Raw genomic sequence first — 115,343 nt, forward strand, 5'->3', positions numbered from 1 at the left:
GGAGGACCCGACCAGAAGGTTTCAGGCATCGATGCGACACAAAACAACGTCGCGAATATTTTTCAAACCAATGATGGGGGTAACAAGTGAAGTCGAAATCGCTTTTCAATTCCGCGATTGCGGGCGTCGTTTGCCTGTTTCAGGTCGGCCATGCCGTTGCCGGGACGACGTGCCTGCTCGATAGCCAAACCAACCAGGCAAATCTGGTGGGAAACAGCTCGTCCTGGTCGATTCCTATTCAGCAAGCAACCAATACGTGGCAAGACTGGATATGGAGAGGTGATACCTTCCTGTGCAATGGCGTCCGCAATGTAGCTGCCCCGTGTACGTATACATGGACGAAAACCCGTTCCAATGGATACACCGTCAGCGGCAGTGCCAGTTTGAATCCGGAAAGTATTCCGATCGTGGGAGGCATCTTGAATCTGCTTCACGTTGACGCCTCGTATGGGCGCACCGTGACTAATACGGAATCGACTGGCTGGAGTCAACAGGTTCCGGCGGGGAAATATGCCACGTTCGTCGAGGTTGTCGTGCGTCGCTGGAAGCAAGGCGTGTTTCAAGGAGCGTATCAAATCACAAGCAAGCGATGCACGATCGACGAAATTGGGGATGGGCATTTCGCGTGGGGGCATGTGTATTCCTGGAATGGATCGGCCAGATACGGAAACTGGACGGCGAACCAGGCGGTCAATGGTTCCAATTCCGCGTACGGCATGGTCTGGATTCACTGACTTTGTTGCAAGGGTCGTCCGTGATACGCCAAGCCTCAACCGAGGAACGGCTTCAATTCCCGGAAGGAGAGCCGGTTTTTCGTTAACACCCAAGACAGGTCATCACGGCGGCCCGAAATTCGCTCTTTTCGTCAAATAGAAGTTGATGTCCAGGTCCACCGCGCTCACCAAGGCGATCGACCAGGTTCGTTCAATCTCCGGGTCGTACGTACCGCGTCGGATCGGCCATGCGCATGCGGCCACGACCGATCCCGTGCATCCTGCCCGCCTTTGCAACGGCATCGCAAACTACGCCGTGAGCAGGCGACCGAATCCCGTGCGCAGCGCAACGCGGTCCTGCAAAGCGAAGACGGCGGCGTTTTCCCGGCAACCGAAGGGCGACGGCTCGCGGCCATGATTCCGGGCGCCCGCTTCGAAACACTCCCTCGGGGCGGACCTCTTGCAATCTCGACCACGCCGGTGCGCTTACCCGGGCACTTTTGCGCCTCCTGACCGGGCTCGATATTGTCTAGTCATCCTGATTATTCCGCGCTGAAGCTGCGCGGCGCGCGGATGATCGTCACCGGCACGGCCGACGCCGAGCCCGGCTTCGCGCTCGAAGGCCTCGGCTACCGGCCAATCGAACGCGTGTACGGCACGCAGCCGTGAGCGCGGCGCAAGATATTCAGCCCGGCGAGAACGTCGTCGTCAGCAAGAACGTGCGCCCGGGCAGCACGGGGATGAAGTTCGGGTAAAGCGCGGCGCCGTAAAGCTTCCGGTCGAACACGTTTTTCACGCCAAGCTGCACGGCCCACTTCTCCGCTCGGTAGAACACCGTCGCATCGACGCGCGCATCGCCGGGCACGACGTAGCCGGGTGCGCCTGTCGCCCGCTGCGAGCGGAAGAACACGCCGCTGCCGACGCCCCAGCCGCGCCACGCCGGCGCCTGCAGCGCGTAGGTCATCCACAGACTGCCGGCGCGCGCCGGCGTGCCCGGCGCCCGGACCTGCGTACCACGCGGGTCGACCGCCACGCCCGAATCGGACACCGTCAGCGAGCCAATCACGTCCAGCCCCGTCAGAACCTTCCCGGCCAAGTCGAACTCGACGCCGCGGTTGTGCTCGCCCGGCACGCGTGCGTAAAAGCCCGGATGCGTCGGATCGCCGATGATCTTGCCATCGTCGCGCAGCTGGTACGCGGCGGCGGTCGCGGTCAGCGCATCGCCGAAGAGCGTGAACTTGATGCCGGTCTCGATCTGCTCGGTGCGGGTGGCCTGCAGGGTCTTGCCGTCCCACGACACGGTGTCGAGCGACGGCCGAAAACCGCGCATCCAGTTTGCATAGATGCTGACCGACGGCGTGATCGCGTAGCTGGCGGCGACGCTCGGCGACCAGACGGAATTGCGCACCAACGGCGAGCTTAGCGATTTGTCCAGCAGCGCGTTCGTGTGCCGCAGCGATGCGAGCAGCGTCACCCGATCGGCGATCAGCGCCTGGAGCTGCACGTAACCGCTCAATTGCCGCATCGCCGAATCGGATTCGCGCGCGAGCGGACCGGACGGAATCGACGGCAGCGGATGCGGCGCATACAGGTTCTGGACGGCGGACGCGTACGGTGCGATGTCGGCCGTCGACGACAGCCGCCAGTGCTCGACGCCCGCGAGCATGGTGCCGGACACACCGCCCGCGCGGAACGTGCGCAGCAGTTCCGCCGCCACATCCGATTCATGCCGCCGCTCGACGGAATGCAGGCCGTAGAGTGCGATGTCGCCGGAGCCGTCCAGCAGCGCGTAGGGCACGTGCCAATGCGACACGGTTTCGTATTTCAGCCAGATCGCGCGCACGCGCGCCTGCCAGCCGTCGCCGAACGCGCGCTCGGCGTTCAGCGACGCGCGCAGCGAATCGGTGCCCATGTGGTCGTCGCGCGCGCCGGCGGGCTCGAGCGACGTTTGCGGTAACGGATTGCCGTCATCGCCGCCGACCGAATACGGCAGGACCGGCACGCGCTGCCGGTAATGCTCGAGACGCAGCGTCACATCGGTGTCGGCGTCCCGGTAGCGCACCGACGGCGCGACGAAAAAGCCGCGCTGCCCATCGTAGCCGCCATAGCTGCGTCCGTTCAGGTTGCCGCTCGCTACGAACCGGTAGCCGACCTGCCCGTCGCTCGACACGTCACTCATGTCGAGCATGCTCTCGCGCCGCCCGCGCGACGACAGCGTCGTCTGCAGCGTCGCATGGCGCGCGAACTGCGGCCGCTTCGTGACCAGGTTGACGATGCCGCCGTTTGGCGCGCCTCCGACGAGCGCCGTCGCAGGGCCCTTGACGACCTCGATGCGTTCGATGCCCGCGAGCGGCGGGTAATCGGCGGATTCGACGACGCTCCCGTCGACGAGCAGCGCCTGCGCGGTATAGCCGCGTATCCCGATGCCGTAGTTCGCGTTGTTTTCGTCGAACACCGACGTCGCGCCGCTGACGTTCGCGATCGCGTCCGCGACCGATTCCGCCTGCTGGCTCGTCAGCACGGCATGGCTCACGACGCCGACCGACTGCGGCGTGTCGACGAGCGGCAGGTCGAGCCGCGCCGCGGCCGACGAGCGCGTCTCGGCGAAGCCGCCGTCCGCGCCAACCCGAGCGCGCATGCGAATGGGCGGCAACATGATGGTCGCCGCGCCGGCATCCGGTGTACGGGTGCGCTGCAGCGTCCACGTGCCGCCCGCGACGCTGGTCGGTTCGAGCGGCGTGCCCGCCAGCGCGCAGGCGAGCGCGTCGCGCGCGGTCATCGTGCCATCGACCGGCCCGGCCCAGCGGCCGGCCGTCAGTGCGCTGTCGAACGACAGCACGACGTGCGCCTGCCGCGCAACCTCGAGCAACACGGCATCGAGCGCGCCGCCCGGTACGTGAAAGGTGACGACGCCCTCGTCGGCGCAGGCGGCGGCCGTCGCCGCGCCCCACCAGACGCCCGCCAGCATCGCTCGTCCGACGACGTCGTTTATTTCGAATCGACTAAACACACTAAACATGCTTACTTCTCTGTCAGGTCGGAGCGCGAGCATACAGGGTCCGCGTGAACGTCAAAAAAAGCGGTGGCCGGCATGCATTCACGGCAATAGGATGTGTAGCATCACGAAGAACAGCGGCGGTGCACCGCAGAGCGATTGCGAAACCGTGTCGGATTCGCAGCCTGCGACACGCAGGCTCCGGCCCTCGGGCACGCACGCCTGGGGGGCGCTCCCGCTCGACGCGATACGCCCGTGGACGGGCTGTACGGGCCGGCCGATAACCCGACACGCGCAGCCATGCGGCGGCCGCGCGACCGTCACGGCAACGTCGCCACACCGCAGCGAATTCGTCTTGCGCGAATCGCGGGTAAAAATGCGCACCGGCATCGAGGTTGAGTGCTCGTATATTCTTTGCTAGCCTGCGTGCAAGGCGCTCCTGGCCGCTCCAACCGTTCGATGCAACATGGAATTCAGCATGACGACGCTTGCCGCTGTCCCACCCGTCGAAGCAATCTTCCGCAACGACTACCCCTGGCTGCTCGGCCGTCTGCGCTACAAGCTCGGCTGTGCGTTTACGGCTGAAGACATCGCTTCCGAAACGTTCGTGCAACTGATCGCGCAAGCCGGCGCATCGTCCGTGCGGGAGCCGCGCGCGTTGCTGACGACAATCGCCCACCGCCTCGTCTACGACTTCTGGCGCCGCCGCGACCTCGAGCGCGCGTACCTCGCCGTGCTCGCCGCACGCCCGGAAAGCGTCGCGCCGTCCGAGGAGGAGCGCGCGCTTGTCGTCGAAACGCTGCATGCGATCGACCGGATGCTGGCCGGGCTGTCCGCGAAGGCGCGCAACGCGTTCATCTACAGCCAGTTCCACGGGCTCACGCATGCCGAAATCGCCGACCGGCTCGGCGTATCGAAGCGCACCGTGCGCGACTATCTCGCGCAGGCGCTGCGCGCGTGCTATCTCGCGTCTTTGCAGTGAATCTGGCCGATCAACCGAAAGTGGTCGACGCGATCGACCCGCGCGTACTCGACGATGCGATCCGCTGGATGGTGCTGCTGCGCTCGGGCGATGCGACCGGGCGCGACCGCGCGCGCTTCGACGCGTGGCTGCGCGCCGATCCCGCACACGCGCGCGCGGTCGCGCGGCTCGACGCATCGCTCGGCGCGCTGACGCCGCCGGCAACGCACGGCCTCGCGCCGAGCGCGCTCGGCGATGCGCTACTGGCCGTACCCGCACGCCGGCGCGTCGTGCGCGGCGTGCTGTCGTTCGGCGCGCTCGTCGCCGGCGCGGGCGCGCTCGCCGATCGCTTCTCCCCCATCGCCGAGTGGTCGGCCGACCTGCAGACGAACACCGGCGAGCAGCGCACCGCGACGCTTGCCGACGGCTCGTCGCTGATGCTCGCCGCGCGCAGCGCGGTCGACCTCGACTACCGGGCGGACGAGCGCGGCGTGCGATTGCGCGCGGGCGCGCTGCTCGTGCGCGCGGCGGCGAACACGCGCCCGTTCGTGGTCCGGCATGCCGAGCGCATGGTGCGCGCGCGCGCCGGCAGGTTCGCGGTTCGCGTGGACGGCCCGTGGCTGCACGTCGCCGCGCTCGATGCGCCGGTCGGAATCGCGGTGCCGGGTGGCGCGACGCTGTCGCTGCGGCCCGGACTCACCGCGCGCGCCGGCGCCGACCTCATCGAGCCACTCGCCGCCAACGCGACGGACGAAGCCGCATGGACCGGCGGCCAGCTGGTCATACACACCGAGCCGCTCGGCGCGGTGATTGCGCGGCTGCGTCCGTACTACCCCGGCGTGATCCGCGTGACCGACGCCGCCGCCGCGCTGCCCGTCACCGGCGTGTTCCGACTCGACGATCCGCCGCGCACCCTCGCCGCGCTCGCCGCGACGCTACCGCTGGAGGTCCGGCGCTATGCGGGATGCGTTGTGCTCGTTTCGCTCGCGTCGCAAGCCTGACGCGCACCGGGAGCGCGGCGCGATTGCCCGGGTGATCGCCCGATTGCCCGTGGTAACCCATCCAACGCCAGACAGCAAAAATTTTTTGCGGAAGGCACGTCACTTTTCGTCACTCGTCGCACAAGCAATCTGAAACACCGCGAAGTCGCGACACCGCAGGCGAACGGCAAAACCGTCCCGTGCGTGCAGGCACGGCCCGTCCCGGCGAACTGCCGGGCGCCGCCGCGCGACGACGGGCGCGGACGCCGATATTCCGTTTCGATTTGAAGAGGTCACTTTGGACTATGCCCTCCTGACCCGCGACCTGCGTCTGGCCGACCGCATCGCGGACAGCCTCGGGCGCGGCGCGCACTGCGGCGAGCGCCGCGGCGACCGGTTCGCCGACGAGCTGACGATGCTGCGCGCATTGCGCCACCGGCCGTACGACCTGATCGTGTTCGACGCGCGCTGCGTCAGTGCTACCCACAATCCGGTGCTGTCGTGGCGCGCGTGCCACGCGGACAGCCGCGCGCCGGTCGTGGTGGTCGGCTCGTTCGACGGGCCCGCCGAGATGTTCCTCTGGTACGACCTCGGCGCGGCCGACGTGTTGACGCTGCCGTTCGATCCCAACGAGCTGTACGTACGCGCGACGCTCGCCCGGCGCGGGCAGGCCCGCGCCGCCTCGGCCCCGGCCCGCTTGTCGGTCGGTCCGTATGCGCTCGATCGCGATACGGGCACGGTCAAGCTGCACGGCGGCGCGATCGCGCTGACGTCGCGCGAGTTCGCGATGGCCTGGCTGTTCTTCTCGAACCCCGGCACCTGCTTCAATCGCGGCCAGGTCGCAAAATCGATCTGGGGCAACTACCGCGACTGCGCGGACCGGACGATCGAGCAACACATCTACAAGCTGCGCAAGAAGCTCTCGCTCGGCATTGCGAACGACGTCGCGCTGCGCACCGTGTATGGCTTTGGCTACAAGCTCGAAGTCGGGTCGTGCAGCGACGCGCATGAGCCGGAATTCGCGGCGCCGACAGCAGCCGGCCCGCACCCGGCCGCGTGAGGTAGGCTGTCGAACGCGTGCGCGGCGGCAGGTTCGTCGCGCATCGTGTCCGGCCGCCCGCCGTCACCGCGAACCGGTGGCGGCGGCCGCTGCCCGCAGGCGCGACCGGTCCGCGACGCGCCGCGCAGCGCAGCGCAGCGCAGCGAAGAACGCGATGCCTTGGTCTATCGCGCACACATAGCCGACGCGGGGCGCGAGCCGGTTGTCCGTAGGCGGCGAAAACGGACCGGCCGAAAACGCGACGGTCTGGCCGGGCTTCACCCGACAGCGGATGAACCTCCAGACCGGCCGCCCCGACTCATCGACCATCGCGGGTTCGTCGGCGAAGCTCAGCGTGCCGTCCGGCGTGATCCGCTACGCGTTGATTCGCAGCCCGCCGCATGTCGAGCCCGGCGCGGTTGCCGTGCCGGCCGGCGCGCATTTCGGCAGATCGCCCTCGAAGGACACGCCCGCGCGCTGGTTCAGCGTGTTTTCCACTTCGCTCGGACCGGACAACCGTATCGTCGGCCCTTGTGGGCGGAAAGGCATGGCGCGTCCGCGGCCCCTCGCCGCGCAGTCGCCCGGCGACTCGCTTGACAGCTCACCACGAAAGTCAACATTCTCGATGAGTGTTTTTGAAATCGTCTCTTAGCAAAATCCAACTATCCATATCAATTCAGTTAGCCGTATATCTAAAAATTTTTCGATTTTTTGTGCTTATTTGGTGCTTTTTAAGCGATTTTCATCCATATAATCCGGACATCGGTGGTCCATCGATATTCGGATGACCAGGAATTCCGCCGCGATTACGACAGCACTTGATGCCTTCCATGAGATTTTTTGAGGATTCCGGCGTGATTCACCTTATATATTTTCGTCCTGTGTTCGTTAACCCGACGAACTCGCCGTTCTCCGCATACGCTCGCAAGCGCAAACGTTTGCCGTCGTTGCGCGAGTCGCTTATCGCTGCATGAATCAAGTTATGGACGACAGAACGATACGAACATGACCGACACGAAACATCTACTCGAAACGAATGCCGACCTCTTCCGACGCACGTTTCTTCACAGTCTCGGTGCGATCGACAGGTTCCGCCTCCATCACGACGCGCCGCCCGCCGATCAGGCCGTGGTGCTTGCCTGCGGGATCTGATGCGTCCTCGCGACGGCTCACTCGCCATCCGGACGTCACGCTCACGTCGGAATGGGGCGATTCCGCCTCCTCTCGAAATGCGCGTCCCGTGCCCTCTACACACGCTGTCCGCCTGCGCTGCGCCGTGATTTCCACTCCGAATCCGCATGCTCATCAATCACACACCCTGGTTCGTCCTGCATCGCCCGCGTCCCCGGGCAACGCACCGGCTGTTCTGCTTCCCGTATGCCGGCGGCGGATCGCTGCTGTACCGGAGCTGGGCGTTTGAACTGCCAGACTGGCTCGAAGTCGTCGCCATCGAACCACCGGGGCGCCAAACCCGCTTTGCGGAAGCGGCGCTCACGTCGCTCGACACAATGTGCACCGCGCTTGCGACGGCGGCGGCCGGCCTGCTCGACAAGCCGTTTGGCACGTTCGGCTACAGCTTGGGCAGCGTCGTCAGCATCGAATGGACAAGGGAACTCGTTCGGCGCGGCCTTCCCACCCCTTCGCACGCATTCAGCGCCGCACACCGCGCGCCGCACGTGGCGCCAAGCGGGCCGCCGGCCCATCGGCTATCCGATCCGGAACTGATCGAGTGGCTGAAAGCGATGGGCGGAACGCCGGCTGCCTTGCTGTCGGAGCCCGAATGGCTAGGGCACTTCCTGACGTCGCTGCGTGCCGATCTCGCACTCGCCGACGGGTACCGGGTGGATACGCCATTCGTGTTGCCGTGCGGGCTGACGGTGTTCGGTGGTCTGCGCGATCCCCATGTCGCGAGCGATGCATTGGCCGAGTGGGCCCGCTACAGCGGGGGGCCATTCGCGCTGCACCGGTTCGACGGCGGGCACTTCTTTCTCCAGGCGTGGGAACAGGAGATTCGGAACCGCGTCGTCGCCGCGCTGACCGACCCTACGTAGCAGTCCCGTCAAATCGGCACCAGCATGCCGCGGGGAAATCTGCCGGCCAGTGTACGCCCGGTGCCGCGCACCGGTCGCACCTGCCGGCATTTGCGGCATTGCATGCCGACATCGGGATTGAAAAGGAGAACGACCTCGATCGACACGATCAGTATGAGTTGAAAGTCCATAACGATGAATAAGCAAGCGCTATCGGTCAGCGGGAGACACCTTCAGTAACACGGGCCGAATTTATTCAAATTTCATCGGGTATCGAACCATGACGACTCAATGGCATGAAATTTACTTGGGCATAGAGAATGCGAAGACCATGTCCGATCTTGCCGATACAGCCTCGCGCGCTGTATCGAGGATCGGCTTTTCCAACTGGCTTTTCGAAGTCAAATCCACATGCTCCGGCAACGACTCGGAATTCTTTTCCGACCGCGGGCAATACGAAAGCTGGATCAAGTATTACAAGGATGCGGATTTCCTTCCGGGTGGCAGTCCCGTCTATGCCGCACTCCGAACCAAAGGCCTGGCAGAATGGAGCGACGGCGCACGCTTCGTTCTTACCCAGTGCAGCTGGATCGGTGCCGATTTACCCGCCCTGTTTTCGGTCGGACGAGAAATCACACCTGTAAGAGTCGAGGAAAAGGCGACGAATGCCCCGTACATCGCGTGGCTCGCCGGCGCGATCCATGCGAAGTTCATCGCGCTGTCGGCGCCGACGCCGAAAACGGGCGACGTGTGCAGTCTTACGGACCGCGAACGGGAACTGCTGCGGTGGACCGCGCTCGGCAAGACAGCCGGCGAAGTCGCGTCTATCGTCGGGCTCACGACACGCACCGTCTATTTCCACCTGAAAAACGCGATGCTCAAGATGAATGCGACCAATACGCTGCAAGCGGTCGTGAAGGCGATGGTACTCGGCCTGATCTGAGGCCGTACCATGCCGCGCGACATGCGCCGCGCGGCATGGCCCGCTCAGCGAGCAGCGGCGCGCCCCGCCGGCGCACGCGCCACGATGGCAAGCGCGCACGCGTACGACGCCACGCCCAGCGCGAACGGCCATCCCGCCGCGGCCGCGCCACCGCCCGTGCGCGCGGCCGCGGCGAGCGCGGCCGACCCAAGGAGCGGCGCGATCGCCCCGACCAGACTGACGAGCGACGCGAGACCGCCCTGCAGTTCGCCTTGATGCCGGCCGGACGCATGGCGCGACAACTCGGCGCGCAGCGCGGGGTCGGCCACGAGTCCCAGTGCCTGGGCCATCATCCCCGCGTACGTGAGCCATGGAGACGAAGCAGCGAAATAGCACAGATACGCGACCGCACAACAGCCGTAACCCAGTGCGAGGATCGCTCGGTTGTCGACGCGCGCGGTCAACCGCCGCACGAGATAGCGTTGCGACAGGGCCATCCCGACAGCGAGCGCGGCGAGCGCCCGCGACGCATCGATCACGCTCCATCCGTAACGCGCCTGGTTCGCGAGCACGAAGCAGCTCTGGAACACGCCGTATGCGGCCCAGGTCAGCAGTAACGCCAGCAGGTACGGACGCAGCGTTTGGTTGCCGAACAGCGCGCGCAGGCTGCCCAAAGGCTGCGCACGGCGCCAGTCGAACGTTCGCCGGTGCGCGGCAGGCAGGCTTTCCGGCAGCCACGATGCGACGTACGCCGCATTCAGCGCGGCCAGCGCGCCGGCGATCGCGAACGGCAGGTACGGGTCGAACGACGCGAGCCAGCCGCCAGCGACCGGGCCAGCCACGAGTCCGACCGCGATGACCCCGCCCGCGCTGCCGTACAGATGCGTGCGGCGCTCGCCGTCGCTGACATCGGCCAGATACGCCATCACGGTCGACACGTTCGCGGCGGCGGCACCGCCGAGCGCGCGGCCGATCAGCAGCGACGCCAGACCGCCACCGAACGCGACGGTCCAGTGGCTCGCCGCGATGCCGACGAGCGCGGCCAGCAGCACCGGGCGGCGTCCGTACCGGTCGCTGAGCGCGCCCAGCATCGGTGCGCACAGGAACTGCATTGCCGAGTAGGACGCGATCGCCGCGCCCAGCACGAGCGAAACGCGCGCGGGCGACAGGCCCGCGAGCCCCGCGACGAGCGTCGGCAGCACCGGCATCGCCAGCCCCGTGCCGAGAACGTCGAGCGCGAGGATCGCGAGCACCACGCGCACCGCGCGCGTGCCGCCGTGCCCGGCAGGCGGCGCGCCGTTGACGTGCAGTTGCGCGCTCATCGCTCGAACGCCTGCAGGCGATCGGCCAGCGGCAGCGCGATCGCATGAGCGTGCACGTCGGACAGGCACGTGAAGTGATCGCCCGGCACGTCAATGCATTCGACCGGTGCGCGACTGAATGCCTCCCAACCCCACGCGGGCGTCTGCCGGATCTCCGGCAGATTGATGCCCGACGGCATCGAATCGACCGCCCGGAACAGCACGAACGACCAGTCCGACGGTTGCTTCGGCGGGTCGTAAGCCATTCCGAACGCCGCGGCCGCGCGATAGACGTTGAAGATGCCGCCGATGCTGCCGTCGTCGGCGCGCGCGTCGATCAACCCGTGAGCCTGGAGCTGCGTCTTCAGGAAGCGCAGGCGTTCTTCGTGCGATGCGGCTTCGAGACGCGCCAGCATATCGCGCGTCACGTCGACTGGCTTGCCCGAGTAGCGTCCGAAAATGCCCAGCAGCGAACCGACTACCTGGGCATCGGTCGGCGTCGTCATGCGCAGATACGGCGGCGCAGCGGAGTCGAACAACGCGATCAGGCCGGGGGGCTCCCCTTCGGCGTCGAGCCGTCGCGCCATCTCGAGCGCGACCTTGCCGCCGAGCGAATGGCCGCCCAGCAGATACGGCCCGTGAGGCTGAACGGTGCGGATGCAGCGCACGTAGTGCTCGGCCATCGCCTCGACGCTATCGTGCGGTTCGGCCTTGCCGTCGAGCCCGAGGCACTGCAGACCGTAGAACGGCCGCGCCGCTCCCATCGCGCGTGCGAGCGGCAGCACCTGGGTAACGTTGCCGCCCATGCCCGGTACGCAGAAGAACGGCGTCCCGGCACCCGTACGCTGCACGGGCACGAGGCAGTAGCGCACGTGCGCGTCATCCTCGCCGCGGGTCGTATCGGCCGCGTCCGGCGCGCCGAGCGACCGCGCCATCCGTTCGATCGTAGGCTCGTCCAGAAACTCGGCAAGCGTCAGGCAATTCGCAAAGCGCTCCCGCACGCGCGATATCAGCTGCGCGCCGAGCAACGAGTGCCCGCCCAGCGTGAAGAAATTGTCGGTCACGCCGGGCAGTTCGCCGCCCAGCAGCTCGCGCCAGAGTTGCGCCAGCTCGCGCTCGACGTCGTTGCGCGGTGCGATCCGCTCGTCGACGGGCGGCGCCGCATGCGCGCCGCCGCGCTCGCCGCGCGCATCGGTGCCGCCCGCGAGGCGGCGCAGCCACACCTCGACGTCCTCGGCCTTGCTCACCGCGATTTGCGCGCCATCGTGCGCGAGCGCGATGTCGAACACGCGGCAGCCCTCGTCGTTCAGCAGACCGTGGGCCGCGTCGATCGGCGTCTGGTTCGGATGAGCACGATCGTATGCGACCCGCATGCCGACCTCGGCCCAGGCATCCCAGTTGATCGAGACGACCGGCAGCCCGTCGTGGCGCGCCGCATGCGCGACCGCGTCGAGATACGCGTTCGCCGCCGCGTAGTCGGCCTGGCCGAGACCGCCGACGAGCGCCGCCAGCGACGAACACAGCAGCACGAAATCCGGCCGGTGCGCACGCAGCGCATCGAGCAACGCGTCCGTGCCGAGCGTCTTCGGCGCCAGCACGCGCGCCCATGCTGCCGGCTCGCCGAGCTGGACAGGCCCGCTGGCCTCGATCCCCGCCGCGTGAATCGCTCCGTCGATGCGGCCGCAGCGTGCGGCGATATCCGCCAGCGCCGCGGCCCACGCGCGAGGTTCGCCGCAGTCGGCCTGCACGAGCGTCACGTCGGCGCCGAGCGCACGCAGCGCGGCAGTCGCCGCCGCGACGTCCGGCCGCGACGCATCGACCGTGCGCGATACCAGGAACAGGCGCGGCGCGGCGACTCGGCGCGCGATATGCTCGGCAAACGTCAACCCCATGCCGCCCAGGCCGCCCGTGATCACGTACGCGCCACCGTCGACCAGCACAGGCGTCGCGTCCACGTCGGGCAGCGCCCGGAAGCCCGGCTCGTGGAACGTGCCGTCGCGCAGCGCGAGCGTCGGCACGAGCGGCGCCGGCGAGCCGGCGTCGGCGCGCGCAAGCAGCCCGCGCAGCGCCGCATGATCGGCATCGCCCGGCTCGGCCGGAAGATCGACGTGGCGACAGCGCAGATGCGCGAACTCCCGGCTCGCTGCACGCAGTGCGCCGACCAGCGCGGCTTGCACGCCGCTCGGCCGTTCGCCGGCACGCACGGCGCAGGCGCCCGTGGTGACGAGCGTCAGAACCGTGCCGGATGCGGCTTGCGGGCCGAACGTCTGCAACAGGCGCATCAGATCGTCGAAGCGCTCCACCGCCGAACCGCGATCGTCGGCGCCGACGCAATAGAGGATCTGCGCCGGCCGGGAATTCCGTTCGAACGCGCGCGCATGGCCGTAGCCGTCGCCGGCCTCGGGCGCGTGCGTGCCGCACGCATCCTCGTCGACCAGGATGCTGCCGTGCGGTGCATGCGTCGCGATCGCGTCGCGCATCGACTTGCCGCGTGCGACGATCGTCCAGGCCGCATCGGGCAACGCATCGCCGCGCGGCGGCAGTGCGGGCCGCCATGCGGGGCGCGAGCACCATGCGGCCGGCGACGAGCGGTCGGCCGCCGCCGCGGGCGCACGCTCGTCGCGCAGCGTGAAGCCCTCCACCTCGACAAGCGCGGGCCCGACGCCTCCCGCCTCGTCGAGCGCGAACAGCGTCACATCGAAGACGTTCTCGCGCACGCGGCGCGCATGGCTGAACAGCCGCGCGGTCAACGGTGCATGGAGCGACAGCCTGCGATAGTGGAACGGCAGCCGCGCGCCGCGGTTTTCCAGCGTCGACAGGAAACCGGTGGCCATGTCGAGCAACGCCGGATGCAGCGGGGCATTCTCCAGGTCGGCCGCGAACGCGGGATCGAGCTCGAGCTGCGCGACCCCTTCGTCGTCGGCGAGCCACAACGCGCGGAAACAATGCCAGCGCGGGCCGAACAGCGCGAGCCGGTCGTCGAGCGCGGCGCGCGCGGCGGGACTCGCGAGCGTGTCCGCACGCTGCGCGCGCACGTGCCCGAACCGGGCCGGCGGAGCCGGCATCTGGTCGGCATCGGCGATCGTGCCTTGCGCGTGCACGGTCCACGCCTCCGCATCGTCCGCGGCGGCGGAGGTGACTGCGAAGTCCTGAACACCGCCGTCCGCGCCGCCGAAGCTCACGCGCACGATACGTGCGCCGTGCGCGTCGTCGAGCACGAGCGGCGCCGGGAAATAGACGTCGCTCAATGCAATCCGCGGCCCGTGTCCCATCCGCTCGAATGCGCCTCGCACGAGCTCGAGACAGCCGGTGCCGGGCAGCACCGGCTTGCCGTCGAACACGCGATGCTCGTCGACGACCCACCACGACGGCGGCAATGCAAGCTCGTACGTGCGCCGCCCGCCGGCAACACGCCGCCAGTGACGGTAAAGCGCCGGCGGCCCGCTTCGCTCGACCGGCGCGTCGATCCAGTGTCGTGTGCGCGCGAACGGATAAGCCGGCAGCGGCACGCGCCGCGCGGCGTTGCTGCCGCACGCGCGGCGCCAGTCGACGCGTGCACCCAGCCGCCACAATGTGGCGATCGCATGCGCGAAGGTCGACACGTCGTCCGAACGATCGCGCGGATGACGGCCGCAGCCGAGCACATCGTATGCCCGGCCGTCCGCCTCCAGCGCGGTGCGCAGCGTCCGCCCCGGGCCTACTTCGACGAGCAGCGGCGCATCGAACGCGTCGTGCAACGTCGCGATCCCGTCGGCGAAACGCACCGTGTCGCGCAGGTGCGATGCCCAATAGCCGGCGTGGTTGGAGGCGTCGAGCGACAACCAGGCGCCGGTGCGGTTCGATATGACGGGCACCGTGCTCGCCTGCACCGGAATCCGGGCGACGAAGGCCTCGAGCGCCTGCGCGGCCGCCGCCATCCGGTGCGAATGAAATGCGTGCGACGTCGCAAGCGGCTGGCTCTGCACGCCTGCCTCGGCAAGCGCTTGCCGCAGCCGCTCGATCGCCTCGGTCCCGCCGGCCAGCACGCACTGGTTGCGACCGTTGACGGCCGCCAGCTCCACGTCCGCGTCGAGCCAGCGCGCGCATGCGTGCTCGTCCAGCGCGACGGCAAGCATCGCGCCGCGATCGGCGGCCTGCATGAGGCGTCCGCGCGTCGCGACGATTGCGAGCGCATCCGCCAGCGTGTAGTAGCCGCCGACGCACGCGGCGACCAGCTCGCCGAGACTGTGGCCGATCAGCGCGTCCGGCTCGACACCGCGAGCGCGCAGCAGCATCGCGCACGAATAGTCGACGGCAAACAGCGCCGGTTGCGCGATACCCGTCTCGCGCAGCCCGGCGGACGCATCGGTCTCCCTGCCGGGGTCCGGGTACATGGCCGCGAGGATGTCGAGCCCGTGCTGCGTGCGCAGCAGCGCCGCGCATTCGTCCAGCGCGTCGCGGAACGCCGGTTCGCGTTCATAGAGCCCCTTCAGCATCCCGATATGCTGCGCCCCCTGACCGGGGAACATGAACACGACCGGGCGATTCTCTCGCGGCTCACTCGCCGGCGCATCCCACGGCGCGTCCAGCGCCGTGCATGCGGCCTCGCGCGTCGCGCACACGATCGTGTCGCGCACCGGCAATCGCGCACGGCCCGCGCCGAGCGAGAACGCGACGTCTGACAGCCGCGCGGACGACGCGCGCAGGTGCGCGGCCAGGCGGCGACGCATGCGTCGAAGCGCGGCCGGCGTGCGGGCCGACAGCGGCAGAACCTGCACGCCAGCATCGGGTGCGTCGGACGACGGCGACGGCCGCGGCGGCGGCGCCTCGACGATCACGTGCGCATTGGTGCCGCCGATCCCGAACGAGCTGACGCCCGCGCGACGTGGCCAGGGTGCATCGGGCCACGTGTACCGCTCGGTGTTGATATGAAACGGGCTGCCCTCGAGATCGATCTCGGGATTCGGTTTCGTAAAATACGGCATCGGCGGCACCTCGCCGTGCTCGACGGCGAGAACGGCCTTCACGAAGCCGACGATCCCTGCCGCCGCATCGAGATGCCCGAGGTTCGCCTTAAGCGAGCCGAGCGCGCACCGGCGGCCGGCCGGCCATGCGCCGTTCGGGGCATAGGCCTGCGTGAGCGCGCGGAATTCGACCGGATCGCCAAGCCGCGTGCCGGTACCGTGCGCTTCCACGTACCCGACCGTGTCGGCCGGCACGTCGGCATCCCGCAGCGCGGCCGCGATGACGCCGGCCTGCCCGGCGACGCTCGGCGCGGTGTAGCTCACCTTGCCGGCGCCGTCGTTGTTGATCGCCGAGCCCCGGATCACCGCATGCACGTGATCGCCGTCCTCCAGCGCCTTCGCGAGCGGCTTGAGCATGACGACCGCGCAGCCGCTGCCGCCCGTCGTGCCGGACGCATCGGCGTCGAACGGCCGGCAGCGGCCGTCCGTCGAGATGATGCTGTCCGGCATGGGTCGATAACCGTAATACTCTGCCTCGAGCGACACGCCGCCGACGAGCGCCATCTCGCAGTCGCCCGCGCGCAGGCTCGCGCAAGCGGCATGCACTGCCACGAGCGAGGACGAGCAGGCGGTCTCGACGGTCACGGCCGGGCCGGCCAGGCCCAGCTTGTACGCGACGCGGGTGGCGAGGAAGTCGCGGCCGTTGCCGAGCAGCCACTGGATGTTCTCGAGCTTCAGTTCGCGTCTGCGCGGATAGACGTTGTCGAGCAGATAGTGGCTCGTGCCGGCGCTCGCGAACACGCCCACCCGGGCGCCGCGCGCGGCACCATAGCCGGCCGCCTCGGCAGCCTCCCACGCACACTCGAGAAACAGTCGCTGCTGCGGGTCCATCAGCGCCGCTTCGCGAGCGGAGTAGCCGAAGAACTCGGCGTCGAAGCCGTCCACGTCCTCGAGCCGGTTGCCGAGCCCGACGAAGTCCGGCTGCGCGCGCGTCTGCGCATCGACGCCGTGTTCGGCGAGCAGTTCGTCGCTGAAGTGCAGCGTCGACTCGACGCCGTCGAGCAGGTTGTCCCAGAAGGTCTGCAGATCGGGAGCGCCGCAGAAGCGGCCCGCCATCCCGATCACCGCGATCGCGCGATCGCTTGCCGGCGGCACGGCGGCCGGCGCATCGGCCGCGGCCGCAGCCTGCGCCGGCGCATCGTCGGCCTCGGCTTCGGCCACGCTCACGCGGTTACGCTCCAGGTGCGCGACCAGTGCGCGCAACGTCGGATGCTCGAACAGGTCGGCAATCGCGATCCGAGTCGCAAACGCGTCCTCGAGGCGCTTGCGCATCTCGACGATCCGCAGCGAATGCCCGCCGAGATCGAAGAAATTGCTGTCGGGCTCGACGTCGTCGCGTTCGAGCACGGCTTGCCAGATCGCTTTCACGTGCGCGAGGAGCCGGCGGCCGTCGGTCGGCACACGTTGGCCCTGCACCTTGGCAGCAGCTGCCGGTGGCGCCGAAGCATCGCCGGCCGGTGCGTCCGCGACGGGCGCGACGGGCGCGACGGGCGCGACAGGCGCGACCGGCCCGGCCGCCTGGGCGGCGAGCGCGTTGCGGTCCACCTTGCCGGTACGCGCGCGCGGCAGATCGGGCAGCCTCACGAGGCGCTCCGGAACAAGATGGGCCGGCAATTGCTGCGCAAGCCGCGTGCGCACCTCGCCTTCCGCGGGTTCGCCCACGTAGTAGCCGACCAGGATCCGATGCCCGTTCGCATCGAACGGCGCGAGCACGACGCCCTGCGTGATCCCCGGCAGCGCGTTCAGGCGCGCCTCCACCTCGCCCGGTTCGACCCGGAAGCCGCGGATCTTGACCTGCGCGTCCGCGCGTCCGACGTACGTCAGGCTGCCGTCCGGCTGGCGGATCACGTAGTCGCCGGTCCGGTAGCGGCGCGCGCCGGGCTCGCTTGAACGCGGATCCGGCACGAAGCGGCGCGCGGTCTCCTCGTCGAGGTTCAGGTAGCCGGCCGCCACGCCCTCGCCGCCGATGTACAGCTCACCGGGCACGCCGCACGGCAACGGATGGCCGTAGCGATCGAGCACCTCGAACGTCACGTTCGCCAGCGGTCGCAACACCAGCGCGCCGCGGGCATCCCAATAGTCGGTCGCCGATGCGTAGATCGTCGTCTCGGTCGGCCCATAACCATTGATGAAGCGCCGGCCTTGCGCCCACTCCCGCGCGATGTTCGCCGGACAGGCCTCGCCCGCGGCCACGATCGTCGCAAGCTCCGGCAACTCGGCGTACGGCAGCAGGCGTAGCGCGGTCGGCGTGATCTGCAGATGCGTGATCCGCTCGGCGCGCAGCAGCCCGAGCAGCTCGGGCCCCGGCAGCAGCCGGGCGGCGGGCGCGAACACGAGCGTCGCGCCCGACACGAGCACCGGAAACACTTCGCCGCACACGCCGTCGAAGACGGGCGAAAAATACTGCAGCTGGCGCGCGCCCGGATGCAGCCCGACGGACGCTGCGAATGCGTGCGCGGTATTGAGCAGGTTGCGCCGCGTCACCATCACGCCTTTCGGACGTCCGGTCGAGCCCGACGTGTAAAGCACGTACGCGAGATCGGTCGGCGCGTGCACGAGACCCGGCGCGCGCACGGCCGGCGCGCGGTCGTCGTCGATATCGTCGGCGATCAGTGTCGTCACGCCGAGCGCGGCGCAGCGCGCCGCGAGGTCGCGCTGGGCGACGACCAGCCGCACGCCGGCGTCGGCCACCGTGTAGCCGAGACCTCCGTCCACCGTGTCGTCGGGATTCAGCGGCACGAACGCGCAGCGCGCCTTCAGCGCGCCGAGCATGCCTGCAACGAGATAGGGATGGCGTCCGGTGAACAGCCCGACATGCGTGCCGGGCGTCGCGCCGTGCGCGCGCAGCGCGCCGGCGATCCGGTTCGCGAGCTGGTCGAGCTGCGCGTAGGTCCAGCGCCGTGCGTCGAACTCCAGCGCAATCGCGTCCGGCGTCGCCGCCGCGTGCGCTTCCAGTTGCGCGATCACGTCACCCGTCGCGCCGAAATCGCGCCGCGGCCCACGGCACGCGTCCGTCAATGCCGCGTATTCGTCGGCCGGCAGCATCATCACGTCCGACACGGTCTGGCCGGCATCGGCCAGCAGATTGCGCAGCAATTCGCCGAAATGGCGCGCGAGCCCGCCCACAAATGCGCGCGCGTAGCGTGACGTACGGTACTTGAAGCTGCCGCCGAGCGATGCGCCGTCGAATGCGCGCACTTCGACCATCAGGTCGAGCTTGACGTCGGCGGGCGCGACCGCGAGCTCGTCCACCGCCAGCCCCGCCAGGTCGAGCGCCTCGGGCGCCGCACTCTGCACCACCAGCCCGATCTGGAAGAACGGGTGCCGACCCGGCGCGCGAGCCGGATTCAGCGTTTCGACGAGATGATCGAGCGGCACCGACTGTCCGGCGCCGGCCTCGAGCAGCATGCGCCGACTTGCTGCGATAACGTCCGCGAGTCGCATCGGCGCGTCCAACTGCAACCGTACCGGCAACAGATTGACGAAGAACCCCATCAACGCTTCGGCATCCGGATGATCTCGTCCCGCGAACGGGATGCCGATCACGATATCGTCCTGCCCGGTGTAGCGATGCAGCAGGACCGCGAGCGCCGCGTGCATCACCATCGTCGGCGTGCAGTTCAGCCGCTCGCACAGCCGCTTCAGCTGCGGTGCGCACGATGCGGGCAACGCGAAATCGACGTAATCGGCGCCCGGTGCGCCGGCGCCCGGCGCGTCGGTCCGCTCCGGCAGCGGCAGCGCGGACGGCAGATCGCTCAGGCGCTCCCGCCATGCGGCGACGGATTCCGCAAAACCGCTCGTCGCCGTCCGTGCGCGCTGCCACGCCGCGTAGTCCTGATACTGCAACGCGGGCTCGCACGACGCGAGCGCCTCGCCTGCGGCGCACGCCCGATAGGCTTGCGCCAGCTCGCGGCGCAACAGCCCGCTCGACCAGCCGTCGTACGCGATGTGATGCAGCACGATGCACAGCACGTGTTCGTCCGGCGAGACGCGCAGCAGCAATGCGCGGATCGGCCACTCGCGGTCCAGCTCGAACGGACGCGCCGCTTCGCGCGCGAGTCGCTCGTTCACGCGCCCCGGCTCGATCGGCTCGACGACGAACGGCACCGGCGCCGGGGCGTCGATCTGCGCCAGCGGCTCGCGGCGCGGATGGCCGGCATCGTCCACCCACGCCTGCACGTCCGCGGTGAAGCGCGTTCGCAGCACCTCGTGGCGCCCGACCACGCGGTTCAGCGCCGCTTCGAGCGCGTCTCGATCCAGGCGGCCGCGCACACGGAACACTTCCGGCATGTTGTACGCCGCGCCCGGCTCCGCCTGCCGGGCGAACCACATACGCCGCTGCGCGAACGACAGGCGCCGGCGCTCGTGGCCGTCCGCGCGCGGAATCGGCGCATCCGCGCGAGCGGCCACGCCTTTCCGGGCAGCCGACATCATGTGCTCCATCACGCGCTCGGCAAGCTGCTCGATCGTGGGCCGCTCGAACACGTCGGCCACCTTCAATTTCACGCCGAACGCATCGTGGACGCGCGTCAGCGCCTGCGTGACGAGCAGCGAATGGCCGCCTCGCTCGAAGAAATTGTCGTGCACGCCGATGCGCGTCGTGCGCAGCAGCGCCTCCCAGTCCTGCGCAAGCCGCGCCTCGAGCGGGTTTCGCGGCGCGACGTACGCATGCGCGAGCGCATCCCAGTCCGGATCGGGCAAGCGCTTGCGGTCGATCTTGCCGTTCGGCGACAGCGGCAGCGCCGGCAACAGGACCAGCGCACGCGGCACCATGTGCTCGGGCAGCCGCGCGCGCAGATGCTCGAACAACGCTTCCCGGGTCGCCCCCGCATCGGCATAACCGACCAGTTCGAGCTCGCCGCCCGGCGCCCCGCGCGCCACGACCGCGCATTCGCGCACGTTCGGATGCTCCGCGAGCACGCTTTCGATCTCGCCGAGCTCGATCCGGAAGCCGCGAACCTTGACCTGGTTGTCGAGCCGGCCGATGAACTCGATCGTGCCGTCCGCCAGATGCCGGCAAAGATCGCCGGTGCGGTAGAAGCGGCGGCCGCCCGGATCGGACACGAAGCGCCCGTCGGCATCGAACCCGCCGACCGGGAAACGTTCGCGGGTCAGCTCCGGCCGATTCAGGTAACCCGACGCGACGGCGCCGCCGCCGATCAGCAGTTCACCGGGCACGCCGAGCGGAACGAGATTCAGTGCGTCGTCGACCACGTACATCGACGTGTTCGGCAACGGCGTGCCGATCGGCATGCTGCGCTCGGACTCGTACCACGCGTCGCGCGGTTCGAAGGTCGCGCTTTCGCACGTGGCTTCCGTCACGCCATACACGCTGAGCACGCGAGTATCCGGCGCGCACAGCGCGCGCAGCTTGCGGTACTCGTGGACGAACCAGACGTCCGCACCGCACGTGACCGCCTGCACCCCGTCCAGGCGCTTGCCGCTGCGTTCGAGATATTCGATCATCTGGCGCACGACGGCCGGTACGAATTCCATCACGGTCGCACGCTCGCGCTCGATCAGCGCATGTAGCGCCTGCGCATCGGTCAGGCTCTCCCTTGGGCACATGATCAGCCGCCCTCCCCCGCCGAGGCCGCGAATCACGTCGCTCATGAACACGTCGAACGTATGGTTCGCCATCTGCAACACGGCCGTCACACCCGGCTGCGTGCGGCCGTAAGCTGCCTCGAATGCATGAAACAGCGACATCCAGCTCCCGTGCGAAACCTCGACGCCTTTCGGGCGACCGGTGGAGCCCGACGTGAAAATCACATAGGCGATGTCGTCGGCGGTCGTCATCGCTCCATCGGGATCGAAGCCCGCGAGCGGTGCGCCCGGCTCGCACACAAGCGCTTCCATCGCGATCGCGGTGCAATCGAACCCTGCGCCATCGCACGGATGTTCGACGACGATCGCCGCCGGCGCCACGTCGGCGATCAGTGCATCGCGTCTCGCGTCGTCGGGCGACACCGGCACGAACACGGCGCCGGCCTTGTGGATCGCGAGCAGCGCGACGACCACGTCCGGACCATAGCGCCGCAACACGACGACGCGATCGCCGCGCCGCACGCCCGACGCCCGCAATTGCGCGGCCAGCGCCGTCGCTCGCGCGTCGACGTCCGCGTAGGTGGCGCGCCGCTCGCCGTATACCAGCGCCAGCGCACCGCCGTCGCGCTGCGCCGCCTGCTCGAACGCGCGGTGAAACGGCACGAATGGGCGGCCCGGGTCTCGCGCGCCGTCGTTCGCGAGCGCCAGCATCGCGGCCGCGGCCTCGCGCGACAGCAGCGGCGCCGCGTCGATCCGCGCGTCGGGGTCGGTCACCAGGCAACGCAGGATGCGCACGAGGCTGTCGGTCATCTGCTCGACGAGCGCGCCGCCGAGCAGGTCGCAGTCGTACTCGAACGCTGCGCGCATGCCGTCGCCGGCGAGTGCCAGCGTGAGGCTGAGATCGTACTTCGCGGTGCAGGAGTCCAGCGTATGCATCCGCGCTTCGATTCCGGCGCCGAAGTCCACCTCGAACCCTTCGGCCGCGAAATCGAACAGCACCTGGAATATCGGCGCATGAGCCAACGAACGCGGCGGCTGGACGGCTTCGACGATCTTCTCGAACGGTACGTATGCGTGCTCGAGCGTGTCCAGCACCGTCGCACGCACGCGTTCGAGCACGTCGGAAAAAGTCGGCGTGCCCGATACGTCGACCCGGTTGGGCAGTGTGTTCACGAAATAGCCGATCACGTCGTCGCGCTCGAGCGCATAGCGATTCGAAATCGGCGATCCGACCACGATGTCGCCCTCGTGCGTATAGCGGCGAAGCAGCACCGCGAACGCCGCGAGCCCGACCATGTACATCGACAGGCCGCGCGCCCGCGCGACCTCCTTGAGCCCGTTGGCCACATCGAGCGGCACATCGAATTCGATCCGGCGCCCGTTGAAGCGCCGCGCGGCCGGCCGCGGATGATCGAGCGGCAGCGGCAGCACGGCAGGCGCGCCCGACAGCCGGGCCTCCCAATACGCGAGGCCGGCGGCGAGATCCGCGGATGCGGCGTTCGCATCGGCATGCAGGCCGTCGTCGAGCGGCGCGGCGTCCGGTTCGCGGCCGTGTGCGAGTTCGGCATACGCCCGCGCGAGTTCATCGAGGAACAGCTGCAGCGAACGGCCATCGAACACGATGTGATGCACGGTCGCGACGAGACGGTAGTCGTCGTCGGCCACCCGCGCGAGCGTCGCGCGCAACGGAGCATCGCGCTCGAGGTCGAACGGTGCTCGTGCCTGCTCGCTCTCGAGTTCCGCCACGCTCGCCGCCGGATCAGGCAGGCTCGAGAAGTCGACGCGCGTCAGTGCGGCCGGCGCGTCGACGATCTGCACGACCGGCTGGCCGCCGCGGCTCGGAAACCGGCAGCGCAGCGCGGGATGCCGCCGCTGCACGACGTCGAGCGCGCGCGCGAGCGCATCGGGGTCGACACGGCCGGACAGGCGCAACGAGAACGGGACGTTGTAGGTCACCCCGCCACGTTCGAACTGATTCAGGAACCACAGGCTCTGCTGAGCCGCGGACATGCCGGTCGGGCCGGCGGCGATGGACTGGACGGACGTTTCCGCCGGACTTGCGAGATCCATGCATTGCTCCAGGATGGAAGGCGCGCGCCGGTCAGCGCGCGCGGAGGTGCTTCGAGGATGGGAAAGGTTCGGCCGGGCCGGCCGCGGGTCAGACAGCCTGGCCGGCCGCCACGGCGGCGGCCGGCGTCGCGTGGGCCGGGCTGTCGGACAGCGCGCCGGCGAACGACGCGACCGTCGGGAAGCGGAACAGCGTGTCGAGCGACACGCGCCGGCCGAGCGTCTTGCCGAGGCGCGATACGATCCGCATGCCGGCGAGCGAATGGCCGCCGATCGAGAAGAAGTCCTGCTCGCGCTCGATGACGTCGAGTTTCAGCACGTCGGCCCAGACCGCGGCAATCGCATCTTCCAGCGCACCGGTCGGCGCGGTGCGGCGCACATCCTGCTGGGCGCCCGCGTCCGTTTCCACGGGCGCGAGTGCGTCGCGCAGCGCGCGCTTGTCCAGCTTGCCGCTGGCCGTCATCGGCAGGCGCTCCACGACGTGGACACGCGCGGGCACCATGTAGTCGGGCAGGATATCGACCAGTGCGTCGCGCAGCACGGCCGCGGAGGGCGTCGCGCCGCGCGTGGCCGTGACGAACGCCTCGATCCGCTTGTCCGCCCCTTGCGCGGCCACCACCACCGCGCACTGGGCGACGCCGTCCAGTGCCCGCATGGCCTGCTCGATTTCGCCCGTCTCGATCCGAAACCCGCGAATCTTGATCTGGCTGTCGCGCCGGCCCAGGAACTCGACGCAACCTTCGGCGGTCCAGCGGCCGATGTCGCCGGATCGGAACAGCGTGCGCCCACTCAACCACGGCAGGCTGACAAAGCGTTGCGCCGTCAGGTCGGGCCGCTTCAGATAGCCGTCCGTCACGCCGCCGCCCACGTACAGTTCACCGGGCACGCCTGGCGCGGCCAGATTGCCAAACACGTCGATCACGTACAGGTCGCGATGCGAAATCGGCCGACCGATCAGCGCGCGCGCATCGATATCCTCCGGGCGTTCGAGCGTATATGCCGTCGTGAACACGGTGCCTTCGGTCGGCCCGTAGCACACCGTGAGCGCCCGCCCGCCTGCCGCGAAGAAACCGCGCATCGCGTCGGTCGACACGACGTCGCCGCCGGTCAGCACCTGCCGCGCGTGCCGCAGCGCTTGCGGATGCTGCGCGACCATCTCCTGGAACAACGCGGAAGTGAGCCATATCACGCTCGCCTGCGACGACACGAGCGTATCGGCAAGATCCTCGAGGCTCGCGTGCGTGCCAGGCTGCACGATCAGTTGCGCGCCGTTGAGCAGCGCGCCCCAGATCTCGAACGTCGACGCGTCGAACGCGAGCGGCGCGAACATCAGCACGCGGTCGTCCTGCCCGATCTTCACGCAGCTGTCGCTCGTCAGGAAATTCACCACGTCGCGATGGCGGCTCGGCGTCGCCTTCGGCTCGCCGGTCGAACCGGACGTGAACATGTAGTAGCACGGCGCGTCGATGCCTGCGTCGGGCCTGCCGGCATCGCGGATCCCGGCGTACGATCCGAGCGGCACGCGATCGACGCAGTGGGTCGCGACACCGTCTGCGAACGGCGGCGCGTCCGCGTCGACCAACACATGCGCGACTCCGGCTGCACTGACCTGCCAGTCGCGACGCGCGGCGGGCAGTGCCGCATCGAGCGACAAATAGCAGGCCCCCGCTTTCAGGATGCCGAGCAGCGCACCCACCTGCGCGGGCGAGCGGGCCATGCTGACGCCTACCACATCCCCAGGCCGCACACCGCACGCGATCAGGTGCGCGGCGACCTCGCTTCCTTTCGCATCGAGTTCCGCATAGGTCCATACGGTCTCGCCGCACCGCACCGCGGGCGCATCGGGCCGTTCGGCCGCCCAGCGCTCGACGAGCGCATGCAGCGTCGCTTCCCGGTACGGCGGCCGCGCGCCTTCCGCCTGCCGGCGCAGTGCGGCGATCTCGCCCGGCTCGCCCACAGCGTCGGCGGCGCCGATGCGCATGTCGAGCGACAGCGCGGCCGCATCGACCAACCGTTCGACCGCCCGCGCGAACGACGCGACAGTCTGCGCCGACAACCCTTCGGAGGTATAAACCGGGGTCGGCGTCGTGCCGCCTGGCGTAACGCACAGCAGCGCGCCGATGCGGGTGCGACCGCCCTGCGTCGCGGCGTGCGACGCGGGCGAGTCGTACGTCACGGCGAACGTCGACTGGAAGCCCGGCGCCGTTGCATGGCCCGTACCCGCGCGCCATTCGGCCATCGCGATATCCAGCGCCTGCGGTGCGCATGCATGACGCTCAACCGCCTGTCGCCACGCGCGCCCGGCCATTCCGGACAATTCGGCGAATGAGGCGGACGGGTCGACGTGCAGCGCGACCGGCAGCGGCACGGGCAGTGTGCGACCGTCGATGTCCGATGCAAGCCCGATCACGACATCGAGACTGCCGCTGAAGCGCGCAAGGGCCGCCGCATGCAGCGCGAGCGACGCAGCGGCCGGCGCGATCCCGCTCGCGTCGCATGCCGCGTCCAACTGCATGAGCGACTCGGCGCCGCTGGCCGGGTCCTGCCGCCCGGTGTAGAACTCGACGGGCGGCGTCCCGGCGGGTGCATCCGCGATCAGCTCGCCCACCTCCGTGTCGAGTTGCGCGCGCCAGAACGCGACGTCCGCGTCGCCGGCCACGGGCTGCGCATCGTCCGCGCCACCGGCCGGCGCGCCCGCAAGCGCGCCGAGACGGCGATCGGGATCGTCGAGCCAGGCATTCGCGGTCGCGAAGAACGCATTCATCAGCGCGAGCACATCCGCCTCGGCCGCCGCGGACGTCGAATATTCGAGCATGAAGCGCCCACCGGCTTCGGGGCGCGTCTCGTCGTCGAACACGACTATCACGTTCAGATCGAACTTGGCCGAACCATTGCTGAGCCCTTCGAGAATGTCGACGTCCAGCCCGTCGAATTCGAGCTTGCGCGTCATCGAATTATGGAAACTGAACGCGACCTGAATGTACGGCAGCAGATTCGTCGCGCGTTCGGGCTGAAGATCGGCGACCATGCTCGAGAACGGCACGTGCGAATGCGAACATCCGGCGCGGATCTCGTCCTTCACGCGGTCGATCAGGGCAGGCCATTGCATGTCGGGCGACAGTTCGACGCATACCGGCAGCATGTTCACGAGCATGCCGATCGTGTTCTGAATCCCCTGGACGTCTCGATTAGCGACGGCCGTGCCGACGATCTGGCGTGTATTGCCCGAGCGCGCGGCAACCACGGATGCAAACACCGAGAACATCGTCTCGAACAGCGTTGCCTTGCGCTGCGCCGCGTAATGCTTCAGGCGCGTGGCCAGCGCGGCGGGGAACGGCACCGATACCGAACTGCCAACGAAATCGAGATTCGCGACCGGCGCGCCGGCGCGCGGGAACGGCGAATGGCCGTAAGGGGACCATGTCCGCAGGCGTTCCCGCCAGTACGCGCGTCCCGCGAGGCCGGCCGTCGATTCGAGCCACGCACGTTCGAACTCGCAATAGTCGATGAACTGAATGACCGGCTCGAGCGGCGCAAGGTCCTGCCTGCCACGCTCCGCGTTGTAGAAGTGACTCAATTCGCGCAGGAACAGACGAAACGACCAGCCATCGTGAATCAGGTGGTGCTCGATGTGCAGCAGCGCATGATCATGCTCGCTGCGCTTGAACAGAACCCAGCGCACCAGCGGCAGCGTGCCGACGTCGATCTTGGCGCCCGTTTCTACCCTGATCAGCGATTCGATGTACGCGTCGCGCGCGTGCTCGGCCGTCTTCGACATGTCGACGACGGGCACCGTGACGGGCCATGCGGGTTCGATGCGCTGCACCGGCTCGCCGTCGTGCTCGACGAATACCGTCGACAGGCTCTGATGGCGCTGAACGAGCCGCCCGAGCGCACGCTCGAGCGCGCCGATGTCGAGAGCGCCGCGCAGGTTGAGGACCGCCTGGAAGTTGTACGCGATGCTGTCCGGCACCAGCATCTCGAGAAACCACGCCTGCTCCTGCGACATCGACAGCCGCGCCTCCGTTCCCGCCGGGTAGCTGCGGCCGGCGGATTCGCTCAACCGATCAAGGACATTGCCCGTCTCATCGAAATGTTTGCTCACGACCACTCCCTTGTTTTCTCGTTGCTGAAAATTGGCATGCGACCGTACTCGATCGACATGCCTGAAAGTCCGAATCACAATGGAAGAAGAACACGGGACATGGCCGTCTCACAACCTGCGAAATTTCACTGTCAATTTCCACAGCGAAATTTCACAGATGCTGTGCAAAACACGTTCGTATAACTTGGTTCGCATTTCAAAACAGGCAAGGAATCGATATGCGCGAACAGAATACGGGCGTGTTGAGGAAGTTCCGGATAGACGCCGTACTCAAGGCCGATCTCGACCCGCTGTACCGGAAGAACAACTGGCGCGGGCTACTGGGCTGGATGGGCGACCTTGCGACGATCGCCGGCGCGATCTGGATGACAAGGCTGACGCCGTACGCGTATCCGCTGACCGTGCTGATCGTCGGATCCCGCCAGCGCGCACTCGCGTCGCTATTGCACGAAGCGGCGCATCTGACACTCGCACGCAATGGCCGCTTGAATCGTTTCATCGGCGAATATCTTTCCGGTCTCCCGGTTTTTCAGGACTTCGAATCGTATCGCCAGTCTCACGTCATGTCGCATCACCGGTTTCTCGGCGATCCGACGCGCGATCCGGACTACATCTACTATATCGACTCGGGCCTTCAGCGCGCCGAGGATCGATTCGAGTTCTGCTTCGGCCACGTGCTTCGTACCCTGATGTTGCTGAACGTGTTCAGCTACGCCAACTACCTCGTCCGTCATCGCGTTGCGTCGCTGCTCAAATCGCGGCGTGGCGCGATAAAGCTGATCCTGGTCCATGCCTTCCTGTTCGCAGTCCTTGGCATTGCCACGAACCCCGCAGGGTACCTGCTCTTCTGGCTGATTCCGTACCTGACGTCGTTCCAGGTCATCGGGTGGCTATCCGAGGTATCCGAGCACTTCGGCCTGTTCGGCAGGGAAACCGACGAATTGCTGATGACCCGCAACCGATTTCCGTCATGGTGGGAACGCTGGTTCATCGGCATGCATGGCGACAATCTACACCTCACGCATCATCTTCTCGCGGCCATCCCGTACTGGAACCTGCCTGCGGCCCACCGAATCCTGATGCGGGACGAACACTATGCGCGCGCCAACGCCCGCACCGGCGGAATCGTGTCGCGCGGAAGCCACCCGCTGTCGGTAATGGAACAGATCCTCGAAGGCTACAAGGCACCGGCCACCCCGTCTCACGCACCGCAGTCGAACTCATGAGCGTACGTGTAATCGTCCTCGTCGCCCGCATCGCCGCGGCCATGTCCACGCGGTCCTGCCGACAGGATCGACCGATCATGGCGGCACGCATGCGATCCCGTCGTGGTTTGCGCGCGCGGCAGCGTCGTTAGTCGAGAAGTCCGTCGGGCACCTGGCACGCGATTTCAGTCGCGATGCGGCACGAACACGGTGCCGTGTCGGCACCGCACGCTCGGCGAGCGGCTCGCGCCGCGAGTATCGGATCGACCACGTACGCCCGCCAGCGGCGCATCACGTCGGCCTGCGCGAGGGAGGTCATCCGGTGCCCGGCGGGTGTTTCAAAACAAAGAGACAATCCGCGAGCGCCGATGTACGCGACGCGCGTCAAGATCCCCTCCGGCAATCGCGCTCCGCCGCGCCCATCGCCTCGCCGATCACGCTCGCTTCACTCCCCGCTGCGCGCCGCATCGAAGTGCAATAACTGACAGTTTCTCGTCCGGGCGCTTTTCATTAGATTGGCGACACGATCCCTGCAAAGCCCGCGCCCCGACATGACTCTCATCGCCAGCGAAGCACAGCACACGACGACCGCCGCGTACCGGGACATCGCCGAACGCCATGCGCGTTCCGCCCCTTGCGGCGCCTTCCATCGCGACGCATGGGATGCCTTGTCGGACGCGGGACTGTGGCGCCTGCCGGTACCGCGCGAACTCGGCGGCGCGGGCGGCACGTGGCACGACTTCGTCGATGCCTTCGAAGCGGTCGCCGCGGCGCTGCGCTCCGTCGGCTTCGCGATGGCGCTCGCCAATCAGGCGACGCTGATTCGCGCGATCGTCGCATACGGTTCCGACGCGCAGCGCACACGGCATCTGCCGTCGCTGCTGTCCGGCGCCATCGGCGCCACGGCGATCTCCGAGAAAGGTACCGGCACCGAAGTGCGCGCGCTCGAAACGTGCCTCGTTCGCGACGGCGACCACTACCGGCTCGACGGCCACAAGTACAACATCAGCCACGCGCCCGAAGCGCGCCTGATGATGATCGTCGCGACGCTGACCGGCGACGGCAAGCCGGCCACCGCGCTGGTGCTGATCGATCCCGAACGCGCGGGCGTGCGGCGCAGCGCCCCGCAGGCGACGTTCGGCGTCGCGGATCTTCCGATCGGCGATCTCGCGCTGTCCGGCGTGCGCGTCGACGCCGACGAACTGCTCGGCACGCCCGGCGACGGGCTGCGCCTGCTGATGGACATCGCGTCGATGAATCGCGCGCTGTTCGGCCTGCTGTGCGCGAACGTCACCCAGCCGTTTCTCGCCGACGCGCTCGCGCATGCCAGCGGCCGCAAGACGCTCGGCGTCGCGCTGGACGCCCATCAGCACGTGCAGCGCCGGCTGGTGGACGTCCAGGTCGGCATCGAACGCACGCGCTGGACGGCGCGCGCGGCGCTCGATCAACTCGTCGGGCAACGTCCCGAGGCGCTCGCGAACTGTTCGATCGCGAAGCTCGCGGGCGCGCGCGATCTCGCGCAGGCCGCGCTGCACCTGCTCGCGATTCACGGCAGCGACGGCTACCGGCGCGGCCCGCTCGCCACCTTCGTCGCCGACGCGCTGGCGATGGGCTCGGCCGGCGGCACCGAGGAAATGCATTACCGCAACATCTTCAGCCAGATGCAACGACGCGCGGCCGCCACGGCGCGCGCGGCGTGAGCGTTCACCCTTCCATCCCCCTTCAGGAGCTGCCCTTGACTATCCAGACTGGCCTGCGCGCCCGCGCCACCCACCGCGTCGACACGATTTCGCTCGCCGATCAATGGGGAGGCGAAGCGCACGCGCTCGCGAGCCCGATCATGATCATCTTCATCGAACAGACCTGCATGCAGGCGACCGACCATCTGCTGCCGGCCGGGCAGATGACGGTCGGCTACAACTTCGAGATCAAGCATCTCGCGCCGACGCCGCCCGAATGGGAAGTGACGGTCGACGCCGAACTGATCGAGGTCGACGGCCGCATGATGACGTACCGGGTCGAGGTGCGCGACGCGGTGGGCGTCGTCGGCGAAGGCGTGCATACGCGCTGCGCGGTCAGCCGCGACGGCTTCCACCGCCGCCTGGACGAGCGGCGCGACAGCGCGGCGCTCGTGCGCTGACGAGCCGGAGCCCGACCATGATTCCGCTTCCGCTACAGGGTCTCCGGCTGCCGGTGATTGCGTCTCCGATGCTGATCGCGAGCTATCCCGAGATGGTGCTCGCCCAGTGCAGGAGCGGGATCGTCGGCGCATTTCCGGCGCTCAACGCGCGGCTCAGCGCGCAGCTCGGCGACTGGATCGACACGATCGACGGCACGCTGCGCGCGTACCGGGAGGCCCATCCCGATGCGCCGGTCGGCCCGTACGCGGTCAACCATATCTGCCATCCGTCGAATCCGCGCGTCGAACAGGATCTGCGCATCTGCATCGAGCGCCGCGTGCCGCTGATGATCACGAGCCTGCGCGCGCCGTCGCGCGACATCGTCGACGCGATCCACGCCTACGGCGGGATCGTGCTGCACGACGTCACGACGGTGCGACATGCGCAGAAGGCGCTGGAAGCCGGCGTCGACGGCCTCGTCCTCGTCGCGGCGGGCGCGGGCGGCCACGCCGGCACGCTGTCGCCGTTCGCGCTGGTCACGGAAGTGCGGCGCTTCTACGACGGCTTCATCGCGCTGTCCGGCGCGATCGCGACGGGCGACGCGATCGCCGCCGCGCGCGCGCTCGGCGCCGACTTCGCGTACATCGGCACGCGCTTCCTGGCGTCGCACGAAGCCAACGTGGTGCAGCGCTACAAGGACACGATCGTCGAAGCCAGCGCTGCCGACATCATCTACACCGATGCATTCACCGGCGTCCACGGCAACTACCTGCGCCAGAGCATCGAGGCGGCCGGGCTCGACGCGCGCCGGCTCGCACGGGTCGACGGCGCGCAGCTCGATTTCTCGCCGGACGGCGGCGCGAAGCAGTGGCGCGACATCTGGGGGGCAGGCCAGGGCGTCGGCGCGATGGACGCGGTGCTCAGCGTGGCCGACATCGTCGAACGCCTCGCGGCCGAATACGCGCGCGCCGTCGCACGCATGCAGCCGGGCGCGGCGGCGCACGTCGCCGCGCATCGGCCGGCCGTTTCCCCCGCTTCACGGATCGACACGCCATGACGCCCACCGAACTTGCCGCCCCGTCGTCCGTCGACGATGCGATCGCGCGACGCCGCGCACGGATCGACGTGATCGACGACCAGCTTCTCGAGCTGATCGGCCAGCGCATCGCTCACGCAACCGAGATCGGTCATCTCAAGCGGCATGCGGGGCTCGCGGTGCGGCAGCCCGCCCGCGAAGCGTCGATCGTCGCCGAGCTGTGCACGCGCGCGCCGTGGGGGCTGCGCGACCGCGACCTGCGCGCCATCTGGCAGACGCTGTTCAGCGCGAGCCGTGACGCGCAGGCGCTGCCGTCCGTCGCGTTCCTCGGCCCGTCAGGCACCTACACCGAAACCGCGATGCTCCGTCATTTCGGCGAGTTCGCCCGCAGGCAGGCGCACGAGACGATCGACGCCGTATTCGACGCGCTCGCGCGCGGCGACGCGGAATGCGCGGTCGTACCAATCGAGAATTCGTCCGAAGGCGCCGTGACCCGCACGCTCGACCTGCTGATCGCGCAGGCGGCGAGCGTCACGGGCGAGATCGAACTGCCGGTCGCGCACTGCCTGCTGAGCGCCAGCGGATCGCTCGCCGGCGTCGACAGCGTGGTCGGCCATCCGCAGGCGCTCGCGCAATGCCGCGCGTGGCTCGACGCGCATGCGCCCGGCCTGCGCCGCATCCCGGTGTCCAGCAACGCGGTGGCCGCGCGCGAGGCCGCGCACCTGTATGACTGCGCGGCGATCGCCGGTGAGCCCGCGGCCGCGCTTTACGGACTGCGAATCGTTGCCAGTGCGATCCAGGATCACCCGGACAACCACACGCGCTTCGTGATCGTCGGTGGCCAGGCGCCCGCGCCGACCGGCCACGACCGCACGAGCATCGTGCTGCGGCCGACCGATGCGCCCGACGCGCTCGCGCGCGTATTCGACGCGCTCGCCCGACACCGCGCCCCGCTGCTGTGGGTCGGCGTGCGCCCGGCACGCGGCGCCGGCCATGCGTATCGGTACTGCATCGATTTCGGCGGGCACCTGCTCGATCCGAACGTGCGCGCGGCGCTCGACGAGATGGCGCCCGCCGCGTCCGAACTGCGCGTTCTCGGCGCCTATCCGCGTGCCGCGGATTGTCCCGACCGGCACGCCGACGGCCCGGCCGCATCATGACGACGGCGCCCGCTTCGTCCCGCGTCGCCGCCCGGCTGCTCGCGATTCGCGACGGTCGCGACGATCGCCTGCTCGTGCTGTGCGGCATCGCCGCGGCGGACTGCCTGTCGCTCGCCGCCGGGCGATGGCTGCGCGCGTTGCGCGCCGAATACGACGACGAACTGGAGCTGCTGCCGTTCGTGCGCGGCACACCCGACGCCGCCGGCACCGCGTGCCTGCTGCGGCGCTGCGAGCGCCTCCGGCTTCCCGCGGTGGCGATCGGCGACAGCTTGGCGACCGCCTATGGCCGCTGGCGCGCATGCCTGCCCGCGGCCCCGCTGACCTGGCGAGTGCTGGAGACATCCGCCGCACGGGCCGCGACGCCGCTGCCCGGCGGCCTGCTGGCGCGCTGGCCGGTACGCCCGGCCGAGCCGGTCGACTGGCCGCGCTCGCGCCGCGTCGTTGCGGATCTCGGCGTGGCGTCGCCGGCGCTCGGCGCACGAATCGGCGCGCTCGCCGACGCACTGTGCGACGGCACGCTCGTCGTCGCCGGCATTGCGCTGGACACGGCTCCGGGCGCGCCTCACACCTTCGTCACCGATGCGCTGGACCCGCTCGCCAACTACGTCCGGATGCAGCGCATCGCCGCCGTGACTCGCCGCGCGCCGTCGCTGCGGAGCCGCCTGTGAGCCCGCGCCCGCAAGCCGGCCCGACGCGCATCGCGCTCGTCGGCATGCCCGGCGCCGGCAAGACGGCCGTCGGCAGCGCACTGGCCCGCGCACTCGCGCTGCCGTTCGTCGACGCCGACCGGGAAGTCGAACGCCGCTTCGGCGCGCCCGTCGCCGCGCAATTCCATGCGGGCGACTTCCGCGCACGCGAAGCCGACGTCATCGACGCGCTGACCCGCGGGCCGGCGCTCGTGCTCGCGACCGGCGGCGGCGCCGTGCTGCGCGACGACACGCGCGCCCGGCTCGGCCAGCGCTGTTTCGTGATCCATCTCGCGAGCGATCTCGACACCCTGTGGCACCGCACGCGCGGCGACGCGTCCCGCCCGCTGCTGAACGTCGCCGACCCGCGCGCCGCGCTCGCCGCGCTGCACGACGCGCGCGAATCGCTGTACCGCGCGTGCGCGCACTGCCGCATCGATACCTCCGGCCAGTCCGTCGCACAAACGCTCGCGGCCGCGCTCGACGCACTCGCCATCGCGTAACCCGCGCGCCTCCGTCCTTCCCCTTCCGCTTTTCGACGATGCCGGCCGCCGGTGCGGCCGGTGCGGCCGACTGCCATTTCTACCAGTTGCCGACCGTCGAATAATATCTAAAGATATATTTTTAGATACAGATCGTTCGCCTTCACGCGACAGGAAACCGACCATGCCCCTACTCATCGACCGAGCGTGCGGCGCCCGCCGCCTGGTTCCCGCGCTCGCCGCGCTCGCGATCGCCGGCTGCGCCCCGTTCGGCCCGCAACGCCCGGCGGCGCGGATCACGCCCGTCGAGCAACTCGACGCGGGCGCCGCGATTCGCTCCGCCGGCGCCGGCTCGCCGACGATCGCCGAACGCTGGTGGACCGCATTCGGCGACGCGCAGCTGGATCGCCTCGTCGACGATGCGCTGGCCGGCGCACCGACGCTGCAGGCGCAGCGCGAACGTGTCGCGCAGGCGCTGGCCGACGCCGACGTCGAAAACGCCGCGCTGCTACCGCAGCTCGGCGCGACGGCGAGCGCGGTGCCGACGCGCCTGCCGGGCAGCTATCGGACGCCGCCGCCCGCGGCCGGACACTGGCAGGTCGACGCGCAGGCGCTCCTCGGCGCGTCGTGGGATCTCGACATCGCCGGCCGGCAGCACGCGCTGGCGCGCGCCGCCGCGCTGCGCGCGGATCAGCAGCGCGCGCTCGAGCATGCGGCCGCCGTGTCGCTGCAGGCGGCGATCGTCGAAACGTACCTGCAGCTCGCGCTCGAACAGCAACTGCTCGCGATCGCGCGCGATACGCTGCAGCAGCACAGCTATCTGCTGCGCCTCACGTCGCAGCGCGCCGACGCCGGCCTCGACATGCAGGTGGCCGTGCTCAGGGCGAGCGAACCCATTCCGCACGCGCAGGCCGACATCGACACGCATGCGGCTGCCTCGGCCCGGCTGCGCCACCGGCTCGCCGCGCTCGTCGGTCGGGGGCCCGGTTACGCCGACGCGCTGACGCCCGCCGGGCCGCCGGCGGCGGCGTTGCCGATGCCGGCCGTCCTGCCCGCCGCGCTGATCGGCCGCCGGCCGGACGTCCTGGCCGCGCGCTACCGGGTCGAAGCCGAAGCGGCGAACATCGATGCCGCGCGCGCCGCGTTCTATCCGGATGTCAATCTGCTGGCCTTCGCCGGCGTGCAGAGCTTCGGGTTCCGCGCGCTGTTCCACGGCAACAGCGGCACCCTCGGCGCGGGCCCCGCGATCACGCTGCCGATTTTCGAGGGCGGGCGCCTGCGCGCCGGCCTGCGCGCGCAAACCGCCGCCTACAACGCCGCCGTCGCGACGTACGACGACACGGTCGTCAACGCGCTCGCGCAGGTCAGCGACACCCTCGTCCAGATCGACACGCTCGGCCGGCAGCGGGCGCTTCAGCGCGAGGCGCTGGCGCGCGCCCAACGGACCTACACCATCGAAACGCAGCGCTACCGGAAAGGCATTTCCGGCTATCTCGACGTCCTGCTCGCCGAAGGCCGGCTGCTCGAGGATCGCGCATCGGTCGCCCGCGCGGATGCGTCGTTCGCGATCGAGCACGCCCGCCTGATCGCCGCGCTCGGCGGCGCCACTTCCACTGGAGTCGCACAATGAACCGTCCCGAATCCCCCGCCGCCGAGCCCTCGCTGCAACGCGCGCGCCGGCGCTATTTCCGCTGGTTCTTCATCGCGCTCGCCGGCGCGGCCGGCCTCGCCGCCGCCGCGTGGGCCACCACGCGCGGCACCGAGACGACCGACGACGCATACGTGTCCGGCGACGTCGTGCAGATCTCGCCGCAGATCGGCGGCACCGTCGACGCCGTGCGCGTGCAGAACGCCGACTGGGTCCGGCCCGGCGACCTGCTGTTCAGCGTCGACAAGACCGATGCCCGGCTCGCGCTGGACGAAGCGGTCGCGCAACTCGCGCACGCGGTGCGCCAATACCGCACCGCGCATGCGGACGTGGTGCGCGAGGAAGCGCAGATCCGGGTGCGGCGCACCGAATGGGCCAAGGCGAACGACGACCTGCAGCGCCGGCTGAGCCTCGCGCAAGACGGTGGCGTGTCGCGCGAGGATCTTCGCCATGCACGCGACGCGATGGACGGCGCGGCAGCCGCGCTGAACGCGCAGCAGGCCGCCTACGACGCGACGCTCGCGCGCACCGACGGCACGTCGATCGACACGAATCCGCTCGTGCGCGCGGCGGCGGCCCGCGTTCGCAGCGCGGCGCTCGCGCTGCGCCGCACCGAAATACACGCGCCGCTCGGCGGGCTCGTCACGCGCCGGGTCGTGCAGGTCGGCCAGCACGTGTCGCCCGGCACGCCGTCGCTGGCGCTCGTGCCGCTCGATCACGTGTGGGTCGAGGCCAACTTCAAGGAATCGCAACTGCGCGGCATGCGCGCCGGGCAGCCGGTCGAGCTGTTCTCGGACCTGTACGGCAGCGACGTGGTGTTCCACGGGCGCGTCGTCGGGCTCGAAGCCGGCACCGGCGCCGCCTTCGCGGCCGTGCCCGCGCAGAACGCGACCGGCAACTGGATCAAGGTCGTCCAGCGCGTGCCGGTCCGGATCGCGCTCGATCCCGCCGAGCTGCGCGCGCACCCGCTGCGTATCGGCCTGTCGATGACGGCCTCGGTGCCGGTCGATCGCGGCCCCGGCACCGCGTCGGCGTCGCCGCCCGCCCGTGCGCCCGAAGCGCGCCGGTCGATCGACGCCACGTCGATCTATCGTGAGGATGACGAAGCGGGCGACGCGCTCGTCGCCGAGACGATTCGCGCGAACAGCGGCGCCCGTCCGCTCGCGCCGGGAGCCTGACGATGCGCTTCTTCTCCAGGAACGCGGCGCCGAAACTGCCGCTGGAGCCGCTTGCCGGCATGCCGCTGGCGCTCGTCGCGATCGCGGTCAGCGTCGCGAATTTCATGCAGACGCTCGACCTGACGATCGCGAACGTCGCCGTCCCGACCATCGCGGGCGATCTCGGCGTCGCACCGGACATGGGCACGTGGATGCTCACCTCGTTCGCGACGCCGCTCGCGATCACGCTGCCGCTCACCGGCTGGCTCACGCAGCGCTTCGGCCAGGTGCGGCTGTTCCGCGTGTCGGTGCTGCTGTTCGTGGTCACGTCGATCCTGTGCGGGATGGCGCCGAACTTCGAGTCGCTGCTGGTGTTTCGCGCGCTGCAGGGCGCCGCGTCGGGCCCGATCACCGCGCTGTCGCAGGCGCTGCTGATGGCGGTGTTCCCGTCGACGCGCCGCCACGTCGCGCTGGCCGTGTGGCAGACCACGACGTTCGTCGCGCCGGTGCTCGGGCCGATCGCCGGCGGCTGGATCACCGACAACCTGAGCTGGCCGTACATCTTCTACGTGAACGTGCCGCCGGGCGTGCTCGTGCTCGGCGTGCTCGCACGGCTGCTGAAGGGGCGCGACAACGCGACGCGGCGGCTGCCGGTCGACGTCGTCGGGCTGCTGCTGCTCACCGCCGCGTTCGGGTCGTTCCAGTTGCTGCTCGATCGCGGCCAGAACCTCGACTGGTTCGCCTCCGACGAAATTCGCATGCTGGCGGTCGTGGGCATCGCGTCGTTCGTCGCGCTGGTCCTCTGGGAGCTGACCGACGACCATCCGATCGTCGACTTGCGGCTGTTCGCGGACCGCAACTTCACGACGAGCACGCTCGCGATCACGGTCGGCTTCGGGCTCTACTTCGGCGCGCTGGTGCTCGTGCCGCTGTGGCTGCAGACCCAGCAGGGATACACGGCCACCTGGGCCGGCATCGCCACCGCGCCGCTCGGCGTCGCGGGGATCGTGATCGCGCCGCTGCTCGGCCGCTTCCAGGGCCGCACCGATCCGCGCCTGCTCGCGACCGTCGCGCTCGTCGGCTGGGGCGCCGCGTCGTTCTGGCGCATGCATTTCAACAGCGACGTGACCCTCGGCGACATCGCCGCCAATTCGCTGCTGATGGGCGCCGCCACCGCGTTCTTCATCACGCCGCTCGTGTCGCTTTCGCTCGCCGGGCTGCCCCGCGAGCGGCTGCCCGCGGCATCCGGGCTGCAGAACGCGCTGCGCCGGATCGGCACGAGCGTCGCGACCTCGGTTGCGCCGACCTACTTCGAGCGTCGTTCCCGCGTGCACAACACCTATCTCGTCGACCACATCACGCCGTACGATTTCGCGTCCGCCGACTGGTTCGCGCGGCTCGATCACGCGGGGCTGTCGCCGTCCGGCGCACTCGCGTCGGTCTCGCATGCGATCGACGTCGAAGCGCACATGCTCGCGCTGAACGATTTCTCGTTCGGCTGCCTGCTGCTGTTCGGCGCGACGCTGCTGGCGGTCTGGTCGATCCGCTCCCGCCACGCGTGACGCGCGACGGAAAACATCCGGAAGCCGTCTCGCCCGGCAGGAGCGACTGACCGGCTAACCGGGCGGCGGGCGGCGCAAGCCCCTGCCGGACCGCATCGCCGTCATCGGTGAATCGGCCTGGCGGGCCGCGCTCGACGGCACCGCGAATGAAAAAAGGGGCTCCGCGCCGATCGACACGGCGCGGAGCCCCTTCAACTGCGCCGCTTAACGCGGATCGCCGGGCGCCGGCACGTATCCTTCGGCGAGGATACCGTTCGTCCGGGCGGCCGGCTCGCGCAACAGCTTCGCCGCCTGATAGCCCTCGGACCGATACCACGCGCGGGCGCGCTCCGCCGACTCGAATTCGAGCACGACGACGCGCTTCGGCGACCATTCTCCTTCCAGCGTTTCGACTTCGACGCCGCGCACCAGGAAGCGCCCGCCGTACTCGGCCACCGTCGGCGCGCCGAGCCGGCGATACGCCTGGTATGCGTCGACGTCGTGTATGTCGATATCGAACACCACGTATGCGCTCATGACCGCGCCTCCGCCGGCGCCGCCGCGTCGGCCGGCGCGAGCTGCACGAACACGCGGCCGTTCTCGATCTTCACCGGGTAGGTGTGCACGCACGTCGTCAACGGCGCGCACAGCGCCATGCCGGTCCGCACGCTGAAGCGCCCCTGGTGCAGCGGGCATTCGATCTCGTCGTCGAGCAGGAAGCCGTCGCTCAATCGCGCGTCGCCATGCGTGCACTGGTTCTCGGTCGCGAAGATCTCGTCGCCGACCGCATACAGCGCGATGTCGCGGCCGCCCACCCAGACGCCGAGTATTCCGTCGGCGCGCACCGTTTCCGGCGCGACTGCATCGATCCATTCCGTAGTCACGTTCGGCACCTCGTTCAGATCGGGTAAATCAGCGAGTTCGGAATCATCTCGCTGTCGTAGACGCAGATGCGCGACTCGAAACGCAGCCCCTGCGGCGTACGCAGGATGCGGTCCAGGTAGCGCCCGGTGTTGTACACGTCGCTCATCTGCTCGGTCTTCGTGCGCAGCACCGCGTAGTTCGTCTCCGCCTCGATCACCGTGTCGTCGAGATACGTGACGAGCGGCAGCCCGATCACGTGGCGCTGATAGTACGGATCGAAGAACAGCGTCTCCTTGATCCCGTAGACGCGATCCTTCAGCATGCCCTTGCTTTCGAAATCCATCACCGCGAGCGGCAGGTTGCGCTCGTGGTTCTCGCGCGGCACCACCGTGTACCGGCATTGCTCGATGAAGAATTCCGGCCACGCGTCCCAGTCGCCGCCGTCGAGCACGGCCGCATATCTCGCGTTGAGCTGGACGAGCGAATAGAAATCCTCGAAGGTCGCGCCGCCCGCGTGCGGCTCGGCGGCCGGCCGGGCCGTTCTTGTCGTGATCGTGCTCATTCAGGCCTCCATCACTTGGCGCCAGTACTGGTACATGCCGCGCACCAGCGTTTCGCTGACCATGTGTTCGGTCTGCTCGTCGATCTGCCGGCCGCCGAGCTCGTTGTATACGTTGCCGTGCTGGATCTGCTCGAAGCTCTGCTGCACGCATTCGATGACTTCGCCGTCGTCCGCCGACACGAAGCCGGCCGGCCCGAACAGATTCGCCTGGCGCAGGCGGCGCCGCGTCATCTCCTCGGTGTCGGTCTCGAAACCGAAATGCGTCCACACGTAGTCGAACACGCCCGGGCCGATCGGCCGGATGCGCCGCGTCGACAGCGCATTGACCTGCTGCTGGATGATGACGCTCGGCATCAGCGTGAGCATCACGACGGTCGGATCGCCCCACCACGGTTCGTGCACGACGTCGAGGAAGCGGTCGTCGTGCAGCGTCATGCGTTCCTTGAAGCTCGTCACGTTGTGGGTCACTTCTCCGCCGCCGCCGCCGCTGCGGATCGACACCATCGCGCCGTGCCGGTGATGCGCATCGGTCACGAGCCGAGCGGGATTGTCCGCGCGCCACAGGCCGAAGTTGACGAACCAGGTGTGCAGCAACCCAGCGTGATACGGATCCTTGATGTTCTCGACCATCAGCTTCCAGTTGCTCGGCACGCGCTGCCGCGTATAGCCGAGCACGGTCAGCTTCGGGCCGTGGAACAGGCGGTCGTAGTAAGGCAGGATGCGCGGGCCGAGGAAATCCTCGAACGATTCGACGTTCTCGTCGAACGACGCGAACACGGCGCCGCCGCGCGTCGACACGCGCAGGCGCCGCAGCGCATGCTTGCCCGGCTCGAAATCCGCCGGCATGCCGCCGTTGATCGTGCCGCCCTGACGCACGCCGCGCCGGAACGGCACGCCGATCAGGTTGCCCTTCAGGTCGTAGTTCCACTGGTGATACGGGCAGTGGAAATCCTTCGCCTTGCCCGAGCGCTCGCGGCAGAACTGCATGCCGCGGTGCGCGCACGCGTTTTCGAAGACGACGATCTCGCCATCCTCCGTGCGCGTCATCACGACGGATCGCTCGCCGACTTCCGTGCGCTGGAAATCGCCGGGAGACGGCACTTCGGCTTCGAGGCCGATGTAGCACCAGTGATTCGCATAGAACAGGCGCTCGAGTTCCCGCTGGTACAGCGCTTCACTCGTATACGCCTCGTATGGCGTGCGGCTGGCGCCGTCGCCTTTCCAGTCGAGCGCGCGGGCGATGTCGATGGGTGAGTTCAAGAGAGCTCCTTTCATTCAGTAAGAAACGGCCTGCCTCGCGACGGCGGCACCGTGCGCGATGAAGCCGGCTGGCGAACGCCGCCGCGCAACCGCCGCGGCAGCCAACTGCTCGATGAGTTCGGCCGTGTGATCCCAGCCGAGACATGCGTCGGTAATGCTTTGGCCGAACACCGGCGGCGTGCCCGGCACCAGGTCCTGCCGCCCCTCGACGAGAAACGACTCGATCATCACGCCCACGATCGCGCGTTCGCCGCGATGCAGTTGCGCGGCGAGGTTGCCGCAGACGTCGATCTGCGCGCGGGTCTGCTTGCCGCTGTTGCCATGGCTCGCGTCGATCACGACGTACGGGGGAAGATGCGCGTCGCGCAGCGCGGCGCAGGCGGCCGCGACGCTGGCGGCGTCGTAGTTCGGGGTCTTGCCGCCGCGCAGGACGATATGCGTGTCGGGATTGCCGGACGTGGTCGCGATTTCCACGCTGCCGGAAACGGAGGGCCTCAGGTAACTGTGCGACACGCGCGACGCGCGGATCGCGTCGATCGCGACCTTCACGTTGCCGTCGGTGCCGTTCTTGAAGCCGATCGGCAGGTCGAGCCCCGAGGCCGCCTGGCGATGGATCTGCGATTCGGTCGTCCGCGCGCCGATCGCGCCCCAGGACACGAGGTCGTCGAGATACGGCGCGGTCATCGGATCGAGAAATTCGGTCGCGGCCGGCAAGCCCAGCGCATTGATGCCGAGCAGCACCTTGCGCGCGACGCGCAGGCCGTCCTCGATCCGGAAGCTGCCGTCGAGATACGGGTCGTTCACGAGCCCTTTCCAGCCGACCGTGGTGCGCGGCTTTTCGAAATAGACGCGCATCACGATCTCGAGCACGTCGGCGTACCGCTCGCGCAGCGGCGCGAGCCGGCGCGCGAACGCCAGCGCGGCGTCCGCATCGTGGATCGAACACGGGCCGACGATCAGCGCGAGCCGGTCGTCCTCGCCCGCGATGATGCGCGCCAATGCGCGCCGCGCCTCGCCGATCGACCGGGCCAGGCCGGGATCGCACGGCAACTCGGTGCGCAACCGCTGCGCACTGATCACCGCCACGCCTTGCGTCAACGCTGCCTCAACGGATTTTTCCATTTAACGCTCCACTCTCGCTGATCGGATGCCGATTTACGGAGGCAATTAGAGCGCGGTCAAATCCCCGGTGATACTGTCATTTATCTCAGAAGCATTTCACATGGTGGATATCTGTGATTTCCGACAGTATTCCGATATGCGGATCACGTCTAACTTAACTCCTGACAAAACACGTTCTCACCTGCTGTTCTGCCAAGGAGCCTCGCAATGACAAGAAAATATTTTGAAACGCGAATCGACGTGAAGTATCGGGAAACGGACGCGATGGGCCATGTGAGCAGCCCCGTCTATTACGACTATCTGCAGCACGCGTACCTGACCTACATGCACGATCTGCTCGAGCTGCCCTATTCGGAAAAGCTGCCGCACATCATGGTCAAGACCTCGTGCGAATATCTGAAGCCCGCGCAGTACGGCGATACGATCACGGTCCGCAGCAGCGTCACGCGCTTCGGATCGAAGAGCTTCGAACTGGAATACCTGATGGTGCGCGACGGGCAGGCGGACGCCGACGATTCGGCCGACGATCATGCGGTGGTTGCGCGGGCCGTATCCACGCACGTGATGTTCGACTATGGCAGCAAGACCACGGTGCCGGTGCCGGAAGAGTTCAGGACGCGCGTGCTGTCGTTCCAGGGCGCGATCTGATGCCGCAGCCGGGGGTCCACGGACGGACACCCCGGCGCCGTTCAAGCAAACACGATCAGGCCCATCAACACGGCTTTCACGACCGCATTGGTCTTGTTGGACGCGTTGAGCTTGACGATCGATCTCGAGATGTGGAAATTGATCGTCCGCTCGGTCAGGCCAAGAATGATGCCGATCTCATACGCGGTCTTCCCCTCCGCCGCCCATCGCAATACCTCGCATTCGCGCATGCTCAACGCGACATCCACGGGAGCCTCTATATTCGCCGCACACTGAATCATTCGTTTCTCCATCCAGAATAAGACGCCAATGTTTCAGATTCATTTCCGCCGCTCATCTCGATTCACATGCCCCTCGGATTGGATGTTTATTATTTAAAGGCGTCACGAATATTCGGCGAATTCAAAAGCAACGATCTTCCCACCCATTATCTCCGGTGTTGTCACAATGGAATCGAGCATACCCAATCGATTTACGCTTCGGAAGATGCACGAGACGCAATGTATCAATGACGTTGACGCACGCCACCAGAGTTGCACGACACGTCATATCGAAACGGCCGCACGACTGGCGGACGCGATCGCATCGGCCACGCGCGGCGCGCAGATACTGCGCACGCAATCGCGCAGCCAGCGATGCGCGGGGTCGCGATCGAAACGCGGGTGCCAGATCTGCGAGACGGTCAGGTCCGCGATCGGCAACGGCAGCGTGAAGCTGTACATGCCGGCGCGGGACCGCTCGGTCTGCCGCTCCGGCACGCTGGCGACGAAGTCCGAGCTGCGCGCGAGCGACAGCGCGGTCGGGAAGCTCGACACGACGGTGGTCACCGAGCGCACGATGCCGAGGGAATCGAGCAGCGTATCGATCGGGCCGTTGAACTGCCCGCGGCGCGACACGCCCACTTGCGGGAACGACGCGAAGCGTTGCGGCGTGATTTCGCCGGTCGCCAGCGGATGATCCGCGCGGACCACGCCGATGAAGCGGTCGCGAAACAGCGCCTGCACGCGCAGTTCCGGGCCGGCCTGGCCGATCACGCCGACTTCGAGATCGATGTCGCCGTTGCGCAGCGCATCGACATGCTTGTTGGGTTTCGGCGCGAAGCGCAGCCGCACGTCGGGCGCGACGCGCGACGCGTGTTCGAGCAGCGCCGGCGCGAAGGTCTCGACGAAGGCCTCGTTCGCGCGAATCGAGAACGTGCGCTTGAGCGTACGCATGTCGACCCGCTCGCACGGGCACATGACCGAATGCGCCTCCACGACGAGCGCATGCACCCTGTCGCGCAACTCGAGCGCACGCGGCGTCGGCACGAGATCGCGCCCGGCCCGCACCAGCAACGGATCGCCCGTCATCACCCGCAGTCGCGCGAGCGACCGGCTGAGTGCGGACGGACTGAGGCCGAGCGCGTTGGCCGCGCCCACGACGCTGTTCTCGGACAACAACGCGTCCAGAACGACGAGAAGATTGAGGTCGATGGAAGTCGCCATGTTGCGCTCTTGCTGTACTGTCGGGACCGGCCGGCCGATGGGCCAGCGGCATCGTGCCTCGGGCGTATGTGCTCCGTGATTCGCGATAGACCGGAAATCGGCAGTCGCGCCGCCGAGCCCGACGCACGATCGTGCGTCCGCCGAAATGGCGGGCAGTGAATGGCGGGGAGTATTCGTGCCGCTGAGAAAAATCCGCTGCGGATTTATTGCACTTGTGAACGATTGTGCACCGCGTTGCAATAAATCGCAACCCGACACGATGCGTATCAGGTTTAAATGAAACGATGAACGCGAATGAACAATAAAACAAAACCGATTCGATTGCGTCGCGCCGCGCATCGCGCACGCAAGCAGGCCGGTGAAGCAAGGCCTGCCTCGGCGGAGCCCGCGCGAGCCTTGACAGGCGCTGCGCGGCCGGCCGGCACGGCGTGCGCGCAAAGCACCGCACGGTCCGCTCATCGCGATCGAATAACAGAACTTTTAGACTCTTCTATTGACTTTCTCGACAATATTCCGTCTTGGCTCGCATACGTTTCACGAAACAAATCCCGATCAACCGATTTTGCGAAAATCTTCCGGCGATTCGAGAAAACCGGCTGGAGTGTCCGCCGCGCCCGTTTTGCGACTCGATCGGCATTTCACCGGAGTTCGGTGATGTTCCGTCCGACTCGCCCGGCTGGAATGTCCACCGTTGTCAAAACCGCGCTTCAATCTGGCCGGTCCGGCCGCGTATGCAATCGGCGCCGCACTCGCCCAACCTTGCTGCTGCAGCTTGCCCGTGCGCTCTCCCGCGAACCGTCCGCCCCAGGGTGAACGATTCCGCTGTGGCCTCGCCCGCGCCGCAAACAACAGGAATCCTCATGAAATGCGTCGACGCCGGATTACCCGGCGTCCGTCGCGATTCATGCTTGGCGATCACGGAGGCTTGCCCGGCCACCCGGCGCCATCGGCGCTTGCCGGCGGACGTGCGAAACGACGTCGCGACGATGTGCGCTCGACCCATCGCCGCTCCCGGGCGAACGGCCGGTCAGTCGTCGTGCTTGTGGCGCTTTTTGTTCTTGTGCTTGTTGCCGTGGTAATGATCGCTGGAACGCGAGTTGTTGCGCGACACGTGGCCGCCCAGCGCCGCACCCGCGCCGCCGCCCACGGCGGCGCCGACGAGGCTGCCGGCCGTGCCGCCCATCGCGTTGCCCGCGGCGGCGCCGGCGCCGCCGCCCAGAGCGCCGCCGACGACCGCGCCCGTGCGTTCCCGCTTGTTCGACGTCACCGCCCCGCCTGCGCCACCGCCCACGGCCCCGCCGATGATCGCCCCCGTGCTCCCGCCGACCGCGTTGCCGACCGCCGCGCCTGCGACGCCACCCAGCGCGCCGCCCAGTGCGTTGTTCGTGTCGCCTGCCACGGCAGGCAGCGACGCCACCGCAGTCGCACCGACCACCACTGCCATCCCGGCCAATTTCTTCAGCATTTTTTTGCCCCTTCCGCTTGATGAGATATCGGTGCGCGAATCTAGCACCTTTCCGGTAAGCCCATCGTAATGAAGCGTTAAATCGGGTGTTTTTTCTGACCGGGATCGCCGCGGCGGCGCATCCCGTCGGCACGTTCGCCCCCTGCCACGACGCGACGGACGCTTCGTATCGCAACCCCGGCCTCTCCCGCCGCGTCGGTCCTTCCCGCGCCCACGATCCTGCATTACCATCGTGCGTCCGCCGCGCCTGCCCGCTTCCGGCTGGCGAGCCCAGCCACCTCCCCGTTCCCGCAACCGATGCTTGCCCTCATCATCCTCGCCGGCCTCTGGGCCGGGCTCCAGAACGCCCTCGCGGGCGGCGGCTCGTTCATCACGCTGCCCGCGCTGATCGTGTCGGGAATGTCACCGCTCGCGGCCAACATCACGTCGACGGTCGCGCTGTTTCCCGGCCAGGTCACGACGGGCTGGGCGAGCAGGAACATGGTGAGCGGCGTCGGCAGGCTGCCGTTTCGCGCACTGTTCGCGATCAGCGTGGCCGGCGGCGCGCTCGGCGGCCTGCTGCTGCTCAAGACGCCGTCGTCGATCTTCTCGCACCTGGTGCCGTGGCTCGTGCTGTTCGCGACGGTCGTGTTCGCGTGGGGCAGTTTCTTCCGCAAACCGGGCGCGGGCGCGCAACATCTCGGCCCCGTCGCGGCCGGGGTCTCGCAGTTCCTGATCGCGGTCTACGGCGGCTACTTCGGCGGCGGCATCGGGTTCCTGATGATGGCCGCGCTGACGATGGCCGGCCTGCCGCCGCGCCACGCGATGTCGACGAAGAATGCGCTCGCGGGCGTGATGAACGCATCGGCCGTCGTGCTGTTCGTGACGTCGCCCGAACTGCACTGGCGCGCGGCGATCGCGCTCGGTGCGGGCGCGATCGTCGGCGGCCTGCTCGGCGCGTGGGCGCTGCATCGCGTGAACGAACGCGTGCTGCGCATCGCGATCGTCTGCATCGGCGCGCTGCTGACCGTCGGGTTGTTCGTCAAACCGATCTGACGCACGCCCGTTGCCGCCGCGATCGCGGCAATCGACGCGCAAACCGCAACACGTCTTTCGCGATCCGGTGCCGAACCGGGTCGCGCTGCCGGCGCTTGTCGCCGTGCCGGAGTCGCAGGCATTCAACCCGGATTCGCGCGTCCCGTGTCGGTTCGCGGTCCTGACGGCGCGCGCGAACGTCGCGGCGCCATTGCTTGCGGCGAAGGCAGCCGTCGTTCGGGCCGGCCGCCGGCGTGAAGGATCGCAGGCCGGCGCACGGCCGACTGGTGTGTGCATTCCGTTCAGCCGAACGGCCGCACGCCGATCAGCGGGCCGTGCAGGAACCGCGCGAACACGGCCCAGGCGACGAGTCCGGCCACAACGGCCGCGACGTCGCCGGCCAGCCCGCCGGCCGGATAGCGGACACCGTCGCGGCGATCCCGCGCACGCGACACGACGAAATCGACGATCGACCACACGAAGAACGCGCCGAACAGCACGACTGCGTGCACGGTGCCGTTCACCAGCAGGTGCGCCACCGCCCAGACCATCACGCCGGCCAGCATCGGATGGCCGACGAGCGTCTTGATCCGGTTGCGCGGCACGTACGACGCGGCGATCAGCACGAACGCGACCGCGGTCAGCATGCCCGTCAGGTGGCGCACGCCGACCGGCGACACCCACAGCAGCGTCGCACCCGCCCGGGCGACCCCGTACCCCCAGATGATCAGCGCGAAACCGACGATCGACGCGATCGCGTAACCGCCCTTCCAGCCCTTCTCGCCGATCCGCTCGATCGTCGCGGACCGCCAGCCGTCGGCGACGATCCGGATCGAGTGCACACCGAGGAAGATCGCTAAACCGAGAATCAGGACGAGCATCGGCTGTCTCCGTCTGGGATGGTGAGTGAGGAAGCGTTCCGCGCGGCGTACGGTGCGCCGTTCGCGGGGCCGGCGGCGAGGCCGGTGCGGGTCGCCAGGCACGGGCGCAACCCGCGCCGATCATAAACGCCGGGGCCGCGGTTGTGAAGCATGCAGGACGTGCGGTGCGTCAAGCTCGATGCATTCGTGCGCCGGATCGTGCGGGCGAGTCGGCACGCGCAGCGTGCGGGTGGGCCGCGACGGGCATACCTGAAATTCAGGAACGCGAAAATCGCGACGCCGTCGCTTCTCGTAACCGGTACTACGCCTGCTTGCGCTTCGCCGCAGGTTTCGGTGCCGGCGCGGGCGATGATTTCGATGCCGGTTTCGCTTTCTGCGCCGACACCGGTTTCGATGCGGATTTCGCCGCCGGCTTCGTTTTCTGTGCCGACGCGGGTTTCGTTGCCGGTTTCGACGCAGGTTTCGCCGCCGGTTTCGCCGCCGGTTTCGCCGCCGGTTTCGCCGCCGGTTTCGCTGCTGGCTTCGACGCAGCCTTCGCAGCAGCTTTCGGCGCGGCCTTCGGCCCCGCCCCGGCTGCCGTCTTCGACGCCGCCCTCGCCTTGCGCTTCGGCGGCCCGGCCAGCAGCGCCGCGCGATACGCGCCGCGGCACCAGTCGAACAGCGCGCCCGCATCCTCGAGCACGTCGGCCGGCGTTTCGTAATAGCCCTCGAGCGCGACGGTGCGCGTGGGCCGCGCATACGAGAACGGCCCCATCCCCGCCGCGACGAACGCCGGCCGGTTCACGTCGTCCACACGCAGGAACAGCGACCCGCGCGACAGGAAGCCGAACATCACGCCGTCGAGCCGCAACGCCGCACCGCTGAAGAACCGTGCAACGGTGAGCGTGCCGAGCGGCGCAAGCCGATACGCGATTTCCTCACCGTGCGCCTTCTCCGCCTGCCAGCTCATGCGGACACCTCGCAGCGCCGCGTCCACGCATCGAACTCCGCCGCGTCGACACCCACGGCCGCCGCGCTCTCGCGAATCTGCCGCCACGTCGCGCGGTCGACCGGAATGCCGGCCGTGCCGCGTGCGGCGCGGCTCGCTTCTTCAGGTTCTCCAGGCATCCGCACCGGCGTATCGCCGGCCTGCGGCGACGCCTTCGCCCATGCAACGAATGCATCGGCTTCGCGTTCGGCGTCGGCTGCGTCGAACGCGTTCGGATCGATCAGCACCGACAGCATCCCGTTGACGATCGCACTCGTCTTCTGCAGCGTATCGCCGTACGTCGTATGCCCGCCCACCAGCGCACCGCCGAAGATCTCGCACATCGCCGCGAGCGCATAGCCCTTGTGCAGCCCGAACGGCAGCAGCGCGCCGAACGGCTGCTCGTGCATCACGGCCGGATCGTCGGTCGGCTGGCCGCGATGGTCGATCAGCGACCCGGCCGGCACGCGCTTGCCCTGGTTGTAGGCGACGCGCGTCTTGCCGTACGCGATCGCGCTCGTCGCGAAATCGAGCAGCAGCGGCGGCTTGCCCGCTCGCGGATACGCGGCGCAGAACGGGTTCGTGCCGAAACGCGGATCGGTGCCGTGCAGCGGCGCGACCAGCAGGTCGCCCGGCACGTTGACGAAATGGAACGACACGAGCCCCGCGCGCGCGCACTGTTCGGCCCAATGCCCGATGCGGCCGAGGTGGTGAACGTCGCGCAGCCCGATCGCGCAGATGCCCATGCGTCGCGCGCGCTCGATCCCTTCGACCATCGCCTCGAACGCGATCACCTGGCCGAAGCCGCGCCCGCCGTCGATCGTCAGCACCGCGCCGCCGTCGCGGACGATCGACGCGTGCCCGTTCAGCTGCAACTGCCCTTCCCGCCACGACGCGACGTAATTCGGGATCATCCCGATCCCGTGCGAATCGTGGCCGGCGAGATTCGCGCCCACCAGATGATCGGCGACGAGCGTCGCCTCGCGCGGGTGGCTGCCGGCCCGTTCCCAAAGTGCCGCGACGAATGCATGCAGCGGTTCGGCGCGCATGCGCAGCGGTTCGGTATCGGGCGTCGGCAGTGCGGTCATCGGCAACACTCCATCGAGTCGGTTCGGGTCGGGCAACCGGTACGTCGAACGTCGCGACGATCAGCGCGCGGTCGCGATCACGTCGGCCACCGCCGCCGTGAGCTTCTTCGCGTACGGCACGTGCAGGAACTCGTTCGGGCCGTGCGCGTTCGACTTCGGCCCGAGCACGCCGCACACCATGAACTGCGCCGCGGGAAAGCCTTCCTGCAGCACGTTCATCAGCGGAATCGTGCCGCCGAGGCCCATGTACGCGCAGTCGGCGCCGAAGTGGCGACGCGACGCGGCGTCGAGCGACGACGCGAGCCACGGCGCGAGATCCGGCGCGCTCCAGCCGGTCGCGGCGCCCGCGTCAGGCTTGAACGTGACCTTCGCGTTGTACGGCGGATCGAGTTCGAGCAACGCCTTCAGTTGCTGCACGGCCTGCGCGGCGTCGACGAGCGGCGGCAGCCGCAGCGACAGCTTGAACGCGGTGCGCGGACGCAGCACGTTGCCCGCATCGGCGAGCGCCGGCATGCCGGCCGCGCCGGTGACCGACAGCGACGGACGCCACGTCGAATTCAGCAGCGCCTCGCGCGGATCGGTCGTGGTCGGCAGCACGGGCTTGCCGTCCTGGCCGCACGCCCACGGCAGCCCCTTCCACACCGTGTCGCCGAGAATCGCGGCGGCGGCCTCGGCTTCGCGCACGCGGCTGGCCGGAATCTCGCAATGGAACGCGCCCGGCAGCAGGTTGCCGTTCTTCGCGTCCTCGAGGCGTTCGAACAACTGGCGCATCACACGGAAGCTCGACGGCGCGATGCCGCCATAGACGCCCGAATGAATGCCTTCTTCGAGTACCTCGACCTGCAGGTCGCCGGACACGAGGCCGCGCAGCGACGTGGTGAGCCACATCTGGTCGTAGTTGCCGGCGCCCGAATCGAGGCACACGACGAGCGATACCTGGCCGAGCCGGTCGCGCAGCGCGTCGACGTACGGCAGCAGGTCGTAACTGCCAGACTCTTCGCAGGTCTCGATGAGGCCCACGCAGCGCGGCCGCTCGATGCCCTGCTCGTCGAGCGCGCCGAGCGCCGCGAGGCTCGCGTAGATCGCGTAGCCGTCGTCCGCGCCGCCGCGGCCGTACAGCTTGCCGTTCTCGAACTTCGGCGTCCACGGGCCGAGGTCCGCGCGCCAGCCGTCGAATTCGGGCTGCTTGTCGAGGTGGCCGTACAGCAGGATCGTATCGGTGCTGCCCGAGCGCGTGGCCGGCGACTCGAAGAAGATCACCGGCGTGCGGCCCGGCAGACGCACGATTTCGAGCTTCAGGCCCTTCACGGGCTGCCGTTCGGCCCACTGCGCGGCGTCGGTGACGACGCGCTCGAGATAGCCCCGCTTCGCCCAGTCGGGGTCGAATGCGGGGCTCTTCGCGGGAATCGCGATGTAGTCGGTCAGCGCGTGGAGGATTTCATCGTTCCACTTGCGCTCGATGAAGGTCACGAGCTTGTCATGGTCGAGGACGCGGGTAGTGTCGACGGATGTCATGGTGGGGGTGCCTGGATCGGGCTGACGAAAACCCAGATCATACGCCGATGCTTCCCCGCCGGCGCCCCCTTCCCGGCTGTTCGGACCGCGGTCGGCAACGCGTCGCGCAGCCCGGCCGCGCAGGCGAGCGCGTCGCGCCACAGGCGCCGCGTCGGTTCACCCGCATCCTTCTTCGCGTGCGGGACGGCATCGTTGTTCGGAATGAGCGGCCGCCGCCACATGAGTCGCGCTTTTCATCGTCGCGCACGCGCCGCCCTGCCCGGCGCGCGCTACGTGCCGCCGCGATCCATCCCGCGCCGGTACGCAGCCGGGCTCGTCGCCGTGACGCGCCGGAAATGCCGGCGCAGCGATTCCTCGGAACCGAACCCCGCGCGCGCCGCGATCTGCGCGAGCGACAACGCGGGCTGCGCTTCGAGCATGTCCTTCGCGACGTTCACGCGTTCGCGGATGAGCCACGCGAGCGGCGACATCCCCGTCGCATCCGCGAACTGCCGCTGCAGCGTGCGCGTGCTCATCGCGGCCTGCGCGGCGAGCGATGCGAGCGTGTGCGGCTCGGCCGCATGCGCGCGCATCCAGTCGATCAGCTTCGCGAGCCGGTCGGTGCCGCCCGGTGCGACCGGACGCGGCACGAACTGCGCCTGCCCGCCGTCGCGATGCGGCGGCAGCACGAGGCGCTGCGCGACGCGGTTCGCGATCGCGCCGCCATGATCGCGGCGCACGAGATGCAGCAGCATGTCGAGCCCCGCCGCCGAGCCGGCCGACGTGACGATCCGCCCTTCGTCGACGTACAGCGCATCCGGATTCACGCGCAGCGCCGGATAACGCGCCTGCAGGTGTTCCGCATACCGCCAGTGAGTCGTCACGGTCAGGCCGTCGAGCACGCCGGCCGCCGCCAGCACGAACACGCCCGAACAGATCGAGCAGAGCCGCGCGCCGCGCCGGTGCGCGGCCCGCAGCTTCTTCAGCAACGGCTCGGGCGGGCGTTCGTCCGGATCGCGCCAGCCGGGAATCACGATGGTGTCCGCGCGATCGAGCATCGCGAGCCGGTAGGGCGCGGCAACGGTAATGCCGCCTGCCGCGCGCACGGGCCCCGGCTCGCTCGCGCACACCGCGAAGCGATACCAGTCGACGCCGAGTTCCGGGCGCTCGAGCGCGAACAGTTCGACCACGCAGCCGAATTCGAACGTGCAGAGGCGATCGTAGGCGAGCGCGACGACGAGATGATTGTGCATGGCGCGATGTTACCGGAACTTGTCGATCGCGCCACTGCCGCGAAACCGGCCGAACCGCGATACTGCCCCTCATTGCGGCGCGTTTCGTGCCCGTTCAACCCGGAGAGCCCGACCATGTCCCACGTCACCGACATCCCCGCCGCCGACAGCCCGGCCGCCCTCGCGCATTTCGAGGCATCGCTGCGCTTCGAGACCGACTGCTGGGACGTACACGATGCCCTCGCGTCGGGCACGCCCGATTTCGTGCTGCTCGACGTGCGCGGCCCCGACCTGTTCGCCGCCGGCCACGTGCCCGGCGCGCGCAACCTGCCGCACCGCAAGATCATCGAAGGCAAGCTCGCCGGTTACCCGGCCGACACGCTGTTCGTCGTCTACTGCGCGGGGCCGCACTGCAACGGCGCCGCGCGCGCGGCGGTCCGGCTCGCGCGCCTGGGCCGCCCGGTCAAGCTGATGATCGGCGGCGTGACGGGCTGGCTCGACGAAGGTTTCGCGCTGAGCAACGACGTCCGGCCGGCGGACGCCGAAGCCGCCTGATCGTCACTAAAAGCGCAACAATCAATTGCCTGCACACGAACGGAAAAAGCGCGACAATCAGCCCCATTGCAGTTCGGACGGAGCAGCACCATGCATGATGCAGTCCTGATTCAAGTGGCCGGTTCAGTCGCGGCGATCGCGCTCTATTTCCTGCCGGCCGTCATTGCCGACCGGCGCGGCCGGCACGACAAGCTGACGATCGCGATGTTCAACGCACTGTTCGCATGGACGGGCATCGGCTGGCTGATGACGCTGTACTGGGCATGCCAGCCGAACCCGCGCACCGACGTCGCGCAGACGATCCTCGCGAAGCGCCGCGGCGTCAGCATGCGGACCTTCTCGACCGGCCTCGTCGAACGCGTGCAGCGCCGCGTCGCCGCGCAGGAGCAATGGGCGGAAAAGCAAGGCTGCCGTTAAGCCCCTGCCGTCAAGCCACTCTTCCCCGCTTCACCGTATCGCGTCGAACTTCGGCATCCTGACGTTGGTCGACGCGCGGTAATCCCACTTCAGCGCGTCGCGCGGCGGCCAGCCGCCCGCGCGCAGCCGCGCCGCCAACACCCCCGCCGTCACCGCCCGTGCGATCCGCTCGCCCGGACACCCATGCGGCCCCGTGCCGAAGCCGAAATTCGGCCCCGACACGCGGCCCGGCATCAGCCGGTGCGGATCGCGATGCACGGCCGGATCGCGGTTCGCCGCGGCAAGCACGACGAGGATGGCATCGCCGGCGTCGACGCGCACGCCTTCGATCGTCGTGCGCGCCGCGACGAAGCGGCGCGTGTTCTGCACCGGCGCATCGAAACGTCCGACTTCGGCGACGAATGCGTCGAGCGCGGCGGCATCCGGCACCGTGCCCGCTTCGCCGTTCCATGCCACGAGTGCATTGCCGAGCCATGCGGCCGTCGCCTCGCACGTCTGCGACAGCAACCCGACGAGATTCGCGACGAGCGCGCCGCTCGCGTGCCAGCCCGACGCACGGGCCGCCTGCTGTACCGCGGCGACCAGCGTGCCGTCGTGCGCACGCGACCGCGCGAAGCGTTCCGTCATCCGGTCGAGCAGGTGCCGCGCCGCGTCGCTCGCGCGCGCCAGCGCTGCGGCATCCGATAGCGGCGACAGCGCGGCGACGAACTCGACGACCCGAGCGGCAATGTCGTCGAGCTGCGTTTCGTCGAAGCCGAGCAGATCGGCAACCGCGCACACGGGCACCGTCATGCACCACGCGTTCAGCGCGTCGACATCGCCGGGCGCCGGCAACCGCCGCGCGGCAAGCGCGTCGGCGCGATCGCGCAGCGCATCCGTACCGATCGGCGCGAACGCCGCGCGCAACGCCTGCTTCGGTACGTCGTGTCGCGACGGGCCGTCGTTCATGCGTACTAGGTCGCCGAACAGCGCGCCGGCCGTCGTGCCGCGCAACGCGGGCGGCACCGGCGCGTCCAGCGGCCGCACGCGGCAGGCCGGATGGCCGAGCACGGCCGTCACGGCGGCCGCGCGGCTCGCGACCCACAGGCCGAGCGTGGCGTCGAACGCGAGCGGCGGCCCGTCGACGAGCGCTGCGTAATAGGGATAGGGATCGCGGTGCGTGACCGCGGCAACAGGATCGGTCGGGTTCATGCGCTCAGTATCGGCGCCGCGCGCCGCCGCATGTTTCGGGATGGCGTGAAATGTCGTCGCACGGGCGCCGCGCGCCACGCGTGACACGTCGCGGCATCGCGGCGGCCGGCCGGCGTCAGGCCGCCGACCGCGAGCGGAGCGACTGCATGCGCAGCCGGACCCGTCCGGCCGAAATCGCGCGCGGCTCGGGCACCACCGTGTCGTGATGGAACATTTCCTGCCGGAACTCGCCGCTTTCGTCGAACCACTGGCAGATCAGCCAGTCGCCGTCGTCGAACACGACCGGCCCGGCATACGTGACGGTCATGCGCGGCCCGCCCGTTTTCAGCGTCACGACATCGCCCACGCGAAATCCGACGCGGTGATTTTCTCGGATCGTCATCGCTCTCTCAGCTTTTTATATATTGAATATATTGATATTCCCGGCAGGCACTCGCCGATCATTGGAACGTGCCGCAGATTATCAATCAAAAAATCATCCCGCAACTCCCACGCACTGAAACGTTCTGAACTGGAACCTGCAACAATGCGCGGTATCGGCACGGATGGCGGCTCGTCGCGCATCAGGCCCGGCGCGGGTGACGCGCCGGCGGCAGCCGATCGGGCGGAATGCGGAGAATAAACGATGAATTTCGCGCCGTCATCGACGATTAATCCGGACACGAAATCGGTTGATTATTGTCAATTCATTTTTTACGTAAACGCATGCGGCTTTTATTGGGGCTCATTCATCGAACAAAATCGGCGAATTATCCGGCGCCGCAAACCAGCGGTTGATATCGCGCCCCGGCACGGCTGCCCGGCTGAAGGTGAACGTGCCGTCGCGACGCATCTCCGTCGCCGCGCGCAGGAACGCACCGAACGCGGCCCGCGCCAGCGCGCCGCCGACGCTGACACGCTTCACGCCGAGCGCCGCCAGCGCGTCGAGGCTCAGCAACCCGCCCTGCAGCCCCATGACGACATTGACGGGCGCGCCGACCGCCCGCGTCACGGCCGCGATTTCGTCGGGATCCGTGATGCCGGGCGCATACAGCACGTCCGCGCCGGCGTCGCGATAGGCGACGAGCCGCGCGATCGTGTCGTCGAGGTCGCGGCGGCCGTGCAGGTAATTTTCGCAGCGGGCGGTCAGCGTGAACGGAAACGGCAGCGCGCGCGCCGCGTCGACGGCCGCCGCGATGCGCTCGACCGACGCGTCGCGCGCATAAATCGGCGTATCGGCACGGCCGGTCGCGTCCTCGATCGAGCCGCCGACCGCGCCCGCCTCGGCCGCCAGCCGGATCGTTTCGGCCACCGTGTCGGGCGCGTCGCCGAAGCCGTTCTCCAGATCGGCGCTCACCGGCAGGCCGCCCGCGGCGACGAGCTCGGCGATATGAGCGAGCATCGCGTCGCGGTCGATCGCGTTGTCGGGGCGCCCTTTCGAAAACGCGTAGCCGGCGCTCGTCGTGGCGAGCGCCTCGAAGCCGGCCATCGCGAGCAGGCGCGCGGTGCCGGCATCCCACGGGTTCGGGATGATGAACGCGCCGGGGCGCGTGTGCAGCGCACGGAAAGCTTCGGCGTGGCGGGCTTGCAGGTCGGAACGGGTCATCGCGAACTCCCGGGAAGGTGTTGACGGATGAGCTTACGCCGGTCGTGCACGCGACGTTTCAGCTTTCGCCGAAATGTCGTCGCGCAACAGGAAAGACGCTGGCGTCCGGGCTGCCGGCCACTACGCCGGGCGGCCCGCGTCGGTTCACGTCGATGCGGGCGGCCCGCCGTCGATGCCGAGCAACACGTCGGTGACGGCCTCGGAGAACCGCATCGCGCGACCGTCGATCAGCACGCCCTCCGGATTCGACGGATCGCGTACCGCTTGCGGCACGCCGTGCGCGATCAGCACGCGTGCGCACGCTTCCCAGTCGGGATCGCCGACGCCCTCCGGTTCGTTGACGGACGCCCAGGACAGCGTACCGAGCGCGTCGCTGCCGAATCCGTGCATCTCGCGCCAGCTTGCGCCGTGCGCGAGCAGGAACGCCAGCAGTTCGGCATCGCCGCGGAACACCGCGTGATTCAGCGCGCTCGCGTCCCAGTCGCCGCCTCGCGCGGCGATCGGCCAACCGAGTTCGACCATCGCCTTCACGACGTCGCGCGAACCCCATGCGGCGGCGTCGGGCAGCAGCCGCAGCCGGTCGTCGGACAGTGCGCCGGGCAATTCGGGATGCTTCGCCTGAATACGCCGTGCGTCGTCGGCATCGGCGCGCGCGCAGGCCGCCATGAACGCGTCTTGCGCATCGAGCGCCTCCTGCGCGCCGGCCGCGCGCAACAGCGCCGCGACCTCGGACAACCCGGTCTGCATCGCGAGCCGATACGCGCTGACGCCCGCGGCGGTCCGCGCGCCGGGATCGGCGCCGGCCGCCAGCAGCGCGGCGACGTGGCGCGCCGGGCAACGCACGGCGATCGCGCGCAGCAACGGCGCGCCCCACGTTTTCGTCGGCCCTTCGCCGGCCGGCTCGTTCGGGTCGCCGCCATGCGCGAGCAGCAGCTCGAGCGCGGCCGCGTCCGGCATGTCGAGCGCGCGCCGCAACGCATTGGTCCCGCCCACCCGGGCGCCGTGCTCGAGCAGCAGGCGCGTGCATGCCGGGTTCTCCACCGAGTGATACAGCGATTCGCCGTCGTTCGGATCGGCGCCGGCTTCCAGCAGCATCGCGGTAAGCACGGGATCGCGATTGACGCCGGCGGCGCCATACAGCGCCGACAGCGGCGCCGACTCGTCGGGCTCGGCGAGCGAGGCCGGCGGATACCGGTTGCCGATCCGCTGGTTCGGATCGGCGCCCGCGTCGAGCAGATGGCGCGCGCACGCACGCAACCTGGCCGCGAATTCGGGAAGCTGCCCGAGCCGCGAATGCGTGACGGCGACGAGCGGCGGCAGCTTCAGCACACCGCCGGCGCGCGCGATCCACCCGGGATCGGCGGCCAGCGCGCCCTTCACCGCGGCGAGATCGCCGGCCGCGCATGCGATCGCCGGGTCCGCCGACACGAGATCGGGATGGTCGTGCAGCAATTGCGCGGCCACGCGCGGCCGGGCTGCGTCGACGCCGCCGGTCACCTCCGCGCCGTACGCGTGGTCGAGCCAGCGCCGCATCAGCAGCGACCGTGCTTGCCGCGCGAGCGCATGCGTTTCGACGAACGCGCCGAGATCGGCCCAAGACGCAAAACCGTACTCGCGCGCGATGCACGACTGCGCGTCGTGCAGACGAAGCCCCAGCGCGAGCGTTTCGTCATGCGTGCGGTTCGCGGCGGCGGGCAGGAATGCGACGAAGCGTGCGACGGCATCGGCATCGCCCTGCCGGTACAGGCGCAACAACGCCTTGGCCTGCTTTTTCAGATGATCGGGATGGGCGTCGGGAGGCAGCTTTTTCATGCGGATCCTTGTGCATGGATGGCCGAAGGTCCGCAATACCGCCAGCACGAAGGATGGGGAAGACTGGATTGGCTGCGACAGGTGGGTTGAACCCTTTCCGCGGACCCGGAAGCGACCTGCATCGCTGCCCGGTATCGTAGGCGATGGCCGTCGGCATCGTCAATCGCGCGGCATCGCGCATGCGCGCAGCAGCGATGCCGTTCAGCCCGCGAGTTTCTTCGTCAGGAAGATGCGCGTATGCCCGACCGGATAATCGGGCAGCTCGCCGAAGCGGACATAGCCGCGCTTCTCGTAGAACGGCCGCGCCTGGAAGTCGAACGTGTCGAGCCATGCGCTGTGACAGCCGCGCGCGACGGCCTCCTGTTCGGCCAGATCCATGATGCGCGTGCCGGCGCCCTGCCCGCGCGCGGCCTCGGGCACCACGAGCAGGTCGACATGCAGCCAGCCGAACGCCGTGCCGCCCCACAGGCCGCCGACCACCGCGCCGGCCGCGTCGGTCGCGATCACGGCCAGCGGCCGGAAGTCGACCGGGCCGGCCTGGCTTTCGTTGAAGCGAATGAGCGGCGCGACGATCTGCTTGCGCACGTCCGCGTCGCCCGCGTCGGTCACTGCATAGGTCAACGTCATCGATTGCGTCGGGTCATCAATGAAGGTTCGCTGAAACCGCACATCCCGCGCCCGTCAAACGACGTACGCGCCCTTCGCGTGCAGTTCCGCCTCGGTCCGCTCGAGCGCGGCGATCGCATCGCTGCCTTCGAGCGCCAGCAACTGCGCGACCAGCGCCTCGGCCATCGCGTGCGCGGCCACCAGCGACGGAAAGAACGACGGGCTGTCGTGCGTGAAGATCAGTTGCGCGTCCGCGTGCAGCGCGATCGGCGACACCGCGCTGTCGGTGATCGCGACGATCCGGCTGCCCTGCGCCTTCGCGGCCTGCGCGACGCGCGTCGCCTCGGCCGAATACGGCGCGAAGCTGACGATCACGGTCACGCTGTGCTTCGCGATCGTCCGCAACTCCATTTCGAGCGAACCGGCGACGCCGTTGAGCAGCGACACGGTCGGACGGAACAGCCGGTAGCCGTAGACGAAACCGAACGCGACCGGATAGCACGAGCGAAACCCCGCCACGTGCACGTGCGATGCCTTGCGGATCAACCTCGCCGCATCCGCGAGCGCGTGCGCGTTCTGCGCGGCGGTCGCCGACAGGTTGTGCTGCTGCGCGGCGAGCAGATCGTGCGCGAGCGACGCCTTCGCGTCGGGCCGCACCAGCGAGCGCGCACGCTGCGTGAGCGGCTCGGGCCGCGTGCGCACGCGCGCGACGCACAGGTCGCGCAGCTCGTTCCAGCCGGGAAAGCCGAATTGCTGCGCGAGTCGCACGAGCGACGCGGGCTGCACCTGCGCGCGCTGCGCGACCTTGCGCATCGACGACGTGGCGACTTCGTCGGGATGATCGAGCAGGAAGGCGGCGCCCGCCTGGAATTGCGGGCTCAGCTCGGAAAATTGCGCCCGGATCCGGGACGCGAGTTCGTCGAAATTGGCGGCCATCTTGGTGGGAACGGGAACCGGTCGTCCATGGTATCACCGGCCCCGTGCCCACCGGTCAGCGCAGCACTTCGACGTGATCGGCGTCGACCTTCACGCTGCCCGACCATTTGCGCTCGAATTCGCCGGTCACCTTCACTTCGTTCTTGTCGCTGACGGGCTGGCCCGCTGCCCACAGCTTGTGGTCGATCTCGACGCGGATCGTGCCGGTCGCGTCGGCGAATTCGTAATCCTCGCCGCCGACGTGCTTGACGATGCGCCCCTGCAACTGCACGTGCTGGTCGTCCTTGCCATTCGCGAGCAGTTCCTTCACTGTCGTCGTGGTCAGCGCGGACGGCCCCGTGTATTGCGCATGGACGGCGGCAGGCAGCGTGGCGAGTGCAATCATCAGGATTCTGGCCAGGTGTTTCATGATCTCGTTCCTCTTCTTCGATGTGGCGCCGCGCTTCGTTGAACGCGACGGCGCCAGATTACGGACCGTAAGATTAAGCAAACCTGAAGGGCATGCCGAAGTGACACGGCGCCGCATCGGACGAGTACGAAAGCGGACCGCGCACCGCGCGCATTTAAGCCAGACCTAAGATGCGCACGCTTATCATGGGAACCCCGGGCGCCGCGGCGCCCCCGTTGAAGAGACACGAATCCATGCGCGTACTGCTCGTCGAGGACGATCCGCTGATCGGCAGCGGGCTCGAACAGGGCCTCAAACAGGAAGGCTTCGCGGTCGACTGGGTGAAGGACGGCGACGCCGCGTCGCTCGCGCTGCGCACGACCGGCTACGGGCTGCTGCTGCTCGATCTCGGGTTGCCGAACCGCGACGGCCTGTCGGTGCTCGCCGCGCTGCGCCGCCGCGACGAAAACCTGCCCGCGATCATCATCACCGCGCGCGACGGCGTGCCGGACCGCATCGCGGGCCTCGACAGCGGCGCGGACGACTATCTCGTCAAGCCGTTCGAGCTCGACGAACTGCTCGCCCGCATCCGCGCGGTCAACCGCCGCCATGCGGGCCGCGCGCAGACGACGCTCGCGATCGGCCCGCTGCGGCTCGATCCCGTCAAGCACCTCGTCTGGCTCGACGACGACGAAGTGCCGCTGTCGCCGAAGGAATTCGTGCTGCTGCACGAGCTGATGCGCGAACCGGGCGCGGTGATTTCGCGCGAACAGTTCGAGGAACGGCTGTACAGCTGGGGCGAGGAAATCGAGAGCAACGCGGTGCAGGTGCATATCCACAACCTGCGCAAGAAGCTCGGGCACGACGTGATCCGCACGGTGCGCGGCGTCGGCTACCGGATCGGTGACGGCACGTGACGCGCGTGCAACGCGCGCTCGCGCGCTGGCGCAACGCATCGCTGCGGCGGCGCCTGCTGACGTGGCTGATGCCGGCCGCCTGCGTGATCGGCCTGGTCGCAAGCGCCGGCACCTACTGGGGCGCGCTGCGCGAACTCGACGACCTGCTCGACGACCAGATGCGCAGCATGTCGAAACAGATCGTCGTCGGCCCGAACGGCGAGCTGTCGTTCAGCAACCGCGCCAGAGGCAAGCACGGCTTCGAGGCGAGCGACCCCGATGCGGTGCTGCTGCAGGTATGGCGCAACGGCACGCTCGTGTATTCGACCGACCGCGACTCGAAGCTGCCGCCACCCGCGCAGCAGGGCATCGCGAGCGTCGACGTCGGCGGCCAGCCGTGGCGCACCTATGTGACGGAGCGCGGCGGCACGACGATCCGGCTCGCGCAGGCGCGGCATGCGCGCTGGGAAGCGATCGCGGGCATCGCCGTCCATCTTCTGTGGCCGGTGTTCTCGATGCTGCCGCTGCTCGCGCTGGGCCTGTGGTTCGGCATCGGCGCGGGGCTGCAGCCGCTGCGGGCGATCGCGGCAGGCCTGAAACGCAGGAATGCGAACAACCTCGAGCCGGTCGACGTCGCATCGATGCCGAACGAGGTCCGTCCGCTCGCCGAGGCGATCAACGACCTCCTCGCGCGCCTCGACCGCTCGTTCACGCTGCAGCGTCACTTCATCGCCGATGCCGCGCACGAGCTGCGCACGCCGATCATGGGGCTGTCGATCCAGTCCGAACTGCTGCGGCGCGCGGCGACCGCGGAGGAGCGCGAGCGCATCCTCGCGCAAATCCACGCGGGCACGACGCGCCTCGGCCACCTCGCCGAACAGTTGCTGACGCTCGCGCGCCTCGAACCCGATGCGCAGGCGGCCGTCGCCGCGTCGGCGCCGGTCGATCTCGCCGCGCTGTGCCGCTCGGTGGTGTCGGACCGCGCGCGCGTCGCCGACGCGCACCGCATCGATCTCGGCGCAATCGTCGACGCACCGGTGATGGCCGCGGGCAATGCCGACACGCTGCGCGTGCTGCTGAACAATCTCGTCGACAACGCGATCCGCTATGCAGGTGAAGGCGCGCGCGTCGACGTGTCCGCGCGCATCGACGGCGCGACGCCCGTGCTCGAGGTGGCCGACGACGGCCCTGGCATTCCGGAGGCCGAACGCACCGACGTGTGGGAGCGCTTCTATCGCGGCGAAGGCGCGCAGGCAGTCACGTCGTCGGGCAGCGGGCTCGGGTTGTCGATCGTCAAGCGGATCGCCGAACAGCATCGCGCGACCGTCGCGCTCGCGACCACGCGCGGCGGGCGCGGGCTGACCGTCACGGTGCGCTTCCCGCGGCCGGCCTGATGCGCGGGCGGCGGACGGCTTGTCCACAGATTATGTTGGCAAGCTTGTGGGCAACCCCTCCATTAACGGCACCAAGCCATTGATCGGAAAGGGTTTGTCATCGGTGCGCGGCAAACGCGCCGGACCGCGGCAAGCACGCGCTCACATCGGCCGCTTCACGCTGGCGGCCGCCGACGAAGCCGACTTTCTCGTCGTCTGAAGGCCGACGCGGCGTTCATGAAGCGGCAGCCGGGATTGATCTCGACGCAGCTTCATCCAGAAGGTCTGGCGTGGCCGATATCTGCACGGCGCGAGTCCGCGTGTGCGACGTGTGGCGGCGCATGACATCGGCCGAATCGCGACCGCCGACTTCTCCACAGAAAATGTTGGCAAGCTTGTGGATATCCTGCGCACCGCGACGCTAAACCCTTGATCCGATGGACTTTGGCACGCGTGATGCCGACGCGGCGCACGTGATGGCCGTCGCGCGCACCCTTCGCCGCACATCGCGTCACGACGCCGCGACAACGGACGCCCGCCCCCCGTCATGACCGCTGCATGCGGACCGAACCTGCATCGCCCACTTACCCACAAATTTTGTTGGCAAGCATGTGGATAGCCTGCGCATACCGCGATCAAGCATTTGATCCGAAAGACTTTGTCCGCGCCGCCTAGAAACGGCACACGGGCGGCCAAGCGCCGGTTGCATGCCGCTGCGGTACGTGATGCGCCGCCCGCCGCGCCGGCTGCGGTGCTTGTCCACAGATTGTGTTGGCAAGCGTGTGGATAGCCTGCGCATACCGCGGCCAAGCGCTTGATCCGAAAGACTTTGTCCGCGCTGCTTCAAACGCGGCACGACGGCGCGCGCCGCGCGGCGCGCCCGCTGCGCGCGGGCTTGTCCACACTTTTTGTTGGCAAGCATGTGGATATCCTGAGCATGCGCGAGCTAAGTCGTTGATCGCACAACGTTTGGTCGCGCGGGTCACGACTGCGGCACGATGCGCCCGCGGCGTGCGCGATGCCTGTCGCGCCCTGCCGTGCCGCGCTGCTCAGCCGAACGTCCGCGCGACGATGCGTGCGACCGACGCGATCACGTCGTCCTTCGCCCGCGCATCGGCTCGCGTCTGCGTGTAGTACACGGCCAGCACGATCGGCGCGCGCGACGTCGGCCAGATGACGCCCGCGTCGTTCGTCGTCCCGTAGTCGCCGGTGCCGGTCTTGTCGCCGACCGCCCACCCGGCCGGCACGCCCGCGCGGATCCGCTTGTCGCCGACCTTGTTGCCGCGCAGCCACGTGACGAGCTGCTCACGCTGCGCGGCCGGCAACGCGTCGCCGAGCGTCAGCACGCGCAGGCTGGCGGCCATCGCGGCCGGCGTCGTCGTGTCGCGCGGGTCGCCCGGCAACGCGGTATTCAGTTCGGTCTCCCATCGATCGAGACGGAACGTGTCGTCGCCGATCGAGCGCGCGTAGGCCGTGACCGCCGACGGGCCGCCGATCAGCTTCATCAGCAGGTTCGCGGCCGAGTTGTCGCTGTACTGGATCGTGGCCTCGCACAGCGCGGCGACCGTCATGCCCGCGCCGACGTGCTTCTCCGATACCGGCGAATAGTTGACGAGATCGGCCTTCGTATACGTCACGCGCTGTTGCAGCAAGCCCGGTTGCTCGACGCTCCGCGCGAGCACCGCGGCGCTCAGCATCGCCTTGAACGTGCTGCAGAACGGGAAGCGCTCGCCCGCGCGATGCTCGATGACCCGGCCGCTCGCCGTGTCGATCGCGCACACGCCGAGACGGCCGCCCGCGTCGCGTTCGAGATCGGCCAGCGTCGTCGCAGCAGCAACAGGCGCAATGGCGTCCGCGGCAGCCGCCGCTGCCGCCGTGGCGGCGTCCGGCGCAGCGGCCTGTCGCGACGCGCATGCGGTGACGGTAAGAACGAGCGGCGCCGTCGCGGCGGCCAGCAACAGGGATCGACGTTTCGATGAGTAGGTCATGTCGGTTGTCTCGTGGTGGAATGGCGGCGAAACGTGGTTGGCGCGTTGAAAACGGCCGGCCGCCGAGGCAGCACTATCGGCACTTTACGGTTGCCCGACAAGCAACGATAATTGAGCGCTGACAAAAGAAATTCTTATGACGAAGCTTCGCCCTCATCTTCCGCTCAATGCGTTGCGCGCGTTCGAATCGTCGGCGCGCCACCTGAACTTCACGCGCGCCGGCCTCGAGCTGAGCGTGACCCAGGCCGCCGTCAGCCAACAGGTGCGCTCGCTCGAGGAGCGGCTCGGCTGCACGCTGTTTACGCGGCTGCCGCGCGGCCTCGGGCTGACCGACGAGGGGCGCGCGCTGCTGCCGGTGCTGAGCGACGCGTTCAGCCGCATCGAGACGGTGCTCAAGCAGTTCGACGGCGGGCGTTTCCACGAGGTGCTGACGCTCGGCGTCGTCGGCACCTTTGCCCTAGGCTGGCTAATGCCGAGGCTGAAGCAGTTCGGCGACACGCACCCGTTCGTCGAGCTGCGGCTGCGGACCAACAACAACGTCGTCGACCTCGCCGCCGAGGGCCTCGATTTCGCGATCCGCTTCGGTGAAGGCAACTGGCCGGCCACGCGCAACGAGCGGCTGCTCGATGCGCCGCTCACCGCGCTATGCACGCCGGACATCGCGCGGCGCGTCGCGCGGCCGGCCGATCTCGCGAACGAAACGCTGCTGCGCTCGTATCGCACCGACGAATGGCACGGCTGGTTCGACGCCGCGCGGCTCGAACCGTGGGCCGTCAATGGGCCCGTGTTCGATTCGTCCCGGCTGATGGTCGAGGCCGCGATGCAGGGTGCGGGCGTCGCGCTCGCGCCCGCGTGCATGTTCTCGCGCGAACTGCAGCTGGGCCAGCTCGCGCGGCCGTTCGACATCGACGTGCGCGCGGGCGGCTACTGGCTCACGTCGCTGAAGTCGAAGCCGCTGACGCCGGCGATGACGCTCTTTCGCGACTGGATCGTGGCGGAAGCGGCCGGTACGGCGCCGGCGAACTGACGCGGCCGCGCTTGTCCACAGATTTTGTTGGCAAGGATGTGGATATCCTGGGTACGTGGCGCCTAACCCCTTGATCGCGCAAGCATTCGCGCGCCGACGCACGGCGCGGGCAGCCTTTGCACGCGGGCTTCGCGCACTGCTCGCATTCGGGCCGGATCCTCAACCCGTGCGACGCAATCGATTGCGAGTTGTCCACAGATTTTGTTGGCAAGCCTGTGGATATCCGCCGGATCGGACGCGTAACATCTTGATACACAAGGGGATTCGATTCACGGACCTTGACCGGTCAATGGCGTGGCACCGGAATGATTGTGGAACCGCGCGCCGCGCATGCGTGGCGCGCCCGGCCGCAGGCCGGGCGGTTCTCCACAGATTGTGTTGGCAAGCGTGTGGATATCCTGCGTATCGGGCACCTAACTGATTGAGCGCACGGGGTTTTGTGCCGCGTGCGCAGAATCGGGCAGCGCCTGCGCCGCCCCGTACGTCAATGGCGGTCGAGCCCGCCGCGCAATTCGCTCGCCTTGTCGCGCAACGCTTCGTAGCCCGAACGCGCATGCTCGGGCAGGTCGGGATCGCCGATCAGTGCGCCCAGCGTTTCGATCAGGCTGAACAGAATGCCCTTCGCCGCGCCGACCGCGATACTCTGCGATTCGATCGACTTGTGCAGGTGGTCGACCGCCGCTTCCAGATTCTCGAGCTTGTGCTCGCCGTCGTCGGGCCGGTTGTCGGTCGTCATCGTCTACCTCCGCCATCGTTCAAGGGTCATGTCACGATTCTATGCCGCCGCGCGCGAACGTGGCGCGACATCGCGCAACGTTCGCGCGGCGCCCCGCTACAGCACCGCGACCACCTTGACGCGGCCCGGCCGCTCCGCCGCCGCGACGACCTGCCCGTCGACCCGGCGGAACGTCAGCGACACGGTTTCGTCGCCGACGCGCAGCGCATCGATCCGCAGCCAGTCGACGCCTTCCGGCAATGCCGGGCGTTCGACGCGCACCTCGTGGCGCGACGCGTCGATGCTCACGCCGAGGCACGCCTGCAGCATCATGAACGGCGCGCCGGCCGCCCACGCCTGCGGCAGGCAGGCAACCGGATACGCGGTCGGCGGTTCGCCGCGCCGGCGCGGGAACCCGCAGAACAGTTCCGGCAGACGCATCTCGAAGCTCACCGCCGCCTCGAACAGCGCACGCAGCAGGTTCACTGCGGCCGTCTTGTCGCCGTAGCGCGCCAGGCCGCGCGCGATGAGCGCGTTGTCGTGCGGCCACACCGAACCGTTGTGATAGGCCATCGGGTTGAAGCGCGGCTGGCCGGCCGCGAGCGTGCGGATGCCCCAGCCCGTCTGGAACAGCGCCGAGCCGAGCACGCCGGCGACCGCCGCGCCGCGCTCGGCGTCCGGCAGCCCGAACGCAAGCAGGTGGCCCGCGTTCGATGCGAACACGCGGCAGAGCTCGCCATGCCCGTCGAGCGCGATCCCGTAGAAATCGCCTTCCGGCATCCAGAACAGCGCGTCGACCTGGTCGCGCAGCGTCTTCGCGCGCAACGCGTAGCGCGTCGCGTCGGCCGCATGGCCGCGCCGGTGCGCGCACGCCGACATCGCGTCGAGCGCCGCGCACGCGTAGGCCTGCACCTCGACGAGCGCGATCGGCCCGTCCGGGAAACGGCCGTCCGCATGGAACACCGAATCGTGGCTGTCCTTCCAGCCCTGGTTCGCGAGGCCGCGCTCCGACGTGCGCTGGTAGTCGAGCAGTCCGTACGGATTGCGGTCGCACTTGTCGATCACCCATTGCACGGCGCGCTCGAGCGCGGGCCACAGCTCGTCGATCAGCGCATCGTCGCCGGTGCGCTCGGCATAGGCGCCCGCGAGCACGATGAACAGCGGTGTCGTATCGACGCCGCCGTAGTACAGCGCGAACGGCACCTCGCCCGTCGCGGCCATCTCGCTGCGGCGGAACTCGTGCATGATCTTGCCGGGCTCCGCGTCGCGGAACGCGGAGGTCTCGCGCGCCTGATGCTCGGCGAGAAAGCGCAGCACGCCGCGCGCGAGCGACGGCTGCAGCCACAGCATCTGCAGCGACGTGATGATCGCGTCGCGGCCGAACGGCGTCGAGAACCACGGAATGCCCGCATACGGGTACGGCCCCGTGTCGAGCTGCGTCGTGAGCAGCCCGAGATCCGCGAGCGAACGATCGAGCCACGCGTCGAACAGCGGATTGCCGGTGTTCACGCGCGCCATCGACTCGCGCCGTGCCCGCATCTCGCGATGCACGCCGACGAGCGCCGTGCGCAGCGCGACGCGGCCGCACCCGGGCCCTTCGCCCTGCGCGGGCCCGAGCGTCGCATCGACGGTCAGGTAGATCGACACGCACGCCTGCGCGGCGATCGTCAGCGTGTAGTCGGCACGATCGACCGACAGCGCGTCGGGCGCCGGCGAAAAATGCACGGTCACGTTGCGCTCCACGCCGTCGAGGCCGTCGTAACGCAGCCGCACCGCGCCCGCGTCGACGCGCGGCGCGCCCACCGTGCCGCGCTTGGGCCGCCGCGTGCCGCGCACTTCGAACATGTCCTTGAAATCCGCCGCGAACGACAGCGACAGCGGCACCTCGGCTTCGCTCGCGCCGTAGTTCGTCAGCGTCAGCGCTTCGTGCAGCACGTCGCCCGCGAGCACGCGCATGCGCTCGATATGGATCACGCCCTCGGGCGTCTCGTGGCCGCCGAGCGGCGGCAGCGGGCGGTTCGTCAGGTGCGCGGTGAACGACGCGTTGTCGGCGCTCGTCGCGCCCGACAGCAGCGACGGCGCGCGGCCGCCGAACGTCAGGCGCCACGTCGACAGCACGCGCATGTCGTCGACGAACAGGCCGTCGTCATGGCCGGCGATGTCGCCGAGCGCGTCGCTGACCACGAACGCGTCGCCGGATTTCAGCACGTACTGGTTGTTGCGCGCGAGGACCTGCGGATCGGCTTCGGGCGCGATGAAAGCGGGACCCGACGCGGTGGCCGGGGGAATCGGCGCGACTTGCGGCGCCTGCGTCGTCGTGGCTTCGGCGTGATTCGGCATCGATGCTCCTGTGTCGAGGCGCAACGCGCGGCGCGCGTCGCGTGTTTCGCACAGGATAGGCCAGAACGGCGAACGTGCGCAGCGACGAAACGGCCGCGGCGCCAGACGACGTTGCTTCGTCGCATGGCGCCGCGTACGGGCACGTCAGTCGCCGGTCAGAATTTCCACAGGATGTTGCCGAGGATCGCGTTGTCGCGCACGCCGCTGCCGTATTGGCCGCTGTACGTGAGGCCGAGCGTCAGGCGCTTCGTGATGTTCGCGTCGATGCCGGCTTCGAGCACCGCGCTGTCGCGAGCAATCGGCACGCCCGATACCTGGAACGACGTGCCGCCATTCGCGAACGTGAACGCCGACGACGGCCGCACGTTGCCGAACGCATGCCGCCAGCCGACCGTCCCGCGCGCGGTGAACGTGCCGCTCGCGATCGAGCCGAGCTGCGACGCCGCACGCAGGCCGAGCGTCGAGAAGCCGACGTGGGTCGTCTCACCGCCGGCACGCAGCGCGGCCGCGCCGCCGGTTTCCGTATAGCCGTCGGTATGCAGGTTCACGTACGCGAGGCCCGCGAACGGTTCGATCGCGACCGGGCCGACCGGCAGCGCGTAACCGACTTCGCCGAACACCTGCGCAGAATGCGCGTTGTAGCCGGCCGAGTCGTGATCCGAGAAGCCCGCGAAGCCCGGATAGCGGTCACTGTTGATGCGATACCACGTGTACGAAGCGCCGCCGCGCACGCCGAGCGCGCCGTACTGCGCGCCGCCGTACAGCGACAGGTAGTAGCTGTTCACCGCCGCCGACGAACTCTGGTCGTTGTCGAGCGAGCTGTGCGTGACGCCCGCGGCCAGACCCGCACGCCACTTGTCGTTGAACGCCATGTCGGCGCCGGCGATGAAGCCCGTCATGCTGCGGTTGATCGACGATGCGTTGCCGTCGCCGGCGAGCCGGCTGCGGCCGCCGAACGCCTGCCCCCACACGACCGGCTGATAAGGCGTCCCGCCATAGCACCCGTCGCGCGAACCGATCCGGCGTTCCGGCGGCAGCGTCGGGTCGGCCACGCCGGCCGTGTTGTCGCCGCACAGCGCGGCGCCGCCCGACGACAGCGCCGCGAGCGGGCCCGATCCGGGCGCGAGCCCCTGACGGACGCGATCGGTCACCGCGTCGCGCACATAGCGGCTGTCGAGCAGCAGCATGCTCTTCAGGCTCGCCTGCAGTTCGCCGCCGAGCAGCCCGTACGCGCGGCGCGCGGTCGGCGCGTCGGCCGTCAGCACCGTGTCGTACAGCGGATTGCCGGTGCCGAGCGCGGCCACCGCGGTCGCGACCGAGCGCTGGTTCGGCGTGGTGGCGACGTCGGGCAGCGACGTGCCGTTCTGAGCCAGTTGCAGATACACGTGACCCGGATCGTAGCTGAGGGTCGGCGTGAGGAACGCATAGTTCGCGCTCACCTGGGTGAACGCGCCCTGCACGCCCGACGACGCGCTGAGGATCGTGTACGTCGTGCCCGGCTGATAGGTGCTCTGGTTCGCGAGCACCTGCACGGTGCCGCCGTTCAGCGTCGCGGTGCCGCTCGCCGCGAGGCTGCCGCTTTGCTGCGGCGTCGCGGCGACCTGGAACGTCGAACCCGGCTGGAACGTGACGTTGCCGCCCACGTTCAGCGCCGCGCCCGGCTGCGTGGCGGCCGCCGTCGCGCCGCCTTGCACCACGAGGCCGCCGATCGTGCCGGTGCCCGTCAGCGTCGCGCCGTTCTGCACGGTGACGGTCGACTGGCCGAGCGAACCGTTGACGGCGAGCGTGCCCGCGGCGACCGTGGTCGGGCCGCTCAGCGTGTTCGTGCCGGTCAGCGTGAGCTGCCCGCTGCCGGCCTGGGTCAGCGAACCGGTGCCGGACAGCACGCTCGCGATCGTCACGTTGCCCGATTGATTGACGATCAGCGCACCGTTGTCGACGACGTCGCCGGCCACGCTGCCCGACGTGCCGCCGTTGCCGAGTTGCAGCGTGCCGCCGGCTGCGATCGTGGTGCCGCCCGTGTACGTGTTGCCGCCGGTCAGCACCTGCGTGCCGCTCGCCACCGTCACGCCGCCCGAGCCGCCGATCGTGCCGCCGAAGGTATTGCTGCCGCTGCCGTTCAGCGCCAGCGCGTTCGCACCGAGATTCACGTTCGTGCCGGCCGCACCCGACAGCGCACCGATCGTTTGCGTGCCGGTCGCGCCGCTCACGTCGAACGTCGCACCCGTGCCCGCGAGATTCACCGCGCCCGTCGATGCGAGGCTGCCGCCCGCGCCGAGCGCGAGCGTGCTGCCGCCGGCGATCGTCGTGCCGCCCGTGTACGTATTCGCACCCGTCAGCGTTTGCGTGCCCGTGCCGGCGAACGTCACGCCGCCCGTCCCGCCGATCGCGCCGCCGAACGTACCGTTGCCGCTGCCGTTCAGCGTCAGCGCATTCGCGCCGAGATTCACGTTCGTGCCGGCCGCGCCGGCCAGCGTGCCGATCGTCTGCGCGGCCGTCGCCCCGCTCACGTCGAACGTCGCCCCCGTGCCCGCGAGGTTCACGGCGCTCCCCGACGCGAGGCTGCCGCCCGCACCGAGGGCGAGTGTGCTGCCGCCGGCGATCGTCGTGCCGCCCGTATACGTGTTGGCCCCCGTCAGCGTTTGCGTGCCCGTGCCGGCGAACGTCACGCCGCCCGTCCCGCCGATCGCACCACCGAACGTACCGTTGCCGCTGCCGTTCAGCGTCAGCGCATTCGCGCCGAGATTCACGTTCGTGCCGGCCGCGCCGGTCAGCGTACCGAACGTCTGCGCGCCCGTCGCGCCGCTCACGTCGAACGTCGCCCCCGTGCCCGCGAGGTTCACGGCGCTCCCCGACACGAGGCTGCCGCCCGCGCCGAGTGCGAGTGTGCTGCCGCCGGCGATCGTCGTGCCGCCCGTGTACGTGTTCGCGCCCGTCAGCGTTTGGGTGCCCGTGCCGGCGACCGTCAGCCCGCCGGCGCCGCCGATCGTTCCTCCGAACGTACCGTTGGTGGTGCCGTTCAGCGTCAGCGCATTCGTGCCGAGGTTGACGTTCGTGCCGGCCGCGCCGGTCAGCGTGCCGATCGTCTGCGCGCCCGTCGCGCCGCTCACGTCGAACGTCGCACCGGCGCTGGCGAGATTCACCGCGCCGGTCGAGGCGAGGCTGCCGCCCGCACCCAGCGCCAGCGTGCCGCCGCCGCTGATCGTCGTGCCGCCGGTGTACGTGTTCGCGCCGGTCAGCGTCTGTGTGCCGCTGCCGGCCAGCGTCAGGCCGCCGGTGCCGCCGATCGCGCCGCCGAACGTGTTGCTGCCGCTGCCGCTCAGCGTCAGCCCGTTGCCGCCGAGGTTCACGCTCGTGCCGGCCGCGCCGGTCAGCGTGCCGAGCGTTTGCGAGGCGGTCGCGCCGCTCAAGTCGAACGTCGCCCCCGCGCCCGCGAGGTTCAGCGCACTGCCGGACGCAAGGCTGCCGCCCGCGCCGAGCGCCAGCGTGCTGCCGCCGGCGATCGTCGTGCCGCCCGTGTAGGTGTTCGCGCCGGACAGCGTCTGCGTGCCGGTACCCGACAACGTGAGGCTGCCCGTGCCGCCGATCACCCCACCGAACGTGCCGCTCGCCGTGCCGCCGAGCGTCAGTGCGTTGGCGCCGAGGTTCACGTTCGTTCCCGCGACGCCCGACAGCGCGCCGAGCGTCTGCCCGCTTGTCGCACCGCTCAGATCCAGCGCCGCGCCGGCACCAGCGAGATTCATCGTGCCCGTCGGCGCGAGGCTGCCGCCCGCGCCGAGTGCCAGCGTCCCCGCATTGATCGTCGTGCCGCCCGTATAGGTGTTCGCGCCGGTTAGCGTCGTGGTCGCCGCGCCGTTCTTCACGAGGCCGCCGCTTCCGCTGATCGCGCCGGTCAGCCCGAGATCGTTGCTGCCGCCGAGCGTCAGCGCGGCGCCCGTGCCCAGATTGATCGCATTGCCGACCGACAAGGCTGCATTCGTATCGAGCGTGGCCGCGCCGCCGACGTTCAGCGCGCCGGCGCCCAGCGCCCCGCCGTTGCCGAGCACGAGGCTGCCGCTATTGAGGTTCGTGCCGCCGCTGTAGGTATTGGCGCCGTTCAGCGTCTGCGTGCCGGTACCCGACAAAGTGAGACTGCCCGTGCCGCCGATCACACCGCTAAACGTGCCGCTCGCCGTGCCCCCGAGCGTCAGTGCATTGGCGCCGAGGTTGACGTTCGCTCCCGAGACACCCGACAGCGCGCCCAGCGTCTGCCCGCCTGTCGCACTGCTCAGATCCAGCGTCGCGCCGGCGCCCGCGAGGTTCATCGCGCCCGTCGATGCAAGGCTGCCGCCCGCGCCGATCGCCAACGTGCCCGCGTTGATCGTCGTGCCGCCCGTATAGGAGTTCGCGCCGGTCAGCGTCGTGGTCGCCGCGCCGTCCTTCACGAGGCTGCCCGTGCCGGCAATCGCGCCACCGAGCGTAAGACTGTTGCTGCCGCCGAGCGTCAGCGCGGCGCCCGTGCCCAGATTGATCGCATTGCCGACCGACAAGGCTGCATTCGTATCGAGCGTGGCCGCGCCGCCGACGTTCAGCGCGCCGGCGCCCAGCGCCCCGCCGTTGCCGAGCACGAGACCGCCGCTATTGAGGTTCGTGCCGCCGCTGTAGGTATTGACGCCGTTCAGCGTCTGCGTGCCCGTACCCGACAACGTGAGACTGCCGGTACCGCCGATCACCCCGCCGAACGTGCCGCTCGCCGTGCCGCCGAGCGTCAGCGCGTTGGCGCCGAGGTTCACGTTCGTTCCCGCGACGCCCGACAGCGCGCCGAGCGTCTGCCCGCCCGTCGCACCGCTCAGATCCAGCGTCGCACCCGCGCCCGCCAGATTCATCGCGCCGGTCGATGCAAGGCTGCCGCCCGCGCCGAGCGCAAGTGTGCCCGCATTGATCGTCGTGCCGCCGGTGTACGTGTTCGTGCCGGTCAGCGTCGTCGTCGCGGCGCCGTCCTTCACGAGGCTGCCCGCGCCGGCAATCGTGCCCCCCAGCGTAAGGCTGTTGCTGCCGCCCAGTGTGAGTGCGGCGCTCGCGTCGAGATTGATCGCATTGCCGACCGACAGGTTCGTGGTCGTATCGAGCGTCGCCGCGCCGCCGACGGTCAGCGCGCCGGTACCGAGCGCCGAGGCGTTGCCGAGTACCAGTCCGCCGGCGTTCAGCGTCGTGCCGCCCGCATAGTTGTTCGCGCCCGACAGCGTGAGCGCCGCCGCGCCGTTCTTCACGAGACCGCCGCCGCCGGAAATCACGCCGCCGAGGCCGAGATCGGTGCTGCCGCCGACCGTCAGCGTCGTGCCCGTCGCGATGTTGACGCCGTTCGCGAGCGACACGTTGGCAGTCGCATCGAGCGTCGACGAACCGTTGACATTCACCGCACCGAGGCCGAGCGACGTATTGCTGCCGACGACGAGGTTGCCGCCGTTCAGGTTGGTGCCGCCCGTGTACGTGTTCGCGCCCGTCAGCGATTGCGTGCCGGTACCCGACAGCGTCACGCTGCCCGAACCGCCGATCGTGCCGGCATAGGTGGCATTGATGCTGCCGCCGAGCGTCAGCGAATTGGCGCCGAGGTTCACGCTCGTTCCCGCGACACCCGACAGCGCGCCGAGCGTCTGCCCGCCCGCCGCACCGCCCAGATCCAGCGTCGCGCCGGCGCCGGCCAGGTTCATCGTGCCCGTCGACGCGAGGCTGCCGCCCGCGCCGAGTGCAAGTGTGCCCGCATTGATCGTCGTGCCGCCCGTGTACGTGTTCGCGCCGGTCAGCGTCGTCGTCGCCGCGCCGTTCTTCACGAGGCCGCCGCTTCCGCCGATCGCGCCGGTCAGCCCGAGATCGTTGCTGCCGCCGAGCGTCAGCGTCGAGCCGGTCGCGAGATTGACCGTGTTGCCGAGCGTCACGTTCGCGCTCGTGTCGAGCGATGCCGACGCGTTGACGTTCAGCGCGCCGGTGCCGAGCGACGAATTGTTGCCGACCACCAGGCCGCCGCCGTTCAGGTTCGTGCCGCCCGTGTAGCCGTTCGCGCCGGACAGCGTCAGCGTGCCGCCATCGTTCTTCGTCAGCGCGCCGCCGCCCGACACCGTGCCGGACAGCGTCAGACCGGTCGCGCCCTGCACCGTCAGGCCGCCCGCGCCGAGCGACACGTTGTTGGACACGTCGAGCCCCGCCGTGCCCGCCTGCAACGCACCGCCGTTGCCCGTGACGGTCCCGGTGCCGAGCGACGCGTTGTCGTTGATGATCGCCACGCCGCCCGTCAGCGTCGCGTCCTGCGCGGTGGACGCGCCGTTGATGGTCCAGTTGCCGCTCGTGACGTCGAGGTGATTGAAGTTGATGTAGTTGTTGACCGCGATCGTGCCGTTCGCCGCGGCGCCCTGCTGCAGGTTGAGCGTATTGTTGCCGCCCGCGCCGCCGTCGACGACGCCGGTTGCGGCCACGCCGAGCGTGACCGGGCCGATCGTGATGTTGAACGCGCCGCCGGTGCCGCCGGCCGTGTTGACCGACGAGCCCGTCACGGCATTGAACGTGTTCGTGCTGTTCGCCCCCATCGACACGCCGCCGTTGATCGTGCCCGAGTTGGTGAACGTATTGCCCTGCCCCGGCGTGCCGTTCGAACCGAGCGACACGCGGCCGGTGATCGTCCCGCTGTTCGTCATGTTGACCGTGCCGCCGCCGTATGCGGCGACCACCGGCGCATCGGCGCCGACGAGGGTCGCGCCGGGCAGTGGGGACGAGCCGATCGTGCCGGTGTTGTTGATCGTCGACGTGCCGCCCGTGCCGTTCTGGACCGACAGCGCCATGCCGGTCACGCCGCTGATCGCGACGCCGGTCGAGCCGTTCATCGTGCCGTTGTTGGTCACGGTCGTGGTGCTAGCCGCCGCGTTGCCGACCACCGCACCGCTCGACAGCACGCCGAGCCCCGAGCCGAGCACGGACGGGTCGATCGTGCCGTTGTTGGTCAGCGTGACGTTACTGCCGGTCAACGACATCGCCGTGCCGCCGACGCCGAGCAGCACGCCGACGCTTGCACCGGGGTTGACCGTCGCATTCAGGTTGTTGGCGCTGTTCGAATAACTGGGCGCCAGCGGGTTCGCGGCGCCGGAGCAGGTCACCGTGGTGCCCGCGGTGCTGCAGGTCGCCTGGGCGGGAACGATGCCCGCGCCCGACAGCGCCAGAAACACGCCCGTGGGCAGCAACAGTCTCGGAAACGGCTCACTCGCTTTTCTCGAACGGGCAGGATTCATGCTTTCCCTCTTTATTGATTTCGGTTTTTGGTATGGGTATTGCGGCCGCACTGGACGGCACGCAGCAGAAAATCGCGGATAAAAGCGTCCTCCCCGGCAATCGCGATGCGCTGTCGGTTTATTCGTGATGATTGTTTTGATCGGCCCGGAAATGCGGCTGCGGAACTAGTCGAATGACATGGTGACGGCCCCTGTTTTTTTGCAGCGACTTTCTGGTTGATTTGATTACTGCCCGCTTTCGTCAGACTAGGCTATATCAAACTCAAACCGTTTTCCAGTCGATATTTTCCTGTCGGATCAACGGCCGACGGTTGTGTAGTTTTTTACTTTCTGACAGATGCGCAGCGATAACATGCAACACGCTCTTCGCCGGCTTTCTTGATTTTTCGCAAAGACAACGATTGTTCCGCATCGGTGGAAACACCGATATATCGCCCCGATTCAATACACGCTGATTTTGCAGTGCAATATTCTTACCGCGACGAATGATCCATGCAGATAATCAACATCCGCTTAATAAATCGATCGGACCTCGATTATGGAACTGTCGGCGAAACTGTTTTGATTTTTGTCCCCTCAAGACATCTGAAACGAGAATCGCTATTATTTATTCAGTGCCTATGACACCCGCGCGGCCGGCGCGGACGACAGAAAACCGGAAAAAACAACGAAACCACCCGCACCGGAAGCGCGCGCTTCCGGGCCGCCCCGTCACGAAAACAGGCGCATCGGATAAAGCATCGGCCGAAACGAAACCGGCCGCGCATCGGGATTCACCCACAACCGCACCGCATACACCGCGTAGGCCGGCACCTCGCGCCAGCTCGAATAGAGATCGCGCCACTGGAAGCGGCGCGGATACGCGGCGGAGATGTTCGACCGCGCAATGCCGACGCGCTCGAAGGCGAGGCGCGCCCGCGCGAGGTGGTAATACTGGCTGACGATCAGCACGCGCGACAGGCGATGCGCGCGCAGGTAGGCAAGCGTGTGCTGCGCGGTCGCGAGCGTGTTGTCGCCCTGATCGTCGACGGCGATCCGGTCCGCCGGCACGCCGCGCGCGACGAGGTAGTCGCGCATGGCCGTCGCCTCGTTCAGCCCGGGCCCGTCGATCGCGCCGCTGACCAGAAACGCCGGGCACTGCCCCGCGCGGTAACAACCCACGCCGACATCGAGCCGGGCCGCGAGCACCGGCTTCGGCGCGCCGGTTTCGTCGAGCGCGTTGCCGAAGATCACGGCGACGTCCGCCGGGTCGCCCGGCATCCGCATGCCATGGACGACGATCGCGGCAGCCGCCGCGCCCCAGACGCACGCGACGACGGCCAGCACGCGGCCGGCCCGGGCCGCGAAGCCCCGTTTGGTTCGATATTTCAAGGTATTCGGTCTCTCAGGTGTCGCCGGGGGCGTCGGCCGGCCCGGCCCCGAACAGGCGCGTCACGCTAGCACGGCGCGCCCGCGCCTGTCCATGCGATGGACCGATGCCGGCCGAGTGGGCCGGCCACTGGAAGATCGAAAGAATGTGAGGGCGTGCGCCCGGCCGCGGCCGACAGCACCGCCCGGCTCAATCCGCCGGGCACATCGCGAGCCGCCCCATCGCCTCGCCGGCGCCGCGCACCGCGCAGGTGGACGGCTCGTCGGCGATCCGCGCGACCAGCCCGGTCTCGTCGTACAGCAGGCGTTCGAGATCGGCGAGCAGCGCGCCGCCGCCCGTGAGCACCGCGCCGCGATTCGCGATGTCGGTCACGAGTTCGGCCGGCGCGTTTTCCAGCACCGACTTCACCGCACCGATCACCTGCTTGAGCGGCGCGGCCAGCGCGTCCGCGACGTCATGGTTGGACAGCTCGACCGAGCGCGGCAGGCCGTCGCCGATGCCGCGGCCGACGGCGCGGGTCGACGTGCGCGGCACCGCGCTCGTGGCCGAGCCGATCGTCTTCTTCACGTGCTCGGCCGTCTGTTCGCCGAGCAGCACGCCGTACAGGTTGCGGACATGGTTGACGATCGCCGCGTCGAACTGGCTGCCGCCGACGCGGATCGCCTCGCGGTACACGATGCCGCCGAGCGCGATGACCGCGACTTCGGTCGTCCCGCCGCCGATATCGATGACCATCGAGCCGACCGGCTCGGTCACCGGCAAACCGGCGCCGAGCCCGGCCGCCAGCGGTTCCTCGATCAGTTCGACCTCCGATACGCCGGCCGCGAACGCGGCCTCGCGGATCGCGCGGCGCTCGACGGCCGTCGCGTCGGACGGCACGCACAGCGTGACCTCGACGCGGCGACCGAAGCGCGAGCGGGTGCGCGACATGTCGATGAAGCTGCGGATCATCTGCTCGGCCGCGTGCGCGTCCGCGATCACGCCGTGCCGCATGGGCCGCACGGCTTCGAGATGCCCGGGTTCGCGGCCGAGCAACGCCTTCGCGAGCTCGCCGACGGCCTCGAGGGTGGGCCGCGCGTCGCTCGCGCCGCCCTTGCGGAAGCAGACGACCGACGGCTGGTTCAGCACCACGCCGCGTTCGTGCGTATAGATTCGCGTACTCGCCGTTCCCGGGTCGATCGCAACGGGTTGCGCAAACAACTTTCCGAACAGCGGTGTCGACATATCAAACCTTTGTGAAGGAGCGGGCCGGGACAGCCGCGCCGCACTTTTCGCCGCGCGTGCATGCCGCCCCATCACGAGCTTAGCGGCAAATCGTTCCGATACTTTAGCCAATTCCAATGATTTTTTCGCGACGAAATTGCCGAAAACGGCGTCCCGCGCACGTCCGGCTACGCAACAGCCGCTCGCATCGGGCCTGTAAAACACGGTAATCTCTCGGTCTTGCCTGTTCCCGGCAGGCCTCCGACGCACGATCACGCCAGGTATGTTCACCATGACAGCGACCGTTTCCTTCCGCTGGGCGCCGCTGCGCCCGCTCTGCACGACGCTCGTTGCCTTCTGGTGCTGCGCGGTTGCCGCGCAACCGCTGCCGGCCGCCGAATCCGCCGCCGCCCCGACCGTTGCGGCCGCAGCCAACCCCGCGGCTGCCGCCGCACCCGCCGCCGCGGCGCACACCTGCGCGGCCGACGGCGGCCCGGCCGGCCGCCCGTCGATCGGCCTCGTGCTGTCCGGCGGCGGCGCGCGCGGCTACGCACACCTTGGGGTCCTGAAAGTCCTGGAGGACAACCGGATCCCGATCGACTGCATCGCGGGCACCAGCATGGGCGCCGTGGTCGGCGGCCTGTACGCGAGCGGGATGGCGGCCGACGAGATGCAGAAGCGGCTGTCGGAGGTCAACCTGGCCGATATCGCGTTCGACGTGACGGACCGCGCGGACCTGCCGCAAACCAGCCGGGAAGACGAACGCCTGTACATCAACGGGCTGACACTCGGCTTCGGCAAGAAAGGCGTCAAGGCGCCGGTCGGCCTCGTTCAGGGCAACCGGCTGCAGGCGCTGCTCGCGAACTGGACGGCCGCCGTGCCGACCAACCAGCCGTTCGACCACCTGCCGATCCCGTATCGCGCCGTCGCGACCGACCTGCAGACCGGCCAGATGGTCGTGCTCGACCACGGCTCGCTGCCGCTCGCGATTCGCGCGAGCATGGCGATGCCGGGCCTGTTCGCGCCGGCCGAGATCAACGGGCGCGCGCTCGTGGACGGCGGGCTCGTCAGCAACCTGCCCGTCGACACCGCGCGGCAGATGGGCGCGAACATCGTGATCGCCGTCGACATCGGCTCGCCGCTGCGCCCGCTCGATGCGCTCGCGTCGCCTGCCGACGTGATGCAGCAGATGGTCGGCATCCTGATCCGCCAGAACGTGACCGCGCAGCGCAAGCAGCTCGACGCGCACGACGTGCTGCTCACGCCGGACCTCGGCTCGCTCGCGTTCACCGATTTCCAGAACGCGAAGCAGGCGATCGCCGCCGGCGAGATCGCCGCGACCGCGGCGCTGCCGAAGCTGCGGCGTTTCGCGCTCACGCCGGAACAGTACGCGGCCTACCGGTCCGCGCACGCGCAGCCGCTGCCGCCGCCGATCCGGATCACGCGCATCGACATCAAGACCAGCGGCGGCGTGCCCAAGCGCGTCGTCAGCAACGCGCTGCACGTGAAACCGGGCGACATCTACGATCCGAAGACCGTCAGCCAGGATCTGCTCGGGCTCACGACGGGCGGCAACTTCGAGAGCGTCACGCAACAGATCGTGAGCCGCGGCGACGATAACGTGCTCGAGATCGACGCGCGCGAGAAGTACTGGGGGCCCAACTTCCTGCTGTTCGGGCTCGGCATGTCGAGCAGTTCGACCGACGAAGGCGGCTTCCGCCTGCACGTCGGCTACCGGCGGCCGTGGCTCACGGAATCGGGGCTCGAATTCCGCGCGGACACGACGATCGGCAGCGACCTGCAATCCGCGCGCATCGAGTTCCGTCAACCGCTGTCGATGGCATACGGCGTCTATCTGTCGCCGTACGCGGAATACCAGCGCCGCTACGCGAACCTGTACGACGACACCGGCGACGTGAAGATCACGCAGTATCTGATGCAGACGGCGCGCGCCGGGCTCGATCTCGGTTTGCCGATCGGGCGGCTCGGCGATTTCCGGATGGGCGTCGGTTACGTGACCGGGCACGGCTCGCCGACCTACAACCTGCCGTTCGACGACGGCAGCGGCCAGGCGCTGCTGTGGCCGAGCTTCACGTCGCAGGCGCTGATCGCGCGCGCCCGGCTCGTGATCGACCAGCTCGACGATCCGCTGTTCCCGCGCAAGGGCTATTTCACCGAGCTGCGCGTCGAACGCTCGCTGGTGTCGCGCAACGGCGGCTCGGCGCAGGAATTCTCCGACGGGATCAACAACGCACCCTATACCGAGATCTACGGCAAGGCGATGATCGCGCAACAGTTCGGCCGGCACAGCGTCAGCGCGACGATCGAAGGCGGCAAGAGCATCGGCGGCACCAACCTGATCAACGCGTTCAACTTCACGCTCGGCGGCTTCCAGCATCTGTCCGCGTACGCGGCCGACCAACTGAACGGCAACGAGCTCGCGTACGGGCAGGTCACGTACATGAACCAGTTGATGACGTTCAACGCGTCGCCGGTCAAGGCGCTGTCGGTGGGCGCCAGCGCGGAAGTCGGCAACGTGTGGTCGAGCGGCCAGCAGATCGGCGGCGGCGCGCTCAAGCAGAGCTATACGTTCTTCACGAGCCTGTCGACCGCGTTCGGGCCCGTCTATATCGGCGTCGCGCTCGCCCCCGGCGGCCGACGCAACTTCTACCTGCAGCTTGGCCGCACTTATTGAGCATGCGCGGATGCCGCTGCGGCGGTATCCGCGGCGCCGTCTCGACGGCGGCCATCGACTTCACGGATGCCGCGGATCGGCCTTGCGGCGTGGCGCTAGACCGGCCAGCTGATCTCGAACCGCGCGCCGCCGAGTTCGACCGGATCGACGACCGCGATGCGGCCGTTGTGCGCATGGAGCACCTGTCGCGTGATCGACAGGCCGAGCCCGTAGCCGCCGGTACGGCGGTCCAGGCGCACGAATGCGTCGAAGATCCGTTCGCGCTCGCTCTCGGGCACGCCGGGGCCGTCGTCCTCGACGAAGATCCCGATGTTGCCGTGCACGAGCGAGATCCCGACGACGATCCGCGATTGCGCGTACTTGCTCGCGTTGCGCAGCAGGTTGCGCATCGCATACGACATCAGCCGCCGGTCCATCTTCACGCGCAGATCCGACCCGATCGCGATGCGCGACTCGATCGCACGGTCCGGATACAGCAGTTGCGCGTCGCTCACCTGATGCTCGAACCACGCGACCGGCGCGGTCATCTCGAGGTTCGACTGCAGCGAGCTGTATTCGAGCCGTGCATACGTGAGGCTCATGTCGATCAGCTCCTCAAGCTCGGTCACGTCCTGCGCGATGCTCTCGAGCGCGCCCTGGTATTCGGCCGCCGAACCCGGTTCGCGCAGCATTTCGAGCGCGAAGCGAACGCGCGCGAGCGGCGTGCGCAGTTCGTGCGAGATCCCGTTCGTCAGGTCGCGCTGCGCGGCGATCAGCCGCTCCATGCGCATCGCGAGCGCATTGAGCGTGCGCGCGAGCGGGCCGATGATCACGCTGTGCGATTCGCGCGCACGCGTGTTGAAGCGGCCGCCGGTGAAGTCGATCGCCCGCTCGCGCACCATCACAAGATCCGACCAGACCGGCCGCATCCACCGATACGCGGCGAGCGCCGGCGCGGTGAACACGAACGCGAGCACGATCCAGATATCGCCCGGCAGCGAATCGAACGCATGCCACACGACCTGCGGCGACAATTCGACGCACAGCGCGAGCGCGGGCACCAGCGCGGTCAGCAGGACGAGGCCGAGCAGATGCAGGTAGGTGCGCAGGTACAGGCGCGACCAGCTCGGAATGCGGTCGGCGCGCGTGTCGGTCCACGCGCGGCGGAAGTGCAGCCAGCGCCATTTGACGTAGCGCAGCGTCGGCAGCGGCGGTGCATCGGGGTGCGAACGGGTTCGTCGGATCATCGCGGCTCCCGGCCGGCGGGCGGCATGCTCGCGCGGAACGTGGCGGCGTCGCGCGAAGGCGGCCTCATTCCCACGCGTGCTTGCTGAATTGATAACCCTTGCTGCGGATCGTCTTGATCCGCTGCGGGTTGCTCGCGTCGTCGCGCAGCTTGCGGCGCAGCTTCGAGATGCGCCCGTCGATCGTGCGGTCGAGGCCGTCGAATTCGACACCGCGCAACTGCAGCATCAGATCGTCGCGGCTGACGACTTCGCCCGCGTGACACACGAGCGCCCACAGCAGGTCGAATTCGGCCGACGTCAGATCGGGCGTGCTGCCGTCGGGCAGCACGACGGTGCGGTCGGTGCGGTCGATCGAGAACTTCCCGAACGCGTAGCGCTCCGGCTGCGGCGCGGTGCCTTCGGCCACGCGCGCGGGCGCGCGGCGCAGTTGCGCCTTGATCCGCGCGAGCAGGATGCGCGGCTCGACCGGCTTGTGCACGTAGTCGTCCGCGCCGAATTCGAGGCCGAGCAGCTCGTCGAACGGCTCGTCGCGCGCCGTCACCATGATGATCACGCCGTCGTACTGCTTGCGCGCCTCGCGGCAGATTTCGAAGCCGTCCTTGCCGGGCAGATTCACGTCGAGGATGACGAGATCGGGACGAATGGACAGGATCGCCGGCACCGCGGCGTCACCATGCAGCACAGTGTCGACTTCATAGTCGTTCTTGCGCAGGTAGCCGGCGATCAGCGTGGACAGACGGGTGTCGTCTTCGACGAGCAGGATGCGAAAAGACATGGGCAACGGTCGGGTCATCGGGGAAGCCGCGGCGGCGCCGGCCGGTGCCGGACGCCGGCCATCGGCCGAAACGTACCGCATGATACTGCGCCCGCCGCTTGCCTGTTTGGCTGTCTTGAAAATAAGGGCGCGACTCGGGCCGCGCTTGACGAATCGGCGCCGGGACGGTTCCATACGGGCTCGCCGGAATCCCGGCCCTGCTTCCATCCTGCCTGACGTGATGAATTACCAGACGATTCTTGAACGCATCCACACCGAACTCGCCCCCTGGATCGGCCAGGGACGGGTGGCCGACTACATTCCCGAACTCGCGAAAGTACCCGCCGACAAGTTCGGGATGGCGGTCGTGACGCTCGACGGAAACGTTTACACGGTCGGCGATGCGCACGAGCGCTTCTCGATCCAGAGCATCTCGAAGCTGTTCGCGTGCACGCTCGCGTTCCAGTTGCTGGGCGACGCGCTGTGGGAACGGGTCGGCCGCGAGCCGTCCGGCACCGCGTTCAATTCGCTGGTTCAGCTCGAAAGCGAACGCGGCAAGCCGCGCAATCCGTTCATCAATGCGGGCGCGCTGGTCGTCACCGACGTGCTATGCCGCCGCTTCGTGAAAGCCGAGACGGCGCTCGTCGAATTCGTGCGGCGGCTGATCGGCGCGAACGACATCGACTACGACTCGCGCGTCGCGACGTCGGAGTTGCAGCACGCGGAGCGCAATCGCGCGATGGCGCACTTCATGGCGAGCTTCGGCAACATGCAGATGCCGCCCGATACGGTGATCGACGCGTATTGCCGGCAGTGTGCGATCGAGATGAACTGCGTCGAGCTCGCCAGCGCCGCGCTGTTTCTTGCGAACGGCGGCGTCGCGCCGGCGACCGGCGAGCGGATCGTCGATTCGAGTTCCGCGAAGCGGCTGTCGGCGCTGATGCTGACTTGCGGCACCTATGATGCGGCCGGCGATTTCGTGTATCGCGTCGGGCTGCCGGCGAAAAGCGGCGTCGGCGGCGGGATCGTCGCGGTGCTGCCCGGGGAGATGGCGGTGTGCGTGTGGGCGCCGGGGTTGGATGCGAACGGGAATTCGTTGGCGGGGACCAGGGCTTTGGAATGGTTGACTACGTATTCGGGGCGGTCGATTTTTTGAGGTGAGCTTCCGTCGTTTTTTCGCCTTCCATCAGGCCGGAGCTGTCCGCGTTTTTGTGGGCGAAGGGGTTGGACAGCGGGTTATCCGCGCGCCTGCGTGAATTGATTTTCGAACAGGAGAGAGCGGACGGCTCGACGCTCAGCTCGGTGCTGGCCGAAGGCAAACTCTTCAGTTGATTAAGGAATGCATCCGTTCCTAGCTTTAGTGATAAATCCAACGGACATTCAGCAGTGGCAGCCGGAGCGCTTACCGCTGCAAAATTCATTGCACGAGGGCTGACAAGCACCCCAAACGCGTTCGTTTTCTCACCCTCACTTCTTTCGACCATGGAGAGTCTGCCGAACGGTCTCAGCCGTATATTCTTCACTACCATCCAGCTCGCCTGCATCATTGAACACAACGTAGCCAGAGAACAAGCAAAGACCGTAAGCGACGATCCCGGCAAAATCCCATGCGACACGCGTCTGCACATTGGCTATGTAGCCGTAGCCCTCTCGCCCGCTAAGTTCTGTCACGCATCGGTTGAATGAAATCCAGCATTGCGCTCCGTCACCACCTTCCAACAGAACAAAATCATTCAAAAGACCCTCATTGCCATCGGGTCGCCCTGCAAATTTGACGTCACCGAGAGTCACTCCAAACTCGTCACATGCACGAGCCAGAATCCCTCGCAACTCCTGCAGGCTATTTGGCATCACTGCCAATGGAACGTACATGCTGTTTGCCATAACGTTTTTACCTAGTCGAACGTGTGAGTGTGAGCCACCCGGCGGTCTCAAGAATCAAGTGCAACGTTTAGCCAATCCGGCGGCAGCCAATTCCATCGCCATAGCCTCTTCAGGGGTTTTCCAGTTGAGGGCATCTGGGTGACGCCTGACAGGTCGGCCCCCTTGGGCAGAAACTGGCGCAGCAGGCCGTTGGTATTTTCGTTGCCGCCCCGTTGCCAAGGGGCGTAGGGATCTGCGAAACAGATGTCCAGATTCAGTCGTTCAGCCAACTCGACATGGCAAGTCATTTCCGATCCACGATCGTACGTCAGGCTCTCACGCAGAAAGGCCGGGAGTTTCTTCATCTGGCGCGTGACCCCCTCCAGTGCGTCCTGGGCCGTACAGCCATCCATGCGGCACAGCACGACGAACCGCGTCTTGCGCTCGACCAAGGTACCGACGCAGGAGCGATTGAAGGCGCCTTTGATGAGATCGCCTTCCCAATGACCGGGCCATTGGCGCGTTTCGATTGCCTCGGGTCGATGGACGATGCGCGGGTCTTCCGGGACAAAGCTCTTGCGGGCCAACGTCTTGCGGGCGTTGCCGCGCACCGGCTTCTCCTGGCGCAAGGCCTCGATCATCGCCTGCTTCAAGCCGCCGCGGGGATGGGTATAAATCGCCGCGTAGATCGTTTCATGACTGACGCGTTGCTCGGGATTATCTGGATGCATCTCGCGAAGTCTGGCAGCAATTTGCTGCGGCGACCAGCGCCGATAAACCAGATCGTGATGCACTTGCCAGTACAGCGCGCTTCCTGTTGCCAGCTTCACCTGACGCCGACTTCGCTCGCGGCGCGCCCGGTAGGCTCTCGCCGCGCTCGTGGCGTCATAACAGCGAGACGATTCCGTACGATTGCGTGCCAGCTCTCGCGTGATCGTCGACGCGCTGCGACCAAGCAGCCTTGCAATCGCCCTGACGCTCGTGTTTCCGGCCTTCTCGATCATGATCGCCGCGCGCTCTTCGGCGCTCAGATGCTGGTATTTCGTCATTGCAACACCCTACCTCATCAACGGTGTTGCACTTGAAACTAGAATCTAAGCCTCTTCTCCGTCGACTATCCCCACCACGATCACCATCTCGCCCGACCGTCTGCATTGCATCTCCGGTACGCCAGCCGTCCCATGACGACTACGCCACGAACCCGGCAACAGCCGCGTTCGACACGACTATTCTCCATCAGAGAGAGACTCCGCTTCCCCCTCTCGATTCAACGCACGCAACTCTTTTATAAATTGGTAGGTAGCTGCAATCAGAAGGGTCAAGAAAGCCGGCAACCCAACAATGACAGGTTTCCAGCCGGCTCCTTTACCCAAAGAGAAGACCAATGCTATTAGCAGCAAGGAAAGCAGCGATGCATAACCTATAGCGAAACGTCTAAACAAGGTTCGCTTCTTGTCTGTCAGATTCATTCTCACTCACCTATCGGTTGGCTTATTTTTAGCAGCCTCAATTGCCGACTGTATCGGCCCCAACAAGAATTGTATGAACTGATTTACAAATCTACCGATACTACCCGGGAGGATATATTGCACTCCGCCATCACCCACACCACCACCAGCACTGATCCCGAAGCTACTCGCGTTGTAGCCAGAACTGTTCTGAATATCCGAGAACGACAACGTCCCCGTCGTCAGCTGATTCTTGTCCGGCGTCGCCGTACTCGCGATATACGCTCCCTTCAGGTCCGTATTGCCCTTCACGTTGATGTCGAAACCACCGTCCCCGGCATGAATAGTCATCGACCCACCGTCGACCTTGAACCCAAAAACACGGACTCGATGGCACTCCGATTACGACGCTACGCGACGTAGTATTTTCCGTGTCGAAATTAAGCCATCATCTGCCTTCACGGCCCTAGGTCGGATACTGATACACATCACAATCGAACCGACATAGTCTGATCATGCTTAAAAATTAAAAACTCCCTTACATCGGTTATTTCACAAAGGAATCGTCCATCACTTGATTTTGACAAGATGCCGGTAATTTCAGCTTGATCGCCGTACAAATATTCGCCCCCCCCGAAAGCAGGAACACTCGAAAGAAGCTTCTTTTTCAAATCACCATGGCGCACCAAAACAGCGTGATTCTTTTCCAGAATTTTTGCATCTGATTCGACAAAATATCCATCCTGCCCATCCATGACAAAGAAACCTTTCAAAACCACTTCCGTGCCAAAAGCGATGGCATCGGTTGTTTCGTTGAGTTCGATAATTTCCATAGTTTTCACGTCTATCACCTAGTGCGTATAAACAACTTGCCCCGTGAATTTCTTAGAGAATTCTTTAACGGGAACAAAGTACTGCGTCCCGGTCCCAGGGTCTCTGACTGCAACAACGGAGTTCCCCAACCGTGTCGTCACTCCGTCCACCACAACAAAGTGCCCTCCGCCGACATCCAAGTCAACGTGCGCAATTGCAGCATTTCCTCGCGACGTAGCTGCAGCCAAGTCGTCAACAGACGCACCGACAGCCCATCTAGCCGAACTCAACCCATTTTTCTGCAGCGCGCTCGACAGCCCGACAACGTCCGTGCCCCATCCCGGCCCAAGGTTTGCGTCTTTAGCTATTTGAGAAATGTTGGCCCATTGTCCTCGGTCATTCATCACCATCGCACAAGCAGTAGGGCCGCAGGCGACATCGCCAACATTCGAAATATACCTCTGATCGATAACAACGCGATCTCCATTGCGCCCCATTGAATTCGTCTCGGACGCCAACCCGCCCGCACTTCCACCATCGGAACTTGCTCCTTGGCCAACCGAGACCACTGCCTTCGAGCCGACAGCCCGGGATCGTGCAAGTGCGCCGGCTATATCCTTCACGAGGGTTGGCGCCCCGACAAAGCCAAGCACTTCCCCTAGTGTTGATGCATCAGCTTCCGCAAGTCTAGCCTGCTTCCATTCAGCGCTCGTGATGCTATTAAGTAGCTTAATCTCTTTCGACTCAAGCTGCTGCGTCTTAATTGGATCGTCCTGATAGAGAACCTTTTCTTGCTGAAGCGCCTGAATTGCAGCAGTAATCTGACCAACTTTCGAGCTACATGCATTGGGATCAGAGCACTGACGCCCCGCAATCTTGCTTGCCTCTGCGTACTGCTGCTGTGCTGAGGCACCGGGATTTTTTGTGCCGAAACGGGCTTGTTGCTCGGGAGTCCACGAACCATCAGCATTTCCACCGAGAAGCGGGTTATTACGTTCGCTCGAACTTGCCTCGAAGAGTCCTGCCGACTTATTTTGAACAATAAACTGTTTGGCCTTTTCATCGCTGCCGCCAGTGCTATTAGCAAAGTTGTCTACCAGTGCGTAGCCGGATGAAAGTAGCTTTTGATAGGCCTCTTCGTTGCTAATCGACTTACCCGTTTGTTGCAGATAAAACGCCGCAAAATCCTTGGACTTCGACTTCGCCCAATCGCGTTCGTTCTGGTGCAGCTGCCGATTGAAGCGATCCACACTCGCCCCAGTCAATGCCCCAGTCCCACCACCGGCCAACGCCCCAGCTCCGCCTGCCAGCATATTCGATGTCAGATTTCCCAGCAGTTCGTCGACGTTAGCGTTACCAGTCGGTCCCGCATCCTTGATCGACTGCGCAATCTCATTGAGTTGCGGGGCAAGCTTGGCTGACACGCCCGCACCTGCCGCCCCGCCAACTGCGCCCAACCCACCACCAGTCAACCCTCCCGTCAACGCCCCGCCTGCGATATGCAACGCAACGCGGTTGCCACCACCCTCGGCCCAACTATCAGCCTCCTGTTGGTACTGTGCCTTGAGCGTCGGATCAGTCGTGTTGTTTGCATGCGTCTGCGCCTCCTCGCGCTTCTTATCGGCGTAGCTGCCAATCTGCTTTGCAATCGTCTCCGCCACCGCCTGCGCCGCGTTGATCAAATCCGACTGATTGCTCAACACCTGCTGCAAATCCGGCGTCTTGCCAACCGTCCCGTTCAGTTTCGACGTATCACGATTGAGCGTCGCCACTTCCTGTTTCTGGCTCGCCTGATCCGTGATCGTGATGGTACCGGCACTGATCGCGCTCTTCGTGCTCGCACTGCTGCTGTCGCTCTCGCTCACATACAACGGCTGACCGCCACCCGTATTCTTCCCGCTCGTCGGCCCGTGCGTCGCATAATTGTTGCCCCCATCACCCACACCACCACCGGCACTGATCCCGAAGCTACTCGCGTTGTAACTCGAACTATTCTGAATATCCGAGAACGACAACGTCCCCGTCGTCAGCTGATTCTTGTCCGGCGTCGCCGTGCTCGCGATATACGCCCCCTTCAGGTCCGTATTGCCCTTCACGTTGATGTCAAAGCCACCGTCCCCGGCCCGAATCCCAGCCTGCTCGTTCACGCCCGCATAGTTACCGCTCGCATGGCCGTTCTGCATGCTGACGCTGGCGCTCGCACCGCCCTGACTGACGCTGAACCCGCCACCCGAACTGCGCTGGTGGGCTTCGCTGCGGCTCGTATCCTGCACCGACGCGAGATTCAGGTTGCCGCCCACGTCCGCCATCACCTTGTTGGCGTTGACGTTGGCCCCAACGATATTGGTATCGCCGCCGCTGATGATCGTCGCCGTATTGCTCGCGCTGACGTGTGTATTGTTCTGCGTCGCCGCATCCGAATTCGCGTCGCCGTGCGCACGCGACATCGACGCCGAGACACCGAATCCGCCGGTGCCATACGACACCCCCACGCTCGCGCTCTTCGATTCGTTCGTACTCCGCGTGCTGTCGGTATCCGTGCTGTTGACCAGATTGACCTTGTTCGTCGCCTGCAGCAGCACGTCCTTCGCGTTCACGTCCGATCCCTGGATCGTCACGTTTCCTTGGCCCGCGTTCTTGTCGCCCGTCGCGACGAACGCCGCCGTGCCGCCCGCCTTCACGCTGCTGCCGTTGCTTAGACTCTCGTTTCAAGTGCAACACCGTTGATGAGGTAGGGTGTTGCAATGACGAAATACCAGCATCTGAGCGCCGAAAAGCGCGCGGCGATCATGATCGAGAAGGCCAGAAACACGAGCGTCAGGGCGATTGCAAGGCTGCTTGGTCGCAGCGCGTCGACGATCACGCGAGTGCTGGCACGCAATCGTACGGAATCGTCTCGCTGTTATGACGCCACGAGCGCGGCCAGAGCCTACCGGGCGCGCCGCGAGCGAAGTCGGCGTCAGGTGAAGCTGGCAACAGGAAGCGCGCTGTAGTGGCAAGTACATCACGATCTGGTTTATCGGCGCTGGTCGCCCAGCAAATTGCTGCCAGACTTCGCGAGATGCATCCAGATAATCCCGAGCAACGCGTCAGTCATGAAACGATCTACGCGGCGATTTATACCCATCCCCGCGGCGGCTTGAAGCAGGCGATGATCGAGGCCTTGCGCCAGGAGAAGCCGGTGCGCGGCAACGCGCGCAAAACGTTGGCCCGCAAGAGCTTTGTACCGGAAGACCCGCGCATCGTCCATCGAGCCGAGGCAATCGAAACGCGCCAATGGCCCGGTCATTGGGAAGGCGATCTCATCAAATGCGCCTTCAATCGCTCCTGCGTCGGTACCTTGGTCGAGCGCAAGACGCGGTTCGTCGTGCTGTGCCGCATGGATGGCTGTACGGCCCAGGACGCACTGGAGGGGGGCACGCGCCAGATGAAGAAACTCCCTGCCTTTCTGCGTGAGAGCCTGACGTACGATCGTGGATCGGAAATGACTTGCCATGTCGAGTTGGCTGAACGACTGAATCTGGACATCTGTTTCGCAGATCCCTACGCCCCTTGGCAACGGGGCAGCAACGAAAATACCAACGGCCCGCTGCGCCAGTTTCTGCCCAAGGGGGCCGACCTGTCAGGCGTCACCCAGATGCAATTGAACGACATTGCCAAACTGATGAACGGCCGCCCTCGCCAAACCCTCAACTGGAAAACCCCTGAAGAGGCTATGGCGATGGAATTGGCTGCCGCCGGATTGGCTAAACGTTGCACTTGATTCTTGAGACCGCCGACTCTTCTCCGTCGACTATCCCCACCACGATCACCATCTCGCCCGACCGTCTGCATTGCATCTCCGGCGCGCCAGCCGTCCCATGACGACTACGCCACGAACCCGGCAACAGCCGCGTTCGACGCGACTATTCTCCATCAGAGAGAGACTCCTCTTCCCCCTCTCGATTCAACGCACGCAACTCTTTTATAAATTGGTAGGTAGCTGCAATCAGAAGGGTCAAGAAAGCCGGCAACCCAACAATGACAGGTTTCCAGCCGGCTCCTTTACCCAAAGAGAAGACCAATGCTATTAGCGGCAAGGAAAGCAGCGATGCATAACCTATAGCGAAACGTCTAAACAAGGTTCGCTTCTTGTCTGTCAGATTCATTCTCACTCACTTATCGGTTGGCTTATTTTTAGCAGCCTCAATTGCCGACTGTATCGGCCCCAACGAGAATTGTATGAACTGATTTACAAATCTACCGATACCACCCGGGAGGATATATTGCACTCCCGCTCCCGTAAATCCACCCGCTGTACCCAACGCACCCGATAGATCAGGATTCCCGCTCGGATTTTTCAAAGCAGCACCTCCAAACGAAGCTGTCCCACCAACAATCGCGTTATAGCCAGCAACGACGATCTTTCCTGTCGTGCTAGTACTCAGTGTAGTGAGCGGTAGATAGAACGGCGTCATCGCTCCTGCCACTCCACCCACAACCAGCGATTTCCCAACATTTGGTGCATCAATCGACAACCCCATCGCATGGCTGATCACATCTCCTGCATAGTCATACGCCGCTCCCAACGCCCATGCTCCTGCTACCACCGGCGCTGCTGCCCCAAGCGTCGTCAGCCCAGCAGCAGCCCCAGCTGCCATGCCCAACTGAGGATGTGCCTCATGTCCTGGCAACGCCTTCTGTTCCGGCGTCAACGATCCATTCTTGTTCCCATACTTGAACGGATCGTTGTAGTACTGATCCGTCTGGAACAACCCGCCCGCGTTGCTGCTGATGTAAGCCACCGCAACCTGATCACCGCCCGGCCCCTTGCTGGCCACCGCATCCACCAAACGATAACCATTCGCCAGCAACATATTCTGCGCTTGTTCAGCCGTTATCTTCTGACCGGTCTTGTCCTCGTAGAACTTCGCGAAGTCTCTCGACCTATCCTTCGCCCACTGTCGCTCGTCCTGATTCAACTGCCGATTAAACCGATCAGCACTCGCCCCGGTCAACGCCCCAGTCCCGCCACCGACCAACGCCCCAGCTCCACCAGCCAGCACATTCGATGTCAAGTTCCCCAGGAGCTCATCGACGTTCGCGTTACCAGTCGGCCCCGCATCCTTGATCGACTGCGCAATCTCATTCAGTTGCGGAGCGAGCTTCGCCGACACACCAGCACCGGCAGCGCCACCAACCGCACCCAAGCCACCGCCGGTCAACCCACCCGTCAGCGCACCGCCGGCAATGTGCAGCGCAACACGATTGTCACCACCCTCGGCCCAACTGTTGGCCTCCTGCTGGTAATGTGCCTTGAGCGTCGAATCGGTCGTGTTGTTTGCGTGCGTCTGCGCCTCCTCCCGCTTCTTATCGGCGTAGCTCCCAATCTGCTTTGCAATCGTCTCCGCCGCCGCCTGCGCCGCGTTGATCAAATCCGACTGATTGCTCAACACCTGCTGCAAATCCGGCGTCTTGCTGACCGTGCCATTCAGATTCGACGTATCACGATTGAGCGTCGCCACGTCCTGTTTCTGGCTCGCCTGATCCGTGATCGTGATGGTACCGGCACTGATCGCGCTCTTCGTGCTCGCACTGCTGCTGTCGCTCTCGCTCACATACAACGGCTGACCGCCACCCGTATTCTTCCCGCTCGTCGGCCCGTGCGTCGCATAATTGTTGCCCCCATCACCCACACCACCACCGGCACTGAGCCCGAAGCTGCTCGCGTTGTAGCTCGAACTGTTCTGAATATCCGAGAACGACAACGTCCCCGTCGTCAACTGATTCTTGTCCGGCGTCGCCGTGCTCGCGATATACGCCCCCTTCAGGTCCGTATTGCCCTTCACGTTGATGTCAAAGCCACCGTCCCCGGCCTGAATCCCCGCCTGCTCGTTCACACCCGCATAGTTACCGCTCGCATGGCCGTTCTGCATGCTGACGCTGGCGCTTGCACCACCCTGGCTGACACTGAACCCGCCGCCCGAACTACTCTGGTGGGCTTCGCTGCGGCTCGTATCCTGCACCGACGCGAGATTCAGGTTGCCGCCCACATCCGCAATCACCTTGTTGGCGTTGACGTTTGCCCCAACGATATTGGTATCGCCGCCGCTGATGACCGTCGCCGTATTGCTCGCGTTGACGTGTGTATTGTTCTGCGTCGCCGCATCCGAATTCGCATCGCCGTGCGCACGCGACATCGACGCCGAGACACCAAATCCGCCGGTGCCATACGACACCCCCACGCTCGCGCTCTTCGATTCGTTCGTGCTGCGCGTGCTGTCGGTATCCGTGCTGTTGACCAGATTGACCTTGTTCGTCGCCTGCAGCAGCACGTCCTTCGCGTTCACGTCCGATCCCTGGATCGTCACGTTCCCTTGGCCCGCGTTCTTGTCGCCCGTCGCGACGAACGCTGCCGTACCGCCCGCCTTCACGCTGCTGCCGTTGTTCTGCCTGCTGTCCTCGGTGAATGTCGTCTTGCTGTGCGACGAGCCGAAACTCAGTTCGATCTTCGCCTCCGGCTTGCCGTTCGGATCGCTCAATGCCTTGGTCATATTGCCCGTCGCGCCGACCAGATCAGCCATGCCGCCGGCCGCCGCAATCACATGGAGCGCGGCGGCACGTCCGTCCTGGCTGCCGCCCGCACCCTGCGCCTGCTGATTCACGTTCTGAATTGCATCGATCACCGGCGACTTCACCGCCAGCGTGAAACCCGAACTCTTCACCTCGTGCGTTTCTTCGTGATGGCGGTCGGTCTGCGACGCATCGATCGTCACTTCCTTCGCGATGCCCGTCACGTCCTTGCCCGCAACAATGTCGGAGCCCGTCACGTGCAGTTTGTTGCCCGCTACCATCGACACGCTGCCGTCAGTGCTGCCGATCAGGCTGCCCTGCGAACCCTTCACCGTGTCGCGGCTGGTATCGATGGTCTGGTTCGTGCCGTACGAAATCCCCGCGCCCGCACTGCCGAGGCCCGACTTCTTCACGTCCTTGTAGTGATATTCGCTCGAGGCCGTGTCCCCTGTCGTAACCGTCAGGTCGTGACCCGCGGAAAGACTCACATCGTTGGTTGCCGCAATCGTCGCGGCCTTCGCCGTCAGGTCATTGCCTGCCTGCACCGCGACACTGTTACCCGACAACGTCGTGCCCACCGCGTTCGTGTAACTGCTCGAATCGATCGTGTGCGTCGATTTCGACGACAGGAAGCCGTTTTCCTTGTGATAGTGCTCGTCGTTCGCGCTCGCGCTTTGTTCACCGGCATTCAGATTGACATCGTGCCCGGCGCTCACGCCAATCGCGCCCTGCGCATTCGCATACGCGGCCGTCGCATTCACGTCATGGCCCGCCACGATCGCCAGATTGCCGCCCGTCGCGATCTGCGTGCCCGTGTCGATCGACGCTGAATGCTCGGCATGATTGCGCGCATCCCACTTCACCGCATCCTGGCTGCTCTGGCGAACCGCATTCAAATTGACGTCGTGGTTCGCTGCGAGCACGGCATCGCCGGTCGTCGCAATCACAGCCGCATTGGCGTTCAGATCCCGGCCGGCGACGGCTTGAAGCGTACCCGCATTGACCGTCGATATACGGTCGATGCCGGTCGCGCTGCCATTCGCGGCCTTCGCCGAGCTGGTCGTGCTCGTCAGATTGAGGTCGCGGCCAGCCGACAGCGCTACGGTGTTGCCTTGAATCAACCCGCCAAGATTATTGAGGTCCTGGTTCGCACTCGCGAGCACGGTTCCACCCGACACCGTACCGCTGTTGTCGATCGAATCGGCATGAATGATCGTGACGTTGCGGCTAGCGATCGTGCCCGAGTTCTTGTACGCGCCGTTGGCATCGACCGTGACGTTCTTGCCGGAGATGATCGTGCCTTCGCCAGTCACGTCCGCCGCGTTCGCGCGCAGATATACCTGCGGCACCAGCACCGTCTGCTGACTGCCGTTCGCCAATGTCACCGTCTGATTCACGAGCCACACGATGTCGCTCGTCAGCACAGCCATCTGCGCGTCGGTCAGCGCCGTGCCGACATTCAGCCCGAACTGCTGCGACGCCTTCACGCCGTTCGCCATCAGCGCTTCGTATTCCTTCTGATTGTCCGTATAGTCACCGATGAACCGCTGGCCGGTGGTCTGGATGATCTGCTGCTGAACGAGCTGCTGCTCGTAGAAGCCATCGCCGATGCGCTTGAGGACCGTATTCCGATCGACCTTGAGTGCATCCAGCATCGTGTCGCTGGACAACCACTTCCTGTAATCGGTAAAGCGCGGGTCCGTCTCGATCAGGAAGTGGCTCCCCGGGTCGCTCGTCACCCGATACAGCGCGTTGTTCGGCAGGCGCGTATTCGGCGTGACCGTGCGCACGACTACATCGCCGACATTGGCCTTCACGGCCGATACGGTCCCGACGCCGACGCCCGACACACCCGAGCCGACCAACACTTGCCCGCCAACTTCCTTGCCCGCTACTGGCGTCACGCCCGTACCGCTTGCGCCCTGCGCAGCGGATGTCGCCGCCGCCACGCTCTTGATCGGATCGGACGGTTTGCCCGGATCGGCCAGCACCACCGGCAGATCGATCGTTTGTGACGGAATAGCCGGCGAGTAGTTGGTCGTCGAGGTCGCGCGCTCGTCACCGCTGAAGGCCCCGCCGGACTGCACCCAGGTATAGATCGCCTTGCCCGAGCCCGTGAACGTTTCAGTACCGGCCGCGCCGATGTTCTGCACGTTCCTCGGATGGTTGCCGTCGCCGGCCACGATCTGGCTCTTGTCGTTGACGCCGGACGGCGTGTTGATCGTGATATGACGGCCAGCGGTAACCGTGCCGGGTTGCGAAGCCGTTACCACGTCCCTGGTCGATTTCACGTCTACCGTGTAGACGGTATAGGTCTGGACGAGCCGGCTCGCGACATCCCCGTTATACCCAACGAGCGCCTGATTCAGATTTTGGTAGGCCGCGACGGTCGCCTTGTACCACTGTTGGAACGGTGCGCATGCCGCGTTTGTCGAGGTCAGACATGAAGGACTCGGTGGGCTGAAGGGAGGCGGTTTTGCGCCCGTCACATCAGCTTCAGTAGGGGGCTTGATCGCGAACCAATCGCTGCCAACGCCGCGTCTGCCAGTAACCAGTCCAGCACCCGCAGTCATGGCGAATGGCCCCGACGTCATCCATGCCGGATTCGCGTCCGGCGGCGGCGCTACGCCGAACGTCGCCCAGATGTCAGCCGGGACCGTCCGATACGCACCAGTTTGTGTAGCTGCGCCGCCCCCACCAAAGTTGATTGCGGCATACGCCGTGTTATCGATCTTGCCCGCCACCCCGTTCATCGTGTACTTCGCATACTCGGCAAACGGATATTTCGTCGACGGCAGCAGGATGAATTTCTGATCGTCGTCCAGCGCCCACTGGTAATCCGTGCCCGGATGGATTTCCTGGCTGTTCTTCTGGTACAGGTAGACCGTCGACGGGTCGATCTTCTCCGTCGAGCCCGGCACCTGATACCAAAGCTGATTCCCGCTGTCGGTCGTGACGGTCGTGGTCTGGAAGTTCGAATTCAGGTTCTCGAACCGGTTTGCACCGATCGTGACGTCGCGACCGGCGTCGATCTGCGCGCCGTTGTTCGTCACGGTCTGCGCAGCACCGGTTGCCTGATGGTTCGCGTCCAGCGCGCCGCCAACACGAATGTCGTTGCTCGCGTACATCAGCGCGTTGTTCTGGTTCATGAGCGTCTGCGCCCCGATGTCGAGGTCACCGCGAGAAGCAATCACGCCACCGACACCCTGGGCATTCCGGTCGTTGACAACCGTGTTCGCGCCCACTGCGACCGTGTCGCCGTAAATCCGGCCACCGGCATTCGTGATCGTGTCCCCGGCCGTCACCGTCGTTGTGCCGCCATCGATCAGACCTTCGTTCGTGATCGACTGGTTCGCGTGAATGTTGGTCGCGTTGCCACCGATAATCTCACCGGTCGCACGGTTCCGGATCGAATTGGCGCTCACATTGGCGACATTGCCCGCCGACAGCGTGCCGCTGTTGTCCAGCGTGCCGCCGGCCGTGGTCGTCAGATCATGACCGGCCACGATCTGGCCGGCGTTGGTCAGATCGCCTTGCGCCGTTACGTTGACGTCGCCCGATGATTGGAGCTTGCCGTCGTTGCTCAAAGTCCCGGTCGAGACCGTCAGTTGCTGACCACCATTGATGTCGCCCTGGCTGTTGACCAGCGTATTCGCTGCCGTCAACGTTGCAGAGCCTTTCGACTGGATGCTGCCCGACGTGTTGTCGATGATCGGTGCGGTCAGCTTCGCATTCCTGTCCGCTCGAATCGAGCCGGACGTATTGTCGATCGCCTGATTCGCATCAAGGGTGACGCTTGCGCCTTCCATCCCGGCAGTCAATCCCGGCACGCCTGCGGTGGTCGGCAGCGTTGAATTGGCAGTCTGCGCATTGCGAATCGTATCGCCCGTCACCCACAGCGCACCGCGCGCATGCATGGCACCGCGCGTGTTATCGATCGTCGTACCGGACACCGTGACATCGCTGTTGCCGCCGATCTGGCCGGCCACGTTCGACACCGTACCGGCGCTTCGCACCGTCAGTACGCCGTCCGCCACGAGCGAACCCGCATCGTTCGTCACGGAAGCAGCGTTGACGGTTGCCGCACCGCTCGACGAAATCGCACCACCTGCGTTGCTCAGCGCTCCCGTTGTCAGCGTGACGCCATTGCCGAGAACCTGACCACCCGTGGATTGCCCTGCCAGTATGCCGTTGTCGAACGTCTGGCCGTGCGTATCGAGATCGACCGATCCCGTCGCCTGCACCAATCCCGACCGGTTATCGAACGCCCCCGAACGGCTCGTCAGCGATTGGCTCGCCGCCACGTTGCCGAGCGTGTTGTCGATCGCACCTTGTCCGGACGCGAGCGTGACGTTCGCCCCCGTGATCGTACCGCCCGAGTTCAGCAAGCCGGAATTGGTGAGCGTCGTGTCCCCCGAGGCCAGCAGCTTGCCGCCCGCATTGTCCGTCGTACCGGATGTCGCCACCGACAATGCGCCGGAGACGGAGCCGATGGTGCCACCGCGGTTTGTCACGGTCTGCGCCGCCACGGTCGTGTCGTGTGTCGTCGCGATCGTGCCGCCTGCATTCGTCAATGCGCCTGCAACATTGAGCTTCGCTGCGTCCGCTGAAACCGCGCCTTGCGAATTGTCGAACGTGCCGGCCTGCGTGTTCAGCGCACCGGCAGCGGTAATCTTGCCTTGGGTATTGTCGAGTACCTGCGAGACGATCAGCGTCATGTCGCCGTTGGACGCGCCGATCTGGCCTGCACGGTTATTGAGGATGCCGGCTGTCGCGGACAGCCCGCTCGCCCCCACCAGCTTGCCGCTATCGTTCGACACCGTGCGGGTTGCGGTCAACGACAACGCATCAGACGATGACCCGATCTGACCGCCCGCATTGACGAGATCCCCCGCCTGGACCTGTACGCCGCGCACGGCCGTCATACTGCCGTTCGAGTTGTCGATCGTGTCGCTTGCAACGACGAGCGCATTGGCCGAACTTACCGTACCGCCAACGTTCGTCAGAGACTTCGTCGCACGCAGCGCCGTGTCGCCGGCGGCCGATCCGATCGTACCCGCCGCATTGCCAACGCTGTTTGCCGTCACCGACAGACCATTGCCGCCGACTATCGCGCCGGACTCATTCGAGACCGCGCCCGTCGCCGTCACGGTCAGCATATCGGTGGTGCCGATCTTGCCGCCCGTATTGACGACATCGGTCGCGGTAATCCGTGCGGCGTGTGCGCTCACCGATCCAGCCGAGTTGTCGAGATGGGCCGTGTGAATCGACAGATCGTTCGCGGACGCGACCTTGCCGTTTGCGTTGTTCAGCGATTGCGTGACGTCGAGCGAGGTATCGCCCGCCACGGAGCCGATCTGGCCCTGTGCGTTGGAAACCGCATTCGCCGTCAGCGTGAGACCATTGCCGCCCGCGAGCTTCCCGTTGTCGTTCGACACGTTCCCGGTCGCCGTCAATGTCAACGCGCCCGTCGACGTGCCGATCTCGCCGGCCACGTTCGTGAGGTCGGTTGCGGCGATCTGCGCCGTGCGCGCAGTCATGTGCCCCTGCGTATTGTCTAGCGCGCCGGCCGAGTTCAGGGACAGTGCGTCCGCCGCCAACGTCCCCGACCGGTTCGAAACCGATTGCGCGGTTACGTTCGCGAGGCTGTGCGAACTGATGGTGCCGGAGTCGTTGACCAGTTGCCCCGCACTCAGTGTCACGTTCTGTCCGCTCATCGTGCCGGCGACATTCGACAACGTACCATTCGTCGTGACGTTGACCGCGCTGGCCGCGTTCACGGTTCCGTGGTCGAGCGTGACGTCGTTGGCGAACAGATTGACGTTGTCGCCCGCTGCCAGTGTGCCGCTGCTCGTCACGTTCGCGGCGCGCGCCGTGACGGAGCCACCGCCGACGAGATTGCCTGCGGAATCCGCGCCCGCGTATGCCTGCCCGCTATTGTTGAATGACGTGGCGGCTGTCAGGTTCGTGTTGCCGGCCGACGAAATCGTTCCGGCGTTCGACAGCGCCCGAGACGCGTTCAGATCGGTGGCCTGCGTACTGACAATCGTGCCTTGCTGGGCGACGTTGGCGCCATCGATCCGGGTATTCGCGGCCGACTGAAGACGCGCCGTCGGCGCAATCGTCACATCGCCGTTGTTCGAGACTTGAATATCGCCAGTCAGTGACGTGATGGAACCGGCATCTCGCACACCCACGCCGGCCTCGGTCCCGATCATCCGGACGCTATTGGCGAACATGCTTCCCAACGCCTGCACGTCGATCGCGACGCCCGGCGCGGCATCGGTACCGTTCCGCGCCTGCGCGGTGTTGCTCGCATAGTCGACCCGGTTCGCCCCCGCCACCGCGGTGATCGAATCCGCCCACACCTGGCCGTTGATCGTCATCGCGCGTGCGATCAGGTCGATCGCGCTGCCATGCGCGTCGAGCCCCGCACCGGCGATGCCGATCTGCCCCTGCGTCACGTTGAAACCTGCCAACGTGCCATCCGGATTGAAAGTCGGCACGCCGGTCGTCAGCGTGACACGCGGAACATTCAGAAAGCCGCAACCCGCACAGGTGATGCCTGCCGGATTCGCGATCACGAGATTCGCGCGATTACCGGCGATCTCGGTGGGCCCGAGCAGTTGACTGGGGTTGCCCGACGTGACCTGGTTGACGATCACGCGCGCGGCGTTGTTGCCGAGGAATGGATTGCCTTGCACCCAGCCGGCGAGTTGCGTCCGCGAATCCCGGCCGCTGTTGACCAGCACGGCCCCCTTCGTGCCGACGTTGTACTGCGTGAAGTTGTTCAGCGAGACGCCGTTCTTCGGTGCGGTAATGTTGACGAGCGGTACGCCCGATGCCGACACCCCGACGACCGGATGGGTCGGACCGCTTCGATCGGGCGTGATCGGCAGCGTTGCCTGCGCTTCGGCGACGAGCGGCTGCATGCCGAACGTACACAGTGCGGCGAACGCGGTTGCGCGTGCCGCAAACCAGATCGAGATTCCGGAATCCACCGACACGGGTCGAGTGGCTGGCCGCACGCGAGCGCGTTCACCGCCCCCGTGCGCCGATGCGTATTCGTCAACCGCTACCAGCATGCCGCGCACGGCACTGAAGACCAAGCGAAAGATTCCGGAATTCATGATCGTCTTATTCTTGAATGCATGTCGAGCCGGCCGTCCACGCATCGCGAGAATGACCGGCCGCTACTCACGTTACTTGCAGCTCAGTGCCGCCAGACCGTTGATGTTGCCCGTCGTCGCGGCCGGGATGCCGTACGACACCACCAGATACGGTTGCTTCGCGTCCGTGCCCATGACCGTGCTCATCAGCGCCGATCTGGTTTTCGAGCTGAGCTCCGCCAGACCAATCGCGGAGGTTCCAACGAACGACTGGTTCTGGTCGCTGCCGATCGAGTACTGCAGATTCAGCGTGTAGTCGATGGCCGGATGACCAAAGGTGTCGGTACCGCTCGTGAGCGTCGCCGTGGCGCCATTCAGCGAACCCGGCGCCGTATTGCCGTCCGTCGACGTCGGACGCGTTGCGAAGGCCAGCGAGCATTGCATTTGCACGGGCGACGTCGTATCGATCGCAACCGGCACACCGATTGCCCATACTTGCCCCTGATTGGCGTTGTACGTCGCACCTGCCGAATCGGCGCCGTCCGTCCAGCGGCCGATGGCGATGTCGCCATTGCCGGCGAGATCCGTCACGGTGCCTTTGGTCAGGGTCTTGATCGTGCCCGACGAGTCGTAGGGAATCGCGACATAGGCGCCTGGCGCCTGCTCCTTGAGCGACGCGGTCGGCTGGGACAGGGCTCTGAGCGTGTAATTCCCGTTCGGCATCTGTCCACCGTTCCACGATGCGGGCGGCATCAGAATGCGGACCGTCGAAACCTGGCTCGAGATCGATTGGGATTGCCCTTCCACGCGAATCCCCGTCGAAGACGACGCACTACCCGACGGCGCTCCGTTCGACGACGCGCCATTCGATGCCGCGCTGCCACCGCCACCACCGTCGTCACCACCACCACATGCGCTCAGGCCAAGCGCCGCCACCACCGCAAACGTTGCCGTCGCGGCTTGCAAAAGCCGATGCTTCTCGTACCGGTGCTGCATGGTTCCTCCTTCTTCTGATTGACGATCAACAGGACACCGAGTCGAGATCGACGCCCCGCTCGGCCCGCCCCGCTACGCTCAGAACAACGTGCTGACCTGGAACAGCAACGTCGGCGACCCCGTCTTGAATCCGTCCGGCTTCGACAACGGGAAGCCGAGCGATACGTCGTAGTTCAGCGCGGCGCCGAGCACGTTCTTCGGTGCGAGATTGCCGCGCATGCCGACGATGGCGCCGACCAGCGTTTCGCCGAGCAGGTATTGCGCGGCCGGTCCTCGCACGCGCCCGGCATCGATGCCGGCATAGAGCGCCTGCGTACCGACAGACGTCGGCACGTACCAGTCGAGTTCGTTGGAAACCACCCAGCCGCTCTCGGCGGCGAGCGTCAGTTGCTGATCGAAGCCGCGCACCGCGTAACGCGTGCCGATCGTGAAATAGTCGGAAGGGGTCAGCGGCGTACGTGCGTTCTGCATGTTCCAGCCGAACTGGTACGAGAACGCCTGACTGCCGATCCTGAAAGGAACTTGAGCGCCGAGGCTTGCCAGTTCGACCTGCGTCTTGCCGTTGAAGTCGGGAGTGCCGACCACCGTGCCCGAATGGCTGGAGACGCCCGGCAACGATGCGCGCCACGCGAATGAGCCGTCGAGCACGACATTGCCGATGTACTGGCGATGCGCGATACCCAGTTCGTAACCGATGATGTCGCGATGCTGCACCGGAATGTCGACACCGTCGATCGCGTTGCGGCTGATCTTGTGGAACAGGTTGCCGTGAATTTCGGTGCGCGCGTGCGCGTTCCGATAGATCACGCCGGACAACCCAGCCTGAAGTTGAGACTGAACACCGCTGTATTCGATCGGCTCGTCAAAACCCGCGACCGTCTGCTTGTACCGCGAGCGGCTCGCGTTCAGCGTCAGCATCGCGTAACCGATCGGCACGCTGTAGTTCGCGGAGACGGACTGATTCCCCTTCGCGGATGCGCCAATGTTTGCGTTCGTCGTGCCTGCGATCTGCAGTTGATCGTACAAGTGAAACGGGGAATCGAAGGTGAACGAGCCCGACAGCTCGTACTTGCCGGTCGAATCGAGACCTGCGTTGTCCGCGCCGATGACGGCATGCCAGCGCTTGCCGGTGCCTGGATGGAACACCAGCTCCGAGTCGCCCGGATTCATGCCGGGTGCGATGTCGAACGTCGCATCGGACTGTGACTGGAGACGACGCACGTTCTCGAGGCCCTGATCGATGTCGCGCTGATTCAGCAACGCACCGGCCGATGCCGGCAATGCCGCGCGCGTCCAGCCGATCGTCGGTTTGCCGGCGCGGATGTCGCTGATCCGCCCGGGAACCACACGAAGCGTCAGCGTTCCGGCTTGCAGCGATTGCACTGGCACGAGCACGCGTGACGTCACGTAGCCACGGTCGATCAGTGCGTTATTGGCCGCGTCCTGAATCTGCTTGAGCGCGGCCTTGCCGACGCACTGGCCGACGACCGGTTGCAGAAAACGCGCAAGCCATGCGAACGCATTGTCTTCCAATGCGATTGCCTTGATCGGAAAGCACGGATTATCGAGCGGCAAGTTGTCGACGCCGGTTGTCGATGCCTTCTCGCCCGTCGGCGTCAGGACGGTCGGACGAGGATTCAATTCCTTCGTCGCGTCCAGTTGCTGTTGTTGCAAACGCTGGATTTGCGGGCCAGACGTGATCTCGGACGGCGGAATCCCTTGCGCGAATGCAGAAACGCTCGCCAACGCCGAAATCAACGCTGCCGAAGTTTCTCGTTTCTTCACTTGTTAGCCGCGTAATGATTGGTCTCTCGCGCCGCAATTTATCAAAACACTCGAAAGCACAGTGTCAGGAATTGCAATGCCGTACCAATATCCTCAGCCGTGAATGTTCACCCGCCGTGGCTGCATGGTCGGCGATCGCGGCATACTCCAATCAGATATGCACAGGTCCATCCCTCTAAAAAGCGAAAAATTGACACTTCGAAAAGGTTATCCAATAAAAATCACGCATCCAAAAATGGAGCAGTCCCCCTAGGGAGACCGTCAGGCAAAAGAGACGCCATCGCCCCCACATCAACTCAATAAATCATTGATTTATTTAGACCACTCGCAAATCAACAAGGAGTACCGGGCACATCTCCGTGGAATCGCCCTGCGAGACTTCATCGTTCTTACGAAAATCCCAAAAACCACCCTTAATACTGAGATAGGAAATATCAAAATCTGGACGATTGACATTCCTCACCGCCGTTAATCCACTGATCATCGACAAGTGACAGTAGACGTCCGTGCGATACTAAACGTCTCCAATTTGCAACACGACTTTCGCCAAACGCCCTGTTTGGCTCCGGAATGTAGAATTTTTGAGACACATATCACTTTCCCGAACACGGCCAGCTGCGGCCGCTCCGCCGATGTACTGTTCAAGGCTGAGCGGGCCGAATCGGTTTTGGGTGTCCGACCTTCCGCAGCGATTACCGGAGAACGCCACGCATGGATCAAGACAACGCATCGGAACTCGTCGCTTCTTCCCCCGTACACGCGCACAGCGGCGCATCCGCGTCGATCCCGGCCGTCGCGCCATCCAGAACCGCGCTGCTCGTCATGCATTACCAGACCGACATCCTCGGCCTCTTCCCGTCGGTCGCGGCCGAGCTGCTCTCCAATACGCGCAAGCTATGCGACGCCGCACGAGCGGCCGGCGTCGGCGTCTGGTTCGCGAACCTCCGCTTCAGCCCCGGCTATCCGGAAGTCAGCCCGCTGAACAAGAACGGCCAGGGCATCAAGCAACTCGGCCTGTTCATCGACGACGGCCCGTGTCCCGAACTGGCCCGGCAACCCGACGAACCGCTGATCGTCGCCCACCGCGCGAGCGTCTTCTTCGGCACCGATCTGCAAGCGAGGCTGATCGCACGAGGCATCGATACGCTGATCATGGTCGGCATCGCGTCGACCGGCGTGATGCTGTCGTCGATCGCTCACGCGAGCGACGCCGATTTCCGCCTCTACACGGTCAAGGATTGCTGCTACGACCCGGACCCGGTGGTCCACGAGCATCTGTTCGCCACCGCGTTCGAATCGCGCACGACGGTGCTGTCGCTCGCGGATGCGCTGCGGCTGCTGGCGTAACGACGGACTCGTGGCACCGCCGTTCGGAACCGTCCGCCGGACGCCGCTTACCGAGCCGCCGCCCCGATTCCCGCCAGAATGAGATCGATGCCAGCGAGGAACTGCGCGCGCTCGTCGTGCGCGGCCAATTGCGCCGCCACCTTGCGCACGAACGGGTACTGCGCCGGATCGAGCTGCGCCCACCGCCGGGCAACGGCCGCGACGATCTCCGGCTGCCCCGTTTCGCGCGGATGCAGCCGCGCGCCGGCCGCGTACTGGCCGGCCAGCCCGAAGATGTAATGCATCAGCGCGGACGCGCCGTCGAATTGCGCGGACTCCGGCACGCCCAGCGCCTGAAGCTGCCCGCCGACGCGCTCCAGGATCCGCAGCACCGCGTGCTGCCACGGTTCGCGGAACAACTGCGCCCCCACCCACGGATGCGCGCTGAACGCGTCGAACAGACGCAGCGCGATGCGCCGGAGCGCGTGCGCCGCATCGCCGTCATGCTCCGTCGGCACGTCCGTCAGCGCAGCCGCGATCACTTGATCCGCGGCCGCCGCGAGCAGGTCGTCCTTGTCGGCGACGTGCCAGTAGATCGCGCCGCTTCCGGTCGCCAGGTGTGCCGCGAGCGAGCGAAACGTCAGCGCGCCCTCGCCTGCATGGTCGAGTATCCCGATCGCGGCCTCGACGATCCGCTCTTTCGACAACGCATCCGCGCGCCGCTCGGTCCGGTTGCTGGTTTTCATGCGCGTCAGCTTGACACATCTGGAACATCGTTCCAATATCGCGCCGATGGAACACCGTTCCATTACTTTTCCGAAGCGGGCGCGATGCCGGGGGTACCGCCTTCTCGATCACACCGGGCCGCCCTGGCCTGAAACCGAGCCACCGATGAATCCGCCCGTGACCCATGATGTCGTGATTGCCGGAGCCGGCCCTGTCGGCCTGTTTCTCGCATGCGAGCTGCGCCTCGCCGGTGTGTCCGTGCTGGTGGTCGAGCAGACGGACGATCCCGAATCTCCGCTGAAGCGTCTGCCGTTCGGTATGCGCGGCCTGTCCGCGCCGACCATCGACGCGCTCTACCGTCGCGGCCTGCTCGACGGCATCGCACTGCCGGCCCACGCAAAGGACACCGCGCACTGGATGCAGCAAGCACGTCGTCCGGCCGGCCATTTCGCCGGCATCCAGTTCTTCCACGACGACATCGATGCGTCGCGGTGGCCGTACCACCTGCCCGGCCCGGCCGGCACGCACATGGCGACCGACATGGCGCGCGTCGAATCCGTGCTGACCGCCCGTGCGGGCGCAACGGGCGTCCAGATTCGGCGCGGTCTTGCCGTCGAGCGCTTCGATCAGTCGGACGATGGCGTCACGCTGTACGCAGGCGGCGAGACTTTCCGCGCACGCTGGCTCGTCGGCTGCGACGGCGGCCGCAGCGCGGTCCGCAAGGCCGGCGGCTTCGCGTTCACCGGCACCGACGCCGAATTCACCGGCTATTCGATCGAAGCCGGGTTCGCCGATCCGCGCGCGCTGCCGCCGGGCCGTCACTACACGCCGGCGGGCATGTACACGTACACGCCGCCCGGTACCGTCGCGCTGGTGGAGTTCGACGGCGGTGCGTTCCATCGCAGCGGGCCGGTGACGCGCGAGCATGCGCAGGCCGTGCTGCGTCGCGTGTCCGGCGCCAGCGTCACGTTGACCACGCTTCGGCTCGCCGCCACGTGGACCGACCGCGCATATCAGGCTGCGACGTATCGCAACGGCCGCGTGCTGCTCGCGGGCGATGCCGCGCACATCCACTCGCCGCTCGGCGGGCAAGGGCTCAATCTCGGGCTCGGCGATGCGATGAATCTCGGCTGGAAACTCGCCGCGACGATCCGCGGCGACGCGCCGGCGGGCCTGCTCGACAGCTACACGGACGAACGGCATCCGGTGGGCGCGCGCGTGCTCGACTGGTCGCGTGCGCAGGTCGCGCTGATGCGGCCGTCCTCGGGTTCGCGCGCGCTCGCGGCGATCATGCGCGATCTCGTCGATACGCGCGACGGCGCGACGTACTTCGCCGAGCGCCTGTGGGGCGTGTCGCTCGCGTACGATCTCGGCGGCGGCCATCCGCTCGTGGGCCGCAGCGTTCCGGACTTCGAACTGACTGATGGCACGCGGCTCGGCAAACGCGCGAGGCATGGCAAGGGTGTGCTGCTGAACTTCGATGCGAACCAGCCGCTTCACGCGACGGCAAACCGCTGGCGCGACCGCATCGCCTATATCGCGAGCGACGCGAAGGACCGGCTCGGATTGCGCGCGGTGCTCGTGCGCCCCGACGGTTTCGTCGCCTGGGCGTGCGAAGACGACGTGGACGCGGACATCGACGCCGCCACGCATGCGCTCACACGATGGTTCGGCACGCCGCGCGCGGCAAATTGAGCGCCGCCGCCCGACGCAGGAAGCTGCCGACCGACAAATCTCCATGCGCGCCATCGACGGCACGCCCGACATTCTCGAACGCCCACGCGATCCGCCCTGCCGCAGCCCGGACCACCCGCGACGTGCGCGACATCGCGCACGTCAGCCGCGTCCGCCTCACTTCGCGATAAACACCCCCGACGTCGGGCACGTGCCCTGCGTATTGCCATCCGTCACGAGCGACGCCGCGCTCGGAAACTGCGCGGTCGCATTCGTCTTCACGGCGATCCACGCTTCGGTGAAATAGCTCACGCCGTTCGTCTTCGTGCACTTCAGCGACACCGCGCTGCGCGTGTTGCTGCCGAACGCGCCTTCGAAGGCCGACAGCAACTGGTTGCGCGTGACCGTCTTGCCCGCGTTCGCCTGCAGGAACGCGTTGAACGACGTGTTGCCCAACCGGCTGATCATGCCCGACGCCTGGTTCCAGTAAGCATCGGGCGTCGCCGAATTCGAACAGGTGCCGTGCTTGAACCATTCGTGCTTGTCGAGACACGACGCAACACCCGGCATGTACGTCGACAGCGTGTTGCGGGTCGCGCTGCTGATCGGGTACGCGTCCATGCTGCACCACTGGTGCGCGTTGTCGAGATCGATGTCGTTCTGCGGCACGCCGCAGTAGAACGGCTGGTTGCCGTCGTAGCGGTTCGGCCACAGCCCGTGCAGCGACAGGCTCGTCGCCGCATACGAGCCGGCGAGGTTCGTGCATTCCGGCGTGTCGTGCGACGCGCAGAAGCCGGGCTCCCACGATGCGGCGAGCAACAGGTAGTCGTAGCTGGTCTGCGCGGCGGCGTGCAGTGAAACGGAAGCGACGGCGAGTGCGGCAGCGGCGCGGGCGAGCGTCTTGAGCATGGCGTGTTTCCTCGGAAAGGGCTTGCGGGCGCGGGATGCGCCGCAAGGTTGTCGAATGTCTGCTCGCGATTGTTGCTGCCGCAACGTGGCACGAATGTGAAGGTGCACGAAAGAAGGCGGGATCGCTCAGGCACCGAGCTGCGTGCACGCCCGCGCCGATGCTTGCGGGCCTTCGAGCGCGAGAATCTGCCACACGCCGATGCTGACGCGCCGGCGCGCCGCCGTCGACGCGTCGGCCAGCAACGCCTCGACGCGCGGCGCGGCATCGGGCGCCTTCTGCTTCAGCGCCGCATGGTGCCGCGCGCGCGACGCCGGTTCGGGCTCGTACACGTCGCACAGGCGCACCATGCCGGCGAGGCCGGCCAGATCGTCGTCCTTGTCGATCGCACCCGGCTCGACGGGCGCGAGCCCGTTGCGTTCTTCCAGCGGCAGCCTGTTGCGCGCGCCTTCGTCGATCGCCGTGGCGGAAGCCGGCGGCAGGCCGCCCATCGCCGCGACGATCCGGCTGCCCGCGGCGATCATGTCGCCCTGGCATGCGATCTTCTCGGCGGCCGCGACGTTCGAGCAGAACGACACCGACGTCCGGTACACGTCGTCGCTCATGCGCAGCACTTCGTCCGTGTCCGCCTGCGCGAGGCCCGCGCTCGCCAGCGCCAGCGCGGCCGGAATCAGGATGCGGAACGCCCTCGTCTCGTTCATGGTTGTGTCATCCGTGGGTGCTGATGGCGGACAATCTCGCCGGGCCGTGCGCAAGCGCCCCTTGTGATGCCGGGCCCGCGGCCGGCGCCACGCGTTTCACTTCATCGACGCCGCCTCCGATCCGCCAGGCGACAACGCCGCGCTGTCCTGCTCGCGCCACGCGCGGCGCGACGCCATGATCGCGCTCACCGCCGAGCGCGCGACCTTCCACCATGCGAACGGGCGCGGATCGGCGAGCATGCTGAGCGCGCGCGCATAGTCGAGCGTGAGGCCGGGCGTCCACGCCATCGTCACCGCGCGCTTGCGGATCTGCGCGGCCACCCACAGCTCGGGCGTGAACAGCAGCCGCACGAACGCGCCCCACCCGGCCCGCTCGCCCTTCAGCCGCCACACCGCACCGTCGAGCGCAGCCTCGAGCGCATTCGACACGGTACTCGAGCAGTTGCGGTGCGTGAGGTTGTACGTCGTGTTCTGCCGGTACGACGACCAGAACGCGTCGAGCTTGGCCGGATCGTAGTTGCGGATGCGCACGCGCACGGTCGACGGGCACCACGCTTTCGACTCGGTCGCATAGTCGGGCTGGAACAGGCCGGGCACGTCGTTCTCGCGCGTCGCACGCAGGATGCGCGTGAATTCGTCCGGAGAACGATCGATTTCGACGCCCGGATACAGACTGATGTAGATGCCCTCCGGCGATTCCAGCGCCGCATGGCCGGTCGAGATCACGCCGTTGACGTCCACCGCCGCGATGTAACGGTCGATCACCGGATAGCGCTGCGCTTCGGCCTTCGACGTGCCGGTCGGCGTCCATACGTGCACGGTGAGCGCCCGCTCGCCGTCGGCCGGCGGGCCGTCCCATTCGGATTGCGCGAACTGCGGCAGGCCCTGCGCATCGTCGAGATCCGGCGCGAGCGCCGGCGCGGGCGACGTCGCGAACGCCGGGTTGCGCGTCAGCCGGCGCACGCGTGCGGCCAGGCTCAGCATGTGCATTCCGCCGAACATCAGCAGCAGGCCGAGGCAGTACGGCACGGTGCCCGCGTAGTGCGTCGGGTACGGCTGGAAGAAGAAGATCGCCAGCAGGATCTCGACGACGCCCCACGCGAACGCGACGTGCCAGCGGCGATAGCGCACCATCCACGCGGACGTGCACTGCAGCAGCCCGTCGACGAGAAACAGCGTGCCGAAGATCATCGACAGCAGGAAGTGGCCGTGATGATGGCCGGCGAACACGAGCCCCGCGGCCACCACGACCGCGACGCCCTTCACGTAGCGCAGGATGCGCTGCCCGCCGACCCCGCTGCCGGCCACCGCAAGCGTCGCGAGCCCTTCGATCAGGAACAGCCACGCGAACAGCTCGATCGGGAAATGCAGCGCGCCGTCGAGCGCGTCGATGAAAATGCCGACGCCCGCGGCCACCCACAGCCAGCCGAGCACGGTCAGCCCGCGCCAGCGGGTTCGCAGATATTCGATGCCCAGCAGCAGCAACACCAGTCGTACCATTGCGCCCTCGTTTTTTCGGGATACGCGCGGCCTCGCGTTCCCGGTCGTTTCGGCCGCGCATGGTGCGACGCGCCTGCCGGATGGCGGTCATCGTTGCCGGCGCGTCATGCCGTCGACATGACCGATAGCGGCCGGCACGCGCCGCTCTGGCCGAATAATAAGATATGACGGAGCCGGGTGAAAGCACCGCGAAAACGTTTTCGACCGGCGCGACCACGCGCGGCCGCCCGCTGCCGCGGCGAACTTCCGGTTCGACAACGTGCGGCGGATACGCGAGAATCCGGCTTCCGAGGGCGAAAGCCACTGAACTGAAGCGAACCGCACGGACGGCGTAGCCGTCGCGCCGCGTGCGCCGCGCGACGGCAGCATCGACCGGAGCACCACCATGCCCGCCTCCCCGCTCCATCCCCCGCCGCTCGGCCCGCAACTCAGGCGCTGGCGCGCGCTGCACCGCGTGAAGCAAAGCCACGCAGCCGAACTGTTCGGCGTCGCGCAATCGACGATCTCGCGCTGGGAGGCCGGCCTTCAGCAGATGTCGCCCGACGAGCGCGCAACGGCCGAACGGCTGCTCGCCGCGCGCCTCGACTCCGCGGGCGACCACGCGCTCGCGCGGCTCATCGCCGGCAGCGCGGGCCGCATGCATCTCGTGTGCGACCTCACGCACCGGCTGCTGGCCAGCTCGCCGGCGCGTGCGGCCGAATTCTCGCAGCCGCTTTCGGCACTGCTCGGCACGTCGCTGTGGCGCTACGCGACGCCGGAAATCGTCCGCATGGAAGCCGCGCTCGATCCGCTCGGCTGGCACGACCGCGCGGGGCCGCCGAGCGTCGAGTTCGACACCGGCGCGAATGCGTCGCGCGTCGTGCCGATTCGCGGCAGCCGGTGCCGGTGGACGCGGATGACGCTGTCGGACGGCTCGGCCGTGCGGCTCGTGGAAACGCTCGACGCGCGCTGACGCACCCGCATATTTCATGCGTGGACGAAGCGCGTCCGGCCGGCGTACGCTTGGCGGTTCATCGCAAGGACGCCGATCATGAATCCCGATACGATCCACGCGCGGCTCGCTTTCCTGCGCGAAGCCGAGCGCCTGAAGGACGTGCTGCGCAGCGGCCATACGTCGGCCGGCCGTGCGGAAAGCACGGCGGAGCACAGCTGGCGGCTGTGCCTGATGGCGCTCGTGTTCGCCGACGCGCTGCCCGGCGTCGACGCGCTGAGGCTGCTGAAACTGTGCGTCGTCCACGACCTCGGCGAGGCGCTGCATGGCGACATCCCGGCGATCGAGCAGGCCGCGCACCCCGACAAGAGCACGCACGAACGCGACGACCTGCTGACGCTGACCGCGTCGCTCGACCGCACGATGCGCGACGAGATCGTCGCACTGTGGGACGAATACGAGGCAGCCGCGTCGCCGGAAGCCCGCGCGGCGAAGGCGCTCGACAAGCTCGAAACGATCCTGCAACACAACCAGGGCCGCAATCCGCCCGATTTCGACTACGCGTTCAACCTCGGCTACGGGCGACGCTACACCGACGCGCAACCGCTGTTCAGCGCGATCCGCGCGATCGTCGACGCCGATACGCAACGCCGGATCGACGCGAGCGGCCCGCGCTCGACGAGGAACGCGACCGGCCGATGATGGCGATCGTCGCCGCGCAGCGCTAGCACCGGGCGCCGCACGCGCGGCGGGCCCGTTCCACGAATCGCGACAAACTCGCCGTCTCGCCCGCCCGATGGTGCGGCGTCCACACAATTCAGCACAATTTCCACACGATTTGGCGCGAATTCCTCGCTTACCATGAGCGCCTGATTCGATTCGGCCCGCCCGCGCGATGCGTACGCGGAACCCGTCGCGGGCAACACGCCCGGCACGCGACGCCGACCGGATCGTTCCGCCCGGCCGCACGCATCGCCGGCGCACGCTTCATCCTCGCTGCATGCTCATGACCCAGAAGACCCATCGCCGCCGGCGCATCGTGCTGGCCACCCTCGCCGTCGTCGCGATCGCCGCCGGCGTCACGCTGAAGGCCTGCGCGCCCGACAAGCATCCGCAGTACCTGTCCGCGCCGGTCACGCGCGGCAACCTCGAGAACGCGGTGCTCGCGACCGGCGCGCTGCAGGCGTTCAGGCAGGTCGACGTCGGCGCGCAGGTGTCGGGGCAGTTGAAGACGCTGAAGGTCAAGCTCGGCGACAAGGTCACGAAGGGCCAGTGGCTCGCCGAGATCGACCCGGTGATTTCGGAAAACGCGCTGCGCCAGGCGCGCGCCAGCGAAGAAAGCCTGCGCGCGCAGCAGCAGTCGACCGCCGCGCAGCTCACGCAGGCCGAACTCGCGTTTCGCCGCCAGCAGGCGATGCTGCCCGACGACGCGACGTCGCGCGAATCGTTCGAGGCCGCGCGCGCAACGCTGGACGTGCAGCGCGCGACGCTGGCGTCGCTCGCCGCGCAGATCCGTTCGGCCCGCATCCAGATCGAGACCGCGCAAGCCAACCTCGGCTACACGCGCATCGTCGCGCCGATCGACGGGGAAGTCGTCGCGATCGTCACGCAGGAAGGCCAGACCGTGATCGCGCAGCAGCAGGCGCCGGTGATCCTGAAGCTCGCGAATCTCGACACAATGACGGTCAAGGCGCAGGTGTCGGAAGCCGACGTGATCCGCGTGAGCGCCGGCCAGACCGCGTATTTCACGATCCTCGGCGAACCGGACAAGCGCCACTACGGCAAGCTGCGCGCGATCGAACCGGCGCCGCAGAACTATGCGGAAGCGCAGAGCGCGCTCGGCGGCGGGGGTAGCGGCGGCAGCACAAAGCCGAACAGCGCGGTGTTCTACAACGCGCTGTTCGACGTGCCGAATCCCGGGCATCGGCTGCGCATCGCGATGACCGCGCAGGTCAACATCGTGCTCGGCAACGCGCGCAACGCGCTCAGCATTCCGGCCGCCGCGCTCGGCGACAAGCGCAAGGACGGCACCTACGCGGTGCGCGTGCTGCGGGCCGACGGCGGCACGGAAACGCGCCACGTGCGCATCGGCATCAACAACAACGTGCGCGTCGAAGTGCTGGCCGGCCTGAAGGACGGCGAACGCGTCGTGATCGGCGAGGCGTCGCCGGACGAGCGCGCGCCGCTGGCGGACGCGGTATGACGATGAGAAGCCAGCCGCTGCTGAAACTTGCCGCCGTCACGCGACGCTTTCCGGCCGGCGACAAGGACGTCGTCGTCCTGAACAACGTGAACCTGTCGATCGACGCGGGCGAGATCGTCGCGATCGTCGGCGCGTCGGGCTCCGGCAAGTCGACGCTGATGAACATCCTCGGCTGCCTCGATCATCCGAGCGAAGGCACGTACACGGTCGGCGGGCGCGACACGCACATGCTCGACAGCGACGAGCTCGCGCAACTGCGCCGCGAGCACTTCGGCTTCGTGTTCCAGCGCTATCACCTGCTGCCGCACGTCGACGCGGTGGCGAACCTCGAAATGCCGGCGATCTACGCGGGCACCCCGCGCGCCGAGCGGCACGCCCGCGCCCGCGCGTTGCTCGCGCGCCTCGGGCTCGCGGATCGCGCGCATCACCGGCCCGGGCAACTGTCCGGCGGCCAGCAGCAGCGCGTGAGCATCGCGCGCGCGCTGATGAACGGCGGCCAGGTGATCCTCGCGGACGAACCGACCGGCGCGCTCGACACGAAAAGCGGCCAGGACGTGATCCGGATCCTGCACGAACTGAACGCGCTCGGCCATACGATCGTGATCGTCACGCACGACAAGGCCGTGGCGCGCCATGCGCGGCGCATCATCGAGATCAGCGACGGCGAGATCATCGCCGACCGGCCGAACCGCCACTACGCGGAGGCGCTTGCCGAAGCGCTCGCGGAGGCGCCTGCCGAAGCGCTCGCGGAAGTGGGCGCCGACGCGGCCGCGAGTACGCCGTCCGCGCCCGCCGCTGACGATGCACGGCCGCCCGTCGGCGCCGATTCCGTCGCCAATGCCGATCCCGCGCCACCCGGCCGCCGCTTCGCAGCCGGCACCGGCCGCTTCGCCGAGGCGTGCCGGATGGCGTGGATCGCGCTCGTGTCGCATCGGCTGCGCACGCTGCTGACGATGCTCGGCATCATCATCGGCATCACGTCGGTGGTATCGATCGTCGCGGTCGGCGAAGGCGCGAAGCGCTACATGCTCGAAGAGATCGGCAGCATCGGCACCAACACGATCAACGTCTATCCGGGCACCGACTGGGGCGACAGCCGCGCGGACACGATCCAGACGCTCGTGCCCGCCGACGTCGCCGCGCTCGCGGAGCAGCCGTACGTCGACAGCGCGACGCCCGAAACGTCGCGCACGCTGCTGCTGCGCTACCGCAACATCGACGTCAACGCGCTCGTGAGCGGCGTCGGCGATCGCTACTTCCAGGCGCGCGGGATGCGCTTCGCGCTCGGCGTCGCGTTCGACGACGATGCCGTGCGCCGCCAGGCGCAGGTGGCCGTGATCGATCAGAACACGCGCCGCAAGCTGTTCGGCGCGACGCGCAATCCGGTCGGCGAAGTGATCCTGGTTGACAACGTGCCGTGCGTCGTGATCGGCGTGACCGCCGACAAGAAAAGCGCGTTCGGCAGCGTGAAGAGCCTGAACGTGTGGGTGCCGTACACCACCGCGAGCGGGCGCCTGTTCGGCCAGCGCTATCTCGACAGCATCACCGTACGCGTGCGCGACGGGCAGCCGAGCGCCGCGGCCGAGAAAAGCCTCGAGAAGCTGATGATCCAGCGCCACGGCCGCAAGGACTTCTTCACGTACAACATGGACAGCGTGGTCAAGACCGTCGAGAAGACCGGCCAGTCGCTGACGCTGC

The 115,343-nt window shown here is 67.2% G+C and carries 85 protein-coding genes and 2 pseudogenes (2 of these 87 running past the window's edge); 38 read left to right on the forward strand and 49 right to left on the reverse strand.

Annotated features, from left to right (window positions below):
* The 3 genes from QZM15_RS11280 to QZM15_RS11290 form a co-directional block, all read left to right on the forward strand.
* Nucleotides 1-90: the final stretch of a hypothetical protein gene (locus tag QZM15_RS11280; protein ID WP_302106392.1), read on the forward strand. 579 nt of this gene lie to the left of the window's left edge; 90 of the gene's 669 nt are visible here — the last part of the coding sequence; the start codon falls outside the window, past its left edge; the stop codon is at nucleotides 88-90.
* On the forward strand, nucleotides 87-734 hold the full coding sequence (locus QZM15_RS11285; RefSeq protein WP_124859842.1) for a hypothetical protein: 648 nt from the start codon (nucleotides 87-89) through the stop codon (nucleotides 732-734). The genes QZM15_RS11280 and QZM15_RS11285 overlap by 4 nt, the downstream gene beginning before the upstream one ends.
* A gap of 504 nt (nucleotides 735-1,238) precedes the next feature.
* A complete protein-coding gene (locus tag QZM15_RS11290; RefSeq protein ID WP_180278250.1) occupies nucleotides 1,239-1,382 on the forward strand; it encodes a hypothetical protein in 144 nt (47 codons plus the stop codon).
* A 16-nt stretch (nucleotides 1,383-1,398) separates the two neighbouring features.
* Here the strand turns inward: QZM15_RS11290 and QZM15_RS11295 are convergent, their stop codons facing one another.
* Complete coding sequence (locus QZM15_RS11295) at nucleotides 1,399-3,681, reverse strand: TonB-dependent receptor (protein ID WP_185716494.1); 2,283 nt, start codon at nucleotides 3,679-3,681, stop codon at nucleotides 1,399-1,401.
* A gap of 505 nt (nucleotides 3,682-4,186) precedes the next feature.
* On the opposite strand from QZM15_RS11295, the gene QZM15_RS11300 reads away from it, so the two are divergent.
* The 3 genes from QZM15_RS11300 to QZM15_RS11310 all read left to right on the forward strand — a co-directional run bounded on the left by QZM15_RS11300 (nucleotide 4,187) and on the right by QZM15_RS11310 (nucleotide 6,709).
* Nucleotides 4,187-4,690 (forward strand): sigma-70 family RNA polymerase sigma factor, encoded by a 504-nt coding sequence (locus QZM15_RS11300; protein WP_099317930.1) that lies wholly within the window; start codon nucleotides 4,187-4,189, stop codon nucleotides 4,688-4,690.
* On the forward strand, nucleotides 4,687-5,670 hold the full coding sequence (locus QZM15_RS11305) for a FecR domain-containing protein (protein ID WP_099317700.1): 984 nt from the start codon (nucleotides 4,687-4,689) through the stop codon (nucleotides 5,668-5,670). The genes QZM15_RS11300 and QZM15_RS11305 overlap by 4 nt, the downstream gene beginning before the upstream one ends.
* Before the next feature lie 277 nt (nucleotides 5,671-5,947).
* Nucleotides 5,948-6,709 carry a response regulator transcription factor gene (locus tag QZM15_RS11310; protein WP_302106393.1) on the forward strand — a complete coding sequence of 254 codons (762 nt, stop codon included), beginning with the start codon at nucleotides 5,948-5,950 and terminating at the stop codon, nucleotides 6,707-6,709.
* A 63-nt stretch (nucleotides 6,710-6,772) separates the two neighbouring features.
* Here QZM15_RS11310 and QZM15_RS33985 read toward each other — a convergent pair whose 3' ends face one another.
* The gene (locus QZM15_RS33985; protein WP_367033664.1) at nucleotides 6,773-7,018 is read right to left on the reverse strand and encodes a hypothetical protein; all 246 of its coding nucleotides are present in this window, start codon (nucleotides 7,016-7,018) and stop codon (nucleotides 6,773-6,775) included.
* On the opposite strand from QZM15_RS33985, the gene QZM15_RS11315 reads away from it, so the two are divergent.
* The 4 genes from QZM15_RS11315 to QZM15_RS11330 all read left to right on the forward strand — a co-directional run bounded on the left by QZM15_RS11315 (nucleotide 6,981) and on the right by QZM15_RS11330 (nucleotide 9,661).
* Nucleotides 6,981-7,340: a hypothetical protein gene (locus QZM15_RS11315; RefSeq protein ID WP_146075217.1), complete on the forward strand. Its 360-nt coding sequence runs from the start codon at nucleotides 6,981-6,983 to the stop codon at nucleotides 7,338-7,340. The two genes, QZM15_RS33985 and QZM15_RS11315, sit on opposite strands and share 38 nt — an antisense overlap.
* Before the next feature lie 353 nt (nucleotides 7,341-7,693).
* Nucleotides 7,694-7,840 (forward strand): hypothetical protein, encoded by a 147-nt coding sequence (locus QZM15_RS11320; protein ID WP_180278252.1) that lies wholly within the window; start codon nucleotides 7,694-7,696, stop codon nucleotides 7,838-7,840.
* 146 nt (nucleotides 7,841-7,986) lie between these two features.
* Nucleotides 7,987-8,739 (forward strand): thioesterase II family protein, encoded by a 753-nt coding sequence (locus QZM15_RS11325; protein WP_059584631.1) that lies wholly within the window; start codon nucleotides 7,987-7,989, stop codon nucleotides 8,737-8,739.
* A gap of 259 nt (nucleotides 8,740-8,998) precedes the next feature.
* Nucleotides 8,999-9,661 (forward strand): helix-turn-helix transcriptional regulator, encoded by a 663-nt coding sequence (locus QZM15_RS11330; RefSeq protein WP_081059157.1) that lies wholly within the window; start codon nucleotides 8,999-9,001, stop codon nucleotides 9,659-9,661.
* A 44-nt stretch (nucleotides 9,662-9,705) separates the two neighbouring features.
* On the opposite strand, the gene QZM15_RS11335 is transcribed toward QZM15_RS11330, so the two are convergent.
* The 3 genes from QZM15_RS11335 to QZM15_RS11345 all read right to left on the reverse strand — a co-directional run bounded on the left by QZM15_RS11335 (nucleotide 9,706) and on the right by QZM15_RS11345 (nucleotide 27,663).
* On the reverse strand, nucleotides 9,706-10,962 hold the full coding sequence (locus QZM15_RS11335) for an MFS transporter (protein WP_302106394.1): 1,257 nt from the start codon (nucleotides 10,960-10,962) through the stop codon (nucleotides 9,706-9,708).
* Nucleotides 10,959-23,561, reverse strand: coding sequence for a non-ribosomal peptide synthetase/type I polyketide synthase (locus tag QZM15_RS11340; protein ID WP_302106395.1), 12,603 nt, complete (start codon nucleotides 23,559-23,561; stop codon nucleotides 10,959-10,961). The genes QZM15_RS11335 and QZM15_RS11340 overlap by 4 nt, the downstream gene beginning before the upstream one ends.
* Before the next feature lie 88 nt (nucleotides 23,562-23,649).
* Nucleotides 23,650-27,663: an amino acid adenylation domain-containing protein gene (locus QZM15_RS11345; protein WP_302106396.1), complete on the reverse strand. Its 4,014-nt coding sequence runs from the start codon at nucleotides 27,661-27,663 to the stop codon at nucleotides 23,650-23,652.
* A 218-nt stretch (nucleotides 27,664-27,881) separates the two neighbouring features.
* On the opposite strand from QZM15_RS11345, the gene gntB reads away from it, so the two are divergent.
* From gntB to QZM15_RS11395, 10 genes are all read left to right on the forward strand, one after another.
* Nucleotides 27,882-28,889: a guanitoxin biosynthesis L-arginine gamma (S) hydroxylase gene (gene gntB, locus QZM15_RS11350; RefSeq protein ID WP_060011805.1), complete on the forward strand. Its 1,008-nt coding sequence runs from the start codon at nucleotides 27,882-27,884 to the stop codon at nucleotides 28,887-28,889.
* A 530-nt stretch (nucleotides 28,890-29,419) separates the two neighbouring features.
* Entirely contained in the window at nucleotides 29,420-30,568 is a 1,149-nt protein-coding gene (locus QZM15_RS11355; protein ID WP_089465692.1) for an acyl-CoA dehydrogenase family protein, read from the forward strand.
* A gap of 35 nt (nucleotides 30,569-30,603) precedes the next feature.
* Nucleotides 30,604-31,008, forward strand: coding sequence for a thioesterase family protein (locus QZM15_RS11360; protein ID WP_059584619.1), 405 nt, complete (start codon nucleotides 30,604-30,606; stop codon nucleotides 31,006-31,008).
* Nucleotides 31,009-31,025: 17 nt separating this feature from the next.
* Nucleotides 31,026-32,045 carry a nitronate monooxygenase family protein gene (locus tag QZM15_RS11365; protein WP_124859824.1) on the forward strand — a complete coding sequence of 340 codons (1,020 nt, stop codon included), beginning with the start codon at nucleotides 31,026-31,028 and terminating at the stop codon, nucleotides 32,043-32,045.
* A complete protein-coding gene (gene pheA / locus QZM15_RS11370) occupies nucleotides 32,042-33,184 on the forward strand; it encodes a prephenate dehydratase (RefSeq protein WP_302106397.1) in 1,143 nt (380 codons plus the stop codon). Before QZM15_RS11365 ends, pheA begins: the two co-directional genes overlap by 4 nt.
* Nucleotides 33,181-33,852 (forward strand): hypothetical protein, encoded by a 672-nt coding sequence (locus tag QZM15_RS11375; RefSeq protein WP_060968649.1) that lies wholly within the window; start codon nucleotides 33,181-33,183, stop codon nucleotides 33,850-33,852. The genes pheA and QZM15_RS11375 overlap by 4 nt, the downstream gene beginning before the upstream one ends.
* Nucleotides 33,849-34,373 carry a shikimate kinase gene (locus QZM15_RS11380; protein WP_302106398.1) on the forward strand — a complete coding sequence of 175 codons (525 nt, stop codon included), beginning with the start codon at nucleotides 33,849-33,851 and terminating at the stop codon, nucleotides 34,371-34,373. The genes QZM15_RS11375 and QZM15_RS11380 overlap by 4 nt, the downstream gene beginning before the upstream one ends.
* A 163-nt stretch (nucleotides 34,374-34,536) precedes the next feature.
* Nucleotides 34,537-35,982 carry an efflux transporter outer membrane subunit gene (locus tag QZM15_RS11385; protein WP_302106399.1) on the forward strand — a complete coding sequence of 482 codons (1,446 nt, stop codon included), beginning with the start codon at nucleotides 34,537-34,539 and terminating at the stop codon, nucleotides 35,980-35,982.
* Nucleotides 35,979-37,178, forward strand: coding sequence for an efflux RND transporter periplasmic adaptor subunit (locus QZM15_RS11390; RefSeq protein WP_059584610.1), 1,200 nt, complete (start codon nucleotides 35,979-35,981; stop codon nucleotides 37,176-37,178). The genes QZM15_RS11385 and QZM15_RS11390 overlap by 4 nt, the downstream gene beginning before the upstream one ends.
* Before the next feature lie 2 nt (nucleotides 37,179-37,180).
* Nucleotides 37,181-38,719 (forward strand): DHA2 family efflux MFS transporter permease subunit, encoded by a 1,539-nt coding sequence (locus tag QZM15_RS11395; protein ID WP_059639816.1) that lies wholly within the window; start codon nucleotides 37,181-37,183, stop codon nucleotides 38,717-38,719.
* Nucleotides 38,720-38,923: 204 nt separating this feature from the next.
* Here the strand turns inward: QZM15_RS11395 and QZM15_RS11400 are convergent, their stop codons facing one another.
* The 5 genes from QZM15_RS11400 to QZM15_RS11420 are packed head-to-tail and all read right to left on the reverse strand — an operon-like array spanning nucleotide 38,924 to nucleotide 42,506.
* Nucleotides 38,924-39,235, reverse strand: coding sequence for a DUF1330 domain-containing protein (locus tag QZM15_RS11400; protein WP_226225226.1), 312 nt, complete (start codon nucleotides 39,233-39,235; stop codon nucleotides 38,924-38,926).
* Complete coding sequence (locus tag QZM15_RS11405) at nucleotides 39,232-39,582, reverse strand: non-heme iron oxygenase ferredoxin subunit (protein WP_089489772.1); 351 nt, start codon at nucleotides 39,580-39,582, stop codon at nucleotides 39,232-39,234. Before QZM15_RS11405 ends, QZM15_RS11400 begins: the two co-directional genes overlap by 4 nt.
* 14 nt (nucleotides 39,583-39,596) lie before the next feature.
* Nucleotides 39,597-40,124, reverse strand: coding sequence for an aromatic-ring-hydroxylating dioxygenase subunit beta (locus tag QZM15_RS11410; RefSeq protein WP_059639818.1), 528 nt, complete (start codon nucleotides 40,122-40,124; stop codon nucleotides 39,597-39,599).
* Entirely contained in the window at nucleotides 40,125-41,384 is a 1,260-nt protein-coding gene (locus QZM15_RS11415; RefSeq protein WP_050018149.1) for a Rieske 2Fe-2S domain-containing protein, read from the reverse strand.
* A gap of 15 nt (nucleotides 41,385-41,399) precedes the next feature.
* Nucleotides 41,400-42,506 carry a 3-deoxy-7-phosphoheptulonate synthase gene (locus QZM15_RS11420; RefSeq protein WP_302106400.1) on the reverse strand — a complete coding sequence of 369 codons (1,107 nt, stop codon included), beginning with the start codon at nucleotides 42,504-42,506 and terminating at the stop codon, nucleotides 41,400-41,402.
* A 207-nt stretch (nucleotides 42,507-42,713) separates the two neighbouring features.
* On the opposite strand from QZM15_RS11420, the gene QZM15_RS11425 reads away from it, so the two are divergent.
* Nucleotides 42,714-43,154 carry a thioesterase family protein gene (locus QZM15_RS11425; RefSeq protein WP_060011819.1) on the forward strand — a complete coding sequence of 147 codons (441 nt, stop codon included), beginning with the start codon at nucleotides 42,714-42,716 and terminating at the stop codon, nucleotides 43,152-43,154.
* A gap of 41 nt (nucleotides 43,155-43,195) precedes the next feature.
* Here the strand turns inward: QZM15_RS11425 and QZM15_RS11430 are convergent.
* The 3 genes and pseudogenes from QZM15_RS11430 to QZM15_RS11440 form a co-directional block, all read right to left on the reverse strand.
* A pseudogene (locus tag QZM15_RS11430) lies at nucleotides 43,196-43,393 on the reverse strand (LuxR C-terminal-related transcriptional regulator); the annotation flags it as partial.
* 306 nt (nucleotides 43,394-43,699) lie between these two features.
* Entirely contained in the window at nucleotides 43,700-44,638 is a 939-nt protein-coding gene (locus QZM15_RS11435; protein ID WP_124657741.1) for a LysR family transcriptional regulator, read from the reverse strand.
* Between the two features lie 1,027 nt (nucleotides 44,639-45,665).
* Nucleotides 45,666-46,103, reverse strand: coding sequence for a hypothetical protein (locus QZM15_RS11440; protein ID WP_059584599.1), 438 nt, complete (start codon nucleotides 46,101-46,103; stop codon nucleotides 45,666-45,668).
* 297 nt (nucleotides 46,104-46,400) lie between these two features.
* On the opposite strand from QZM15_RS11440, the gene QZM15_RS11445 reads away from it, so the two are divergent.
* Complete coding sequence (locus QZM15_RS11445) at nucleotides 46,401-47,138, forward strand: sulfite exporter TauE/SafE family protein (protein WP_059584597.1); 738 nt, start codon at nucleotides 46,401-46,403, stop codon at nucleotides 47,136-47,138.
* 281 nt (nucleotides 47,139-47,419) lie between these two features.
* On the opposite strand, the gene QZM15_RS11450 is transcribed toward QZM15_RS11445, so the two are convergent.
* The 5 genes from QZM15_RS11450 to ftrA form a co-directional block, all read right to left on the reverse strand.
* Nucleotides 47,420-47,998 carry an NnrU family protein gene (locus QZM15_RS11450; protein WP_226289585.1) on the reverse strand — a complete coding sequence of 193 codons (579 nt, stop codon included), beginning with the start codon at nucleotides 47,996-47,998 and terminating at the stop codon, nucleotides 47,420-47,422.
* Between the two features lie 301 nt (nucleotides 47,999-48,299).
* Nucleotides 48,300-48,947 carry a TfoX/Sxy family protein gene (locus QZM15_RS11455; RefSeq protein WP_302106401.1) on the reverse strand — a complete coding sequence of 216 codons (648 nt, stop codon included), beginning with the start codon at nucleotides 48,945-48,947 and terminating at the stop codon, nucleotides 48,300-48,302.
* Nucleotides 48,944-50,053 (reverse strand): malate/lactate/ureidoglycolate dehydrogenase, encoded by a 1,110-nt coding sequence (locus tag QZM15_RS11460; protein WP_060012004.1) that lies wholly within the window; start codon nucleotides 50,051-50,053, stop codon nucleotides 48,944-48,946. Before QZM15_RS11460 ends, QZM15_RS11455 begins: the two co-directional genes overlap by 4 nt.
* A 60-nt stretch (nucleotides 50,054-50,113) precedes the next feature.
* Complete coding sequence (locus tag QZM15_RS11465) at nucleotides 50,114-51,568, reverse strand: M20 family metallopeptidase (protein WP_059639823.1); 1,455 nt, start codon at nucleotides 51,566-51,568, stop codon at nucleotides 50,114-50,116.
* Between the two features lie 269 nt (nucleotides 51,569-51,837).
* Nucleotides 51,838-52,800, reverse strand: a complete 963-nt coding sequence (ftrA, locus tag QZM15_RS11470) for a transcriptional regulator FtrA (RefSeq protein WP_302106402.1) — start codon at nucleotides 52,798-52,800, stop codon at nucleotides 51,838-51,840.
* Nucleotides 52,801-52,914: 114 nt separating this feature from the next.
* On the opposite strand from ftrA, the gene QZM15_RS11475 reads away from it, so the two are divergent.
* Complete coding sequence (locus QZM15_RS11475) at nucleotides 52,915-53,334, forward strand: rhodanese-like domain-containing protein (RefSeq protein WP_302106403.1); 420 nt, start codon at nucleotides 52,915-52,917, stop codon at nucleotides 53,332-53,334.
* A 90-nt stretch (nucleotides 53,335-53,424) separates the two neighbouring features.
* On the forward strand, nucleotides 53,425-53,751 hold the full coding sequence (locus QZM15_RS11480) for a superinfection immunity protein (protein WP_006480800.1): 327 nt from the start codon (nucleotides 53,425-53,427) through the stop codon (nucleotides 53,749-53,751).
* Between the two features lie 30 nt (nucleotides 53,752-53,781).
* Here the strand turns inward: QZM15_RS11480 and QZM15_RS11485 are convergent, their stop codons facing one another.
* The 7 genes from QZM15_RS11485 to QZM15_RS11515 form a co-directional block, all read right to left on the reverse strand.
* The gene (locus tag QZM15_RS11485) at nucleotides 53,782-54,942 is read right to left on the reverse strand and encodes a cytochrome P450 (protein WP_302106404.1); all 1,161 of its coding nucleotides are present in this window, start codon (nucleotides 54,940-54,942) and stop codon (nucleotides 53,782-53,784) included.
* 115 nt (nucleotides 54,943-55,057) lie between these two features.
* Nucleotides 55,058-55,324, reverse strand: a complete 267-nt coding sequence (locus QZM15_RS11490) for a YodC family protein (RefSeq protein ID WP_059584584.1) — start codon at nucleotides 55,322-55,324, stop codon at nucleotides 55,058-55,060.
* A 342-nt stretch (nucleotides 55,325-55,666) separates the two neighbouring features.
* Nucleotides 55,667-56,527 (reverse strand): oxaloacetate decarboxylase, encoded by an 861-nt coding sequence (locus QZM15_RS11495; RefSeq protein WP_302106405.1) that lies wholly within the window; start codon nucleotides 56,525-56,527, stop codon nucleotides 55,667-55,669.
* A gap of 144 nt (nucleotides 56,528-56,671) precedes the next feature.
* Entirely contained in the window at nucleotides 56,672-58,339 is a 1,668-nt protein-coding gene (locus tag QZM15_RS11500; RefSeq protein ID WP_302106406.1) for an ankyrin repeat domain-containing protein, read from the reverse strand.
* 201 nt (nucleotides 58,340-58,540) lie between these two features.
* Entirely contained in the window at nucleotides 58,541-58,966 is a 426-nt protein-coding gene (locus QZM15_RS11505; protein WP_059584579.1) for an N-acetyltransferase, read from the reverse strand.
* A 54-nt stretch (nucleotides 58,967-59,020) separates the two neighbouring features.
* Nucleotides 59,021-59,881 carry a MurR/RpiR family transcriptional regulator gene (locus QZM15_RS11510; protein WP_060310604.1) on the reverse strand — a complete coding sequence of 287 codons (861 nt, stop codon included), beginning with the start codon at nucleotides 59,879-59,881 and terminating at the stop codon, nucleotides 59,021-59,023.
* Nucleotides 59,882-59,936: 55 nt separating this feature from the next.
* Nucleotides 59,937-60,290 (reverse strand): NirD/YgiW/YdeI family stress tolerance protein, encoded by a 354-nt coding sequence (locus tag QZM15_RS11515; protein WP_302106407.1) that lies wholly within the window; start codon nucleotides 60,288-60,290, stop codon nucleotides 59,937-59,939.
* Nucleotides 60,291-60,523: 233 nt separating this feature from the next.
* Here QZM15_RS11515 and QZM15_RS11520 point away from each other — a divergent pair, with 233 nt between their 5' ends.
* From QZM15_RS11520 to QZM15_RS11530, 3 genes are read left to right on the forward strand one after another with little or no spacing between them, the layout of a single operon-like run.
* Complete coding sequence (locus QZM15_RS11520; protein ID WP_059584573.1) at nucleotides 60,524-61,186, forward strand: response regulator; 663 nt, start codon at nucleotides 60,524-60,526, stop codon at nucleotides 61,184-61,186.
* The gene (locus tag QZM15_RS11525) at nucleotides 61,183-62,559 is read left to right on the forward strand and encodes an ATP-binding protein (RefSeq protein WP_124859802.1); all 1,377 of its coding nucleotides are present in this window, start codon (nucleotides 61,183-61,185) and stop codon (nucleotides 62,557-62,559) included. The genes QZM15_RS11520 and QZM15_RS11525 overlap by 4 nt, the downstream gene beginning before the upstream one ends.
* 19 nt (nucleotides 62,560-62,578) lie before the next feature.
* On the forward strand, nucleotides 62,579-62,758 hold the full coding sequence (locus QZM15_RS11530; RefSeq protein WP_302106408.1) for a hypothetical protein: 180 nt from the start codon (nucleotides 62,579-62,581) through the stop codon (nucleotides 62,756-62,758).
* An 829-nt stretch (nucleotides 62,759-63,587) separates the two neighbouring features.
* On the opposite strand, the gene blaPEN-B is transcribed toward QZM15_RS11530, so the two are convergent.
* Entirely contained in the window at nucleotides 63,588-64,526 is a 939-nt protein-coding gene (gene blaPEN-B, locus QZM15_RS11535; protein ID WP_104012598.1) for a PEN-B family class A beta-lactamase, read from the reverse strand.
* Nucleotides 64,527-64,662: 136 nt separating this feature from the next.
* Between blaPEN-B and penR the strand changes: the two genes are divergently transcribed.
* Nucleotides 64,663-65,553, forward strand: a complete 891-nt coding sequence (gene penR, locus QZM15_RS11540; protein ID WP_302106409.1) for a beta-lactamase transcriptional regulator PenR — start codon at nucleotides 64,663-64,665, stop codon at nucleotides 65,551-65,553.
* A 484-nt stretch (nucleotides 65,554-66,037) separates the two neighbouring features.
* Here penR and QZM15_RS11545 read toward each other — a convergent pair whose 3' ends face one another.
* From QZM15_RS11545 to QZM15_RS11565, 5 genes are all read right to left on the reverse strand, one after another.
* Nucleotides 66,038-66,289 carry a hypothetical protein gene (locus QZM15_RS11545; RefSeq protein WP_006482135.1) on the reverse strand — a complete coding sequence of 84 codons (252 nt, stop codon included), beginning with the start codon at nucleotides 66,287-66,289 and terminating at the stop codon, nucleotides 66,038-66,040.
* 96 nt (nucleotides 66,290-66,385) lie between these two features.
* Nucleotides 66,386-68,608, reverse strand: coding sequence for an amylo-alpha-1,6-glucosidase (locus tag QZM15_RS11550; protein ID WP_059584565.1), 2,223 nt, complete (start codon nucleotides 68,606-68,608; stop codon nucleotides 66,386-66,388).
* 155 nt (nucleotides 68,609-68,763) lie between these two features.
* On the reverse strand, nucleotides 68,764-75,864 hold the full coding sequence (locus QZM15_RS11555; protein WP_302106410.1) for an autotransporter-associated beta strand repeat-containing protein: 7,101 nt from the start codon (nucleotides 75,862-75,864) through the stop codon (nucleotides 68,764-68,766).
* 711 nt (nucleotides 75,865-76,575) lie between these two features.
* Nucleotides 76,576-77,235 carry a YdcF family protein gene (locus tag QZM15_RS11560; protein WP_302106411.1) on the reverse strand — a complete coding sequence of 220 codons (660 nt, stop codon included), beginning with the start codon at nucleotides 77,233-77,235 and terminating at the stop codon, nucleotides 76,576-76,578.
* A 187-nt stretch (nucleotides 77,236-77,422) separates the two neighbouring features.
* Nucleotides 77,423-78,457, reverse strand: a complete 1,035-nt coding sequence (locus QZM15_RS11565) for a rod shape-determining protein (RefSeq protein WP_059639835.1) — start codon at nucleotides 78,455-78,457, stop codon at nucleotides 77,423-77,425.
* Nucleotides 78,458-78,728: 271 nt separating this feature from the next.
* On the opposite strand from QZM15_RS11565, the gene QZM15_RS11570 reads away from it, so the two are divergent.
* Nucleotides 78,729-81,131 carry a patatin-like phospholipase family protein gene (locus QZM15_RS11570; RefSeq protein WP_302106412.1) on the forward strand — a complete coding sequence of 801 codons (2,403 nt, stop codon included), beginning with the start codon at nucleotides 78,729-78,731 and terminating at the stop codon, nucleotides 81,129-81,131.
* A 95-nt stretch (nucleotides 81,132-81,226) separates the two neighbouring features.
* Here QZM15_RS11570 and QZM15_RS11575 read toward each other — a convergent pair whose 3' ends face one another.
* Nucleotides 81,227-82,357 (reverse strand): ATP-binding protein, encoded by a 1,131-nt coding sequence (locus QZM15_RS11575; protein ID WP_059584559.1) that lies wholly within the window; start codon nucleotides 82,355-82,357, stop codon nucleotides 81,227-81,229.
* Between the two features lie 64 nt (nucleotides 82,358-82,421).
* Nucleotides 82,422-83,132, reverse strand: coding sequence for a response regulator (locus QZM15_RS11580; protein ID WP_059584557.1), 711 nt, complete (start codon nucleotides 83,130-83,132; stop codon nucleotides 82,422-82,424).
* Between the two features lie 220 nt (nucleotides 83,133-83,352).
* Between QZM15_RS11580 and QZM15_RS11585 the strand changes: the two genes are divergently transcribed.
* On the forward strand, nucleotides 83,353-84,267 hold the full coding sequence (locus tag QZM15_RS11585; RefSeq protein WP_059584555.1) for a glutaminase: 915 nt from the start codon (nucleotides 83,353-83,355) through the stop codon (nucleotides 84,265-84,267).
* On the opposite strand, the gene QZM15_RS11590 is transcribed toward QZM15_RS11585, so the two are convergent.
* The 8 genes and pseudogenes from QZM15_RS11590 to QZM15_RS11625 all read right to left on the reverse strand — a co-directional run bounded on the left by QZM15_RS11590 (nucleotide 84,239) and on the right by QZM15_RS11625 (nucleotide 90,116).
* The gene (locus QZM15_RS11590; RefSeq protein WP_302106413.1) at nucleotides 84,239-84,595 is read right to left on the reverse strand and encodes a hypothetical protein; all 357 of its coding nucleotides are present in this window, start codon (nucleotides 84,593-84,595) and stop codon (nucleotides 84,239-84,241) included. The two genes, QZM15_RS11585 and QZM15_RS11590, sit on opposite strands and share 29 nt — an antisense overlap.
* Complete coding sequence (locus QZM15_RS11595; protein WP_302106414.1) at nucleotides 84,579-84,995, reverse strand: hypothetical protein; 417 nt, start codon at nucleotides 84,993-84,995, stop codon at nucleotides 84,579-84,581. Before QZM15_RS11595 ends, QZM15_RS11590 begins: the two co-directional genes overlap by 17 nt.
* Before the next feature lie 47 nt (nucleotides 84,996-85,042).
* Nucleotides 85,043-86,023: an IS30 family transposase gene (locus QZM15_RS11600; protein WP_302106415.1), complete on the reverse strand. Its 981-nt coding sequence runs from the start codon at nucleotides 86,021-86,023 to the stop codon at nucleotides 85,043-85,045.
* Nucleotides 86,024-86,200: 177 nt separating this feature from the next.
* Entirely contained in the window at nucleotides 86,201-86,443 is a 243-nt protein-coding gene (locus tag QZM15_RS11605; RefSeq protein WP_302106416.1) for a hypothetical protein, read from the reverse strand.
* A 6-nt stretch (nucleotides 86,444-86,449) separates the two neighbouring features.
* Nucleotides 86,450-86,773, reverse strand: coding sequence for a hypothetical protein (locus QZM15_RS11610; RefSeq protein WP_302106417.1), 324 nt, complete (start codon nucleotides 86,771-86,773; stop codon nucleotides 86,450-86,452).
* A gap of 137 nt (nucleotides 86,774-86,910) precedes the next feature.
* The gene (locus QZM15_RS11615; protein ID WP_302106418.1) at nucleotides 86,911-87,264 is read right to left on the reverse strand and encodes a hypothetical protein; all 354 of its coding nucleotides are present in this window, start codon (nucleotides 87,262-87,264) and stop codon (nucleotides 86,911-86,913) included.
* A 30-nt stretch (nucleotides 87,265-87,294) separates the two neighbouring features.
* Nucleotides 87,295-89,931 (reverse strand): annotated as a pseudogene (locus QZM15_RS11620) (hemagglutinin repeat-containing protein); the annotation flags it as partial.
* A complete protein-coding gene (locus QZM15_RS11625; protein WP_302106512.1) occupies nucleotides 89,931-90,116 on the reverse strand; it encodes a hypothetical protein in 186 nt (61 codons plus the stop codon). The gene QZM15_RS11625 and the pseudogene QZM15_RS11620, both read right to left, overlap by 1 nt.
* Here QZM15_RS11625 and QZM15_RS11630 point away from each other — a divergent pair.
* Both QZM15_RS11630 and QZM15_RS11635 read left to right on the forward strand, forming a co-directional pair.
* Nucleotides 90,028-90,228: a helix-turn-helix domain-containing protein gene (locus tag QZM15_RS11630; protein ID WP_302106510.1), complete on the forward strand. Its 201-nt coding sequence runs from the start codon at nucleotides 90,028-90,030 to the stop codon at nucleotides 90,226-90,228. The two genes, QZM15_RS11625 and QZM15_RS11630, sit on opposite strands and share 89 nt — an antisense overlap.
* On the forward strand, nucleotides 90,228-90,998 hold the full coding sequence (locus QZM15_RS11635; RefSeq protein ID WP_302106419.1) for an IS30 family transposase: 771 nt from the start codon (nucleotides 90,228-90,230) through the stop codon (nucleotides 90,996-90,998). The genes QZM15_RS11630 and QZM15_RS11635 overlap by 1 nt, the downstream gene beginning before the upstream one ends.
* A gap of 142 nt (nucleotides 90,999-91,140) precedes the next feature.
* Here QZM15_RS11635 and QZM15_RS11640 read toward each other — a convergent pair whose 3' ends face one another.
* From QZM15_RS11640 to QZM15_RS11655, 4 genes are all read right to left on the reverse strand, one after another.
* Nucleotides 91,141-91,383, reverse strand: a complete 243-nt coding sequence (locus QZM15_RS11640; RefSeq protein ID WP_302106420.1) for a hypothetical protein — start codon at nucleotides 91,381-91,383, stop codon at nucleotides 91,141-91,143.
* A gap of 6 nt (nucleotides 91,384-91,389) precedes the next feature.
* A complete protein-coding gene (locus QZM15_RS11645; RefSeq protein WP_302106421.1) occupies nucleotides 91,390-100,917 on the reverse strand; it encodes a hemagglutinin repeat-containing protein in 9,528 nt (3,175 codons plus the stop codon).
* A gap of 72 nt (nucleotides 100,918-100,989) precedes the next feature.
* On the reverse strand, nucleotides 100,990-101,892 hold the full coding sequence (locus tag QZM15_RS11650; RefSeq protein WP_302106422.1) for a hypothetical protein: 903 nt from the start codon (nucleotides 101,890-101,892) through the stop codon (nucleotides 100,990-100,992).
* 78 nt (nucleotides 101,893-101,970) lie between these two features.
* The gene (locus QZM15_RS11655; RefSeq protein WP_302106423.1) at nucleotides 101,971-103,677 is read right to left on the reverse strand and encodes a ShlB/FhaC/HecB family hemolysin secretion/activation protein; all 1,707 of its coding nucleotides are present in this window, start codon (nucleotides 103,675-103,677) and stop codon (nucleotides 101,971-101,973) included.
* A 711-nt stretch (nucleotides 103,678-104,388) separates the two neighbouring features.
* Here QZM15_RS11655 and QZM15_RS11660 point away from each other — a divergent pair.
* Nucleotides 104,389-105,024, forward strand: coding sequence for an isochorismatase family cysteine hydrolase (locus QZM15_RS11660; protein ID WP_302106424.1), 636 nt, complete (start codon nucleotides 104,389-104,391; stop codon nucleotides 105,022-105,024).
* 47 nt (nucleotides 105,025-105,071) lie between these two features.
* On the opposite strand, the gene QZM15_RS11665 is transcribed toward QZM15_RS11660, so the two are convergent.
* On the reverse strand, nucleotides 105,072-105,749 hold the full coding sequence (locus tag QZM15_RS11665) for a TetR/AcrR family transcriptional regulator (protein ID WP_302106425.1): 678 nt from the start codon (nucleotides 105,747-105,749) through the stop codon (nucleotides 105,072-105,074).
* Between the two features lie 145 nt (nucleotides 105,750-105,894).
* Here QZM15_RS11665 and QZM15_RS11670 point away from each other — a divergent pair, with 145 nt between their 5' ends.
* Nucleotides 105,895-107,424 carry an FAD-dependent monooxygenase gene (locus QZM15_RS11670; protein WP_302106426.1) on the forward strand — a complete coding sequence of 510 codons (1,530 nt, stop codon included), beginning with the start codon at nucleotides 105,895-105,897 and terminating at the stop codon, nucleotides 107,422-107,424.
* 156 nt (nucleotides 107,425-107,580) lie between these two features.
* Here the strand turns inward: QZM15_RS11670 and QZM15_RS11675 are convergent, their stop codons facing one another.
* From QZM15_RS11675 to QZM15_RS11685, 3 genes are all read right to left on the reverse strand, one after another.
* Nucleotides 107,581-108,312, reverse strand: a complete 732-nt coding sequence (locus QZM15_RS11675; RefSeq protein WP_006498851.1) for a ribonuclease T2 — start codon at nucleotides 108,310-108,312, stop codon at nucleotides 107,581-107,583.
* Nucleotides 108,313-108,438: 126 nt separating this feature from the next.
* Nucleotides 108,439-109,011 (reverse strand): hypothetical protein, encoded by a 573-nt coding sequence (locus QZM15_RS11680; RefSeq protein ID WP_302106427.1) that lies wholly within the window; start codon nucleotides 109,009-109,011, stop codon nucleotides 108,439-108,441.
* Between the two features lie 96 nt (nucleotides 109,012-109,107).
* Nucleotides 109,108-110,511 carry an HdeD family acid-resistance protein gene (locus tag QZM15_RS11685; protein ID WP_302106428.1) on the reverse strand — a complete coding sequence of 468 codons (1,404 nt, stop codon included), beginning with the start codon at nucleotides 110,509-110,511 and terminating at the stop codon, nucleotides 109,108-109,110.
* 385 nt (nucleotides 110,512-110,896) lie between these two features.
* On the opposite strand from QZM15_RS11685, the gene QZM15_RS11690 reads away from it, so the two are divergent.
* The 4 genes from QZM15_RS11690 to QZM15_RS11705 form a co-directional block, all read left to right on the forward strand.
* Nucleotides 110,897-111,463, forward strand: coding sequence for a helix-turn-helix transcriptional regulator (locus QZM15_RS11690; RefSeq protein WP_060310589.1), 567 nt, complete (start codon nucleotides 110,897-110,899; stop codon nucleotides 111,461-111,463).
* A 78-nt stretch (nucleotides 111,464-111,541) separates the two neighbouring features.
* Entirely contained in the window at nucleotides 111,542-112,144 is a 603-nt protein-coding gene (locus QZM15_RS11695; protein WP_302106429.1) for an HD family hydrolase, read from the forward strand.
* 304 nt (nucleotides 112,145-112,448) lie between these two features.
* Nucleotides 112,449-113,645: an efflux RND transporter periplasmic adaptor subunit gene (locus QZM15_RS11700; protein WP_059640876.1), complete on the forward strand. Its 1,197-nt coding sequence runs from the start codon at nucleotides 112,449-112,451 to the stop codon at nucleotides 113,643-113,645.
* Nucleotides 113,646-113,647: 2 nt separating this feature from the next.
* On the forward strand, nucleotides 113,648-115,343 hold the 5' portion of the coding sequence (locus QZM15_RS11705) for a MacB family efflux pump subunit (protein ID WP_302106511.1). The gene runs 377 nt beyond the window's last position; 1,696 of the gene's 2,073 nt are visible here — the first part of the coding sequence; it begins with the start codon at nucleotides 113,648-113,650; the stop codon falls past the right edge of the window.

The sequence above is a fragment of the Burkholderia sp. AU44665 genome (assembly GCF_030504405.1).
Lineage (GTDB): Bacteria > Pseudomonadota > Gammaproteobacteria > Burkholderiales > Burkholderiaceae > Burkholderia > Burkholderia semiarida.

Excerpts from the sequence above, each read along its gene's own strand:
- QZM15_RS11295 (WP_185716494.1), bottom strand. The coding sequence starts at position 3,681 with ATGCTGGCGGGCGTCTGGTGGGGCGCGGCGACGGCCGCCGCCTGCGCC.
- QZM15_RS11300 (WP_099317930.1), top strand. The coding sequence starts at position 4,187 with ATGACGACGCTTGCCGCTGTCCCACCCGTCGAAGCAATCTTCCGCAAC.
- QZM15_RS11315 (WP_146075217.1), top strand. The coding sequence starts at position 6,981 with ATGAACCTCCAGACCGGCCGCCCCGACTCATCGACCATCGCGGGTTCG.
- QZM15_RS33985 (WP_367033664.1), bottom strand. The coding sequence starts at position 7,018 with ATGGTCGATGAGTCGGGGCGGCCGGTCTGGAGGTTCATCCGCTGTCGG.
- QZM15_RS11320 (WP_180278252.1), top strand. The coding sequence starts at position 7,694 with ATGACCGACACGAAACATCTACTCGAAACGAATGCCGACCTCTTCCGA.
- QZM15_RS11325 (WP_059584631.1), top strand. The coding sequence starts at position 7,987 with ATGCTCATCAATCACACACCCTGGTTCGTCCTGCATCGCCCGCGTCCC.
- QZM15_RS11330 (WP_081059157.1), top strand. The coding sequence starts at position 8,999 with ATGACGACTCAATGGCATGAAATTTACTTGGGCATAGAGAATGCGAAG.
- QZM15_RS11335 (WP_302106394.1), bottom strand. The coding sequence starts at position 10,962 with ATGAGCGCGCAACTGCACGTCAACGGCGCGCCGCCTGCCGGGCACGGC.
- QZM15_RS11340 (WP_302106395.1), bottom strand. The coding sequence starts at position 23,561 with ATGGATCTCGCAAGTCCGGCGGAAACGTCCGTCCAGTCCATCGCCGCC.
- gntB (WP_060011805.1), top strand. The coding sequence starts at position 27,882 with ATGCGCGAACAGAATACGGGCGTGTTGAGGAAGTTCCGGATAGACGCC.
- QZM15_RS11355 (WP_089465692.1), top strand. The coding sequence starts at position 29,420 with ATGACTCTCATCGCCAGCGAAGCACAGCACACGACGACCGCCGCGTAC.
- QZM15_RS11365 (WP_124859824.1), top strand. The coding sequence starts at position 31,026 with ATGATTCCGCTTCCGCTACAGGGTCTCCGGCTGCCGGTGATTGCGTCT.
- pheA (WP_302106397.1), top strand. The coding sequence starts at position 32,042 with ATGACGCCCACCGAACTTGCCGCCCCGTCGTCCGTCGACGATGCGATC.
- QZM15_RS11375 (WP_060968649.1), top strand. The coding sequence starts at position 33,181 with ATGACGACGGCGCCCGCTTCGTCCCGCGTCGCCGCCCGGCTGCTCGCG.
- QZM15_RS11385 (WP_302106399.1), top strand. The coding sequence starts at position 34,537 with ATGCCCCTACTCATCGACCGAGCGTGCGGCGCCCGCCGCCTGGTTCCC.
- QZM15_RS11390 (WP_059584610.1), top strand. The coding sequence starts at position 35,979 with ATGAACCGTCCCGAATCCCCCGCCGCCGAGCCCTCGCTGCAACGCGCG.
- QZM15_RS11395 (WP_059639816.1), top strand. The coding sequence starts at position 37,181 with ATGCGCTTCTTCTCCAGGAACGCGGCGCCGAAACTGCCGCTGGAGCCG.
- QZM15_RS11400 (WP_226225226.1), bottom strand. The coding sequence starts at position 39,235 with ATGAGCGCATACGTGGTGTTCGATATCGACATACACGACGTCGACGCA.
- QZM15_RS11410 (WP_059639818.1), bottom strand. The coding sequence starts at position 40,124 with ATGAGCACGATCACGACAAGAACGGCCCGGCCGGCCGCCGAGCCGCAC.
- QZM15_RS11420 (WP_302106400.1), bottom strand. The coding sequence starts at position 42,506 with ATGGAAAAATCCGTTGAGGCAGCGTTGACGCAAGGCGTGGCGGTGATC.
- QZM15_RS11425 (WP_060011819.1), top strand. The coding sequence starts at position 42,714 with ATGACAAGAAAATATTTTGAAACGCGAATCGACGTGAAGTATCGGGAA.
- QZM15_RS11435 (WP_124657741.1), bottom strand. The coding sequence starts at position 44,638 with ATGGCGACTTCCATCGACCTCAATCTTCTCGTCGTTCTGGACGCGTTG.
- QZM15_RS11440 (WP_059584599.1), bottom strand. The coding sequence starts at position 46,103 with ATGCTGAAGAAATTGGCCGGGATGGCAGTGGTGGTCGGTGCGACTGCG.
- QZM15_RS11445 (WP_059584597.1), top strand. The coding sequence starts at position 46,401 with ATGCTTGCCCTCATCATCCTCGCCGGCCTCTGGGCCGGGCTCCAGAAC.
- QZM15_RS11450 (WP_226289585.1), bottom strand. The coding sequence starts at position 47,998 with ATGCTCGTCCTGATTCTCGGTTTAGCGATCTTCCTCGGTGTGCACTCG.
- QZM15_RS11455 (WP_302106401.1), bottom strand. The coding sequence starts at position 48,947 with ATGAGCTGGCAGGCGGAGAAGGCGCACGGTGAGGAAATCGCGTATCGG.
- QZM15_RS11460 (WP_060012004.1), bottom strand. The coding sequence starts at position 50,053 with ATGACCGCACTGCCGACGCCCGATACCGAACCGCTGCGCATGCGCGCC.
- QZM15_RS11465 (WP_059639823.1), bottom strand. The coding sequence starts at position 51,568 with ATGACATCCGTCGACACTACCCGCGTCCTCGACCATGACAAGCTCGTG.
- ftrA (WP_302106402.1), bottom strand. The coding sequence starts at position 52,800 with ATGCACAATCATCTCGTCGTCGCGCTCGCCTACGATCGCCTCTGCACG.
- QZM15_RS11475 (WP_302106403.1), top strand. The coding sequence starts at position 52,915 with ATGTCCCACGTCACCGACATCCCCGCCGCCGACAGCCCGGCCGCCCTC.
- QZM15_RS11480 (WP_006480800.1), top strand. The coding sequence starts at position 53,425 with ATGCATGATGCAGTCCTGATTCAAGTGGCCGGTTCAGTCGCGGCGATC.
- QZM15_RS11485 (WP_302106404.1), bottom strand. The coding sequence starts at position 54,942 with ATGAACCCGACCGATCCTGTTGCCGCGGTCACGCACCGCGATCCCTAT.
- QZM15_RS11490 (WP_059584584.1), bottom strand. The coding sequence starts at position 55,324 with ATGACGATCCGAGAAAATCACCGCGTCGGATTTCGCGTGGGCGATGTC.
- QZM15_RS11495 (WP_302106405.1), bottom strand. The coding sequence starts at position 56,527 with ATGACCCGTTCCGACCTGCAAGCCCGCCACGCCGAAGCTTTCCGTGCG.
- QZM15_RS11500 (WP_302106406.1), bottom strand. The coding sequence starts at position 58,339 with ATGAAAAAGCTGCCTCCCGACGCCCATCCCGATCATCTGAAAAAGCAG.
- QZM15_RS11505 (WP_059584579.1), bottom strand. The coding sequence starts at position 58,966 with ATGACGTTGACCTATGCAGTGACCGACGCGGGCGACGCGGACGTGCGC.
- QZM15_RS11510 (WP_060310604.1), bottom strand. The coding sequence starts at position 59,881 with ATGGCCGCCAATTTCGACGAACTCGCGTCCCGGATCCGGGCGCAATTT.
- QZM15_RS11515 (WP_302106407.1), bottom strand. The coding sequence starts at position 60,290 with ATGAAACACCTGGCCAGAATCCTGATGATTGCACTCGCCACGCTGCCT.
- QZM15_RS11520 (WP_059584573.1), top strand. The coding sequence starts at position 60,524 with ATGCGCGTACTGCTCGTCGAGGACGATCCGCTGATCGGCAGCGGGCTC.
- blaPEN-B (WP_104012598.1), bottom strand. The coding sequence starts at position 64,526 with ATGACCTACTCATCGAAACGTCGATCCCTGTTGCTGGCCGCCGCGACG.
- penR (WP_302106409.1), top strand. The coding sequence starts at position 64,663 with ATGACGAAGCTTCGCCCTCATCTTCCGCTCAATGCGTTGCGCGCGTTC.
- QZM15_RS11545 (WP_006482135.1), bottom strand. The coding sequence starts at position 66,289 with ATGACGACCGACAACCGGCCCGACGACGGCGAGCACAAGCTCGAGAAT.
- QZM15_RS11550 (WP_059584565.1), bottom strand. The coding sequence starts at position 68,608 with ATGCCGAATCACGCCGAAGCCACGACGACGCAGGCGCCGCAAGTCGCG.
- QZM15_RS11555 (WP_302106410.1), bottom strand. The coding sequence starts at position 75,864 with ATGAATCCTGCCCGTTCGAGAAAAGCGAGTGAGCCGTTTCCGAGACTG.
- QZM15_RS11565 (WP_059639835.1), bottom strand. The coding sequence starts at position 78,457 with ATGTCGACACCGCTGTTCGGAAAGTTGTTTGCGCAACCCGTTGCGATC.
- QZM15_RS11570 (WP_302106412.1), top strand. The coding sequence starts at position 78,729 with ATGACAGCGACCGTTTCCTTCCGCTGGGCGCCGCTGCGCCCGCTCTGC.
- QZM15_RS11575 (WP_059584559.1), bottom strand. The coding sequence starts at position 82,357 with ATGATCCGACGAACCCGTTCGCACCCCGATGCACCGCCGCTGCCGACG.
- QZM15_RS11580 (WP_059584557.1), bottom strand. The coding sequence starts at position 83,132 with ATGTCTTTTCGCATCCTGCTCGTCGAAGACGACACCCGTCTGTCCACG.
- QZM15_RS11585 (WP_059584555.1), top strand. The coding sequence starts at position 83,353 with ATGAATTACCAGACGATTCTTGAACGCATCCACACCGAACTCGCCCCC.
- QZM15_RS11590 (WP_302106413.1), bottom strand. The coding sequence starts at position 84,595 with ATGGTCGAAAGAAGTGAGGGTGAGAAAACGAACGCGTTTGGGGTGCTT.
- QZM15_RS11595 (WP_302106414.1), bottom strand. The coding sequence starts at position 84,995 with ATGGCAAACAGCATGTACGTTCCATTGGCAGTGATGCCAAATAGCCTG.
- QZM15_RS11600 (WP_302106415.1), bottom strand. The coding sequence starts at position 86,023 with ATGACGAAATACCAGCATCTGAGCGCCGAAGAGCGCGCGGCGATCATG.
- QZM15_RS11605 (WP_302106416.1), bottom strand. The coding sequence starts at position 86,443 with ATGAATCTGACAGACAAGAAGCGAACCTTGTTTAGACGTTTCGCTATA.
- QZM15_RS11610 (WP_302106417.1), bottom strand. The coding sequence starts at position 86,773 with ATGACTATTCATGCCGGGGACGGTGGTTTCGACATCAACGTGAAGGGC.
- QZM15_RS11640 (WP_302106420.1), bottom strand. The coding sequence starts at position 91,383 with ATGAATCTGACAGACAAGAAGCGAACCTTGTTTAGACGTTTCGCTATA.
- QZM15_RS11645 (WP_302106421.1), bottom strand. The coding sequence starts at position 100,917 with ATGAATTCCGGAATCTTTCGCTTGGTCTTCAGTGCCGTGCGCGGCATG.
- QZM15_RS11650 (WP_302106422.1), bottom strand. The coding sequence starts at position 101,892 with ATGCAGCACCGGTACGAGAAGCATCGGCTTTTGCAAGCCGCGACGGCA.
- QZM15_RS11660 (WP_302106424.1), top strand. The coding sequence starts at position 104,389 with ATGGATCAAGACAACGCATCGGAACTCGTCGCTTCTTCCCCCGTACAC.
- QZM15_RS11665 (WP_302106425.1), bottom strand. The coding sequence starts at position 105,749 with ATGAAAACCAGCAACCGGACCGAGCGGCGCGCGGATGCGTTGTCGAAA.
- QZM15_RS11670 (WP_302106426.1), top strand. The coding sequence starts at position 105,895 with ATGAATCCGCCCGTGACCCATGATGTCGTGATTGCCGGAGCCGGCCCT.
- QZM15_RS11675 (WP_006498851.1), bottom strand. The coding sequence starts at position 108,312 with ATGCTCAAGACGCTCGCCCGCGCCGCTGCCGCACTCGCCGTCGCTTCC.
- QZM15_RS11680 (WP_302106427.1), bottom strand. The coding sequence starts at position 109,011 with ATGAACGAGACGAGGGCGTTCCGCATCCTGATTCCGGCCGCGCTGGCG.
- QZM15_RS11685 (WP_302106428.1), bottom strand. The coding sequence starts at position 110,511 with ATGGTACGACTGGTGTTGCTGCTGCTGGGCATCGAATATCTGCGAACC.
- QZM15_RS11690 (WP_060310589.1), top strand. The coding sequence starts at position 110,897 with ATGCCCGCCTCCCCGCTCCATCCCCCGCCGCTCGGCCCGCAACTCAGG.
- QZM15_RS11695 (WP_302106429.1), top strand. The coding sequence starts at position 111,542 with ATGAATCCCGATACGATCCACGCGCGGCTCGCTTTCCTGCGCGAAGCC.
- QZM15_RS11700 (WP_059640876.1), top strand. The coding sequence starts at position 112,449 with ATGACCCAGAAGACCCATCGCCGCCGGCGCATCGTGCTGGCCACCCTC.